Source organism: Streptomyces sp. NPDC059866 (assembly GCF_042731325.1).
Lineage (GTDB): Bacteria > Actinomycetota > Actinomycetes > Streptomycetales > Streptomycetaceae > Streptomyces > Streptomyces flavusporus.
Window position 1 is genome coordinate 53,354 of sequence record NZ_JBHWJT010000017.1, and the last position, 111,947, is coordinate 165,300.

105 protein-coding genes and 8 pseudogenes (2 of these 113 running past the window's edge) are annotated in these 111,947 nt (G+C 71.1%); 57 read left to right on the top strand and 56 right to left on the bottom strand.

Annotated features, from left to right (window positions below):
• Positions 1-113: the end of a TetR/AcrR family transcriptional regulator gene (locus tag ACFV7R_RS25835; RefSeq protein ID WP_385267468.1), read on the top strand. Its footprint begins 523 nt before the window's first position; only the last 113 of its 636 coding nucleotides appear in the window; its start codon lies beyond the left edge, outside the window; it ends in the stop codon at positions 111-113.
• On the opposite strand, the gene ACFV7R_RS25840 is transcribed toward ACFV7R_RS25835, so the two are convergent.
• Together ACFV7R_RS25840 and ACFV7R_RS25845 are read right to left on the bottom strand one after the other, a co-directional pair.
• A complete protein-coding gene (locus tag ACFV7R_RS25840) occupies positions 100-819 on the bottom strand; it encodes a hypothetical protein (RefSeq protein WP_385267470.1) in 720 nt (239 codons plus the stop codon). The two genes, ACFV7R_RS25835 and ACFV7R_RS25840, sit on opposite strands and share 14 nt — an antisense overlap.
• A 56-nt stretch (positions 820-875) precedes the next feature.
• Positions 876-1,258: pseudogene (locus ACFV7R_RS25845) on the bottom strand (5,10-methylene tetrahydromethanopterin reductase); the annotation flags it as partial.
• Between the two features lie 118 nt (positions 1,259-1,376).
• Here ACFV7R_RS25845 and ACFV7R_RS25850 point away from each other — a divergent pair.
• The gene (locus ACFV7R_RS25850; RefSeq protein WP_385267471.1) at positions 1,377-1,628 is read left to right on the top strand and encodes a CGNR zinc finger domain-containing protein; all 252 of its coding nucleotides are present in this window, start codon (positions 1,377-1,379) and stop codon (positions 1,626-1,628) included.
• A 108-nt stretch (positions 1,629-1,736) separates the two neighbouring features.
• Positions 1,737-1,916 (top strand): hypothetical protein, encoded by a 180-nt coding sequence (locus ACFV7R_RS25855; RefSeq protein WP_385267784.1) that lies wholly within the window; start codon positions 1,737-1,739, stop codon positions 1,914-1,916.
• Positions 1,917-2,012: 96 nt separating this feature from the next.
• On the opposite strand, the gene ACFV7R_RS25860 is transcribed toward ACFV7R_RS25855, so the two are convergent.
• Positions 2,013-2,330 carry a hypothetical protein gene (locus ACFV7R_RS25860; protein ID WP_385267473.1) on the bottom strand — a complete coding sequence of 106 codons (318 nt, stop codon included), beginning with the start codon at positions 2,328-2,330 and terminating at the stop codon, positions 2,013-2,015.
• A 401-nt stretch (positions 2,331-2,731) separates the two neighbouring features.
• Here ACFV7R_RS25860 and ACFV7R_RS25865 point away from each other — a divergent pair, with 401 nt between their 5' ends.
• The 3 genes from ACFV7R_RS25865 (at position 2,732) to ACFV7R_RS25875 (ending at position 4,482) form a co-directional block, all read left to right on the top strand.
• Positions 2,732-3,292: an NADPH-dependent FMN reductase gene (locus ACFV7R_RS25865; protein ID WP_385267476.1), complete on the top strand. Its 561-nt coding sequence runs from the start codon at positions 2,732-2,734 to the stop codon at positions 3,290-3,292.
• Positions 3,293-3,418: 126 nt separating this feature from the next.
• Positions 3,419-3,895 (top strand): MarR family winged helix-turn-helix transcriptional regulator, encoded by a 477-nt coding sequence (locus ACFV7R_RS25870; RefSeq protein WP_385267478.1) that lies wholly within the window; start codon positions 3,419-3,421, stop codon positions 3,893-3,895.
• 110 nt (positions 3,896-4,005) lie between these two features.
• Positions 4,006-4,482: a TetR/AcrR family transcriptional regulator gene (locus tag ACFV7R_RS25875; RefSeq protein WP_385267481.1), complete on the top strand. Its 477-nt coding sequence runs from the start codon at positions 4,006-4,008 to the stop codon at positions 4,480-4,482.
• Between the two features lie 91 nt (positions 4,483-4,573).
• On the opposite strand, the gene ACFV7R_RS25880 is transcribed toward ACFV7R_RS25875, so the two are convergent.
• Positions 4,574-5,569 (bottom strand): D-cysteine desulfhydrase family protein, encoded by a 996-nt coding sequence (locus tag ACFV7R_RS25880; protein ID WP_385267484.1) that lies wholly within the window; start codon positions 5,567-5,569, stop codon positions 4,574-4,576.
• Positions 5,570-6,044: 475 nt separating this feature from the next.
• On the opposite strand from ACFV7R_RS25880, the gene ACFV7R_RS25885 reads away from it, so the two are divergent.
• Both ACFV7R_RS25885 and ACFV7R_RS25890 read left to right on the top strand, forming a co-directional pair.
• Positions 6,045-6,215 carry a hypothetical protein gene (locus tag ACFV7R_RS25885; RefSeq protein ID WP_385267487.1) on the top strand — a complete coding sequence of 57 codons (171 nt, stop codon included), beginning with the start codon at positions 6,045-6,047 and terminating at the stop codon, positions 6,213-6,215.
• A 76-nt stretch (positions 6,216-6,291) separates the two neighbouring features.
• Positions 6,292-6,648, top strand: a complete 357-nt coding sequence (locus ACFV7R_RS25890) for a PRC-barrel domain-containing protein (RefSeq protein WP_385267489.1) — start codon at positions 6,292-6,294, stop codon at positions 6,646-6,648.
• Positions 6,649-6,708: 60 nt separating this feature from the next.
• Here the strand turns inward: ACFV7R_RS25890 and ACFV7R_RS25895 are convergent, their stop codons facing one another.
• Positions 6,709-7,410 carry a TetR/AcrR family transcriptional regulator gene (locus ACFV7R_RS25895; protein WP_385267492.1) on the bottom strand — a complete coding sequence of 234 codons (702 nt, stop codon included), beginning with the start codon at positions 7,408-7,410 and terminating at the stop codon, positions 6,709-6,711.
• A gap of 286 nt (positions 7,411-7,696) precedes the next feature.
• Here ACFV7R_RS25895 and ACFV7R_RS25900 point away from each other — a divergent pair, with 286 nt between their 5' ends.
• Positions 7,697-7,867 carry a hypothetical protein gene (locus ACFV7R_RS25900; RefSeq protein ID WP_385267494.1) on the top strand — a complete coding sequence of 57 codons (171 nt, stop codon included), beginning with the start codon at positions 7,697-7,699 and terminating at the stop codon, positions 7,865-7,867.
• The gene (locus ACFV7R_RS25905) at positions 7,864-8,727 is read left to right on the top strand and encodes an FAD-dependent monooxygenase (protein ID WP_385267786.1); all 864 of its coding nucleotides are present in this window, start codon (positions 7,864-7,866) and stop codon (positions 8,725-8,727) included. The genes ACFV7R_RS25900 and ACFV7R_RS25905 overlap by 4 nt, the downstream gene beginning before the upstream one ends.
• 15 nt (positions 8,728-8,742) lie before the next feature.
• Here the strand turns inward: ACFV7R_RS25905 and ACFV7R_RS25910 are convergent, their stop codons facing one another.
• The 4 genes from ACFV7R_RS25910 to ACFV7R_RS25925 form a co-directional block, all read right to left on the bottom strand.
• Positions 8,743-10,953: a xanthine dehydrogenase family protein molybdopterin-binding subunit gene (locus ACFV7R_RS25910; protein ID WP_385267497.1), complete on the bottom strand. Its 2,211-nt coding sequence runs from the start codon at positions 10,951-10,953 to the stop codon at positions 8,743-8,745.
• Positions 10,950-11,939 (bottom strand): FAD binding domain-containing protein, encoded by a 990-nt coding sequence (locus ACFV7R_RS25915; RefSeq protein ID WP_385267499.1) that lies wholly within the window; start codon positions 11,937-11,939, stop codon positions 10,950-10,952. The genes ACFV7R_RS25910 and ACFV7R_RS25915 overlap by 4 nt, the downstream gene beginning before the upstream one ends.
• A gap of 3 nt (positions 11,940-11,942) precedes the next feature.
• Positions 11,943-12,461, bottom strand: coding sequence for a (2Fe-2S)-binding protein (locus ACFV7R_RS25920; RefSeq protein ID WP_385267500.1), 519 nt, complete (start codon positions 12,459-12,461; stop codon positions 11,943-11,945).
• Positions 12,462-12,720: 259 nt separating this feature from the next.
• Complete coding sequence (locus ACFV7R_RS25925; protein WP_385267501.1) at positions 12,721-13,536, bottom strand: SAM-dependent methyltransferase; 816 nt, start codon at positions 13,534-13,536, stop codon at positions 12,721-12,723.
• 193 nt (positions 13,537-13,729) lie between these two features.
• Here ACFV7R_RS25925 and ACFV7R_RS25930 point away from each other — a divergent pair, with 193 nt between their 5' ends.
• From ACFV7R_RS25930 to ACFV7R_RS25945, 4 genes and pseudogenes are all read left to right on the top strand, one after another.
• Positions 13,730-14,416 (top strand): transcriptional regulator, encoded by a 687-nt coding sequence (locus tag ACFV7R_RS25930; RefSeq protein WP_385267504.1) that lies wholly within the window; start codon positions 13,730-13,732, stop codon positions 14,414-14,416.
• Positions 14,413-15,390, top strand: a complete 978-nt coding sequence (locus ACFV7R_RS25935; protein ID WP_385267507.1) for a pyridoxal-phosphate dependent enzyme — start codon at positions 14,413-14,415, stop codon at positions 15,388-15,390. Before ACFV7R_RS25930 ends, ACFV7R_RS25935 begins: the two co-directional genes overlap by 4 nt.
• A gap of 142 nt (positions 15,391-15,532) precedes the next feature.
• Complete coding sequence (locus tag ACFV7R_RS25940; RefSeq protein ID WP_385267509.1) at positions 15,533-15,898, top strand: cupin domain-containing protein; 366 nt, start codon at positions 15,533-15,535, stop codon at positions 15,896-15,898.
• Positions 15,899-15,983: 85 nt separating this feature from the next.
• Positions 15,984-16,562: pseudogene (locus tag ACFV7R_RS25945) on the top strand (SDR family oxidoreductase); the annotation flags it as partial.
• Here ACFV7R_RS25945 and ACFV7R_RS25950 read toward each other — a convergent pair.
• Both ACFV7R_RS25950 and ACFV7R_RS25955 read right to left on the bottom strand, forming a co-directional pair.
• The gene (locus tag ACFV7R_RS25950) at positions 16,563-17,924 is read right to left on the bottom strand and encodes a VWA domain-containing protein (RefSeq protein ID WP_385267512.1); all 1,362 of its coding nucleotides are present in this window, start codon (positions 17,922-17,924) and stop codon (positions 16,563-16,565) included.
• Positions 17,921-18,778, bottom strand: coding sequence for an AAA family ATPase (locus ACFV7R_RS25955; protein WP_385267515.1), 858 nt, complete (start codon positions 18,776-18,778; stop codon positions 17,921-17,923). Before ACFV7R_RS25955 ends, ACFV7R_RS25950 begins: the two co-directional genes overlap by 4 nt.
• A 131-nt stretch (positions 18,779-18,909) precedes the next feature.
• On the opposite strand from ACFV7R_RS25955, the pseudogene ACFV7R_RS25960 reads away from it, so the two are divergent.
• The 4 genes and pseudogenes from ACFV7R_RS25960 to ACFV7R_RS25975 all read left to right on the top strand — a co-directional run.
• Positions 18,910-19,137 (top strand): annotated as a pseudogene (locus ACFV7R_RS25960) (TetR/AcrR family transcriptional regulator); the annotation flags it as partial.
• 213 nt (positions 19,138-19,350) lie between these two features.
• A complete protein-coding gene (locus ACFV7R_RS25965) occupies positions 19,351-20,028 on the top strand; it encodes an ABC transporter permease (RefSeq protein ID WP_385267518.1) in 678 nt (225 codons plus the stop codon).
• Complete coding sequence (locus tag ACFV7R_RS25970; protein ID WP_385267521.1) at positions 20,025-20,696, top strand: ABC transporter permease; 672 nt, start codon at positions 20,025-20,027, stop codon at positions 20,694-20,696. Before ACFV7R_RS25965 ends, ACFV7R_RS25970 begins: the two co-directional genes overlap by 4 nt.
• A complete protein-coding gene (locus tag ACFV7R_RS25975; protein ID WP_129803873.1) occupies positions 20,693-21,634 on the top strand; it encodes an ABC transporter substrate-binding protein in 942 nt (313 codons plus the stop codon). The genes ACFV7R_RS25970 and ACFV7R_RS25975 overlap by 4 nt, the downstream gene beginning before the upstream one ends.
• Before the next feature lie 4 nt (positions 21,635-21,638).
• Here the strand turns inward: ACFV7R_RS25975 and ACFV7R_RS25980 are convergent, their stop codons facing one another.
• Positions 21,639-22,793: an ATP-binding cassette domain-containing protein gene (locus ACFV7R_RS25980; protein ID WP_385267523.1), complete on the bottom strand. Its 1,155-nt coding sequence runs from the start codon at positions 22,791-22,793 to the stop codon at positions 21,639-21,641.
• 245 nt (positions 22,794-23,038) lie between these two features.
• Between ACFV7R_RS25980 and ACFV7R_RS25985 the strand changes: the two are divergent.
• Positions 23,039-26,186 (top strand): annotated as a pseudogene (locus tag ACFV7R_RS25985) (family 78 glycoside hydrolase catalytic domain).
• Here ACFV7R_RS25985 and ACFV7R_RS25990 read toward each other — a convergent pair.
• The 6 genes from ACFV7R_RS25990 to rhaI all read right to left on the bottom strand — a co-directional run bounded on the left by ACFV7R_RS25990 (position 26,159) and on the right by rhaI (position 33,918).
• Positions 26,159-26,827, bottom strand: a complete 669-nt coding sequence (locus ACFV7R_RS25990; protein WP_385267525.1) for a lactate utilization protein C — start codon at positions 26,825-26,827, stop codon at positions 26,159-26,161. The pseudogene ACFV7R_RS25985 and the gene ACFV7R_RS25990 sit on opposite strands and share 28 nt — an antisense overlap.
• Positions 26,824-28,302, bottom strand: coding sequence for a LutB/LldF family L-lactate oxidation iron-sulfur protein (locus ACFV7R_RS25995; protein WP_385267527.1), 1,479 nt, complete (start codon positions 28,300-28,302; stop codon positions 26,824-26,826). The genes ACFV7R_RS25990 and ACFV7R_RS25995 overlap by 4 nt, the downstream gene beginning before the upstream one ends.
• On the bottom strand, positions 28,299-29,054 hold the full coding sequence (locus tag ACFV7R_RS26000; RefSeq protein WP_385267530.1) for a (Fe-S)-binding protein: 756 nt from the start codon (positions 29,052-29,054) through the stop codon (positions 28,299-28,301). The genes ACFV7R_RS25995 and ACFV7R_RS26000 overlap by 4 nt, the downstream gene beginning before the upstream one ends.
• Positions 29,055-29,131: 77 nt before the next feature.
• Positions 29,132-30,574, bottom strand: coding sequence for a rhamnulokinase family protein (locus ACFV7R_RS26005; protein ID WP_385267533.1), 1,443 nt, complete (start codon positions 30,572-30,574; stop codon positions 29,132-29,134).
• Positions 30,571-32,610, bottom strand: coding sequence for a bifunctional aldolase/short-chain dehydrogenase (locus ACFV7R_RS26010; protein ID WP_385267536.1), 2,040 nt, complete (start codon positions 32,608-32,610; stop codon positions 30,571-30,573). Before ACFV7R_RS26010 ends, ACFV7R_RS26005 begins: the two co-directional genes overlap by 4 nt.
• A 147-nt stretch (positions 32,611-32,757) precedes the next feature.
• The gene (gene rhaI / locus ACFV7R_RS26015) at positions 32,758-33,918 is read right to left on the bottom strand and encodes an L-rhamnose isomerase (protein ID WP_385267539.1); all 1,161 of its coding nucleotides are present in this window, start codon (positions 33,916-33,918) and stop codon (positions 32,758-32,760) included.
• 273 nt (positions 33,919-34,191) lie between these two features.
• Between rhaI and ACFV7R_RS26020 the strand changes: the two genes are divergently transcribed.
• The 9 genes from ACFV7R_RS26020 to ACFV7R_RS26060 all read left to right on the top strand — a co-directional run bounded on the left by ACFV7R_RS26020 (position 34,192) and on the right by ACFV7R_RS26060 (position 43,947).
• Positions 34,192-35,709, top strand: coding sequence for a sugar ABC transporter ATP-binding protein (locus ACFV7R_RS26020; protein ID WP_385267542.1), 1,518 nt, complete (start codon positions 34,192-34,194; stop codon positions 35,707-35,709).
• Positions 35,706-36,746, top strand: coding sequence for an ABC transporter permease (locus ACFV7R_RS26025; RefSeq protein WP_385267545.1), 1,041 nt, complete (start codon positions 35,706-35,708; stop codon positions 36,744-36,746). Before ACFV7R_RS26020 ends, ACFV7R_RS26025 begins: the two co-directional genes overlap by 4 nt.
• Complete coding sequence (locus ACFV7R_RS26030; RefSeq protein WP_385267547.1) at positions 36,739-37,722, top strand: ABC transporter permease; 984 nt, start codon at positions 36,739-36,741, stop codon at positions 37,720-37,722. The genes ACFV7R_RS26025 and ACFV7R_RS26030 overlap by 8 nt, the downstream gene beginning before the upstream one ends.
• An 82-nt stretch (positions 37,723-37,804) precedes the next feature.
• On the top strand, positions 37,805-38,887 hold the full coding sequence (rhaS, locus tag ACFV7R_RS26035) for a rhamnose ABC transporter substrate-binding protein (RefSeq protein ID WP_129803233.1): 1,083 nt from the start codon (positions 37,805-37,807) through the stop codon (positions 38,885-38,887).
• A 17-nt stretch (positions 38,888-38,904) separates the two neighbouring features.
• Complete coding sequence (locus ACFV7R_RS26040) at positions 38,905-39,225, top strand: L-rhamnose mutarotase (protein WP_073491415.1); 321 nt, start codon at positions 38,905-38,907, stop codon at positions 39,223-39,225.
• Between the two features lie 15 nt (positions 39,226-39,240).
• Entirely contained in the window at positions 39,241-40,665 is a 1,425-nt protein-coding gene (locus ACFV7R_RS26045) for a BNR repeat-containing protein (RefSeq protein ID WP_385267551.1), read from the top strand.
• A 79-nt stretch (positions 40,666-40,744) separates the two neighbouring features.
• A complete protein-coding gene (locus ACFV7R_RS26050) occupies positions 40,745-41,770 on the top strand; it encodes a LacI family DNA-binding transcriptional regulator (protein ID WP_385267554.1) in 1,026 nt (341 codons plus the stop codon).
• A gap of 103 nt (positions 41,771-41,873) precedes the next feature.
• Complete coding sequence (locus tag ACFV7R_RS26055) at positions 41,874-43,175, top strand: alpha/beta fold hydrolase (RefSeq protein ID WP_385267556.1); 1,302 nt, start codon at positions 41,874-41,876, stop codon at positions 43,173-43,175.
• 28 nt (positions 43,176-43,203) lie between these two features.
• Positions 43,204-43,947 (top strand): PIG-L deacetylase family protein, encoded by a 744-nt coding sequence (locus ACFV7R_RS26060; protein ID WP_385267559.1) that lies wholly within the window; start codon positions 43,204-43,206, stop codon positions 43,945-43,947.
• Between the two features lie 7 nt (positions 43,948-43,954).
• Here ACFV7R_RS26060 and ACFV7R_RS26065 read toward each other — a convergent pair whose 3' ends face one another.
• Positions 43,955-44,155 (bottom strand): DUF5999 family protein, encoded by a 201-nt coding sequence (locus ACFV7R_RS26065; RefSeq protein ID WP_385267561.1) that lies wholly within the window; start codon positions 44,153-44,155, stop codon positions 43,955-43,957.
• 149 nt (positions 44,156-44,304) lie between these two features.
• Between ACFV7R_RS26065 and ACFV7R_RS26070 the strand changes: the two genes are divergently transcribed.
• Both ACFV7R_RS26070 and ACFV7R_RS26075 read left to right on the top strand, forming a co-directional pair.
• Complete coding sequence (locus ACFV7R_RS26070) at positions 44,305-45,126, top strand: pentapeptide repeat-containing protein (protein WP_385267564.1); 822 nt, start codon at positions 44,305-44,307, stop codon at positions 45,124-45,126.
• Between the two features lie 96 nt (positions 45,127-45,222).
• On the top strand, positions 45,223-45,948 hold the full coding sequence (locus ACFV7R_RS26075) for a DUF2470 domain-containing protein (RefSeq protein ID WP_385267567.1): 726 nt from the start codon (positions 45,223-45,225) through the stop codon (positions 45,946-45,948).
• On the opposite strand, the gene ACFV7R_RS26080 is transcribed toward ACFV7R_RS26075, so the two are convergent.
• The 4 genes from ACFV7R_RS26080 to ACFV7R_RS26095 all read right to left on the bottom strand — a co-directional run bounded on the left by ACFV7R_RS26080 (position 45,916) and on the right by ACFV7R_RS26095 (position 50,118).
• Positions 45,916-47,115: a lactonase family protein gene (locus tag ACFV7R_RS26080; protein WP_385267570.1), complete on the bottom strand. Its 1,200-nt coding sequence runs from the start codon at positions 47,113-47,115 to the stop codon at positions 45,916-45,918. The two genes, ACFV7R_RS26075 and ACFV7R_RS26080, sit on opposite strands and share 33 nt — an antisense overlap.
• Before the next feature lie 112 nt (positions 47,116-47,227).
• On the bottom strand, positions 47,228-48,274 hold the full coding sequence (locus ACFV7R_RS26085) for a hypothetical protein (RefSeq protein ID WP_385267573.1): 1,047 nt from the start codon (positions 48,272-48,274) through the stop codon (positions 47,228-47,230).
• Between the two features lie 46 nt (positions 48,275-48,320).
• Positions 48,321-49,577 carry an aromatic acid exporter family protein gene (locus ACFV7R_RS26090; RefSeq protein ID WP_385267576.1) on the bottom strand — a complete coding sequence of 419 codons (1,257 nt, stop codon included), beginning with the start codon at positions 49,575-49,577 and terminating at the stop codon, positions 48,321-48,323.
• A gap of 46 nt (positions 49,578-49,623) precedes the next feature.
• Positions 49,624-50,118: an FBP domain-containing protein gene (locus tag ACFV7R_RS26095; RefSeq protein ID WP_385267579.1), complete on the bottom strand. Its 495-nt coding sequence runs from the start codon at positions 50,116-50,118 to the stop codon at positions 49,624-49,626.
• A gap of 186 nt (positions 50,119-50,304) precedes the next feature.
• On the opposite strand from ACFV7R_RS26095, the gene ACFV7R_RS26100 reads away from it, so the two are divergent.
• Positions 50,305-50,577, top strand: a complete 273-nt coding sequence (locus ACFV7R_RS26100; protein WP_385267582.1) for a hypothetical protein — start codon at positions 50,305-50,307, stop codon at positions 50,575-50,577.
• 16 nt (positions 50,578-50,593) lie between these two features.
• On the opposite strand, the gene ACFV7R_RS26105 is transcribed toward ACFV7R_RS26100, so the two are convergent.
• The 3 genes from ACFV7R_RS26105 to ACFV7R_RS26115 form a co-directional block, all read right to left on the bottom strand.
• Positions 50,594-51,622, bottom strand: coding sequence for an SDR family oxidoreductase (locus tag ACFV7R_RS26105; protein WP_385267585.1), 1,029 nt, complete (start codon positions 51,620-51,622; stop codon positions 50,594-50,596).
• Positions 51,623-51,946: 324 nt separating this feature from the next.
• Positions 51,947-52,603: an HAD family hydrolase gene (locus ACFV7R_RS26110; protein WP_385267588.1), complete on the bottom strand. Its 657-nt coding sequence runs from the start codon at positions 52,601-52,603 to the stop codon at positions 51,947-51,949.
• Between the two features lie 76 nt (positions 52,604-52,679).
• Entirely contained in the window at positions 52,680-53,717 is a 1,038-nt protein-coding gene (locus ACFV7R_RS26115) for a PHP domain-containing protein (RefSeq protein ID WP_385267591.1), read from the bottom strand.
• A gap of 123 nt (positions 53,718-53,840) precedes the next feature.
• Between ACFV7R_RS26115 and ACFV7R_RS26120 the strand changes: the two genes are divergently transcribed.
• Entirely contained in the window at positions 53,841-54,077 is a 237-nt protein-coding gene (locus ACFV7R_RS26120) for a hypothetical protein (protein ID WP_385267594.1), read from the top strand.
• A gap of 12 nt (positions 54,078-54,089) precedes the next feature.
• On the opposite strand, the gene ACFV7R_RS26125 is transcribed toward ACFV7R_RS26120, so the two are convergent.
• Together ACFV7R_RS26125 and ACFV7R_RS26130 are read right to left on the bottom strand one after the other, a co-directional pair.
• Complete coding sequence (locus tag ACFV7R_RS26125) at positions 54,090-55,322, bottom strand: ricin-type beta-trefoil lectin domain protein (RefSeq protein ID WP_385267597.1); 1,233 nt, start codon at positions 55,320-55,322, stop codon at positions 54,090-54,092.
• 137 nt (positions 55,323-55,459) lie between these two features.
• Positions 55,460-56,005 carry a VanZ family protein gene (locus ACFV7R_RS26130; protein ID WP_385267599.1) on the bottom strand — a complete coding sequence of 182 codons (546 nt, stop codon included), beginning with the start codon at positions 56,003-56,005 and terminating at the stop codon, positions 55,460-55,462.
• A 214-nt stretch (positions 56,006-56,219) separates the two neighbouring features.
• On the opposite strand from ACFV7R_RS26130, the gene ACFV7R_RS26135 reads away from it, so the two are divergent.
• Genes ACFV7R_RS26135 through ACFV7R_RS26160 form a run of 6 tightly spaced genes read left to right on the top strand, consistent with a single transcriptional unit; the run spans position 56,220 to position 59,960 of the window.
• Complete coding sequence (locus ACFV7R_RS26135; protein ID WP_385267602.1) at positions 56,220-56,402, top strand: hypothetical protein; 183 nt, start codon at positions 56,220-56,222, stop codon at positions 56,400-56,402.
• Positions 56,399-56,851, top strand: a complete 453-nt coding sequence (locus tag ACFV7R_RS26140) for a monovalent cation/H+ antiporter complex subunit F (RefSeq protein ID WP_385267605.1) — start codon at positions 56,399-56,401, stop codon at positions 56,849-56,851. The genes ACFV7R_RS26135 and ACFV7R_RS26140 overlap by 4 nt, the downstream gene beginning before the upstream one ends.
• Complete coding sequence (locus ACFV7R_RS26145; protein ID WP_385267607.1) at positions 56,844-57,104, top strand: hydrogenase subunit MbhD domain-containing protein; 261 nt, start codon at positions 56,844-56,846, stop codon at positions 57,102-57,104. The genes ACFV7R_RS26140 and ACFV7R_RS26145 overlap by 8 nt, the downstream gene beginning before the upstream one ends.
• Positions 57,101-57,853: an MnhB domain-containing protein gene (locus ACFV7R_RS26150; RefSeq protein ID WP_385267609.1), complete on the top strand. Its 753-nt coding sequence runs from the start codon at positions 57,101-57,103 to the stop codon at positions 57,851-57,853. Before ACFV7R_RS26145 ends, ACFV7R_RS26150 begins: the two co-directional genes overlap by 4 nt.
• Complete coding sequence (locus tag ACFV7R_RS26155) at positions 57,853-58,200, top strand: sodium:proton antiporter (RefSeq protein ID WP_385267611.1); 348 nt, start codon at positions 57,853-57,855, stop codon at positions 58,198-58,200. Before ACFV7R_RS26150 ends, ACFV7R_RS26155 begins: the two co-directional genes overlap by 1 nt.
• Positions 58,200-59,960, top strand: coding sequence for a complex I subunit 5 family protein (locus ACFV7R_RS26160; protein WP_385267613.1), 1,761 nt, complete (start codon positions 58,200-58,202; stop codon positions 59,958-59,960). Before ACFV7R_RS26155 ends, ACFV7R_RS26160 begins: the two co-directional genes overlap by 1 nt.
• Here the strand turns inward: ACFV7R_RS26160 and ACFV7R_RS26165 are convergent, their stop codons facing one another.
• The 3 genes from ACFV7R_RS26165 to ACFV7R_RS26175 form a co-directional block, all read right to left on the bottom strand.
• Positions 59,961-60,623, bottom strand: coding sequence for a DUF4230 domain-containing protein (locus tag ACFV7R_RS26165; protein ID WP_385267615.1), 663 nt, complete (start codon positions 60,621-60,623; stop codon positions 59,961-59,963).
• A 97-nt stretch (positions 60,624-60,720) separates the two neighbouring features.
• Complete coding sequence (locus ACFV7R_RS26170) at positions 60,721-61,095, bottom strand: anti-sigma factor antagonist (protein WP_385267617.1); 375 nt, start codon at positions 61,093-61,095, stop codon at positions 60,721-60,723.
• Positions 61,096-61,278: 183 nt separating this feature from the next.
• Positions 61,279-62,229, bottom strand: coding sequence for an NADP-dependent oxidoreductase (locus ACFV7R_RS26175; RefSeq protein ID WP_385267619.1), 951 nt, complete (start codon positions 62,227-62,229; stop codon positions 61,279-61,281).
• A gap of 71 nt (positions 62,230-62,300) precedes the next feature.
• Between ACFV7R_RS26175 and ACFV7R_RS26180 the strand changes: the two genes are divergently transcribed.
• From ACFV7R_RS26180 to ACFV7R_RS26205, 6 genes are all read left to right on the top strand, one after another.
• Positions 62,301-63,272, top strand: a complete 972-nt coding sequence (locus tag ACFV7R_RS26180) for a GlxA family transcriptional regulator (protein ID WP_385267621.1) — start codon at positions 62,301-62,303, stop codon at positions 63,270-63,272.
• A gap of 497 nt (positions 63,273-63,769) precedes the next feature.
• Positions 63,770-65,482, top strand: coding sequence for an ATP-binding protein (locus ACFV7R_RS26185; protein ID WP_385267623.1), 1,713 nt, complete (start codon positions 63,770-63,772; stop codon positions 65,480-65,482).
• A gap of 5 nt (positions 65,483-65,487) precedes the next feature.
• Positions 65,488-65,898, top strand: coding sequence for a roadblock/LC7 domain-containing protein (locus tag ACFV7R_RS26190; RefSeq protein WP_385267625.1), 411 nt, complete (start codon positions 65,488-65,490; stop codon positions 65,896-65,898).
• On the top strand, positions 65,895-66,266 hold the full coding sequence (locus tag ACFV7R_RS26195) for a DUF742 domain-containing protein (protein ID WP_385267627.1): 372 nt from the start codon (positions 65,895-65,897) through the stop codon (positions 66,264-66,266). Before ACFV7R_RS26190 ends, ACFV7R_RS26195 begins: the two co-directional genes overlap by 4 nt.
• Positions 66,247-66,852 carry an ATP/GTP-binding protein gene (locus ACFV7R_RS26200; protein WP_385267629.1) on the top strand — a complete coding sequence of 202 codons (606 nt, stop codon included), beginning with the start codon at positions 66,247-66,249 and terminating at the stop codon, positions 66,850-66,852. The genes ACFV7R_RS26195 and ACFV7R_RS26200 overlap by 20 nt, the downstream gene beginning before the upstream one ends.
• On the top strand, positions 66,849-68,093 hold the full coding sequence (locus ACFV7R_RS26205) for a cytochrome P450 (protein WP_385267631.1): 1,245 nt from the start codon (positions 66,849-66,851) through the stop codon (positions 68,091-68,093). Before ACFV7R_RS26200 ends, ACFV7R_RS26205 begins: the two co-directional genes overlap by 4 nt.
• A 79-nt stretch (positions 68,094-68,172) precedes the next feature.
• Here ACFV7R_RS26205 and ACFV7R_RS26210 read toward each other — a convergent pair whose 3' ends face one another.
• The 3 genes and pseudogenes from ACFV7R_RS26210 to ACFV7R_RS26220 all read right to left on the bottom strand — a co-directional run.
• The gene (locus ACFV7R_RS26210; RefSeq protein ID WP_385267633.1) at positions 68,173-69,903 is read right to left on the bottom strand and encodes a hypothetical protein; all 1,731 of its coding nucleotides are present in this window, start codon (positions 69,901-69,903) and stop codon (positions 68,173-68,175) included.
• A 323-nt stretch (positions 69,904-70,226) separates the two neighbouring features.
• A pseudogene (locus ACFV7R_RS26215) lies at positions 70,227-70,722 on the bottom strand (amidohydrolase family protein); the annotation flags it as partial.
• Positions 70,723-70,948: 226 nt separating this feature from the next.
• Positions 70,949-71,379, bottom strand: a pseudogene (locus tag ACFV7R_RS26220) (DUF2087 domain-containing protein); the annotation flags it as partial.
• Here ACFV7R_RS26220 and ACFV7R_RS26225 point away from each other — a divergent pair.
• Positions 71,366-71,668 (top strand): annotated as a pseudogene (locus ACFV7R_RS26225) (pyridoxamine 5'-phosphate oxidase family protein); the annotation flags it as partial. The pseudogenes ACFV7R_RS26220 and ACFV7R_RS26225 sit on opposite strands and share 14 nt — an antisense overlap.
• A gap of 78 nt (positions 71,669-71,746) precedes the next feature.
• Positions 71,747-72,139 carry a VOC family protein gene (locus ACFV7R_RS26230; RefSeq protein WP_385267635.1) on the top strand — a complete coding sequence of 131 codons (393 nt, stop codon included), beginning with the start codon at positions 71,747-71,749 and terminating at the stop codon, positions 72,137-72,139.
• A gap of 9 nt (positions 72,140-72,148) precedes the next feature.
• On the opposite strand, the gene ACFV7R_RS26235 is transcribed toward ACFV7R_RS26230, so the two are convergent.
• Together ACFV7R_RS26235 and ACFV7R_RS26240 are read right to left on the bottom strand one after the other, a co-directional pair.
• Positions 72,149-72,454 (bottom strand): DUF4235 domain-containing protein, encoded by a 306-nt coding sequence (locus ACFV7R_RS26235; protein WP_129803329.1) that lies wholly within the window; start codon positions 72,452-72,454, stop codon positions 72,149-72,151.
• A 47-nt stretch (positions 72,455-72,501) separates the two neighbouring features.
• Positions 72,502-73,521 (bottom strand): glutathione S-transferase family protein, encoded by a 1,020-nt coding sequence (locus tag ACFV7R_RS26240; protein WP_385267637.1) that lies wholly within the window; start codon positions 73,519-73,521, stop codon positions 72,502-72,504.
• Positions 73,522-73,630: 109 nt separating this feature from the next.
• Here ACFV7R_RS26240 and ACFV7R_RS26245 point away from each other — a divergent pair, with 109 nt between their 5' ends.
• A complete protein-coding gene (locus ACFV7R_RS26245; RefSeq protein ID WP_385267788.1) occupies positions 73,631-74,659 on the top strand; it encodes a cation diffusion facilitator family transporter in 1,029 nt (342 codons plus the stop codon).
• Positions 74,660-74,737: 78 nt separating this feature from the next.
• Here the strand turns inward: ACFV7R_RS26245 and ACFV7R_RS26250 are convergent, their stop codons facing one another.
• The gene (locus tag ACFV7R_RS26250) at positions 74,738-75,187 is read right to left on the bottom strand and encodes a nitroreductase family deazaflavin-dependent oxidoreductase (protein WP_385267790.1); all 450 of its coding nucleotides are present in this window, start codon (positions 75,185-75,187) and stop codon (positions 74,738-74,740) included.
• 209 nt (positions 75,188-75,396) lie between these two features.
• Between ACFV7R_RS26250 and ACFV7R_RS26255 the strand changes: the two genes are divergently transcribed.
• Entirely contained in the window at positions 75,397-76,365 is a 969-nt protein-coding gene (locus tag ACFV7R_RS26255) for an aldo/keto reductase (protein ID WP_385267639.1), read from the top strand.
• Positions 76,366-76,377: 12 nt separating this feature from the next.
• Here ACFV7R_RS26255 and ACFV7R_RS26260 read toward each other — a convergent pair whose 3' ends face one another.
• Positions 76,378-77,211 (bottom strand): phytanoyl-CoA dioxygenase family protein, encoded by an 834-nt coding sequence (locus tag ACFV7R_RS26260; RefSeq protein ID WP_385267641.1) that lies wholly within the window; start codon positions 77,209-77,211, stop codon positions 76,378-76,380.
• 69 nt (positions 77,212-77,280) lie between these two features.
• On the opposite strand from ACFV7R_RS26260, the gene ACFV7R_RS26265 reads away from it, so the two are divergent.
• The gene (locus tag ACFV7R_RS26265) at positions 77,281-78,183 is read left to right on the top strand and encodes a helix-turn-helix domain-containing protein (protein ID WP_385267643.1); all 903 of its coding nucleotides are present in this window, start codon (positions 77,281-77,283) and stop codon (positions 78,181-78,183) included.
• Positions 78,184-78,207: 24 nt separating this feature from the next.
• Here the strand turns inward: ACFV7R_RS26265 and ACFV7R_RS26270 are convergent, their stop codons facing one another.
• Positions 78,208-78,852 carry a DUF4232 domain-containing protein gene (locus tag ACFV7R_RS26270; protein WP_385267645.1) on the bottom strand — a complete coding sequence of 215 codons (645 nt, stop codon included), beginning with the start codon at positions 78,850-78,852 and terminating at the stop codon, positions 78,208-78,210.
• A gap of 93 nt (positions 78,853-78,945) precedes the next feature.
• Positions 78,946-81,324, bottom strand: a complete 2,379-nt coding sequence (locus tag ACFV7R_RS26275) for a SpoIIE family protein phosphatase (RefSeq protein ID WP_385267647.1) — start codon at positions 81,322-81,324, stop codon at positions 78,946-78,948.
• Positions 81,325-81,578: 254 nt separating this feature from the next.
• Between ACFV7R_RS26275 and ACFV7R_RS26280 the strand changes: the two are divergent.
• Positions 81,579-84,676 (top strand): annotated as a pseudogene (locus ACFV7R_RS26280) (glycoside hydrolase family 2 TIM barrel-domain containing protein).
• A 140-nt stretch (positions 84,677-84,816) separates the two neighbouring features.
• The gene (locus ACFV7R_RS26285; RefSeq protein ID WP_385267649.1) at positions 84,817-87,060 is read left to right on the top strand and encodes a glycoside hydrolase family 9 protein; all 2,244 of its coding nucleotides are present in this window, start codon (positions 84,817-84,819) and stop codon (positions 87,058-87,060) included.
• A gap of 10 nt (positions 87,061-87,070) precedes the next feature.
• Here ACFV7R_RS26285 and sigJ read toward each other — a convergent pair whose 3' ends face one another.
• Positions 87,071-87,994, bottom strand: coding sequence for an RNA polymerase sigma factor SigJ (gene sigJ / locus ACFV7R_RS26290; protein ID WP_385267651.1), 924 nt, complete (start codon positions 87,992-87,994; stop codon positions 87,071-87,073).
• Positions 87,995-88,183: 189 nt separating this feature from the next.
• On the opposite strand from sigJ, the gene ACFV7R_RS26295 reads away from it, so the two are divergent.
• The 3 genes from ACFV7R_RS26295 (at position 88,184) to ACFV7R_RS26305 (ending at position 90,943) form a co-directional block, all read left to right on the top strand.
• Positions 88,184-88,429 carry a hypothetical protein gene (locus ACFV7R_RS26295; protein ID WP_129803775.1) on the top strand — a complete coding sequence of 82 codons (246 nt, stop codon included), beginning with the start codon at positions 88,184-88,186 and terminating at the stop codon, positions 88,427-88,429.
• A 3-nt stretch (positions 88,430-88,432) separates the two neighbouring features.
• Positions 88,433-88,810: a toxin Doc gene (locus tag ACFV7R_RS26300; protein WP_129803776.1), complete on the top strand. Its 378-nt coding sequence runs from the start codon at positions 88,433-88,435 to the stop codon at positions 88,808-88,810.
• 498 nt (positions 88,811-89,308) lie between these two features.
• On the top strand, positions 89,309-90,943 hold the full coding sequence (locus ACFV7R_RS26305; RefSeq protein ID WP_385267653.1) for a ricin-type beta-trefoil lectin domain protein: 1,635 nt from the start codon (positions 89,309-89,311) through the stop codon (positions 90,941-90,943).
• A gap of 176 nt (positions 90,944-91,119) precedes the next feature.
• On the opposite strand, the gene ACFV7R_RS26310 is transcribed toward ACFV7R_RS26305, so the two are convergent.
• The 4 genes from ACFV7R_RS26310 to ACFV7R_RS26325 form a co-directional block, all read right to left on the bottom strand.
• Entirely contained in the window at positions 91,120-92,295 is a 1,176-nt protein-coding gene (locus tag ACFV7R_RS26310; protein ID WP_385267655.1) for a lactate 2-monooxygenase, read from the bottom strand.
• Between the two features lie 75 nt (positions 92,296-92,370).
• Positions 92,371-93,066 carry an alpha/beta fold hydrolase gene (locus ACFV7R_RS26315; RefSeq protein ID WP_385267657.1) on the bottom strand — a complete coding sequence of 232 codons (696 nt, stop codon included), beginning with the start codon at positions 93,064-93,066 and terminating at the stop codon, positions 92,371-92,373.
• On the bottom strand, positions 93,063-94,661 hold the full coding sequence (locus ACFV7R_RS26320) for a purine-cytosine permease family protein (RefSeq protein ID WP_385267659.1): 1,599 nt from the start codon (positions 94,659-94,661) through the stop codon (positions 93,063-93,065). Before ACFV7R_RS26320 ends, ACFV7R_RS26315 begins: the two co-directional genes overlap by 4 nt.
• A gap of 200 nt (positions 94,662-94,861) precedes the next feature.
• Positions 94,862-95,425 (bottom strand): hypothetical protein, encoded by a 564-nt coding sequence (locus ACFV7R_RS26325; RefSeq protein WP_385267661.1) that lies wholly within the window; start codon positions 95,423-95,425, stop codon positions 94,862-94,864.
• Positions 95,426-95,751: 326 nt separating this feature from the next.
• Between ACFV7R_RS26325 and ACFV7R_RS26330 the strand changes: the two genes are divergently transcribed.
• Complete coding sequence (locus ACFV7R_RS26330; RefSeq protein WP_385267663.1) at positions 95,752-96,186, top strand: subtilase-type protease inhibitor; 435 nt, start codon at positions 95,752-95,754, stop codon at positions 96,184-96,186.
• A gap of 136 nt (positions 96,187-96,322) precedes the next feature.
• Here the strand turns inward: ACFV7R_RS26330 and ACFV7R_RS26335 are convergent, their stop codons facing one another.
• The 10 genes from ACFV7R_RS26335 to ACFV7R_RS26380 all read right to left on the bottom strand — a co-directional run bounded on the left by ACFV7R_RS26335 (position 96,323) and on the right by ACFV7R_RS26380 (position 106,801).
• Positions 96,323-96,538, bottom strand: a complete 216-nt coding sequence (locus ACFV7R_RS26335) for a CDGSH iron-sulfur domain-containing protein (protein ID WP_129803250.1) — start codon at positions 96,536-96,538, stop codon at positions 96,323-96,325.
• The gene (locus ACFV7R_RS26340; RefSeq protein ID WP_385267665.1) at positions 96,519-97,193 is read right to left on the bottom strand and encodes a HemK2/MTQ2 family protein methyltransferase; all 675 of its coding nucleotides are present in this window, start codon (positions 97,191-97,193) and stop codon (positions 96,519-96,521) included. Before ACFV7R_RS26340 ends, ACFV7R_RS26335 begins: the two co-directional genes overlap by 20 nt.
• Positions 97,194-98,207 (bottom strand): iron-containing redox enzyme family protein, encoded by a 1,014-nt coding sequence (locus ACFV7R_RS26345; protein WP_385267667.1) that lies wholly within the window; start codon positions 98,205-98,207, stop codon positions 97,194-97,196.
• A 228-nt stretch (positions 98,208-98,435) separates the two neighbouring features.
• Positions 98,436-98,645 carry a hypothetical protein gene (locus ACFV7R_RS26350; protein WP_385267669.1) on the bottom strand — a complete coding sequence of 70 codons (210 nt, stop codon included), beginning with the start codon at positions 98,643-98,645 and terminating at the stop codon, positions 98,436-98,438.
• A 26-nt stretch (positions 98,646-98,671) separates the two neighbouring features.
• The gene (locus tag ACFV7R_RS26355) at positions 98,672-99,679 is read right to left on the bottom strand and encodes a Ppx/GppA family phosphatase (protein ID WP_385267671.1); all 1,008 of its coding nucleotides are present in this window, start codon (positions 99,677-99,679) and stop codon (positions 98,672-98,674) included.
• Positions 99,680-99,780: 101 nt separating this feature from the next.
• Positions 99,781-102,597, bottom strand: coding sequence for an NHLP bacteriocin export ABC transporter permease/ATPase subunit (locus ACFV7R_RS26360; RefSeq protein WP_385267673.1), 2,817 nt, complete (start codon positions 102,595-102,597; stop codon positions 99,781-99,783).
• Between the two features lies 1 nt (position 102,598).
• On the bottom strand, positions 102,599-104,818 hold the full coding sequence (locus ACFV7R_RS26365) for an NHLP family bacteriocin export ABC transporter peptidase/permease/ATPase subunit (protein WP_385267675.1): 2,220 nt from the start codon (positions 104,816-104,818) through the stop codon (positions 102,599-102,601).
• Positions 104,815-105,621, bottom strand: a complete 807-nt coding sequence (locus ACFV7R_RS26370; RefSeq protein WP_224734512.1) for an HlyD family efflux transporter periplasmic adaptor subunit — start codon at positions 105,619-105,621, stop codon at positions 104,815-104,817. The genes ACFV7R_RS26365 and ACFV7R_RS26370 overlap by 4 nt, the downstream gene beginning before the upstream one ends.
• Positions 105,622-105,714: 93 nt before the next feature.
• Positions 105,715-105,930, bottom strand: a complete 216-nt coding sequence (locus ACFV7R_RS26375; protein ID WP_129803259.1) for a type A2 lantipeptide — start codon at positions 105,928-105,930, stop codon at positions 105,715-105,717.
• Between the two features lie 457 nt (positions 105,931-106,387).
• Positions 106,388-106,801, bottom strand: a complete 414-nt coding sequence (locus ACFV7R_RS26380; RefSeq protein WP_385267677.1) for a PaaI family thioesterase — start codon at positions 106,799-106,801, stop codon at positions 106,388-106,390.
• Between the two features lie 185 nt (positions 106,802-106,986).
• Between ACFV7R_RS26380 and ACFV7R_RS26385 the strand changes: the two genes are divergently transcribed.
• Complete coding sequence (locus tag ACFV7R_RS26385; RefSeq protein ID WP_385267679.1) at positions 106,987-108,321, top strand: S1 family peptidase; 1,335 nt, start codon at positions 106,987-106,989, stop codon at positions 108,319-108,321.
• A gap of 69 nt (positions 108,322-108,390) precedes the next feature.
• Here ACFV7R_RS26385 and ACFV7R_RS26390 read toward each other — a convergent pair whose 3' ends face one another.
• Positions 108,391-110,532 (bottom strand): SpoIIE family protein phosphatase, encoded by a 2,142-nt coding sequence (locus ACFV7R_RS26390; RefSeq protein ID WP_385267792.1) that lies wholly within the window; start codon positions 110,530-110,532, stop codon positions 108,391-108,393.
• A gap of 164 nt (positions 110,533-110,696) precedes the next feature.
• On the opposite strand from ACFV7R_RS26390, the gene ACFV7R_RS26395 reads away from it, so the two are divergent.
• Positions 110,697-111,947, top strand: partial view of a SpoIIE family protein phosphatase gene (locus tag ACFV7R_RS26395; protein WP_385267681.1) — the 5' portion only. It continues 1,194 nt past the right edge of the window; 1,251 of the gene's 2,445 nt are visible here — the first part of the coding sequence; its start codon is at positions 110,697-110,699; the stop codon falls past the right edge of the window.

A 111,947-nucleotide genomic window follows, 5' to 3' on the forward strand; every position in this document is an offset into this window, starting at 1 on the left:
AGCTCTACAACGACACCTCGCAGCTCGAGGCACTGTGGCGCAACTGCCTGTCCTTGCTGGGGGCGCGCTCGTCCGACGTCGAGAGGGCTGCGGTGGGCGTCAGTCGAACCTGACGTCCGCGATGTCGATCGTGACGAGTTCGAAGTCGCGCAGGACCACCCCGTCCTCCCTCAGCGGATGGACGCGTCGCCTGGTCGGGACCATGATTCCGCCGAACTCCGCGTGGTCGAAGCTGTAGTGCGCGGCCGGTCCCGCGTTGATGACCTCCGCGGTGTAGTCGTGCCTGCGGAGCAGTCCGGCCTCGTCGAAGTAGAAGACCTGCTCCCGGCAGTGCGTGGCGATGTCCTCGGGGAAGGTCACCTTCAGCCGGCGCCGCGTCTCGCCCTCCTCCCTCACGGGAGGCAGTTCCTCGGTCAGGAACCCGGGGGAGACGAAGGTGAAGGGGGATGTCAGGTACGTCCACATCGCGTAACCGGCGAAGTAGGCCACGTGCAGGTCGTCCCAAGGGGTCTCCAGCGTGTGACCCGTGAACGCGTTCCGGGGCGCCAGGCGCTCGGACCGGACCTCACCCTGGTCGGTTTCCACGGCCACGCGCTCGGCGGTGAAGGATGTGCGCAGACCAGGAGCCGTGAAGGGGTAGTGGCTGGTGTACTGCCGGCGAAGCCCGACCCGGACAGAGGCGCGGTCGAAGATGCCCTCCCGGCCCTTCATCGCCCACAGTGCCCCTCCGGAGCGGAAGTCGACGGTGGCTGTCTCGTACTGCGCATAGCGGTCGAGACCGCCGTGCGCCTGGATGACGTGGGTTGTGAGCTCGGTCATGTGAAAGTCCTCCTGTTCGAAGCGGTGGCCGTGTCGATGCCCCTCGATGGGGTGCTTCATCGCGGGCCGTCCTCGGACGCGGCCCGCCCCCGGCCCTGCCGCGCCGCGGTGAGCGAGGTGTGAGTGGGGGCGTCCGGGACGTGGGCAGGGCGGCCGTCGGCGAACTCCTTGCGCAGCACGGGCACGATCTCGCCCAGCATCTCGATCTGTTCGAGCACCGTCTTGTGCGGCACGCCGATGCCGTCCACGTTGAACAGCTGACGCTGGTAATCGCCCCCGCGTTCTCGCGGTAGGCCGGCACGCGGTCGACGACTCGCTGAGGGCTTCCCGCGATCACCGCCGCCTGCTCGGCGATCTCCGGGTTGCGGATGGACGCGTGCTAGACGAACGGCGGCACGCCGTCCAGTGGGCGCGGGGTCGAGGTGAGGCCCCGCAGCGGAGGAAAGGCTCGATGAGTGGTTCCGTCAGGCCGGGATCACCGAGCGCGAGATCCCTTGCGGGCCGGCGGACCTGGAGAAGGCCCTGGCGTCCCGCAGCTCACCGCGGGCGGGCGCCAGGTGGAGGCCACCGTCGAGCAGGCCCTCGCCTACGTCGCACGGGACGTCGTCGGGGCGCTCAGCTGTGCGGACGTGTTCCTGTTCAAGGAGTGCGGCAACCCCGAGTGCTCGCAGATCCACATCGACCGGTCCCGGGGCGCCCGGCGGGAATTGTGCGCCATGGATCCGTGCGGCAACAAGATGAAGGCGGCCGCCTATCGCGCGCGCAAGCGGACGAGCGCACAGCGGACGGTCGCCGGGCACTCGCGCTGACGGAGCACAGACCGAGCGAGCGTCACCCCCTTGACAGGTGACGATCGGTGTATGAGGATCGACAACGTCGCCCCACTGTTCCGTTCTGAGGTCGCCGGAGGTATCGACATGAAGGACGAAGGCACGGCGGAGAACTCGGCCGCCCAGTCGGTCAGGCAGCAACGCTTCGGGAAGCTGCCGGAGCGGGTCCGCCCGGAAGACATGATCGAAGAGTGGCCGGCTGTGGACCACGATCCGGCAAGGGGCGCGTACAACCCGGACGAGTGGCTCGTGCGGTACTGCCTCTGAGTCCGGCCGGGTCGCCGCGTGTACCGAACGACCAGGAGAGCCCCGTGAAGATGCGCAAGACTTTGACCGCCCTGATGTCCGTGTCCGCGGCGGTCGTTATCGCCTGCGGGTGCCTCCTGCAGGTCTTCTGACCGTCGAGTAGCTGTTCTGGCCGTCGAGCAGGACAACGAGCCGACGCCAGGTCGACTGAGGCGGGCGGCGGTGTGTTTGCTCAGTGGCGACGTTGCGCAGAGCGGCGGCCGGCTTCCCGAGGTCCAGTCCGGCCAGATGGTCGAGGAAGTGGCGGCGTACGGCGGCGAGATTCGTCGGCCATGCTTCCTCCAGGATGGCCGGCCCGGCATCGGTGGGGGCGGCGCGCCACCCGCGGCCGTCATGGCCGTACCGCACACGCCGGACGAAGCCCTGGCTTTCCAACCGGTGTACGACGCGGGTCGTACCGCTCAGTGACAATCTCGCAGGCGTCGGCGAGATCACCCATGCGCAGCTGCCGGTCCGGCGCCTCCGACAGATGCATCAGGGTCAGGTGCTCCGTGGTGGACAGCCGCTGCTCGCGGACCATGTCGGCGTCGATCGCGCGGCAGGCAGTAGACGAGATGCGGAAGGGCCCGGACCACGGCCTCTTCGTCCGCCGTGAGCGGTCGTATCGCGCCGGCTGCGGGCGCCGGTTTCTGTGTCATGGAAGGCATCGCCTCATCGGTGCGCGGCCGCTTCCTCGCAGAGGTTACTTGACGAAGCAAGTTCTTTGGAATATAAGTTGCTTGTTGAAGCAATTAAATCCCGGACGTGTGCCGGGAGCACCTCCCTGAAGGATTGCCATGATCAAGATCGGAATCATCCTCGGCAGCACCCGCCCCGGGCGGAACGGCGAGGCCGTGGCCCGCTGGGTGTACGACGTCGCCTCCCAGCGCACCGACGCGGAGTTCGAGCTGGTCGATCTGCTGGACTACAAGCTTCCGCACCTCGACGAGATGCTCCCGCCGTCGCTGGGTCAGTACGCGCAGCCGCACACCCAGGAGTGGGCGAGCAAGATCGCCTCGTTCGACGGGTTCGTCATCGTCACGCCCGAGTACAACCACTCCACGTCCGGGGTCCTGAAGAACGCGATCGACTTCCTCTACGCGGAGTGGAACAACAAGGCGGTCGGCTTCGTCAGCTACGGCTCGCTGGGTGGCGCCCGTGCGGTGGAGCACCTGCGCCTGGTCGCGGGTGAACTCCAGATGGCCGACGTCCGTTCCCAGGTTGCACTGTCGCTGTTCAACGACTTCGAGAACTTCAGCGAGTTCAAGCCCGGCGACTTCCAGGTGGAGGCGCTGAACACCACGCTGGACCAGGTGCTGGCTTGGAGCGCGGCTCTCGCCCCGCTCCGCGCCGCGTAACGCACTTAGCGTCATTGCTCGTGCCCTGCCCCGGAGAAAGCGGGGCAGGGCATCCGTCTGACTGTGCGAGTGATCGATGGGCTCAGGAGTTTCTTCGCTGAGCAAGTAACCAAGTAACATGGAGTCATGTCACGCGAGGCACGGAAGTCGGAGTCCATCGAGCAGGGATTGCGCCCCCTCACCGCAGACGAAGAGGCTGTCGTGCGAGCGCTCGGCCGTGTCATCTACGCCCTGCCCCGCGCCATCGACGCGGACATGATGAGGGAGCAGCGGCTCTCTCTCAGCGAGTATCTGACCCTGGTGAACCTGTCCGAGGCTCCGGACCGGCAGTTGCGCATGAGCGACCTCGCTGCCGCCGTGGAGATGTCGCTCAGTGGTATGACACGTCTTGCGAGCCGGTTGGAGAGTCAGGGGCTGATCAAACGGGTCAGGTCGGAAGAAGACGCTCGCGGCTGGAACGCCGTCCTCACCGACGTCGGCCTGACCCGGCTGGAGGAGGCCTGGCCCGCCAACCTGGCCTCCGTCCGCCGCCACTTCCTCGACCACCTGGCGGGCCTGGACCTGCGGAAGCTCGCCGTGGCTCTGCGCAACATCGCCACGTGAGCTGAACGGCTGTCCGGCCCGGTCCGTCACCGACCTCGTCGGTGGTCCCGGGCGAACCCCGCGCCCAAGTGCCACTAATTGCGGAGTATCACTGGTCGCGGCAGGCGGGAATGGCCTCCTCGCCATGCCCGCCCTACCTGGAGTTCCGCCACGAGCGCAGCCGTAACCGGATCACCCGGACGCTGACTTGGTTCCGTACCCCGCGCGAGCAGATGCTCGGCGTGTTCGACGCGCTGGGCGAGGCGTTCACCGAACCCGGGTACAACGGTTGCGCGTTCGTGCGGGCCACTGCCGAGGCGCCGGAGGACAGTGTGGTGCGCCGCGCCACGGATAACTACCGTGCCTGGGTGCGGGGCTTGTTCACCGAACTGGCCACCGCGTCCGGGTACGCCGGGCCCGAGGAACTGGCTCGCCGGCTCCACCTGCTGTACGACGGGGCGGAACAGTCCGCGCGGATGGACCGTGACCCCTCTGCCGCCACGACCGCCCGCGCCGCTGCAGCCGACCTGCTCGACGCCGCGCCACTGACAGGGCCCGCCACAGCCGGGCAATCGGTCTCACTGATCGTTCCCGAACGCCAGCGGTGACGCGGAACTGCGCCTGGACGGTTCCGATCACGTCGACCCCACTGGACCAAGAGCATGATCGGGCCGGTCTGCCGGCGCCGCTTCACCAGTCTCAGAAAGTGCGACTCCTCGTGCCGAGGTCCGCGGCGGCGGCCGCGACTGCGGCTGTGTGGCCGAACAGGCCGGGGAGGCCGCCCGTGTGCAGGAAGACGGTGCGACGGTCGGGAGCGATGTCTCCGTCCTCCACAGCTGCGATCAGGCCCGCCATCGCCCGGCCGGTGTAGACGGGGTCGAGCACGATGCCCTCCGTCCGAGCCGTGAGGTTCATGGCGGCCATGACGCGGCCCGTCAGAACTCCGTAGCCCTCGCCGACCTGGTCGAGCCGCAGCCGCAGCGAGCTCAGCGCGTGCGGTGTGCCGGACAGGGCGGAGGCGAAGGCGGACACGGTGGTGGCCGGATCCGGCACGGCACCGCAGTGGACGCCGAGGACCCGCTCGGGGCCGAGCGCGTCGACGAGGCCGGCCATGGTGCCGCCGGACCCGAGCGCGACGACCACCGTGTCCACGTCGGGGGCCTGAGTGAGGAGTTCGCGTCCGCAGGCGGCGTAGCCGCGTGCGCCGAGCGCGCTGGAGCCACCGAAGGGAATCAACGCCGGTACGGCGCCGTCCGCCCTCAATCGGGCGGCCACTTCCTCGGCCGCGGCCGTGAGGGCCTGGCCGTGAACGTCGCCGGCCCAGACGACGGTGGCACCCAACAGCGCGTCGAGGGTGAGGTTACCCTGGGCCGGCCCACCCGGTGAGCCCGCGAGGACCAGGACGGTCTCCAGTCCGAGGCGGGCGCCCGTGGCCGCGGTCAGCCGTGCGTGGTTGCTCTGCGGCGCGCCGGTCGTCACGAGGTGTGTGGCCCCCTCGGCGAGTGCCGCCCCGCACAGCCACTCCAACTTGCGAATCTTGTTGCCGCCGCCACCCGTGCCGGTGAGGTCGTCGCGTTTGATCCAGAGGGCGTCCGCGCCGAGGCCCAGTGCCTGGGCGAGCCGGGGTATGGGCTCCAGGGGGGTGGGCCAGGTGCCGAGTGAGACGGGTCGCGGAACGTCGCTTGCGGAAGTCATGGTCACATGATCGGCCCTGGGGTTGCCGGTCACATGAGCGGTCCTGGATGTGTTCCGTTCCGCAGGCCGACGCCTTTCCCCACCTTCCTCCGCCGTTCCTGCTGCGCATCGCCACGCACTCACGCCGTCACCTTTTTGACAGGTGACGATAGCACTGGCGTGCTCGCCGCCAGCTCAACCGGTGACGCGCATGCGTCCCGGCGCCCAGTCCCTGAAAGTGGATGCCACAAATGGATCCGCTCAGGGGCTGTACCTGATCGTCCGTGACATCGAGGCAGTACGTGCGGAACTGCTGGGCCGTGCTTCCCGGACTCTCCCCACAGATCACCGCTTCTACGACGCCCTGCCGTTCCGCGACTTCTGTTCTGACACCGGCGGGTGCCGAGGATTCGGATCTGATCTCGTTCGTGCCGCGTGCGCCATCGGCGGGCCCGGGTTGCGATGTGCCGGGTGCGGCTGGACACAGTCCGCGCCCGTGCGCCGGACCCCCTTCCAGGTGGAGCTGCGCCGGACGGACACCACAGTGACCGTCACCCCGGACATCTCGGTCCTGCAGGCCATACGGCGGGCCAGAGCGGAGGTGCTGTGCGCGGCTGCCGCGTGGCAGCCGACGGTGCACCGGGGCAGGCTGGAGAGCGCAGGGTGACCGTCCGGGGCTCGCAAGCCGCTCTTGCCGCCGTGGGCGGCCACTGCGACCACGGTCTGTCCAGGGAGCGGAACGCATGATTCAGTCAGCCGACATCCGTGAATGGTGCGACCACGATGTCGTCGACCCGAAGGGACGCAAGATCGGCGCGTTGGAAGCGGTCTACGTGGACACCACCACCGACGAACCGGCCATGGCCACTGTCCGGACGGGGCTGCCCACTCGCCAGCGCCTTGTGTTCGTCCCCCTCGACGAGGCGATCGTCGGCCCGGACTACCTCAAGGTCGCGTACTCCAAGGGGCAGGTACGGAAAGCTCCGTCCATCGACACGGACGGCGTACTGCCCGCCGAGGACGAACCAGCGATCTTCCAGCACTACGGGATGGCCTACCGCCCCGGCACCAAAGGCGAGCGGCAACTCGCACGCCGCTGAACCGGCCGCCACACCGAGGAGACACTCGCACGACGGCGCGGTGACCGGCGGTGGCCGGTGTCAGGTTCGGGTGGTGGCCGGGCGCTGTCGGGGTCTGAGCCGGGCTGTGGTCGGTCGGTCGGGCGCGGCGGCGGCGACCAGTTGGTCGATGCCGTCTTCCAGCGCGTCGACCACGTCGGGGACCGCCGCCTCGACGGCACCCTGGTCGACGTCCTCGCGGTCATAGCTGGAGGACACGAGGCGCTCCACGGCGTCCAGGAGCAGGTCTCGCCCGTCGGGATCGGCGAAGCCCCTCGCGAGTGCACCGCCCAGGACTGCCTCGATCCCCATGACGATCTCGTCGTCGGCCACCTCGCGGACCAGGTGGTGGGCGCGCATGACGGCCAGAATCCTGTACAGCGCCCGGGTCGGCGACTCGAAGCGGCCGGGCGGCCCAAGGGGCCGGTCGGCCATCAGCGGGGCCATGTCCGGGTTGTCCAGGCCGGCCGCGATCTCACGCCGGATGACGGTGCCCAGACGCAGGAGGGACGGATCGTCGCGGAGGTCGTCCGCGAGTGCGGCGAAGTGCCCGGCGAGCTCGAGCTGGAGAACGGCGTCCCGTAGGCGTGTCTTGGACGGCCAGTAGAGGAAGACCGTCCCCTTGCCGACGCCGGCGCGAGCCGCGATGTCGTCGACCGTCGTGCGCTCCGCGCCGGTCTCCCGGAACTGTGTCCTGGCCGCAGCCAGGATCGCTTCCGTTCGGTCCTGTGCCGGACGTGCCACGCCGTCTCTCCTCTCGCCTGTCTGCATGGTAGCCGCCTCTGCCTGTTTTTGACCGATAGCATTTTTGTGGTCAATAATGGTGGCCTCGGCATCCACAGGAGAGGACCGACATGAACAAGCCGCGCGCCCTCGTCGTGGGCATGGGCATCGGAGGCCTGGCCACGGCACTGCGCCTGCACGACATCGGCTGGACACCCTGCTCGTCGAACGCGCCCCCGAACGCCGTTCCTCCGGATACTTCATCGGGCTCTTCGGCACCGGCCGCGCCGCCGCGCAGCGGCTCGGCGTGCTCGACGCGATCGGCAACCGGTACGACGCCACGAGCACGACCTACGACATCGACCGGGAAGGTCGCCGTCGCCAGCCGGGCCTGGGCTACGGCGACCTGCCCGGTTCCCCCACCTGGTCCTCCGGGGCGACATCGAGGCCGCCCTCTACGACGCCGTCGAGCCTCTGACCGAGATGCGCTTCGCCACGACACCGCTGGCCATCGACGAGGGCCCCGCGGGCGTGGACGTCACGCTGCGTACGACAGCGGGCGCCACCGTCGACACCACCGAGCGGTTCGACCTCGTCGTGGGGGCCGACGGCCTGCGCTCCACGGTGCGCCGCCTGGCCTTCGGTCCGGACACCGACTGCCTCCAGCCCCTCCACCACATCATCGGCGCCACGGTCCTCAAGAGCCCCGTACCCGGGTACCGGCCCACCGACGGCCTCGTCCTCGCCGAGCCGGGCCGCTCCGCCTGGGTCTTCCCGTTCGCCGACCACCAGCCGACCGTGCTGTTCAACTACCGCACCGACGACGAGGACGCCGAGTTCCGGCGCCCGCCCATCGAGTCACTGCGCCGCGCCTTCGGTCCCGAACCGACCGAAGCCGTGCTGGAGAACCTCCTCCAGCAGTTCGAGGAGGCCGATGACTTCCTCTTCGACTCCACGCACCAGGTCCTGATGCCCACCTGGCACACCGACCGCGTCGTCCTCCTCGGCGACTCGGCCTGGTGCCTGACCCTCTACTCCGGCATGGGCGCCTCCACCGCCCTGGCCGGCGCCGACCTGCTCGGCACCAGCCTGCAGCGCAACCCCGGCAACCCCGCCCGGGCACTGCGCGAGTGGGAGCAGAAGCTACGGCCCTTCATGGCCACCCACCAGAAGATCGGCCGCAAGGACCTGGTGATGTTCGTTCCCCAGACGCCCCGGGACAAGGCGACCCGTACCCTCACGCAGAACCTGCTCGGCAATCCGGTCGGCAAGCGGGCGATGAAGGCCCTCACCGCCAGGAGGTTCCAGGACAAGCTGATCGACATCGCCGCGGCCTGACCGGCCCGTCAGACCTCACAGCATGAGTCGGTCGATGGTGATCGGGAGGGAGCGGATGCGGCGGCCGGTGGCGTGGAAGACGGCGTTGCCGATGGCCGCTGCCAGCCCGACCAGGCCGACTTCGCCGACTCCCTTGGTCCCCACCGCGGTTGCCCGGTCGGGTCCGCCGACGAAGAGCACCTCCATGTCGGGGATGTCGGCGTTCACCGGCATCAGGTAGTCCCCGAAGGTTGCGTTGGCGATGCGGCCGGTGACCTGGTCGGTGGCCGTCTCCTCGAACATCGCCTGGCTGATGCCGCCGACCGTGCCGCCGATGATCTGGCTGGTGGCGGTCTTCTCGTTGAGGATGCGCCCGCCGTCGATCGCGGAGACGACCCGTGCCACCCGCAGCAGGCCCAGTTCGGGGTCGAGGCGCACCTCGACGAACTTGGCCCCGAAGGCACCGGAGGGCGCCATGCCCAGCTCCTCGGCCTGCGGGGGAGTACTCCTGCCGTCGGCGCTGAGCTCCTCGAGGCCGTGCCGGGTCAGGATCTCCGTGTAGGTCTCACCCTGTGCGGGATCTCCGATGCGGTGGATGCGCCCGTCGGTGACGGTCACGTCGTCGAGCGCGGCTCCGCGCAGCGGGGATCCGGTGTCCTCGCGCACGACGTCGAGGAACTCCTGCACCAGGCGCCGGCAGGCCGTGTGGACGGCGGTGCCGAGGGCGCCGGTGAGGCCGGAGCCGCCGGCCTGGGGCGCGTACGGCATGTCGGAGTCGCCGAGGTCGAACCGCACCCGGGCGATGTCGACGCCGAGGAGCTCGGCCGCCAGTTGGGTCATGACCGTGTAGGTGCCGGTTCCGATGTCGGTGGCGGCGCTGCGCACGTATGCCGAGCCGTCGTGGCGCACCGAGGCACGGGCCTGGCACGGCACTTGGTAGAACGGGTAGGAGACGCCGGCCAGGCCGTAGCCGACGAGCCAGCGGCCGTCGCGCATGGAGCCGGGTTCCGGGGTGCGCCGCGACCAGCCGAACCGCTCGGCGCCCTCCACGAAGCACTCCCGGAGCGCCTTGCTCGACCAGGGCAGGCCGAGGACCGGGTGCTCCTCGGCGTAGTTGCGCAGCCGGATCTCCAGGGGGTCCATGCCGATGGCGTGGGCGACTTCGTCGATCGCGGACTCCAGGGCGAAGTTGCCCTGCCCCTCGGCCGGTGCGCGCATCGAGCCCGGGCAGGGAATGTTCAGCCGGGCCTGCCGGTCGCGGGTCAGCACGTTGGGGCAGGCGTAGGAGACGGCCGAACAGTAGGAGACCGGTTCGTAGTCGTCGTCCTCCATCGCCACCGACGAGATGCCGTGGTGCTCGATGGCCACGAGGTCCCCGTCCCGGGTGGCGCCGATCTTGATCTGCTGGACGCTGTTGGGCCGGTGCCCCACGGAGGTGAACATCTCCGGCCGGGTCAGCACCAGTTTGACGGGGCGCCCGACCTCGCGGGCGGCCAGCACCGTGAGGACGACGTGGGACCAGACCCGCAGCCCGGCACCGAAGCCGCCGCCGACGAAGGGGGCCAGGACCCGGACGCCGCTCTCGGGGACCTTGAAGATGCCGGCGAGCGAGGTGCGCACGTTGTGCGGCCACTGCGTGGAGTCGTGGACCGTGAGCGAATCGCCGTGCCAGGAGGCGACGGTGGCCATCAGGCCGAGCGGGTTGTTGGTGTTGTCGGGGGTGGTGTAGGCCTCGTCGACGACGACGTCCGCCCGGGCGAATCCGGCGGTGACGTCACCGCGCTCGGTGTCCAGCCCCCAGGGGTTCTCGACGGTCTCGGCGCGGGGATCGTTCACGTCGAGCAGGGCCTCGGCCGGCTCGTACTCGACGCGTACCAGCCGTGCGGCGTGCCGGGCCTGCTCGGCGCTCTCGGCCACCACGATGCCGATGTGCTGCCCGTAGTGCAGGATGCGGTCGTCCTGCAGCGGAGCCGGAGGCGAGCCGCCCAGCAGGGTCATCGGGCCGCGTTCCAGCTTCGGCGCGTTCAGATGCGTCACGACGGCCAGCACGCCCGGCGCCGCCCAGGCCCGGGTCACATCGATGCCGCGGATGCGCCCCGCGGCGATGGTGCTGCCCACCAAGGCGGCGTGCACCATACCGGTGAGGGAGAAGTCGTTGGGGTACTGAGCCGATCCGGTCACCTTCAGCGGAGCGTCCACGCGGTCCAGGCCCGCACCGACGACCGTGCCGGTTTCGAGTGTGGTCATGACGCTGCTCCTGCAACGGTCTCGAGCGTGCGCACGAGGGTGCGCTTGGCCAACTCCACCTTGAACGCGGTGCCGGGCAGCGGCCGGGCACCCTCCAGCGCCGCCTCCGCCGCCGCGCGGAAGACATCGGCACCCGCCCGGGCGCCGCGCAGGACGTCCTCCGCGTCCCAGCATCGCCAGGGGACGGTGCCGACCCCGCCCAGCGCCACGCGCGCCTCCCGCACGAGACCGTCCTCGGTCACGAGAGCCACGCCGGCCGAGGTCAGCGCGAACTCGTAGGAGACACGGTCGCGGACCTTCAGGTAGTGCGACCGTGCGGTCCCGGGCAGCAGGGGGATCTCCAGCGCGGTGATCAGCTCGCCGTGCTGCAGCACGTTCTCGATGTGGGGTGTGTCGCCCGGCGGGAGATAGAACTGGGTCAGGGGGATCGGCCGGGCACCGTTCGCGCCCCGGACGTGGACGACGGCGTCCAGCGCCACCAGCGGAACCGCGACGTCCGAGGCGTGCAGGGCGATGCAGTGGTCGCTGGTGCCGAGGATGGCGTGCATGCGGTGGATGCCCGTGATGGCGGCACACCCGGAGCCGGGGTTGCGCTTGTTGCAGGCGGCGACGGTGGGGTCTCTGAAGTAGCGGCACCGGGCTCGCTGCAGCAGGTTGCCGCCGAGGGTGGCCATGTTGCGCAGCTGGGTCGAGGCGCCGAGCAGAAGAGCTTCTCGTACGAAGGGCAGCCGCTCTCCCACGACGGGATCGGCGGCGAGCTCCTCCATCGTCGTGAGAGCCCCGACCCGGACGGTCGTGTCGGTGTGCGTGATGCCGCCCAGGGGCAGGCGGGTGATGTCGATGAGCCGCTCCGGTCCGAGGACCCCGTCCTTCATCAGGTCCAGCTGCGTCGTGCCGCCGGCCAGGAACGACGCGTGCGGATCGGCGCTGACCACGGCGACAGCCTGCTCGGTGTCGGTGGCCCGCACGTAGTCGAAGGGACGCATGGATCAACCCCCCGCCGCAACGTCGCGGATCGCCGCGCGAATGTTCGGATAGGCGCCACAGCGGCAGATGTTGCCGCTCATGAACTCACGGATCTCTTCCTCCGAGTTCGCGCGTCCCTCGGCGATCAGCGCGACCGCCGACATGATCTGCCCCGGCGTGCAGTAGCCGCACTGGAACGCGTCATGCCGGGCGAACGCCTCCTGCACGGGATGCAGCCCCCCGCCGGCCGACAGCGATTCCACCGTGGTGATCTCACGCCCCTCGTACTGCGCGGCCAGCGCCAGACACGACACCACACGCTTGCCGTCCACCAACACCGTGCAGGCCCCGCACGCGCCCTGGTCACACCCCTTCTTGGCCCCCGTCAGACCCAGATGGTCACGCAGCGCGTCGAGCAGCGTCACACGCGCATCGATCTCCAGCCGATGAGCTGCGCCGTTGACAGTGAGAGTGATATCAACCCGAGAGACATCAGGCGACGACTGACCGGCCGACCGCGCCTCGGTTTCCATATGCTTCATGGCGCCTCAATTCCGGGTGAGTGCGCGTCATACCTCGCCGGCGACTCGGTGGCCGACAAGCAGCAGCCTGGACAATCCGAGAGGGTCCGGCAAGTCGATCAGCTCGGCCAGGCCGAGTCTGCGCACCTCGGTGTTTCCGCCGATGGCGGGCCACCGCCTGCGCTCCGACACGACCTGACCGACGGGACGCCGACGGGGCGCGGCACCGCGAACATGGCTGAATCCGGATCCTGACGCGGCGAGGCCGGGCCCCTAGGGCCTAGAGCCGGCGTCCCACCCCGCAGTACGCGTCGACGGGCTGGGCCGGGGACGAGGAGTCCGGGCGCCACTCGGGGACCGGGACGACGCCGGGCTCCACCAGTTCGAGCCCGTCGAAGTAGCCGGCGATCTCCTCGACGCTGCGCACGTAGTACGGCACTGCGCCGCTCGCGTTGTACGCCTCCGACGCGGCGATCATGCCTTCGCTGGTGGCCGTGCTGTCGCTGATGACCAGGTGACTTCCCGACGGGAGTCCCGCCATGAGCCGGCGCACCAGGTCGCGCGCCTGGTCGTAGTCGGCGACATGGCCCAGCGTGTTGAGGATCATCAGGGCGATCGGCCGGGAGAAGTCGAGCGTGCCCTCGGCAGCCTTGAGGACGGCCTCGGGATCGTACAGGTCGGCGTCCAGATAGGCCGTCCTGCCTTCGGGCGTGCTCGTGAGCAGGGCGTGGGCGTGGGTCAGCACGATGGGGTCGTTGTCGACGTACACGATGCGGGAGTCCGGGGCGACGCGCTGCGCCACCTCGTGCGTGTTGTCGGCGGTCGGAAGCCCGGTGCCTATGTCCAGGAACTGCCGGACGCCCTGCTCTCCGGCCAGATAGCGGACGGCCCGCCCCAGGAAGTGCCGGCTCGTGACCGCCACGTCGACGAGGCCGGGGAAGATCTCCTTGATCTGGTCCCCGATCTCACGGTCGACCTCGTAGTTGTCCTTGCCGCCGACGAAGTAGTTCCAGAAGCGGGCCGAATGCGGCTTGGACGTGTCGATCCGGGTACGCGTCTGCGCGGCAGCGATGATCTCGGGGTTGGAGTCCGACACGGCAGAGCCTCCTGCAGCTTGGTGGTGGTGATCAGATCACCAACCTAGGCGAACTTGCCGCTCATGCTGCGGGGTTGGGGGGCTTGCCTCCCGCGAGCCACGGTGTTTTCCGGCCATCGCCGTTGCCCTCCTCCTGAACGCTGGGGTTAGACTGTGAGTCCAGTATTGGATTTTAAGTCCAAGGGAGGGTGGTGTGGTGGAACACGACCCGGACGCCGAGCGGGACGCGATCATCGGCGCCCTCGTCCCGGTGGTTCATGGCATCGCGGCGACCTTCGGGCCCGTGTGCGAGGTCGTGCTGCACGACTACCGGCAGCCGGAGAAGTCGGTGGTCGCCGTCGCCGGTTCGGTCACCGGGCGGGCGGTGGGCGGGGCGATGAGTGAGATCGGCATGCGGGTGCTCGCCCGCGGCGACGAGGCGCGCGACGAGCTGAACTACGTCACGCGGAACGGGGCCGGGCAGCTGCTCAAGTCGTCCACGATGGTGCTGCGTGACTCCGCGGGAGCGGTGTTCGGAGCCCTGTGCGTCAACGTGGACGCCGGCGCGGTCCGGCAGGCCCACGCGCTGCTCGGCGCCCTCGCCGGCATCGGCGGCGACCCGGGGCCGGCGCCGGTCACCACCTTCGGCAACGACATCGACTCGGTCGTCGACGCCATCCTCGACGCCCACCAGCTGCGGCAGCACCAGACGTGGGCCGGCCTCGACCGTGCCGAGCGCCTCGAGTTCTTCCGCAGCCTGGACGAGCACGGCGTGTTCGCGGTGCGCCGGGCGGTCGAGCAGGTCGCCGCCCGCCTCGGCATCTCCCGTGCCTCCGCCTACAGCTACCTCTCCCAGGCCAGAGCCGCCACCGACCCGACGTCCAAGGGGGACAACCAGTGACGACCACCACTCCGCCCGTCACGCTCGACGACGTCCGGGACGCCGCCGCCCGGCTCAAGGGCGTCGCCCACCGCACGCCCGTACTGCGCTCCCGGACCCTGGACGCGCTCGTCGGCGCCGAGGTCTTCCTCAAGTGCGAGAACTTCCAGCGCGTGGGCGCCTTCAAGTTCCGCGGCGCCTACAACACCGCCTCCCGGCTCACGCCCGAACAGCTGGCCCGCGGCATCGCCGCCTACTCGTCCGGCAACCACGCCCAGGCCGTTGCTCTCGCCGCCCGTGAACTGGGCACCACCGCAGTGATCGTCATGCCCGAGGACGCCCCGCCCGCCAAGCGGGACGCCACCCTCGGCTACGGCGCCGAGATCGTCACGTACGACCGCTACACCGGCGACCGGGTCGCCGTCGCCGAAGCGCTGGCCGCCGAGCGGGGTCTCACCGTCATCCCGCCGTACGAGCATCCCCACGTGATCGCCGGGCAGGGCACTGCGGCACTCGAACTCCTCGAAGAAGTGGGGGAGCTGGACGCGCTGATCACACCGGTCGGCGGCGGCGGGCTGATCGCCGGGAGTTCCACCGTGGCCAAGGGAATGCACCCCGGCATCCGTGTGATCGGCATCGAGCCGGAGGCCGGCGACGACACCAAGCGGTCCCTCGAGGCGGGCCACCGGATCGCCATTCCGGTGCCGCGCACCATCGCCGACGGGCAGGCGCTGCACACGCCCGGTGAGCTGACCTTCTCCGTGAACCGGCGGCTCGTCGACGGGATCGAGCTGGTCAGTGACGACGAGATCCGCATGGCGATGCGCTTCGCCTTCGAGCGGCTGAAGATCGTCGTCGAGCCGAGCGGCGCCACCCCGTTGGCCGCCCTGCTCGCAGGCCGGGTGGACAGGCTCCCACGCCGGATCGGCGTGATCGTCTCCGGTGGCAACGTCGACGCCGACCGCTTCGCGCGGCTCTGCGCGGGCGGCGAGTGAGGCAGGCGTGGCGGGCAGGGGCCGTACGGGCGGACGATGGAGGGGAGGGGCTCGGCCCCGCCGGTTCCGCTCACGACCCACGGGAGCGGGAGACGGAGACCGGCCCCGGCCGCATCGGGCGCGGCCGGAAAGGAGGACCTTCATGTTCGAGGTGAAGACGCTCGACAAGCCGGACGAGCGGCGCGACTTCCCGCGCGGTCACCTGGAAGCCGTCCACCTCACGGGACTCGACTTCGCGGTGGCCACCTTCGAGCCGGGCTGGCGCTGGTCGGAGTCCGTCGCCCCCATCGCGGGGACCGACACCTGCCGGATCCACCACAACGGCTACATCGTTCAGGGCCGTCTGCGGATCCGCATGGACGACGGCGCCGAGGGCGAGGTCGGCCCCGGCGACGTCTTCGTCTGCGGGCCCGGACACGACGCCTGGGTCGTGGGCGACGAGCAGGTCGTGGCGTACGACTTCGCGGGAGCCATGGCGACGGAGTACGCGAAGTCCTCGGAGAGCTGACCGAACCCAACGGGAGGCGAACCGGCGCAGGCCCGTCGTGTGCGGGTCTGCGCCTGACACGATGCCGCGCTTGCGTGAGGGAAACCGCACGGTCACGCACCCCGACGCCGTACCGCTCGCTCTGGAGGTGAGCGACCCGGCCTCGGTGGCGGCCGCCGCGGCACAGGCGCAGGACGTCACGATTCTGATCAACAACGCGGGTGCCTCGGTGAACGCGAACTTCCTCGACTCGCCCGTGGAGGACGTCCGCCGCGAGTTCGAGACCAACTTCTACGGGCCGCTCCTCGTCACCCGTGCCTTCGTCCCGGTCCTGGAACGCAACGGCGGCGGCCACATCCTCAACGTCCACTCGGTACTGTCCTGGATCGGCCTCGCCGGCTCCTGCAGCGCCTCCAAGGCCGCCTTCTGGTCGCAGACCAACTCCCTGCGCCTCGACCTCGCACCGCGCGGCATCGACGTCACCGGTCTGCACGTCGGATACGTCGACACGGACCTGACCGCGGAGATCGACGCGCCGAAGTCAACGCCCGAGAGCGTGGCAGCCCAGGCCCTCGACGGCATCGAGTCCGGCGCGTTCGAGGTACTGGCCGACGACATCTCACGCCAGGTCAAGGCGGGGCTGTCGGCCGACCTCGGGGCGCTGTATCCCCAGCTCGCCGCCTGATCAGACCGGCAGCAGGCGGGCGATCAGCGTGCTGAGCTGCTGCGCATTGCGGCACTCGTGCATCTCGACCAGGTCGGCGTAGTCCGGGGCGGCGGAGTCGCCGGTGCCCCACTGGGGGCGTGGCTCGGGGTTCAACCAGTAGACGCGGCGGGCCCGTTCGGTGATCTGCCGTACGGCTGCCAGGTTCGGATCGCTCATGTTCGTACGGGCATCCCCGAGCACGAACACGGTCGTCCGCGGGCCCACCGCATCGCCGTACCGTTCCGCGAACTCGCCCAGTGCGACGCCGTAGTCGCTGCTGCCGTGCCAGCCCGTGAGCCTCGCCTCGGAGCGGATACGGGCGCCGAGGCCCCCGGAGTCGGCGGCGCCGTGCACCAACAGCCCCGTCACCTCGTCGATCCGGTTGACGAACGCGAACACCCGCAGCTTGCTGAACTGGTCGTGCAGCGCCTGCACCAGCAGCATCGTGAAGTCCGAGAAGCCGGACACCGAGCCCGACACATCGCACAGCAGCACCAGTTCGGGCCGGACCGGACGGCGCCGGCGCAGCACCGGCCGCATCGGCACCCCACCCGTCGACAACGATCCGCGCAGGGTCCGCCGCAGGTCGATGCTGCCCCGCGCGGCACGGCGCCGGCGGGCGGCCAAGCGGGTGGCGAGCTTGCGGGCGAGTGGCGATACGGTCCGACGCAGCTCGGCCAGCCGGTCCCTCCCGGCATACAGGAAGTCGACCCGGTCGGCGGTGGGCGTCACCGCCCGCCGGGCGATCTCCTCCCGGCCACGCCGCTCGGCGACCCGGCGCCGTGCCTCCGCGGCCACCTGCCCGCGGAAGGCCTCGATGCGCCGCCGGATCTCGTCCTCCAGCAACCGGTCGGTGAAGCCCGCATCGCCCGACTGCGCCCGCACGCTGTCGCGGACCCGTGCGAGCAGCGTCTGCGGGCGGATCCGGTCGAGGGTCTGGTACGACGACCAGCCGTCGGACGCCGGTGCACTCCCGTATCCGCCGAAGCCGTCGACGGCCTCGGCCGCAAGCAGGCCCAGCAGCGCGGTGTCGCCCGCGGCGAGGGCTGCCGCAATCCGGTCGCGCAGTTCGTCCCGGTCCGCCGTACCGGCCTCGGGTGCGCCGACGCCGCGCGGGAAGTACAGGTCGAAGACCGGGTCGAACACCTGCCGTTGGCCCGTGGTGTGCAGCAGCGTCGCCGCCAGCCCCTCCCGCAGCAGCTCACGGTCGGCGAGCCCCAGGGCCTCCACCGCCCGGGCCGCGTCCACGGTCTCGCCGGTGCCGACCCGCACGCCGTGCGCACGGAGCGCGGCGACGAGACCCGTCAGCCGGGACGCGACATCCGACGGCGCGGTTGTCATACGGCGTCCAGGTCCAGCTTGGCCCCCGCCTTGAGGACATCGTCCTGATGCTTGAGGAGGACGCCCAGGGTGTCCCGTACGACGCTCTCGTCGAGCCTGTCGGCGCCGAGCGCGAGCAGGGTGCGCGCCCAGTCGACGGTCTCGGCGACCGACGGCGCCTTCCGCAGGTCCATCGCGCGCAGGGCGCCGACCACCCGGACCACGGACTCGGTCAGCGCCGCGTCGATCCCGGGGACCTTCAGCCGGACGATCCGCCGTTCCAGCTCCTCCTCGGGGAAGCCGATGTGGAGGAACAGGCAGCGGCGGCGCAGCGCCTCGGACAGCTCACGGGTCGCGTTGGAGGTGAGGACGACGAAGGGGCGGCGCGTCGCGGTGATCGTGCCCAGCTCCGGGACGGTGACCTGGAAGTCGCTGAGCACCTCCAGGAGCAGGCCCTCCACCTCGACGTCCGCCTTGTCGGTCTCGTCGATCAGCAGCACCGTGGGGTCGTCGCCCCGGATGGCGGTCAACAGCGGGCGGGCGAGCAGGAACTCCTCGCTGAAGATGTCCGTGCGGGTCTCGTCCCAGGTCTCGTCGCGGCCGGCGGTGATACGCAGGAGCTGCTTGGCGTGGTTCCACTCGTACAGCGCCCGTGACTCGTCGACCCCCTCGTAGCACTGGAGCCGCACGAGTCGGGCCCCGGCCACCTGTGCGACGGCCTTGGCGAGTTCCGTCTTGCCGACACCCGCCGGACCCTCCACGAGGAGCGGCTTGCCGAGCCGGTCGGCGAGGAACACGGTCGTGGCGACCGCGGGTGAGGCCAGATAGCCGGTCTCGGCGAGGCGTGCGGAGACATCGTCGACGGAAGTGAACAACCGGGCCTCCGGCGGTGCGGTGAATCGGAACCAGGCACCTATCTAAGCGCTTGTTCACCCACGCTGTCACGGGGGTTCCATCGATACACCGATTGGTTTCCCCTGGCGCTGCGACGCCGTAGCCTCGCCGTATGGCCACGACAGACAAGGCGTCCCCCCGGGAGCGGTTGCTCGACGCGGCGGCAGAGCTCTTCTACCGCGACGGCGTCTCCATCGGCGTCGAGGCGCTGTGCCGGACCGCCGGTGTCTCCAAGCGGTCCATGTACCAGCTGTTCGACAGCAAGGACGAGGTGCTGGCCGCGAGCCTGGAGCGGCGGCTTCCGTCGTACGAGGCCCGGGTGGAGACGCTGGACGACGGGCCGGCCACCGCCACGGTGACCGCGCTCCTCGACGCGGCGGGCTTGGAGTAGGAAGGGGGCGGCCGCCGCAGCGACCGCCCCTCGTGGTCCGCTCACGCGGCCACCGCCACTGCCCCGACCACCGGTGCCGCGCGTTGCGGGGTGCACTCGGAGACACCCCGTACGGGTCACCACAACGAGGCGCCCCGACGGCCCGCCCGATGCAATGGACGGGTGACCGCGACCCCGGACGACTGTCTCGCGCGCAACGAGTGGATCTGTGGCGACTATCTGAGCAGCCGCCGCGAGATCCTCCTCGACGCAGTGGTCCAGCATGTGCAGCTGACGTCGGTCTCGGTCCTCGTCGGCCTGGCCATCGCCCTGCCGCTGGCGGTGCTGGGGCACCGGTGGGGCTGGGCGGCCGGGCCGGTCCTCGCCGTGACCACGATCCTGTACACGATCCCGTCCCTGGCCATGTTCTCGCTGCTGCTGCCGCTGTACGGGCTGTCCTCGACGCTCGTGGTGGCCGGGCTGGTGCTGTACTCGCTGACCCTGCTCGTACGCAACGTCCTCGCCGGTCTGCGGGCGGTCCCCGAGGACACCCGGCAGGCGGCCCGCGGAATGGGCTACGGCCCCGTCCGGCAGCTCCTCACCGTCGAACTGCCGCTCGCCCTGCCCGCCGTGATGGCCGGACTGCGCATCGCCACCGTCTCCGCGGTCTCGCTCGTGACGGTGGGCGCGATCGTGGGCTTCGGCGGACTCGGAAATCTGATCTACTCCGGAATGAACACGTACTTCAAGGCGCAGGTGCTGACGGCGTCGGTGCTGTGTGTGGTGATCGCCGTCGTCGCGGACCTGTTCCTGCTGGGCGTTCAGCGACTGATCACGCCGTGGACGAGGGCCCGTCCATGAGTACGCTCGCCGACACCTGGGCCTGGCTCACCGACCCCGCGCACTGGTCGGGCGCCGAGGGCGTCTGGCACCGGTTGCTGCAGCACCTCGTCCTCACCGTCGCCTGCCTGGTCGTCAGCTGTCTGATCGCCCTGCCCGTCGCCCTCGTCCTCGGCCACCTCGGCAAGGGCGGCGCGCTCGCCGTCAACATCTCCAACGTCGGCCGGGCGGTCCCCACCTTCGCGGTCCTGGTGCTCCTGCTGCTGACCCCCATCGGCAAGTGGGGAGAGGGGCCGACAGTCGTCGCCCTGGTGCTGTTCGCCGTACCGCCGCTGCTCACCAACGCGTACGTCGGGATGCGGGAGGTCGATCGCAGCACCGTGCAGGCGGCACGGGGTATGGGGATGACGGGCCGCCAGGTGATGTTTCACGTGGAACTGCCCCTTTCGCTCCCGATGATCCTGACCGGCGTGCGGATCGCCGCCGTCCAGCTCGTCGCCACGGCCACGATCGCCGCGCTGGCGGGCGGGGGAGGGCTGGGCCGGATCATCACCGCCGGATTCAACCTGGCCAGTACGCCGCAGGTGGTGGCCGGTGCCGTGCTCGTCGCCGTGTTCGCGCTGATCGTCGAGGGCGTCTTCGAGAGCGCCGAGCGGCTGGCACCGGCGTGGGCGAGGGGTTCGGGATGAGCTGCCGTACCACCCTGGTGGCCGTTCTGCTTCTGCTCTCGACCGCCTGCGCCACCGGCCCCTCCCTGGAGAACCAGGGCGAGGTGACCGCACCGCCCGGCGACAGCCGGCATCTGACCGTCGGCTCCGCCGGATTCACCGAGAGCGACCTGCTCGCCCAGATGTACGCCCTGCTGCTGAACCAGGCCGGCTACCAGACCTCGCTCCTCACCGTCGCCAACCGCGAACTGTACGAACCGGCCCTCGAATCCGGCCAGATCGACGTGGTCCCGGAGTACGCGGCCACCTTCGCCGACTGGCTCAACGCCAAGGCCAACGGGGCGGACGCGCCGCCGGTCGGCTCACCCGACCTCGACGCCACCATGACAGCACTGCGCCGCCTCGCCACGCCCCGCGGTCTGACCGTCCTCGACCCCGGCCGGGCCGTCGACCAGAACGCCTTCGCGGTGAGCGCCTCCTACGCCCGACGCCACGACCTCAGGACGCTCAGCGACCTCGGCGCCTCCGGCCTCCGGGTGCGCCTCGCCGCCGGTGACGAGTGCGTCCAACGCCCTTACTGCGCACCGGGGTTGAAGAAGACCTACGGCATCGACATCATCGCCGTCGACCCCAAGGGCGTCGGCACCACCCAGGCCAAACGGGCGGTGCAGAGCGGCCAGGACCAGATGGTGCTGACCACCACGACCGACGCCACCCTCGACGAGTTCGGCCTGGTCCTCCTCGCCGACGACAAGCACCTCCAGAACGCCGACTACGTCGTCCCCGTCGTCAACCGTGCCCGCGCGGGCGGCCCCGGCCCCGCCAAGGCCCTCGACCGACTCAACGACGTCCTCACCACCGCCGATCTGGCGTCCATGAACCAACAGGTCGACAGCTGGCGCCGGCTGGCGACGGACGTGGCCCGGACGTATCTGGAGGACAAGGGGCTGCTCAAGTAGGCGGTCAGGCGTCGGCCACCGAGTCGAACGTCACCTGACCCCGCGCCACGCCCAACGCGTCCGCGTCCACCGAGCGTCGCAGTGCCTCGTGCAGCTTGGCCGGGGTCAGCACGCCGAGGAAGCGGGCGCCGTCCAGCACCGCGACCCAGCCGGCGTCGTGCTGGAGCATCACGCCGAAGGCCTGCTTGAGCGGTGCGCCCACGGGAACCCAGGCGTTCATCCGGTGCGCGAGGTCGCCGACCGTACCGCCCGCCCCGAGCTCGTCGATCCCGGCCCAGCCGTGCAGATCGCCGTGCGTGTCCAGGACCACCGCCCAGCGTGCGCCCTCCGAGCGCAGCCGGTCGGCGGCCTGCCCGGCCGGCTCGTACAGCCGGGCGATCGGCGGCTGTTCCAGGTCGCCGGGCTCGATCGCGGTCACCGACAGCCGCTTCAGCCCCCGGTCGGCGCCGACGAACTCCGCGACGTACGGCGACGCCGGTGTGCCCAGCACCGCTCCGGGCGTGTCGAACTGCTCGATGCGCCCCTGCCCGTACACGGCGATCCGGTCGCCGAGCCGCACCGCCTCCTCGATGTCGTGCGTGACCAGCAGCACCGTCTTGCGCACCGCCGCCTGCATCCGCAGAAACTCGTTCTGCAGCTGCTCCCGCACGACCGGGTCGACCGCGCCGAACGGCTCGTCCATCAGCAGCACCGGCGGATCGGCGGCCAACGCCCGTGCCACGCCGACCCGCTGGCGCTGACCGCCCGACAACTGGTGCGGATAGCGCGTGCCGTACGTGTGGGGATCCAGCCCCACCAGATCGAGGAGCTCGGCGGCGCGGGCCCGCGCCCTGGTCCGCTTCCAGCCGAGCAGTGAGGGCACGGTCGCCGTGTTGTCGAGGATCGTGCGGTGCGGGAACAGGCCCACCTGCTGGATGACGTAGCCGATCCGCCGTCGCAGCAGTACCGGATCGACGGCGGCGATGTCCTCGCCACCGACGAGGATCCGGCCCGAGGTCGGTTCGATGAGCCGGTTGACCATCGTCATGGTCGTCGTCTTGCCGCAACCGGACGGGCCGACGAGCGTGACGAGCTCGCCCTCGGACACCTCGAAGGACAGTCCGTCCACGGCCGTCGTACCGTCCGGATACCGCTTGGTGACCTGTTCGAACCGGATCATGACCTCACGCTAACGGCGCTGCCCGGCACCCGCTCACCGACGGCGTCCCACTGGCTGGTGAACGGTCCATTCCGGTTTTGAACTGTTTCAATCCACTCCTGGTCGGGACGGGGCGCTGAGGCGTTCTGTTTGATTCTGGTGACAACTCCCGCTGCTGGGGGCATAGACAGTGGCCACAGTCGCCACTACCTTCAACCGCCGATCGACTGAATCGATACAACTCCGACCGGCCGAAGGGACACGGCATGAACGACGGAGTAGGCGGCACCCCCCGCGACGGAGTGCGGCGCAGAACGGTCCTCACCACGGCACTGGGCACCGTCCCCGCGGTGATCGCCGGTGGCGTCGCAGGCGGGGGCACGGCGTCGGCCGCACCCGCCGACGCCCCCGCCTCGGACCGCGGCTCGGTCACGGGGCTGACGGTCGAGCACCGGACGAACCCGCTCGGCATCGACGCCGACGCCCCGAGGTTCGGCTGGCTCATGGCCTCCGCAGCCCGCGGTCGGCGCCAGTCGGCGTACCGCATCCTCGTTGCGACCTCGGCCGAACGCCTGCGACGCGGCCGCCCGGACGTCTGGGACAGCGGCCGCATCACCTCGGCCGACTCGGTCGCCGTGCGCTACGCGGGCCCCGCCCTGCACGCCTCCACTCGCTACCACTGGACGGTGACGGTCTGGGACGAGACCGGCCGCACCGTCCCCGCCGCCCCGACCGCCCACTTCGAGACCGGCCTGCTCAGCACCGACGGCATCGCAGGCTGGAACGGCGCCCGGTGGATCACCATGGCGGGCAAGCAACCCAACAGCCCCGGCGCCCCGCTGCTGCGCCGGCAGACCCGGCTGACAGGGCGTCACGTACGCGACGCCCGGCTCTGCATCTCCGCCCTCGGCGTGTACGACGCCTACGTCAACGGCCACCGGGTCGCCGTGCCGCAGGGCGACGGCACCACCCACGAACTGCTGACGCCGGGCTGGACCAACTACGACAGCACCGTCAACTACTTCACCTACGACGTCACGGACCTGGTCGCGGGGCAGCGGCACCAGGGGCACGTCACCCTCGCGGCCGTCCTCGGCAACGGCTGGTACAACGGCCGTGTCTCCGACAACAGCACCTACTGCTCCGCCGACGGCAACCGCCTGGCCCTCAAGGCCAAGCTCCTCGTCCGGTACGCCGACGGATCCGAGCAGACGATCGTCACCGCACCCGGCGACGACTGGAAGGCCACGGACACCGGCCCTTACCGCGCCGACGACATCTACGACGGCCAGACCTACGACGCCCGCAGGGAACTCCCGGGCTGGACGGCGAACGGCTTCGACGCGTCCGACTGGGCCGACGTGAGCGAGCACGACTTCACCTCCAGGTTCCCCGACGCGAAGCTGGTCGCCTATCCCGGCGAGAGCGCCCGCCTGATGCCGGCCTGGGACCGCAGGCCGCACTCCATCACCGTGTACACCGGCGTGTCCGGCCAGGACGGCAGCCCGGGCGGCAAGGGCCGCATCGTCGTCGACCCCGCCCGCACGGTCACCGACCCGGCCACCGCGGCCACCGCTGCCGTGACCCTGCACCCCGGCGACACCGCCGTGATCGACCTCGGCCAGAACATGGTCGGCGTACCCCGCTACACCCTGCGCGGCCCGGCGGGCGCCCAAGTCGCCTTCAAACCCGGCGAGATGCTCAACGACGACAGCGCCGGAGCGGACGGCCCCGCCGGCTCGGGTCTACCGGGCCAACCTCCGCACCGCCAAGGCCACCAGCACGTACGTCCTCAAGGGCGACCCCGACGGCGAGACCCACCAGGACTCGCTGACCTTCTACGGCTTCCGCTACGTCTCCGTCACCGCGACCGACACCGTCACCCTCACCGCGTTCACCGGCAGGGTCGCCACCTCCGCCCTCCGCGACATCGGCACGATCACCACAGACGACGCCGACGTCAACCAGCTGATCAGCAACGTCCGTTGGGGCCAGCGCGGCAACTACCTGTGGGTGCCCACCGACTGCCCGCAGCGCGACGAACGCTGCGGCTGGACCGGCGACACCCAGCTCTTCTCCCACACCGGCCTCTACAACGCCGACGCGGTGAACTTCCTCAGCCACTTCCAGGACACCCTGATCGACTCGCAGCGCACCTACGGCGCGGACGGCGCCCAGTTCACCTGGATCGCCCCCGGCGCCCGCTACAACCAGCCGGTCCCGGCGAGCGGTTGGGCGGACTGCGGGGTGGTCGTGCCATGGACGATCTGGCAGATGTCCGGCGACACCACCGTCATCGACCGCAGCTGGGCCGCGATGAAGAAGTACATGGACTGGATCCGGCAGCGCACCGGTGACACCTACGCCGGGCAGGGTGCGATCTTCGGTGACTGGCTGGCCTTCCAGGACACCAGCACGCAGCTCATGAGCGACGTCTACTACGGCCACAGCGCCCGGCTCATGGCGGACATGGCGCGCGCCACCGGCCGCAGCGCCGAGTCCCGTGCGTACGAGGAGCTCTTCTCCCGGATCAAGCGGGCGTTCATCACCAAGTACCTCGCCACCGACGCGACCACGGGACGGATCACGGTCCGATCGAGCCTGGGCAATCCGCCGCCGACGCCCGGCGACAGCCCGCGCAAGACCGAGGACGACACCCAGACCGCCCTGCTGTGGGTCCTCAAACTCGGCTTCCACGAGACCGAGGCACAGCGCCGCGCGCTCGTCGCCCTCCTCGCCGAGAACATCGGCAACGACGAGGCCTACAAGGAGGCCCACCCCGACAGCACGCGCGTGAAGTACGCCGAGAACACCCTCTCCGTCGGCTTCCTCGGCGTGAACGTCCTCGCCCCGGTGCTCACCGACGAGGGTCGCGTCGACCTGGCGTACAAGCTGCTGCACCAGGACGCCATGCCGTCCTGGCTGTACTCGGTGAGAAACGGTGCGACCACGATCTGGGAGCGCTGGAACTCGTACTCGAAGGAGGACGGCTTCGGCCCGGTCGACATGAACTCGTTCAACCACTACTCCTACGGCGCGATCATGGAGTGGATGTACGAGAGCATGGCCGGCATCGCCAAGGACCCGGCCCACCCCGGCTTCCGGCACTTCTTCCTCAGGCCTCACCTCGACACGACCGGCAAGGTCACGCGGGTGGCCGGGTCGCATCTCTCGCCCTACGGCGAGATCGTCAGCGAGTGGAAGGCAGACGGCCGCAGGCTGACCTACCGGGCCGCGGTGCCCGCGAACACGACCGCGACCCTCCGCATCCCCACCACCGACCCGGCGACGGTCCGCGAGGGCCGGACACCCCTCTCCCGGGTCGAGGGCGTGAAGTACCTGGGCTTCACGGACGGCACCGCCTCCTACCGGCTCCCGTCCGGCCGCTACGAGGTGACGTCCACGCTCGCCTGACCGCCCACCAGCACCACCTCCAGGGTGCGCGGACCATGCACCCCCTCGACCCGGTCCAGCTCGATGTCGCTGGTCGCCGACGGACCGGAGATCCACGTCAACGGGCGGGCGGGGTCGAGGCGTTCGAGGGCCTGCGGGACGGAGGAGACGACCTGATCCGGGACCCGCACCACACAGATGTGGTGATCGGGGACGAGGGTGATGCGGCGGCGGCCCTGGTCGGGGGAGCCGTCCAGGACGATCGTGCCGGTCTCGGCGACGGCCACCGCACATGCCGTGACCACGCTGTCGACCTGGTCCAGTTCGTGCGGGGTGCTCTCCGCCCGGTCCGGGATCCGCTCGGCGTCGCTCGCCGCGAGCCACTCCACCTCCAGGCCCGGCGGCACGAGCACCGTCTTCGAGCCGCGCGCGGCGAGCATCCCGCCGATCGTCGCCGCGAGATCGGCGGGAGTGCAGCGGTGCACGATCGCCCGGTAGTCGGCCAGGTTCTCGGCCAGCAGATCCACGGTCTCCTCGACACTCCGGTCGCCGTGCGCGTGCAGATAGTCGCGGGCAACGGCCTGCTCGTACGGCGTTTCGTCCTGTCGTGCGGCCGCCAGTGCCCGTTGTACCCGGCCCAGGATCCGTTCCCTGCTGCTCACTTCGCGTCGTCCTTCCCGCCGTTCGTACGCTGCCACCAGTCCCGGAACGGCTCCTTGGGCACCGTCGGCAGATCGCGGGTCCCGCTCCACGCCTTGCCCGGGCCCGGGAGCGACCGCGGATGCAGGCGGCGGGTGCGCGAGGCGAGCCGCTGGCCGGTGCGCAGGGCGCCCGGATGGCTGAACGCCCAGCGCGCCGCCCGCATCGCGGCCCGCTCGGCGGCGTGCCCCTTCGCGGGCTTCAGCACCACCTTGTTGCCCTGCCGCGTCACCTGGCCGCCCTCCACGACCCGCTCCCTGAGATGCACCAGCACCTCGGGGATGTCGATGGCCACCGGGCACACGTCGTAGCAGGCGCCGCACAGCGACGACGCGTACGGCAGTGAGGCGTCGATCTCGCTTGTCACGCCCCGGAGTTGAGGGCTGAGGATGGCGCCGATGGGGCCCGGATAGACCGAGCCGTAGGCGTGCCCGCCGGCCCGCTCGTACACCGGGCACACGTTGAGACACGCCGAGCAGCGGATGCAGCGCAGGGCCTGGCGGCCGACCTCGTCGGCGAGTGTGTCGGTGCGGCCGTTGTCGAGGAGGACCAGGTGGAAGTTCTGAGGCCCGTCCTCGTCCGTCGTACCGGTCCACATCGACGTGTACGGGTTCATGCGCTCGGCGGTGGAGGAGCGGGGGAGTGTCTGCAGGAACACCTCCAGGTCCTGCCACGTGGGCACGATCTTCTCGATGCCGACGACCGAGATCAGCGTCTCGGGCAGGGTCAGGCACATCCGCCCGTTGCCCTCGGACTCCACGACCACCAGCGTGCCGGTCTCGGCGACCATGAAGTTGGCGCCGGAGATGCCGACCTTGGCCCGCAGGAACTTCTCGCGGAGGTGGAGGCGGGCCGCCTCGGCGAGTTCGGCGGGTGTGTCGGTCAGGCCTTCCGGAGCGGGGCGGCCCCACTCGCTCATCTCCTTGCGGAAGATGTCCCGGATCTCGCCCCGGTTGCGATGGATCGCCGGGACGAGGATGTGCGAGGGCCGGTCCTTGCCCAACTGCACGATCAGCTCGGCGAGATCGGTCTCGTAGGCGTGGATGCCCTCTTCGAGAAGGGCCTCGTTGAGCCCGATCTCCTGCGTGGCCATCGACTTGACCTTGACGACCTCCGACTCACCGGTCGCCTTGACGAGGTCCGCCACGATCCGGTTGGCCTCGTCGGCGTCGGCGGCCCAGTGGACGGTACCGCCCGCCGCTGTCACCGACTTCTCCAACTGCACGAGGTAACGGTCGAGATGACGGAGCGTGTGGTCCTTGATCTGCTTCCCGGCCTCCCGCAGCGCCGCCCAGTCGGACATCTCCGCGACGGCCTTCGCACGCTTGGCGCGGATGGTGTGCGTGGCGTGTCGCAGATTGCCCCGCAGGGTCTGGTCGTGCACGGCCTCGTGCGCGGCCTTCGGAAAGGCCGGCATCCCCAGATACGTTCCGCTCATACGGCCGGTTCCTCCTCCGTGCTCGCCAGGATCTCCGCGATGTGCACCGGCCGCATGCCGGTCCGCAGCCGGGCCATCGTGCCGCCGATGTGCATCAGACAGGAGTTGTCGGCCGCGCACAGCACCCCGGCCCCCGTCGACTCGGCGTTGCGCACCTTGTCGGCGCCCATCGCCGCCGAGACATCGGAGTTCTTCAACGCGAACGTGCCGCCGAACCCGCAGCACTCCTCGGCCCCCGGCAGCTCCACCAGCTCCAGCCCCCGCACGGCCTGGAGCAGCCGTCGCGGCCGGTCGCCGAGCCCCAGCCCGCGCAGCCCGTGGCAGGTCGGGTGATAGGTCACCTTGTGCGGGTAGTACGCCCCCACGTCCGTCACGCCTAGCACGTCCACCAGGAACTCGGTCAGCTCGTACGTCTTCGGCACCACGGGCGCCAGCGTGGCGGCGAGGGTGTCCCCCCGCCCCTCGGCCCGCGCCCGCTCACCCATCCGCGGATACAGCTCCCGCACCATCGCCCCGCACGACCCGGACGGCGTGACGATCGCCTCGTACTCCCCGAAGACATCGGAGAAATGCCGGGCGAGCGGCTCGGCCTCGTGCCGGTATCCGGTGTTGTAGTGCGCCTGCCCGCAGCAGGTCTGCGCCATCGGGAAGTCGACCTCGACGCCCAGCCTGGTCAGCAGTTTCACCACGGCGCGCCCGGTGTCCGGATAGAGCGTGTCGTTGACACAGGTCAGGAACAGGGCGACACGCATCGCGGCTCCTTGTGATCGATCATCGGATGAGTGCAGGGTAGTGCGGGCGCGTGGGCCGGGGGAGACCCCGCTCACCGTCAGGTGAGCCGGGCCTCCGCCTCGCTCCAGCGTGCCGCGTCCCCCCGCGGCTCGTACCGCGTCAACGGCTGCGTACGGGTGAGCAGGCGCCGCCCGGCCGCGAGGTCGCCCACCAGCCCATGGGCCCGGGCCTGGACCAGGACGTTCCCGAGGGCGGCGGCCTCGGTCGGGCCCGTCACCACCGGCAGCCCGCAGGCGTCGGCGGTCAGCTGGCACAGCAGGGCGTTGCGGGTGCCGCCCCCGACGACGTGCACTACGTCGACCGGGTGATCGGCCAGCCGCTGCGCCTCCGCGATCGCCCGGCGGTGCGCGAGGGCGAGCGAGTCGAGGATGCAGCGCGTGATCTCGGCGGGCGACTCGGGCACCGGCTGCCCCGACGCGCGGCACGCCTCGGCGATCCGCTCCGGCATCCGGCCCGGCGCGAGAAACGCCGCGTCGCCCGCGTCCACGACCGACCGCAGCGCCGGCACCTTGGACGCGTCGAGCAGCAGCTCGCCCAGGTCCGGGTCCCCCCAGGCCCGTACGCACTCCTGGAGCAGCCACAGGCCCATGATGTTCCGCAGATAGCGGACCGTGCCGTCCAGCCCCAGCTCGTTGGTGAAGTTGGCGGCCCGGCTCTCCTCGCTCAGCACGGGGGCATCGAGCTCCAGCCCGGCCAGCGACCACGTGCCGGTACAGATGTACGCGAACCGTTCACGCCCGGCCGGCACGGCGGCCACGGCGGACGCGGTGTCGTGCGACCCGACGGTCGTCACCGGCACCGGCCCGCTCAGCCCGGTCTCCTCCAGCGCCTCGGCCCGCAGCACACCCGCCGGATCACCGGGCTGCCTGAGCGGCGCGAACAGCCCCAGGTCGAGACCGAGCCGCGCGGCGATGTCGTACGACCAGTCGCGCGTGCGGGGATCGATCAGCTGGGTGGTGGAGGCGTTGGTGAGCTCGGTGCCCTGCTCGCCGGTGAGCCAGTACGTCAGCAGGTCGGGGATGAGCAACAGCCGCTGGGCATGAGCCAGTTGGGCCGAGTCCTGCGCCGCCGTCAGCTGGTACAGGGTGTTGAAGGGGGCGTACTGCAACCCGGTCGCCGCGTACAGCTCCTGCGCCGGGACGGTCGCCCACACCTTCTCCGCGACCCCCTCGGTACGGGAGTCCCGGTAGTGCACGGGGTTGCCGAGCAGTGCCCCGTCGGCGTCCAGCAGGCCGTAGTCCACGGCCCAGCTGTCGATGCCGACGGAGTCGACCTGCCCGGCCGCCCGCAGCCCGTCCAGCACCCCGGCATACAGAGCGAGCACGTCCCAGCGCAGCCCTTCGGGCACCCGGACGGGCCGGTTGGGGAAGCGGTGCGCCTCGGTCAGCTCCAGGCTGTCCGGGCCGACGCGGCCGACCATGACCCGCCCGCTGGAGGCGCCCAGGTCGACCGCGGCGTACGACTTCACACCGGCGCTCATCGCAGGAAGGCGGCCGCGACGCCGGCGTCGACCGGGATGTGCAATCCGGTGGTGTGGGTCAGGTCCCCACCGGTCAGCGCGAAGACGGCGTTCGCGACATGGTCCGGGAGCACCTCGCGCTTGAGGATGGTCCGCTGGGCGTAGAACTCGCCGAGCTTCTCCTCCTCCACGCCGTACACGGCGGCCCGCTGGGCACCCCAGCCACCGGCGAAGATCCCGGACCCGCGCACCACACCGTCCGGGTTGACCCCGTTGACGCGGATGCCGTGCTCACCCAACTCGGCGGCCAGCAGCCGCACTTGATGAGCCTGGTCGGCCTTGGTCGCCGAGTAGGCGATGTTGTTGGGCCCGGCGAAGACGGCGTTCTTGGAGGCGATGTAGACGATGTCACCGCCCAGCCCCTGAGCGATCATCACCTGGGCGGCTTCCCTCGACACCAGGAAGGAACCGCGGGCCATGATGTCGTGCTGGAGGTCCCAGTCCTTGGCCGAGGTCTCCAGCAGCGGCTTGGAGATGGAGATCCCGGCGTTGTTGACGACCAGATCAACCCCACCGAAGGCCAGCACGGCCGCCTCGAAGGCGTCGGCGATCTGCTCCTCGGACGTGACGTCCACGGTCACCGCGACGGCCTTGTCGGGACCGCCGAGCTCCTCGGCGACGGCCTGGGCGTTCTCGGCGTCGAGGTCGGCGACGACCACACACGCACCCTCACCGACCAGCCGGTGCGCGATGGCCTTCCCGATACCACTGCCCGCCCCGGTCACCAGCGCGACCCGCGTCGCGAGCGGCTTGGGTTTCGGCATCCGCTGGAGCTTGGCCTCTTCGAGGGCCCAGTACTCGATGCGGAACTTCTCCGACTCCTCGATGGGCGCGTACGTCGAGACGGCCTCGGCCCCACGCATCACATTGATGGCGTTGACATAGAACTCGCCCGCCACCCGGGCCGTCTGCTTGTCCTTGCCGAAGGAGAACATGCCGACACCCGGGACCAGCACGATCGCCGGGTCGGCGCCGCGCATGGCGGGGGAGTCGGGCAGGGCGTGCCGCTGGTAGTAGGCGGCGTACTCCTCGCGGTACTCGGCGTGCAGTTCCTTGAGCCGGGCGATGGCCTCGTCCAGCGGAGCGGTGGGCGGCAGGTCGACGACGAGCGGCCGCACCTTGGTCCGCAGGAAGTGGTCCGGGCAGGAGGTGCCGAGGGCAGCCAGCCGCGGATGCTCGGCCCGGGCCAGGAACTCCAGCACGACATCGGAGTCGGTGAAGTGCCCGACCTGCGCCTTGTCCTGCGAGGCGACGGCACGGACATACGGGGCCAGCGCCGCCGCCCGCTCCCGCCGCTCGGCCTCGGGCAGCGCCTTGTACCCGTCGATCACCGGCCCGAAGGGCTCGGGCTTGCCCCGCTCGGCGAGGAAGGCCTCGGCGGTCCGGATGATGTGCAGCGAGTTCCGCTCACACTCCTCGGAGGTGTCCCCCCAGGCGGTGATCCCGTGCCCGCCGAGAATGCACCCGACGGCCTGCGGATTCGCTGCCTTCACTGCGGCGATGTCGAGCCCGAGCTGAAACCCGGGCCGCCGCCACGGCACCCACACCACGGTGTCACCGAAACACTCGGCGGTGAGCTTCTCGCCGTCGGCGGCACAGGCCAGCGCGATACCGGAGTCGGGATGCAGATGATCGACATGCGCGGCCTCGACCAGCCCATGCATGGCGGTGTCGATGGAGGGGGCGGCCCCGCCCTTGCCGTGCAGGCAGTAGTCGAAGGCGGCGACCATCTCGTCCTCACGCTCGACGCCCGGGTAGACGTCGACGAGCGCCCGCATACGGTCCAGCCGCAACACGGCCAGCCCACCCTCGGTGAGCGTACCGAGGTCGCCCCCGGACCCCTTGACCCACATCAGCTCGACGTCACCACCGGTGACAGGGTCGGTGTCGGTGCCCTTCGCGGAGGCGTTTCCGCCGGCGTAGTTGGTGTTGCGGGGATCGGAGCCGAGCCGATGGGAACGAGCGAGGAGGGCGGCGGCTTCGGGGTGCAGTGCCATGTCTTCTCAGTCCTTCAGGATGTAAAGGGGATCTTCAAACGCGCCAGGGGGCAGTGCCCCTCAGGGGGGCGGGGAACTGCGCGACCAGCCACAAACGGCCCGCAGCCTGCGACGAACCGAATCCGGCAGACGCGACGCAGTCAGTGATCACGCCCCCCAGCCCGCCTGCTGCCCGCCGACCCGCTCCTCAGCGATCTTCTCGGCCCACCCGGACCGGGCATACGCACCCATGGGGTCGGCGTCCAGCCCCATCTCCGCACGCACCTCGGCAAGCAGTGGCCGCACATCCGTGTTGTACGCGTCCATCAGCACGGCGTTGGCGCCCAGCACATCCCCCGCCTGCTGCGCAGCACCCAGCGCGTCCCGATCCACGAGCAGCGCCTTCGCCGTGGCCTCCTGCACATTCATCACCGACCGGATGATCGCCGGAATCTTGGCCTCGATGTTGTGGCACTGGTCGAGCATGAACGCGACCTCGGGCGTGAACCCACCCCCACGCACCACCTCGTACATGATCCGGAACAACTGGAACGGATCCGCGGCCCCGACCATGAGGTCGTCGTCCGCATAGAACCGCGAGTTGAAGTCGAACCCCCCGAGCTTCCCCTCCCGCAGCAGCGTCGCGACGATGAACTCGATGTTGGTGCCGGGCGCGTGATGACCCGTGTCGACAACGACCTGCGCCTTCTCCCCGAGCTTCAGACAGTGCGCATACGCCGTCCCCCAGTCCGGAACGTCCGTCGTGTAGAACGCCGGCTCGAAGAACTTGTACTCCAGCAGCATCCGCTGCCCGTCCCCGAGCCGCTCGTACACCTCGGCCAGGCCCTCCGCCAGCCGGTCCTGCCGAGCCCGGATGTCGTCCTGCCCGGGATAGTTGGTCCCGTCGGCGAACCACAGCTTCAGGTCCGTGGACCCCGTCGCGTCCATGATGTCGACGCACTCGAGCAGATGGTCCACTGCCTTCCTGCGCACCGCCGCATCCGGATGACAGATGCTGCCCAGCTTGTAGTCGTCGTCCTGGAAGGTGTTGGAGTTGATGGCTCCCAGCTGCACACCACGGTCCTCGGCGTACTTCGCCAGCGCCCCGTAGTCGTCCACCTTGTCCCAGGGGATGTGGAGGGCAACCGTCGGCGCCACACCGGTGAACGCGTGGACCTGTGCCGCGTCGTCCAGCTTCTCCTGCGGCGTCCGCGGAACACCGGACTGCGCGAACACCTTGAACCGCGTCCCCGAGTTCCCGTACGCCCACGACGGCGTTTCGACTGCCTGCGTCTTGAGTGCGGCCTTCACCGCGGCGAGCTCGGTCACTTGAGGGCTCCTGTGACGTCGGGTCGGAAAGTCAATTGAACGGTCTAGCTGTGAAACGATTCAAGACGGGAACGTATGAGCCCTCCGGAAGGGTGTCAAGCCCCGCGACCAAGGGCGTTTCTCGTGATCGGGCCGTGACCTTCCTCGGTCGAAACTTTTTCGACACGGACCCATTGACGTGACATGCGCTCCGTGCCTAACGTCCCGGCAACCAAGTTGAAACCTTTCACGACGCCGAGAGGGACGTCCCGCCGGCGTCGTCGAGGAGCCCCCATGACCCACCCGTCCACCACGGGTCCGGCCCCGGTTCTTGCGCTCAGGGACATCTCGAAGTCCTTCGGCGCGGTCCGCGCCCTGCGGGACGTCTCCCTGGAGCTGTTTCCCGGGGAGGTGCACGCCCTCGCCGGGGAGAACGGCGCGGGCAAGTCGACCCTGATCAAGACGCTCGCCGGAGTGCACCGGCCGGACGCCGGCCAGGTGCTGCTCGACGGTCAGCCGGTCGTCTTCCACGGTCCCGGCGACGCCCGCGACGCCGGCATCGCCGTGATCTACCAGGAGCCGACCCTCTTCCCCGACCTGTCGATCGCCGAGAACATCTTCATGGGCCGCCAGCCCCGGCGCGCCCTCGGCCGGATCGACCACAAGGCCACGCACGCCGCGACCCTGGCCCTGATGCAGCGCCTCGGTGTCGAACTCGACCCCGACCGCCCCGCGCGCGGCCTGTCCATCGCCGACCAGCAGATCGTCGAGATCGCCAAGGCGCTCTCCTTCGACGCCCGCGTCCTGATCATGGACGAGCCGACCGCGGCCCTCACCGGCAGCGAGGTCGCCCGTCTCTTCGGCGTGGTCCGCACCCTGCGCGAACAGGGCGCAGCGGTGCTCTTCATCTCGCACCGCCTCGAGGAGATCTTCCAGATCTGCCGGCGGGTGACCACCCTGCGCGACGGCGCCTGGATCTCCAGCGAACTCCTCGAGGGCATGACGGAGGACGACCTCGTCCGACGCATGGTCGGCCGCGACCTCGACGAGCTCTACCCCAAGCAGGACGTGAACCCGGGCGAGGTCGCCCTGAGCGTGCGCCGGCTGACCCGGGAGGGCGTCTTCACCGATGTCTCCTTCGACGTACGGCGTGGCGAGATCGTCGGCCTCGCGGGGCTCGTCGGCGCGGGCCGTACGGAGGTGGCGCGGGCCGTGTTCGGCATCGACCGCTGGGACGCCGGTGAGGTCGAACTGGACGGGCGGAAGCTGATCAACGGCGCCCCCTCCACCGCGATGGCCGCCGGCCTTGCGCTCGTCCCCGAGGACCGGCGCGCCCAGGGCCTGGTGATGGACATGTCCATCGAACGCAACATCGGCCTGACCGGACTCCGTACGACGGTGAAGGCCGGCCTGATGGACCGCGGCGCCGAACGCAGCCGGTCCCTGGACTGGGCCGTCAAGCTCCAGGTCAAGTACGCCCGGATCGCCGACACCGTCGGCACGCTGTCCGGCGGCAACCAGCAGAAGGTCGTCCTGGCCAAGTGGCTCGCCACACGGCCCAAGGTGCTGATCGTGGACGAGCCGACCCGCGGCATCGACGTCGGAACCAAGGCCGAGGTGCACCGGCTGCTGAGCGAACTGGCCGCCGACGGTGTGGCCGTCCTGATGATCTCCTCCGACCTGCCCGAGATCCTCGGCATGGCCGACCGCGTGCTGGTGATGCACGAGGGCCGGCTCACCGCCGAGATCCCGCGCTCCGACGCCACCGAGGAATCCGTGATGGCCGCAGCCACCGGGAGGGCCGCCGCATGACGGTGACCGCGCCGAACCCCGCCCCGACCGCCGAGGTGCCCAAGGCCGGCGCCACCCGGCTGGTCGACCGCGTCTTCAAGATGCGCGAACTCGCCATCCTGGCCGTCTTCGTGGTGATGATCGTCATCACCCAGCTGGGCAACAGCGAGTTCCTCACCGAGCAGGGCATCAAGGACCTGCTGCTGAACGCGACCATCCTGGTGCTGGTGGCCGTCGGACAGTCGCTCGTCGTCATCACCCGCAACGTCGACCTGTCGGTCGGATCGACGCTCGGCATCAGCGCCTTCGCCGCAGGCACGTACCTCCAGAGCGGCGGCAACTCGACGGTCGCCATCCTTCTGGCAGTCCTGATGGGCATCGGCTTCGGCCTGCTGAACGGCCTGCTCGTCAGCCTCGGCCAGGTGCCCGCGCTCGTCGTGACGCTCGGCACGCTCTACATCATCCGCGGCATCGACTCCATCTGGGTCGGCTCCCGGCAGATCACGGCGGCCGACCTGCCGGACGGCTTCGTCGACTTCGGCTCCGGCGGCATCCTCGCCGTGCCGTGGCTGGCGCTGATCGCCCTCGCCGTCCTGGTGGCGACGGCGTACTACCTCAAGCACTTCAGCAGCGGCCGCGAGCTGTACGCCCTCGGCTCCAACCCCGAGGCCGCCCGCCTCGCCGGCATCCCGGTCCGCAAGCGGATCCTCGCCGCGTACACCTTCTGCGGTGCCCTCGCGGGGCTCGCGGGCGCGCTGTACCTGGCCCGGTTCGGCAACGTCGACTCCGGCACCGGCAACGGCTACGAACTCACCGTCGTCAGCGCGGTCGTGGTCGGCGGCGTCGTCTTCACCGGCGGCTCCGGCAGCGTCTACGGCGCGGCCCTCGGTGCGCTGCTGCTGACCTCCATCAACAGCGTGCTGCCCGCGCTCGGCGTCAGCTCCGTGTGGGTGCTCGCGATCAACGGCATCCTGCTCATCCTCGCCATCGCCGTGGACCGTGTGGTCGCCATGCGGGTGGCGTCGGCCCTGAAGAAGAGGAACGCCCGCCATGCCTGAGTCCTTGACGCGCGCCGTCCGCTGGGACACGGTCGTCGGCGTCCTCCTGATCGTCCTGCTGCTGCTGTCGTTCTCCTTCGTGGACGGCTTCGGCAACGCGCTGAACCTGTCGTTCCTGATCGGCAACACGCTGCCCATCGCGCTGATCGCCCTGCCGATGACGCTGCTGGTCGTCTCCGGCGAGATCGACCTGTCGGTCGCTTCCACCGCCGGCCTGTCCGGCGCGGTGATGGGCGCCCTGTGGAACCAGGGCATGACCATCGAGACGATCATCCCCATCTGTCTGCTGCTGGGCGTGGTGTGCGGACTGATCAACGGCCTGCTGGTCACCAAGCTCGGCCTGCCGTCCCTCGCCGTCACCATCGGCACCCTCGCCGCCTACCGGGGCGTCGCGCAGATCGTGCTCGGCTCCGACGCGGTGACCGACTTCCCCACCCAGTACCTCGACTTCGCGGCCGGACGCATCGGCGACACCTTCATCCCGTACGCCTTCCTGCCCTTCCTCGTCCTGCTGGCGATCGCGGTGGTCGCCCTGCACGCCACCCCGTTCGGGCGGTCGCTGTTCGCGATCGGCGCCAGCGAGGAGGCCGCGCGCTTCGCCGGTATCCGGGTCAAGCGGCAGAAGCTGATCCTGTTCACGCTGACCGGCCTGATGGCCTCGCTCACCGGCATCTTCTGGGCGCTGCACTACGCCAGCGCCCGCTACGACAACGCCACCGGCCTCGAACTGGCCGTCATCGCCGCGGTGCTGCTCGGCGGCATCGACTTCGACGGCGGCAAGGGCACGCTCGGCGGCGCGATCGCGGGAGTCTTCCTGCTCGGTGCGCTCCAGAACGTCATGAGCCTCCAGGACGTCTCCGCGCAGACGCAGATCCTCGTCACCGGCGTCCTGCTCGTCCTCTCCGTGCTCGGCCCCCGGGTCGCACGACAGATCTCCGTGGCGAGGGCGGCTCGCTCCGCTGGAAAGCCCGTTTGAAAGCTGCCGGCCGTCTGTGGCTGGTCGCGCAGTTCCCCGCGCCCCTAGGGGCATCCACTCACCCTCGTTAAAAGGATCCGACATGCGCAAGGCATCCCTCCGCCGCACCTGCGCGGCCCTCGCCGCCGTCACCTCGCTCGCCCTCGCCGCCACCGCCTGCGGTGGCACCACCAAGGAGGACGTCGCCAATGAGGACGCGTCCGCCGCGACCGCCGGCAAGGCCGACCCGAACGCCGAACTCAAGAAGGGCCTGACCGTCGGCTTCCTGCCCAAGCAGGTCAACAACCCCTACTTCACCACCGCCGACAAGGGCGGCGAGGCGGCCCTGAAGGAGCTGGGCTCCAGCTACAAGGAGGTCGGCCCGTCCAGCGCCACCGACACCTCCGGGCAGGTCTCCTACGTCAACACGCTCACCCAGCAGCAGGTCGACGCGATGGCCGTGTCCGCGCAGGACCCGGGCGCCCTGTGCACCGCGCTCAAGCAGGCCATGAGCAACGACATCAAGGTCGTCACCTACGACTCCGACACCAAGCCCGACTGCCGCAACGCCTTCGTCTCGCAGGCGTCCGCCGAGGACCTGGGCCGCACCGAGGTGCAGCTCCTCGCCGAGCAGATCGACTACAAGGGCGAGATCGCGATCCTGTCCGCCGCGCAGACCGCGACCAACCAGAACACCTGGATCGAGTTCATGAAGGACGAGCTCAAGGATCCCAAGTACAAGGACATGAAGCTCGTCAAGGTCGCCTACGGCAACGACGACGCCCAGCAGTCCTTCCAGCAGACCCAGGGCCTGCTCCAGGAGTACCCGAACCTGAAGGGGATCATCTCCCCGACCACCGTCGGCATCAAGGCCGCCGCCCAGTACCTGTCCGGCTCGAAGTACAAGGGCAAGGTCAAGCTGACCGGCCTCGGCACCCCCAACGACATGCGCAAGTACGTCAAGAACGGCACCGTCGAGGCGTTCGAGCTCTGGGACCCGGCCAAGCTGGGCGAGCTGGCCGCCCGTACCGCCGTCGCGCTGGCCTCCGGGCAGATCACCGGCAAGGAGGGCGAGACCTTCACCGCCGGCGACATGGGCGAGTACACCATCGGCAAGGACGGCGTGATCAGCCTCGGCAAGCCGACCGTGTTCGACGCCAAGAACATCGACCAGTTCAACTTCTGATTCTCCGGGGGCTGTTGATGCAGCGTGTGTGCTTTCTGCTGAAGGTCCGGGCGGACCGCCTCGACGAGTACCGTGAGCGGCACGCCGCCGTGTGGCCCGAGATGCTCGAGGCGCTCTCGGCCACCGGCTGGCACAACTACTCCCTCTTCCTGCGCGAGGACGGACTGCTGGTCGGCTACTTGGAGACCGAGGACTTCGCCGCCGCCCAGGCCGGCATGGAAGCCACCGAGGTCAACGCCCGTTGGCAGGCGGAGATGGCGCCGTTCTTCGAGTCGCTGGACGGCGCCCGACCCGACGAAGCGATGAAGCCCCTGACCGAAGTCTTCCACCTGGCCTGAACCGGAGCTGCTGTCATGAGAAGACGTACCGTGCTCGCAACAGCCCTGCTGAGCGCCGTGGCCGGCCCCGGCCTCGGCGCCGGCACCGCCCGGGCCGCCGACCCGGGCCCCTCGGTGACCCCGACCGGCACCACCACGCTCGACAGCCAGGCCGTCTTCTTCGTGTCGTACGACGGCCTGGTCAACAACAACGCCTTCCAGAAGAACGGCCTGCTCACCTACAAGGGCTATCAGTACGCCGCCTGGTACACGGCCGACCGCAACGCCGTCGTCGGCCGCCGCGCCCTCGGCGCCACCACCTGGTCCACCGTCAAGGTCGGCCACACCCTCCGCTACAACGACTCCCACAACGTCATCTCGATGGGTGTCTCCAGGATCGACGGCCGCCTGCACCTCAACATGGACTCCCACAGCGACGGCTTCACCTACGTCAAGTCCGTCGCCGGCCTCCTGGACAACCCGGCCGGCCTGTCCTGGACCACGAGCCGCTTCGGCGCCACCATGTCCACGCTCGACGGCCTCACCCTGACGACCCAGTTCACCTACCCCCAGTTCATCGCCACCCCCGAGGGCCGCCTCCAGCTCAGCTACCGCGTCGGCATCTCCGGCAACGGCCGCAACGCCCTCGCCGAGTACGACGGTTCGACCTGGACCGCCCTCGGTGAATGGACCAGCTCCACCGGCACCTACACCAGCGAGCACGGCTCCAGCACCGCCCGCAACATGTACCTGCACGGCATCGACTACGACCGGGGCGGCCGACTGCACTCCTTCTTCACCTGGCGCGAGCAGTCGAACGCCGTGATGTGCAACAGCGGCGGCATCACCAACCACGACACCGGCTACGTCTACTCCGACGACCGCGGCCGCACCTGGCGCAACAACGCCGGCACCGTCGTCGGCACCACCGGCGGCTCCGACCGCGTCTCCGTCACCGACGCCGGCCTGGTCGTCGACCCGCTCAACCCGGACCACTCCCTGATGAACCAGGAGAGCCAGTTCACCGACTCCGCCGGCCTCCCGCACGCGATCATCAGCTACGTGCCCGGCCGCTTCGGCCAGTGCACGACGAACTACGTCGCGAACCGTACTGCCAACGGCCGTGCCTTCCACGTCCGGAAGAACTCCTCGGGCACCTGGCAGAAGACCGAGATCCCGGTCCCGCTGAACTCCAGCCAGCGCACCAAGCTGGTCCTGGACAAGTACGACAACGCGTACGCGATCTTCCCGTTCGGCCGGATCGCGGGCGCCTCCAAGGCCTCCGGGTACACCGACTGGAAGCTCCTGTACGACGGCAGCGGCCTCAACGCCTTCGGCGAGGTCGTGACCGACGAGACACGGGTCGCCCAGGACGGCGTGCTCTCTTTCATGTACCAGGAGAAATCCAGCGGCACCACGCCCTCGCCGCTCCATGTCGTCGACTTCCGGCTGCCCGCGTGAGGGCGGCTGCCGCGGGGCGGCGTGCGGGTAGTGTGAAGGCCTTCCCGTCGCCCCACGTTCCCCTGGAGGTCGCTGCCTGATGGGCCAGTCGGTGGGTATCAAGGACGTCGCCCGCGTCGCCGGTGTCTCCGTGGGCACCGTCTCCAACGTCATCAACCGGCCGGAGACGGTCGCCACCGAGACCCGCGCGCGCGTGCTGTCCGCCATCGACCGGCTCGGCTACGTCCGCAGCGAGTCCGCCCGCCAACTGCGCGCGGGCCGCAGCCGGATCATGGGCCTGCTCGTCCTCGACATGGGCAACCCGTTCTTCGTCGACGTCGCCCGCGGCGCCGAACGGGCCGCGCGCGAGGCCGGCCTCGGCGTCATGGTCTGCAACAGCGCCCAGGACCCGACGGAGGAAGCGGAGTACCTCTCCCTCTTCGCCGAGCAGCGGGTGCGCGGCGTGCTGCTCACCCCGGCCGACGCCACCGGCCGGAACATCGACACCTTCCGCCGCCACAACATCCCCTTCGTCCTCGTCGACCGGGTCGCCGAGGGCACCACCGAGTGCTCCGTCTCCGTCGACGACGTGGCGGGCGGCGCTCTGGCCGTACGCCATCTGGTGGACGCCGGGCACCGCTCCATCGCGTACGTCAGCGGGCCGCCCGGCCTGAACCAGGTGCGCGACCGGCGTACCGGCGCCCTGAACGCGCTCGCCGAGGCCGGCCTCGGCCCCGACGCGCTGCGCGAACTGCCCACCGAGCGGCTCGACGTCGCGGCCGGCCGGGACGCCGGCGCCCGCCTGCTCGGCCTCGCCGAGCGCCCCACCGCCGTCTTCTGCGCCAACGACCTGCTCGCCCTCGGCGTCCTGCAGGCCATGTACGCGGCCGGTGTCGGCGTCCCCGACGACCTCGCCATCGTCGGCTACGACGACATCGAGTTCGCCGCCGCCGCGGCCGTCCCCCTCACCTCCGTACGGCAGCCCGCCGTCACCATGGGCGCCCTGGCCGCCGAGCTGCTCCTGGAGGAGACGGAGGCGGAGAGCGTGCCGACCCGGCACGAGCACCGGCGGGTCGTGCTCCAGCCGGAGCTGGTGGTGCGCCGCTCCAGCCTCCCGGGCCGCTGAACCGCCGGTCAGCAGCCGTTCATGATCCCCGGTCCGGCCTGCCGGACGCGCATGTGCTGAACTGGGACGCGGCCCGCACCGTCGTCCGCACCCGGGAGACCCGTTGAGCGTCAGCTACCGCCAGCCCGGCGTCGTCCTCACCGACCGCCACTTCACCGTGCCCCTCGACCACGACGACCCGCAGGGGGAGACGATCGAGCTGTACGCCCGCGAGGTCGTCGCGAGCGACAAGGCGGACCAGGACCTGCCCTGGCTGGTCTACCTCCAGGGCGGCCCCGGCTTCGGGGCGAATCGTTTCGTCGGGAAGCAGGCCTGGCTCGGCCGCGCCCTGGAGGAGTACCGCGTACTCCTTCTCGACCAGCGCGGCACCGGCCACTCCACCCCCGCCAACCGGCAGACGCTCCCGCTGCGCGGCGGCCCGGCCGAGCAGGCCGCGTACCTGGCGCTGTTCCGCGCCGACTCGATCGTCCGTGACTGTGAGGCGATCCGCCCCGCGGTCACCGGCGGCGCCCCCTGGACCGTCCTCGGCCAGAGCTTCGGCGGCTTCTGCACGGTCACCTACCTGTCGACCGCCCCCGAAGGCCTGCGCGCCGCGCTCATCACCGGCGGGCTCCCCGCGCTCGACGCGCACGCCGACGACGTCTACCGGGCCGCCTACCCGCGCATCGAGCGCAAGGTCATGGCGCACTACGCGCGCTACCCGCAGGACGTCGAACGCGCCCGCCGCATCGCCGATCACCTGCTGACGCACGACGTGGTCCTGCCAGGCGGCTACCGGCTCACCGTCGAGGCCTTCCAGTCCGTCGGCATCCTCCTCGGCGGCTCCGAGGGCAGCCACCGCCTGCACCACCTCCTGGAGCACGCCTTCGTCCGCACCCCGCAGGGAGCGGCCCTCTCCGACGCGTTCCAGGAGGAGGTCCAGGGTGTGCTGTCCTACGCGAGCCACCCCCTGTACGCCCTCGTCCACGAGGCGATCTACGGCCAGGACGGGCGGCCCACCGACTGGTCGGCCGAGCGGGTCCGCGCGGAGTTCGGGCAGTTCGACGCCGCCAAGGCGCTCGCGGGCGACGGACCGCTGCTGTTCACGGGGGAGTCCGTCCACCCCTGGACGTTCGACTGCGACCCGGCTCTGCGCCCCCTGCGCGAGACCGCCGACCTGCTCGCCGCCCGCACCGACTGGCGGCCCCTGTACGACCCGGCGCGCCTCGCCGCCAACGAGGTGCCGGTCGCGGCGGCGATCTACCACGACGACATGTACGTCGACACCGCTCACTCGCTCGAGACCGCCCGCACGATCCGCGGTCTGCGGACCTGGGTCACCGACGAGTTCGAGCACGACGGGGTGCGGGCCTCGGGCCCGCGGGTCCTGGACCGACTGATCGCGCTGACGCGGGACGAGGTGTGAGTCCGGAGGCCCGGGCTAGGCTGCGGGCATGACCGAGCCGACGATCACTCAGCTCCAGCCCATGCCGGACGACTGGCAGCGCGCGCTCGCGGTCGTGGCGCACCCGGACGACCTCGAGTACGGCTGCTCGGCGGCGATCGCCACGTGGACCGACGCCGGACGCGAGGTGGCCTATGTCCTGGCCACCCGTGGCGAGGCGGGCATCGACACCCTGGAGCCTGCCAGTTGCGGCGCGCTGCGGGAGCGCGAGCAGCGGGCGAGTGCGGCCGTCGTCGGTGTATCGGTGGTGGAGTTCCTCGACCACAAGGACGGTGTCATCGAGTACGGCACCGCCCTGCGCCGTGACATCGCCGCCGCTATCCGCCGGCACCGGCCCGAGCTGCTCATCACCCTCAACCACCGGGATACCTGGGGCGGCGTCGCCTGGAACGCCCCGGACCACGTGGCCGTCGGCCGCGCCACGCTCGACGCGGCGGGCGACGCGGGCAACCGGTGGATCTTCCCGGAGCTCGTCGAGCAGGGCCTGGAACCCTGGAACGGCGTCCGGTGGGTCGCCGTCGCGGGTTCCGGCAGCCCCACGCACGCCGTGGACGCCACGCCCGGCCTGGAGCGCGGGGTGCGCTCGCTGCTCGAACACCGCGCCTACATCAAGGCGTTGACGGACGAGGACCCGGAAACGTACGTCCGGGGCTTTCTGACCGGCTTCGCGGAGGAGACGGGGAAGCGGTTCGGGGGCCGGCCCGCGGTGGCGTTCGAACTCTTCGGCCGGTGACGGAGTGTCAGGCGGCCACGGTCAGCGGCCCGACGACGCGGTGCGGGTTCACTACCCGTCCGTCCGGCAGGAGTTCACCGGTGTCGTCGAAGACGATGGTGCCGTTGCACAGCAGGTTCCACCCCTGCTCGGGGTGGGCCGACACGATCGTCGCGGTGTGGTGCTCGGGGCTGTCGGCGGTGGGGCAGGGTGGCTGATGGCGGCACATGACGTCTCCTCGATCCGGTGGGCTCCTGACCGCAGTCGGCTTGTATCTCTGTAGTAGCCGAAGCTGTTTTCCGTTGTGTGAGGGGACCCCCACAGGACCGGAAATTCATCGGTGAGTTTTCCTTTCGGGCGGGCCATTAGGCTGAGGGGATGCAAGAACACCCCGGCGACCTGGCCGACCTGCGTGGAGACTGCGCGAACTGCTTCGGGCTGTGCTGCGTCGCTCTGCCCTTCGCCGCCTCGGCGGACTTCGCGATCGACAAGGACGCCGGAAAGCCCTGCGCCAACCTGCGGGGCGATCACCGGTGCGGCATCCACGCCACGCTGCGGCAGCAGGGCTTCACCGGTTGCACGGTCTACGACTGCTTCGGCGCCGGACAGCGGGTCTCGCAGGTCACCTTCGGCGGACAGGACTGGCGGACCGGCTCCCGGGAGCAGGCCCGTCGGATGTTCGACGTGTTTCCCGTCGTGCGGCAGCTCCACGAACTGCTCTGGTACCTGACCGAGGCGCTCACCCTGCCCGCCGCCCGGCCCGTCCACGCCGACCTGCGACGGGCCCTGGAGGACACCGAGCGGCTCACCCGGCTGAGCGCCGACGACCTCGGCGCGCTGGACGTGGGTGCGCACCGGCAGGAGATCAACGTTCTCCTCCTGAAGACCAGCGAGCTGGCCCGGGCGGGCACCCGCGGGCGCCGGAAGAACCGCCGGGGGGCCGACCTGATCGGCGCCCGTCTCAAGGGTGCCGATCTGAGCGGCGCGAACCTCCGCGGTGCTCTGCTCATCGCCGCCGACCTGACCGGCGCCGATCTGCGCGGCGCCGACCTGATCGGCGCGGACCTGCGCGACGCCGACCTCACGGACGCCGATCTGACGGGCGCGTTCTTCCTGACCCAGCCGCAGGTCAATGCGGCCCGTGGGACGGCGGGCACCCGGCTGCCGGCATCGGTGCAGCGGCCTCCGCACTGGGGCTGACGCCCCCGGCGTACAGCAAACTCTGTGGTTCTGCCTGGTTGGCGTACGCCTGGATCTTCGATAGGTTAGGCAAGGCTTACCTAAGGAGGAACTGGGATGGGTGACAGTCACGCCTGGGCGGCCGTGCCCGCCACGGCGGAACGGGCCCGATCGGTGCTCGCCACCTCGTGGTCGTGCGCGGTGACCGCGGAGGGCGTCCGCGAGGAACTCGTCGGCGCGCACAGCGTGGCCGAGGACGGGCGGGTGATCCTGCAGGTGCCCGAGGACAGCGCGCTGCTCGCGGCCACGATCTGTGCGCCCCGCGGAGAGCCGTCCGCCGTCCTGGAGTTCGCCGACGTCGCGCCCGTCCCGATGCGCAACCGCATCCGGGCCCGGCTGTGGCTGGCCGGCTGGTTCGCCATCGAGGAGGGCCACCTGGCCTTCCGGGCCACCCGGGTGGTGCTGCGGCAGACGTCCGGCGCGGTGGTCGTCGACCTGGACGAGTTCGCCGCCGCCGCACCCGACCCGCTGGCCACCGCCGAGGCCCGGCTGCTGACCCATCTCGCCGACGCCCACCCCGACGCGGTCGAGCGCCTCACCCGCCTCGTCGAACCGGGCAGCCTGCACGGTGTGGTGCGCGTCCAGCCGCTCGCCGTCGACCGGCACGGACTGACGCTGCGGATCGAGCGCCGCCGCGCCCACGGCGATGTCCGGCTGCCCTTCCACACGCCCGCCGACGGCGTCGCCCAGCTCACCGAGCGCATGCATGTGCTGCTCGCGCAGGCGAGCGCCGCCTCCTGCCCCCGCGCGCTACAGCGGCAGCGCACAGACGGCGACGGGTGAGGTGAACGGCTCGCCCGCGAGCCGCAGTTCACCGTTGTCCGCGTTCACGCGGAAGACGCTCACGGTGCCGGACCGCTGGTTCGCCGCGAACAGCAGTGCACCGTCCGGCGAGAAGGCGATCTGCCGCGGGAAGTCACCCGCCACCGGAACCGTGTCCAGCAGTCGCAGCCGGGCGCCGTCGGCCTCCACCGCGTAGCGCGCGAGGCTGTTGTGGCCCCGGTTGGCGAGATACGCGTACGAGCCGTCCGCGGTGACGAGGATCTGCGCCGGGTAGTTGGTGCCCTCGCCCGCCCCCGTGGACTGGGCCTCGCCGACGGTCAGCCGTCCGGTCGCCGGGTCGTAGGCGCAGACCGCGACCGTGTCGTCGACCTCGTTGGCCAGATAGGCGTGCCGCCCACCGGGGTGGAAGGTGAGGTGGCGCGGACCGGCGCCCGGCCGGGTGCGGGCCTGCGACACCTCGCGGAGCGTGCCCCTGCGCTGGTCGAGGCGGTAGGTGTAGACGGTGTCCGTGCCGAGGTCGACCGCGAGAACATGGCGGCCGTCCGGGCTGGTGACGATCTGGTGGGCGTGCGGGCCCTCCTGGCCCGGCCCCGGTGCCGGAGTGGAGTGCGTGACCAGGTCGGTGCGCTCGCCGAGCGCACCCGAGGCGTCGATCGAGTGCACGGCCACGCTGCCGGAGGTGTAGTGGGCACTGAGCAGCCAGCGTCCGCTCGGGTGCGCGGAGAGATGGCAGGGGGCCGCGCCGCCGGTGCTGCGGCTGCCGAGGATCTTGCGGTCGGACAGCCGGACGGCGGTCACGGCGCCGTCCTCGCGCTCGCTGACCGCGTACAGGGTGCGGCCGTCCGGGTGCACCGCGAGGTACGACGGATCGCCGACGCCGGTGAGGGTTCCGGCGTCGGTGACGCGGCCGGTCGCCGGATCGTAGGTGGCCAGGCCGATGCCCGTGCCGCCGCCGTCGACGGAGGTGTAGGTGCCGATGTAGAGCGGGCGGGGCCCGGGGGACGGCTGGGGCGAGGCCTGCCCGGAACCGCCCGGTGACTTCTCGGGGGCCTCGTCCGCCGGTGTGCTTCCGCAGGCGGCCGACGCCGGCAGCGCCGCCACCGCCAGAGCCCCGACCAGGCGCCGCCTGCTCCAGCCGCCGCGCGACACCCGCGCACCCCTGCCCATTCCCGCACCTCAGATCACCGATCGGCCCTGTTGTGGCAGCCACCTTGGCGCGGATCACCCGGCAAGTGCAAGAACGGCAACGCCGGTTGCGCACAGCGCAACGACAGTGGGGCTACCAGTCGCCGTCCTCGACCGGCTTGCCCTGCGCGTCTCCCAGCGGTTTCACCTGGTGCGGGGCCGGGTTCTGCCAGGGCTCGTGGTCGTCGCCGAGCCAGTCGCCGACCGGCTTCACCCGGCCGAGGGCGTCGGTGGGGGCGAGGTCCTGGGCGTCTTCGTCGTAGTACTCGTACCACGGCAGTCCCGCACGGGTGTACGCCGCCCGGTCCACAGGTGACGGCGGGGGAGCCTCGCCCGTGATGCGGCGCCACTCCGGTGGCGTCACCAGATGCACGAAGACCCGCCCCGCGGGCTCCTCGGACCAGTCCGACAGCGGACGCTCGTCCCGGTAGACCTCCTGGCGCATCGAACCGCCGACCCCCAGCCCCATCGCCGCGGCGGCCCGGGGACGACCGCCCGCAGGCGCCGCCGCGGGGGCCGGCATCGCGCCCGGAGCGGGCGGCGCGGCCCCGTAGCCCGGGGCGGACAGGGGCATGGCCCGCGCCTGCTCCGCACGGCGCCGCTCCTGCTCGCGCCAGGTGGCCAGCGCGTCGCCGTTCAGCGGGAACGACTGCAGCTGTACGCCGCCCCAGACCTCCTCGCCCGTGACCTGGCCCTCCACGGTCGCCCCGACGCCCAGCGGCACCGCCACGAACTGGCGGACCGTGCCCTTCCCGGAGTTGATGCCGTCCAGCCACGGCTGCCGCGGCAGCACGACGTAGTTCTGCGGATCGCGGGCGAGCCGGCCGCTCCACGGCTTTCCCGAGACCGCGCACACCTTGCCCACCCCGACCTGCAGAGCGGCGGGTTCGGTCGTGCCCGCGAAGCTCAGCCACATGGCCTCGCGCAGATACACCGGCAGCATCACGCCGCCGCGCGCCCGCCACTGGTCGGGCACCGTCTCCGGGTAGTCCGCCACCCGTCGGACCGGGAACTCGCCGAGCCCCGGCGGCAGCGGATGCGTGCCCGTCTCGGGCAGCCGCAGCGTGCGGATGAACCGCACCGCCACGCCGCCCGGCAAGCGCAGAGTGTTCCCGTCGATCCGCACGGTGGTGTCGGCCATCGGCCCGCTCCCTCGCATCCGGGGCCGGCTTCGTCCCGGCGCTCCCTCACCAAGAACGCCCGCTCATCCCGGTACGGTTCCGCCACAGCTGCTCCTGAATGCCCATGCGCTCACGCAGCCGGGTGAGCCTCGGCAGGCGTTCGCGCTGCTCGCGGGTGTGGCGGTCCAGCTCCTCCAGCAGGCGGCGGGTGCGGTGCTCGGTGTCGAGTTCGTCGAGGATGCGGTTGACCTCGGTCAGTACGGCGCCGTACAGCTGCCACTGGTGGGGATCGCGCCGGACCTCGTCCAGGAGCAGCTGGGCCAGCTTGTCCCGGCTGCCCGCAGCCGTGCGCAGCTCGTTGGTCAGTCGCACCTCCGCCGATTCGGCGCTGACGCTGACATGCGTGGTGACCAGCACCGCGAAGCTGACCACGGCGTCGCCGATCTGGCACAGAAGCTGCTCGACGACGGCACCCGACTCCTTCTCGAACAGCGGCTCCGGTTCGCGTTCCTTCGCGAGGTCGGTGAGGGTGCGGGCGAGGACCCGCAGGACGACGGTGCAGATCTCCAGCGTGTCCAGACCGGTGCGCAGCACCACCCGGTGCAGCAGACCCTCACGCACCCGCGGATTGAGCCGCAGACTGTCCTCGGCCTGCCGCAGCGCCGCGTCCACCTGCACGATGTCGTGGTCCAGCCGCCGCGCCTCGTGCAGCCGTTCGGCCGCGAGGTCGACGGGGGTGCGGCCCGCGGCCTCCTCGCCGACATGCAGCATCAACTGCCGCATCCGGCGGGCCAGCCCATCGATCGACGCCCCCGCCTCGCCCACCCACACCGGCGCCGGCAACAGCACATTGCAGGCGAGGCCGACCACCGCACCGATCAGCGTCTCCAGGATCCGCGCCCACGCGGTGTCACCGACGGTGGTGACCCCGAGGACCAGCATCGCGCTGATCGCCACCTCGGGGACGTACTCGTCCACCCGCACCAGATGCCCGACCGCCAGCGCGGCGATGATCAGCAGCGCGAGGCTCCACCAGGTCAGGCCCACCAGGAGGCTGAAGGCGATGGCGACCAGGACCCCGGCCACCACCGAGTTCACCCGGCGGATGCCGTTGGTGAGGGTGGCGTACAGGGTGACCTGGACGACCAGCAACGCGGTCAGCGGCGCGGTGAGCGGTGCCGCCTCGGGGCTCAGGCGCAGCGCGATGACATACGCGACCGTCGCCGCGGCCGACGACCGCAGCGCCTGTACGACCACGGGATCCCGCAGCGCCTTCCGCACGGACCGCACGAGGGGTGCCGACCACTCTCGTACAACTCGCATGCCTTGGCCTGTTCCCTTTCCCCACAGGCATCGAACGTATCGAGCGTCAGGCGTGCAGCTTGTCGAGGAAGGCGGACAGGTTGCCCGTCGTCCGGGCGATCTGTTCCTCCAGCGTGAGGCTCTCCTCGAAGCGGGCCCCGGATTCCGAGATCTTCTTGCCCCGCACGTAGAGGGAGCAGGCGAGGTCGGTGCACATGTAGACACCGACGGAGTTCCCCTCGCGGCCCGCCGCGCCCGCCTTGCGGGCCGTCATCAACGACACGCCGCCCCGCGGATGCGTCGTGAGACAGAGCGAGCACATGCTGCGGTGCAGGTAACCGCGCTGCGGGGGCGGGAACCGCAGCGTCACTCCGACGAGCCGCCCCTCCCGCTCGGCGACCAGATAACTGCGGTCGGGTGCGCCGGGATCTCGCCAGCCGAGGAAATCCAGGTCGCTCCAGGGGCGTTCGCCGAGGTCACGCGGGACGGCCAGTCGTTTGGCCTCTCCCTTGGAACAGTTGATGAAAGAGGTGCGGATGTCCTGCTCGGTGAGCGATCGCATGGCGGTCTCCGAGGCTTTCGCCAAAAAACTAGGGGTCCTAGGTACTGGCCTAGGTTAGGTAGCCCCGACGCGGGGCAGCCACTGGATTTCCCGAGGGCTGAGCGACGGCTCATCACGAGGTGCGGTTTCGTCCTCATGGCCGGCGGTACTCGCGTGTGCCTGGGGACGACACGAAGGGAGCCCGTCGTGAGCCACCATCGACACGAGGAACCCGGCCGCAGCCCCGACCCGGTGTCCAGGGACCTGCCCGACCAGCAGGCCCGCGAAGGCGAGGAGGACCCCTGGGAGGTGCCCGCCCCCACCACGGACCGCGGCAGCGACGAGACGGCCGAGGCCGAGACCGAAGAGCCGGCCACCGATGTCCCCGACACGGACGAGGCGGGGACGGGCAGACAGGGTGCCCCGCGCTCGGCCACCGTGCACCCCGAGCACCCGGCACCGGACGAGTCGCCGGCCTGACCGCGCCGCGCGTGCGTCAGCCGACCTTGCGACCCCGCATCGGTTCCGTCTGGGCCCCCGCCCCTTGCTGGAGCCCCTGCAGGAACTCCTCGATCACCTCGGTCGCCGTGTACTCCGGCTGCCAGCCGAGTTCGGTGTGCGCGCGGTTGCAGTCCATGAGCGGCAGCCGGACGACGGCGTCGAAAAGATGCGGGGAGGCCGGCAGCAGATGCAGTCCCCACGCGGCGGCGATCGCCGAGCGGGCCGCGGTCCGGGGGAGCCGTACCGGACGGCTCCCGAGCAGCTTGCCCAGCAGTGCCGCATCGACCGGCGGATCGGCCGCGAGATTGAAGGCGCCCCGGGCGTCCGAGCCCACCGCGAGCAGATACGCCCTGGCCGCGTCGTCGGTGTGCAGCGCCTGTACGCGCAGTCCGGGTATGTCGGGCAGGAACGGCAGCAGCTCGGGACGGGCCAGCGGCCCCGGAAGGAACTTCCCGCCGAAGATCCGGCGCTGCTCGCTCGCCGACTCGCGTTTGAACAGGAAGGCGGGCCGCATCCGCACCACCCGGATCCCGGGATGCTCGCGCTCGAACGTGTCGAGGGTGCGTTCCAGGTAGGCCTTCTCCCGGCAGTACGCGGCGTCCGGCCAGCCGTGTGTCGGCCACGACTCGTCCACGGCGTCGTCCTTGGGCCCCGGCGAGTAGGCGCCCACCGAGGAGGCGTGGACCAGCGTCGGCACGCCCGCCGCGGCGACCGCGTCGAAGACCCGGATGCCGCCGAGCACGTTCGTGCGCCAGGTCGTGGCCGGCTCGTGCGTCGGCTGGAAGGCCCAGGCCAGATGGATCACGGCGTCGGCGCCCAGGAACTCCCTGACGAGATCGGCCTGTTCGGACGCGATGTCGACCGCCGACCAGTCGGTCTTCGGCGGCTGCCACTCGGGAAGCCGACGCGCCAGCCCCAGGACGGACCCGACCTGCGGGTCCTCCGAGAGAAGGCGCACAACACTGGTGCCGACGTTGCCGGTGGCGCCGGTGACGACGATCCTGCTGCCCGCTGCGTTGCTCACGTTCGGCTCCTCTCGGGCGTACTCCGGCGGGAGGGACCGAGTACCCGGACGTGTGAGCGCATACGCAGCAGTGCGCACGCAGGGGAAAGCCCCGACCGGACGGGGGATTCCGGCCGGGGCGGCCATGTGGTGGGCACGGATGGCGGTCGCCTCTCGGCGAAAGGCTCCACAGGGCTTCAGCCGAACGATCGTCCCTGTGGGCAAATGGTGAGGCCCGGGGACACTGTCCCATCCGCACCCACGGCCTGTTCAACGGGCGGGCACCCCTGGGTGTTCCGCCCAGCGCCGCACAGGGCGGTGATGTGTGTCACCTCCGGCGACGGTTCAGCTCAGCGCGCCGTCCGGCAGGGAGGCGAGCAGATGGGCGGGGCCGTCGTAGATCGCGTCCGCCCCGGACTCCTCCAGGTCGGCCCGCGGGATCCCGCCGCAGAGCACGCCCACGCAGCGCACCCCGGCCCTGCTGCCCGCCTGCATGTCCCACACGGTGTTGCCGACGAACACGGCCCGCTCGGCGGGCAGGCCGGCGAGTTCGAGGGCGTGGGCGACGGGCTCGGGCGCCGGCTTGCCCGCCGTCACGTCGTCGGCACTGGCCGTGGCGGTGATCGCCTCGTCCGCGTCGATGGCGCGGCGCAGCGCGGTCAGTTCCGGACCGCCCGCCGAGGTCGCGAGCACCACGGTCCACCCGTCCCGGTGCAGCCGGCGCAGCAGCCGACCGGCGTCCGGCAGCGGGGGCAGCCGGTCGAAGTACTGACCGTAGAGGACCTTGTGCGCGGTGCTGAGCTCGCCGTCGCGCTCCTTGTCCCGGTCGTCGCCCAGCAGGTGCGCGATCAGGTCGGAGGCGCTCAGGCCCACCGCGCGGTGGATGGCGTGCATCGGGATCCGGTGCCCCGCCTGCCGGAAGGCTTCCCACCAGGTCGCGACATGCAGGTGGTTGGTGTCGACGAGCGTCCCGTCGACGTCGAACACGGCCGCGCGATCCATGGCCAGTCCCTTCCGCTCTGCCTCATCAGCCGCACGAGTACCACGCGAGGGTCCCGCCAAGCCGTCCCGGTGGGGATCACCCCGCCCCGGCCGGAACCCGCCCCTCCCGCGTCCAGGTCAGCAGCTCGTCCGCCGACCACGTCGTCACCACCCGTTCCGCGGGCACCCCGCACTCCTCCGCCCGCGCGCAGCCGTGGAGCTGCCAGTCCAGCTGCCCCGGGGCGTGCGCGTCGGTGTCGATCGCGAAGAGAACGCCGGCCGCCACGGCCCGGCGCAGCAGCCGACGGGGCGGGTCGAGCCGTTCCGGGCGGCTGTTGATCTCCACCGCCGTGCCCGACTCGGCGCACGCCGCGAACACCTCGTCGGCGTCGAACTCCGACTCCGGCCGCCCCCGCCCGGTCACCAGCCGCCCGGTGCAGTGGCCGAGGACGTCCGCATGCGGACTGCGTACGGCGGTCACCATGCGGCGGGTCATCGGGCGGGCATCCATACGCAGCTTGGAGTGCACGGACACCACCACGACGTCGAGCTGCTCGAGCAGCTCCGGTTCCTGGTCGAGCGAGCCGTCCTCGAGGATGTCGCACTCGATGCCGGTCAGCAGCCGGAACGGAGCCCAGGTCCGGTTGAGGTCCGCCACCACGTCCAGCTGTTCGCGCAGCCGGCCGGCGGACAGCCCGCGGGCCACGGTCAGCCGTGGCGAGTGGTCGGTGAGCGCCGTCCACTCGTGTCCGAGCGCCGCAGCGGCCCGGCCCATCTCGTCGATCGGACTGCCGCCGTCCGACCAGTCGGAGTGCACATGGCAGTCCCCGCGCAGCCGCGCCCGCAGCCTCTCACCGCCCCGGACCGGCGGGCCGGCCGGCCCCGTCCCGCCTTCCAGCTGCTCCAGATAGCCGGGCACCTGTCCGGCCAGTGCCTCCCGCACCACCTGCGCGGTCTTCGGGCCGATTCCCTTGAGGGACTCCAGCGACCCGGCGGCGGCCCGCTCGCGCACCTCGTCCTCCGGCAGCGCCTTCAGTGTCCGCGCCGCGCTGCGGAAGGCACGGACGCGGTACGTCGGAGCCAGGGACCGCTCCAGCAGGAAGGCGATCCGGTCCAGGGCCTCGACGGGATCCATCGCCACCTCCTCCGGGACCCCTCCAGGGTTCCCCAGCAGTGCGGCGGCCGCACGGCGGCCGGCACCCGGCCACCGCCGGCGCACGAGGGTCGCGACGGCCGGATCCGACTTACGCTCGATGTCATGACCGAAATCGCGAGCCCCCATATCTCCCACCCGCGGATCATGGTGCTCGGCGTTCAGCCCGGGCGGCCGCCCTTCCGCATCGTGGAGATAGACGGTGAAGTGGTCGGGGCGGCGCGGGCCGTCACCGACGTCCTGGAGACCGCCGCCGCGTTCGGCATCACGGTCCACGACCTCGACGATCCGGAGGTGGTGCGATGGGTGGGCGGCGACAAGTTCACCTGGACCCCGCGCTAGGGCCGGTGGAGCTCAGCCGACCGTCCACTTCTGGTTGGCGCCGCCCGTGCAGGTCCAGATCTGCAACCGGGTGCCGTTGGCCGAGCTGTTGCCGGTGACGTCGAGACACTTGTCGGCCTGCGGATTGACGATGTCGTGCGCCGCGGTGACCGCCCATCGCTGGTTCGCGCCTCCCGCGCAGTCCCACAGCTGCACGGTCGAGCCGTCCGCGGTGCCGTGGCCGGTGACGTCCAGGCACTTGCCGAGCGCCCGGATCGTCCCGTCCGAGCCGACGGTCCACTGCTGCGCGGCGGAGCCGTTGCAGTCGTACAACTGTACGGGAGTGCCGTTGGTGGAGCTCGCCCCGGCGACGTCCACGCACTTGCCGGCCAGCCCTCTGATCGCCACGCCGGTCGGGGCGTCGCTGGTCGTCACCGACACATGGTCCACCACGAGCTGCTGCGGGAAGACCGTGGAGCCGTCCGGGTCGCCGGGCCAGTAGCCGCCCACCGCCAGGTTCATGATCAGGAAGAACGGCTTGTTGAACACCCAGGTCCTTCCGCCCAGGTCGGCGGGGGTCCGACGCTGGTAGACGTTCCCGTCGACGGACCAGGTGATCGAGTCGGGTGCCCAGTCGACGGCGAAGGTGTGGAAGCCGTCCGCGAAGGCCTGGCCGTTCGGCAGGGAGTAGGCGGCGCCGATGCCGCCCGAGCCGGAGTAGCCGGGACCGTGGATCGTGCCGTGGACCGTCGAGGGCTCGTAGCCGACGTTCTCCATGACGTCGATCTCGCCCGAGGCCGGCCAGCCTACGTCGCCCAGGTCGTTGCCGAGCATCCAGAACGCCGGCCACATGCCCTGCCCGCGCGGGACCTTCATCCGGGCCTCGACGTGCCCGTACTGTGCGGTGAACTTCCCCGCGGTGTTCAGCCGGGCCGAGGTGTACTCGCAACGGCCGTACCAGCACTGGTAGTTGTTCGGGTTCTCCCGGCGGGCCGTGATCACCAGGTGGCCCTGTCCGTCGAGGGCGGCGTTGTTCGTGCCGGGTGTGTAGTACTGCCGTTCGTGGTTGTTGACGTTGTCGCCGGTCTCGATCTGCCACTTGGAGGAGTCGGCCGCTGCCCCGGCGGGGCCGTCGAACGTGTCGGAGAAGGTCACCGCCCGGACGCCCGCCGGCTCTGCCCGGGCGGGGGCGATCGCGGCGGACGCGACGAGTACGGCGGACAGCGCGGCGAGCAGACAGCTGCGGAGCAGGCGTGGCGAGGGCAAGGGTTCTCCCTTCCGTACGGCGCCTCGGGGTGCGGGTGCGCCGACTGAGGTGGGGGGTGAAGGGGTCACCTTGATTCAAGAGGCGGGGGTAAGGGGCCGTCAATACCCAGGTACAGACCAATAGTTGAGGCTCGGCCTCAGCGGCGTACGTGCACCGCCCGGCCCAGCCGGCGCCCCAGCAGCAGATAGCCCGCCAGTGCTCCCACGGTGTTGAGGATGACGTCGTCGATGTCGAAGGCGCGGCCCGTGACCATCGCTCCCTGGGCCAGCTCCACCAGGAGCATGACGGTCGCGGTCAGCAGCAGCACGCGCAGGATCCCCCGCGCCCGCGGCGCAAGCACCGGCACCAGCACCCCGAAGGGCACCCCGAGCAGCAGATTGCCGCCGATCTGCCGGATCGCGTCACGCAGCGCCGGCTGGTCCAGATAGGCCTGGAGGGAGCGGCCCGGCCGCAGATTGCTGTGCGTCAGCGCCTCGGAGGCGGGGGAGGGCTGCAGGGTCACCCGGGCCAGCACGACCGCGAAGGCCACCATGACGGCGAAGGCGCACGCCATCGCCAGGGCGCGGCCGATCAGGGGAAGCAGCCGCCGCGGTGCGCGCGCCTTCCGGGCGGGGGGCTCGGGGGGCGGCTTGGCGGGGCGCGGGCGGGACAGGATGCGGGACAGCAAGGCTGCACGGGCCATTCGGTCCTCCAGTCTTCAACTTCCCATCTCTGTAAGGCGGTTACCCCGGACACCGACAACGATGCCGCGACCCGCCGCCGCGGTTTCGCCGTCTGCAGCCAGGGCACTCCGCCGAAGACCCGCGCGCGCCGCCCCGGCCTCCTCCCGGGCTGGTGCTTTGATGACACGGCGTGCTGACACAGCGTGACACGACGAACCGCGGAGGTGGCCGCCCATGATCCGGCGTACGACTCTGCTCGCGGTGGCCGAGGCACTGGCCTGGTGGGTGGCGCTCACCGGGGTGTGGCTGGTCCTCGTCAGCGCGGTCGACACCCTGGAGCTCGCCGTCGGGGCGGGCTCCGCCGGCGTGTCCGCCCTCGCGGCCGGCGCCGCGCGACGGGCGGTGACCGGATCGTGAACGGCTGGACGCTCGCGGCGGCCGTCACGCTCGGTGTCGGTCTGGCGGCCACCCTGTGGGGCGTGGTCACGGGGCCGCTCAGCCACCGCGTCACGGCCCAGAACCTGTCCACCGCCCTCGCCTGTCCCGGTCTGCTGCTGCTCTCCCAGGGCTACGACCGTCCGTCGTACGTCGATCTCGCGCTGGTCCTCGCCGTGCTGGGCCCCGTCGGCACCCTCGTGTTCGCGCGGCTGCTCGCCGGTGAACTGGCCGACGGCCCGCCGCCCGCCCGGTGGCCGACCTGGGCGGCCGCCGGCCTCGGCGCGGCCGTCGTCCTGGCGCTGTGCGCGGCGACCGGGCCCGGCCGCCAGACGGTCAAGCTCCTGGTGACCGGGGCGCTGCTGATCGGCGGGAACCTCGTCGCCGCCCGCGCGGCCGCCGGGGGATTCCGGGAGGTCCGCCGTGGCTGACGCGGTCGTCGTCATCGCGCTGCTGCTCGTGGCCGCGGGCGCGACTCTCGCCGTCGCGGTCCGCGACCCGGTGCGCCAGGCCCTCGTCCTGTCCGTCCTCGGCGTCGTGCTCGCCGTGCTGTTCACGGCGCTCCAGGCGCCCGACGTCGGTCTGTCGCAACTGGCCGCCGGCTCCGCCGTCACACCGCTGTTGCTGCTGCTCACCGTCCGCAAGGCCAGGCGGCGCGCACAGCAGAAGGGGCGGGCGAGGTGAACCGGCGCGCCCGGCTGTGGCTCGTGGCCGTCGGCGGCGCGGGACTCGCCGCGCTGCTCGTCGCAGCCTGCCTGCAGATGCCGGACTTCGGCGGCGAGAGGCATCCGTACGGCGACCGGGCCGTGCACGCGTCCCTCGACCGGCACACCGCCAACACCGTCGCCTCCGTCAACTTCGACCAGCGTGCCTTCGACACCCTCGGCGAGCTGAGCATCCTGTTCGCCGCCGTGCTGGGCTGCGTCGTCCTGCTGCGCCAGACCCGCGACGAACACCGCGCCCGGCCCGAACCCGCCGACGTGGACCCGCCGGTACGCCGCTACGCCCTGATCGTCCTGCCCGTCGCCCTGCTCACCGGCCTCTACGTCATCGCACACGGCCAGCTCAGCCCCGGCGGCGGCTTCCAGGGCGGCGTCGTCGCCGCGACCGCCCTGCACCTGCTCTACCTCGGCGCCGACTACCGCGCCCTGGAACGCATCCGGCCGGTCGGCCTGTACGAGGTCGGTGACGCGGCCGCCGCCTGCGCCTACCTCGTCCTGGGCCTGGCGGGCGTCCTCGCGGGCACCGCCTTCCTCGCCAACACCCTGCTGCCGTACGGCACGTTCAACACGCTGTCCTCCGGCGGCACCGTGCCGCTGCTGAACGCGGCCATCGGCATGGAGGTCGCCTGCGCGGTCGTCGTCCTGCTCGCCCGCTTCCTGGACCAGGCCGTCGAGATCGAGGAGGAGAACGAGGACGTGAGGCCGCTGTGATGGACGTACTGCCGTACCTGGTCGCCGCCTGGGTCTTCCTGGCCGGCTGCTACGGGCTGGCCACCAGCCGCAATCTGATCCACGCCGTCGGCTGTCTGTCCGTCTGCCAGGCCGCCACGTACGTGCTGCTGGTGGCCGTCGGCTACCGCGACGGTGCCACCGCTCCGGTGTACTCCGACACCGAGCCCGGCTCCCGCCCGGTCGTCGACCCGGTCGTCCAGGCACTCGCCCTCACCGACGTGGTCGTCGGCGCCACCGTCACCGCCCTGCTGCTCGCGCTGGTCATGCAGACCGCCAAGCGGCACGGCACGGTCGACCCCGACGAGCTCTCCGAGCTGCGCGGCTGATGCACCACCTGCTGCCGCTCCTCGTCGCCGTCCCCCTGCTCGGCGCCGCCGCGCTGGTCGCCGCGGGCCGCAGACTGCCCCGCGTCGTCGCCGAGACGGCCGGCTGCCTGGTCGCCGGGGGCACCGCCGCGCTCGCCGTCCTGCTGCTGCTCAACTCCTCGCCGCCCAGGACCGAATGGGTCGGCGGCTGGACGCCGGTGGACGGGCGGAGCGTCGGCATCGTCCTGGTCGGCGACGGACCCGGCCTCGGCATGGCCGTGCTCGCCTCGCTGCTCACGCTCGCCGCCCTGGTGTACTCCTGGCACTACTTCGACGAACCGCCCCGCCGGCACGCCGGCTCCTACCCCGCGCTCATGCTGGTGTTCCAGGCCGGCATGTGCGGCTTCGCGATCACCGGCGACCTGTTCAACGCGTTCGTCTTCTTCGAGCTGATGAGCGTCGTGGCGTACGCGCTCACCGGCTATCGCGTCGAGGAGGCCAAGGCCGTGCAGGGCGCGCTGACCTTCGGTGTCGTCAACTCCCTGGGCGCGTACGCCATGCTGATGGGCATCGGGCTGCTGTATGCGCGCACCGGTGAGCTGGCCATGGTGCAGATCGGCCGCGGACTGGACGCGCACGGCGGGCCCGACGCGCTGGTCCTCGCGGGCTTCGTCCTCGTCCTGACCGGGCTGCTGGTCAAGGCCGCCGCCGTGCCCTTCCACTTCTGGCTGCCGGACGCCCACGCCGTCGCCCCGACCCCGGTGTGCATGCTGCTGTCGGGCGTCATGGTCGAACTCGGCGTCTACGGCGTCTGGCGGGTGTACGGGACCGTGTTCGCCGGTCCCGGCGGAATCCCGGCGGCCGACCTGGAACGGGTCCTCGTCGCGGTGGGCGCGCTGACGGCGGCCGTCGGTGCCGTGATGTGCTGGTACCAGCGGCACATCAAACGCCTGCTCGCCTACTCGACCGTCGCCCACACCGGTCTGTTCCTGATCGGCGTCGGCGTGCTGACCCCGGAGGCGGACGACGGAGTCGCCCTGTACATCCTCGGCCACGCCGGTGTGAAGGCCGCGCTGTTCGCCTGCACCGGCATCCTGCTCGACCGCCACGGCACCGTCGACGAGCACACCCTGCACGGGCGGGCCCGGCAACTGCGCGGTGTCGCCGTGCTGTTCGCGGCCGGCGCCCTGGGCCTCGCCGGGCTGCCGCCGTTCGGCACGGCACTCGGCAAGTCGGTCACGGAGGAGGCCGCGGGCGGCCCGCTCACCGTGCTGTATGTGTTCGCCTCGGCGGTCACGGCGGGCGCGGTACTGCGGGTCGCCGCGCGGGTGTTCCTCGGCCTCGGGCCCCCGCCGCCGAAGGCGGGGGAGTACGAGACGACCGGCTCCGGGGAGGAGCCCGAGACCCGTGGACGGATCGGTTTCGTACCCGACACCATGACGGCCGTCCCGGCACTGCTGCTCGCCGGAGCTCTTGCCGTCGGGGCGACCCCCGGCTTCGGCGACATGGTGGCGCATGCCGTGAACGAGGCCGGCTCCGGCGGGGCCGTCGTCGCCGTGCACTGGACACCGCTCGGCATCCTGCTGGGCTTCGTGTCGACCCTGCTGGCCGTGGGCCTGGCCGCCGTGGCCGTCACCCGCCCGAAGCTGCTCGCCGCCCCGGACCGGGCGCTGCCGCTGCGGCGCCTGCAGTCCGGGCACGTCGGGGACTACGTGGCCTGGCTGCTGGTGGGCGCCACGCTGCTCGGCGTGCTCACCCTGCCCGGCGTCCCGGCCACCTGATCAGGTTCCGTAGGTGACCCGTACCTCCTTGAAGCCGAGGGAGCCCAGCAGGCCTTCCAGCATGCCGGTGGTGTTGGACTCGGCCCGCTCGGTGAGCTCGCTCTCCTTCGCCGCGGCACGGATGTGCCGCACCGCGAGCTGCTGCACGGCCTGTTCGCTGTTCGGGTTGTCCGAAAACAGATCGCCCAGCCGGTCGAGCAGACCGCGCTGCTTGGACACGGCGTAGGAACGGTCGGTGTCGAGGGCGGGTTCGCCGAGTGCCGCGTGCGGCAGCCGGAGCGTGGCGGACGTACGGTCCTCGTCGACCGTCACGTCGTCCTTGCCGAGCCTGCCGAGGTCGACGTAGGCGTCGACGGTGCCCGCGCCGACGTACAGGGTCCGGGTGCCGCGGATCGCGTCGGGCAGGTACTTGGTGTCCTTCTCCAGATCGACGACGACCTGGAAGTTGCCGGAGGCGGCGTCGTAACGGCTGATGTCCTGGATCGACTTGAGCAGGGCCGGACCCGAGCGGTCGTGCGTCTCGGTGCCGAACAGGTCTCTCAGTCCCGGCAGCACGCTCAGCCGGATCCCGGCGAACAGCACGACGAGCACCAGCACGAGGGCGCTCACGGCCTTCGCCCAGCCGGGCAGGCGCCGGGGGAGGCGCTTGATGGAAGTCGTCATGGCGACGGTCCTCCTTCCTCCTGTCCACATGCCCTCAAATCCCTTGCCCCACCGCATGGTTGACCGATGTACGACTGATGAGGGGAGCGCCGTCCAGTCAGACGGCGGGTGTCCCGGGCCGGGGGAGGGCCGCGTCCAGCGTCGGCTGCGGCGGCAGCAGCCGCGACAGGCCGGTGACGCGCAGGACGCGCAGGGTCAGCGGGTGGGTGCAGACGAGGTGGAGCTGCCCGTCGTGGGCGAGGACCCGGCTGCGGGCCCGGTACAGCAGACGCAACCCGGAGGCGTCGAAGAACTCGACCCTGTTGAGGTCGATCACGATGCGGGGGGCGGGCCGTGCCGTCACCTCGTCCAGGTGGGGGAGGATCTCCGCCGCGGAGAGCATGTCGATCTCCCCGCGGAACTCCAGGACCGTGTGCCCCCGCTCCTGGTGGACGCGCAGATGCCGGGTGAGCGGCGCAGCCTCCTGCCCCACGACGACCTCGCCTCCAAGCGGCCTGACGAGCCCACAACTGCGGGACCCGCCCTGCAAGTTACCTTCGGTGGAGTGAATTTCAGCATGTTCGATTGACATATGTCATCGAAATTGAGCCTGAGTTCATTCGTGTTTCGAAGGCTGCGGCAGGGCGGGGCAGGGCGCAGTGGCAGGAGGCGGCGGTCAGTCGACCAGCAGGACCAGCTTCCCGGTGGTGCGGCCGGTGTCGCCGAGCGCGTGGGCCTTGGCGGCCTCGCCCAGCGGGAAGGTGCCCGCGATCGTCGCGCGCAGCCGGCCGTCCTCGACGAGCCCGGCGATGGCGTTCATGCCGGTGTGGTCGGCGTCGACGAGCATGCGGACCGCCCGGACGCCGAGCCGCTCGGCCTCCTCGTAGAAGTCCTCCGAACCGACCGGCAGGATCGAGACCACGAGTCCGCCGGGGCGCAGCACGCGCAGCGAGCGCACGGCGGTCTCGCCGCCGAGGGTGTCCAGCACGACGTCGACGTCCCGCACCGTCTCCGCGAAGTCGGTCGTCCGGTAGTCGATCGCCTCGTCCACACCGATCTCGCGCAGGAAGTCGTGCTTGCCCGCGCTCGCCGTGCCGATCACATACGCGCCCCGGGCCTTGGCGATCTGCACCGCCACATGCCCGACCCCGCCGGCCGCGGCATGGACCAGCACCCGCTGTCCCGGCTGCAGGTCCGCCCGCTCCACCAGCGCCTGCCACGCGGTCAGCGAGACCAGCGGCAGCGCGCCCGCCTGCGTGTGGTCGATCCCGGCGGGCTTCAGTGCGAAGGCGCGGGCCGGGCCGGTGACGTACTCGGCGTGCGAGCCGTGACCGAACGGGTACGGCAGCATGCCGAAGACCTCGTCGCCGGGCTTGAACAGGGCGACGCCGATCCCGGTCGCCTCGACCACGCCGGACACGTCCCAGCCGAGGACGAAGGGCGGCTGCCCCAGGAAGCCGCCGGAGGCGCGGTGCTTCCAGTCGGTCGGGTTGACGCCGGCGGCCCGCACCCGGACCAGGACCTCGTTCGGCCGTGGGGCCGGCCGCTCGATCCGTACTTCCTTCAGTACCTCGGGCCCGCCGAGGGCATCCTGACTGATGGCTCGCATGGTGTTCACATCGCTCATGGTGCTCCAGCCTGCCGCGGTCGGCCCGCTGGGAGAATGGCAAGATTGCCAACCTTCGATAAGATCGTGCCATGCGTGGCAGTGGCAGTGGCGGCAATCGGCAGACGCACCGGGTCGCGGTCCTCGCGCTCGACGGCGTCTACCCCTTCGAGCTCGGCATCCCGGCGCGCATCTTCGGCGCCGCCGACGGCCGGTACGAGGTGCTGACCTGCACCGTCGACGGCCGCCCGGTGTGCACCAACGCCGACTTCACCGTCACCGTCGAACACGGACCCGAGGCCCTGGGCACGGCGGACACCGTGGTCGTCGCGCCCATCGCACCGGAGTCCGTCCCCACCGACCTCCCGGACGAGGTCGCCGGCGCGCTCGCCCGGATCCGCCCCGGCACCCGCATCGTCTCCATCTGCACCGCCGCCTTCGTGCTGGCCGCGGCCGGGCTGCTGGACGGCCGCAGGGCCACCACCCACTGGCAGCTCGCCGACGAGTTCCGGCGCAGGTACCCGCACGTCGACCTCGATCCGGACGTGCTCTTCGTCGACGACGACCCCGTCCTGACCTCGGCCGGAGCAGCCTCCGGCATCGACGTCTGCCTGCATGTGGTGCGCAAGGACCACGGCAGCCGACTCGCCAACACGGTCGCCCGCCGCTGCGTGGTGCCGCCGTTCCGGGACGGCGGGCAGGCGCAGTACATCGAGCGGCCCGTCCCCGAGTCCGGCGCCGCGAGCACGGCCGCCACCCGCGCCTGGGCCCTCGAACGCCTCGGCGAACCGCTGACCCTCGACGACCTGGCGGCCCACGCCCGGATGAGCCGGCGCACCTTCGCCCGCCGCTTCAACGACGAGGTGGGCCTCAGCCCCGGCCGTTGGCTGATCCAGCAACGTGTCGCCCGGGCCCGGCACCTGCTGGAGTCCAGCGACCTCCCCGTGGACACGATCGCCGGCCAGGTCGGCTTCGCCACGGCCGCGTCCCTGCGCCAGCACCTGCACTCGGCGATCGGCGTGTCACCCCAGACGTACCGGCGGACGTTCCAGACGACACGCTGACGCTCGGCTGCGCTCGCGCGGGGACCCTCCCCCCGCCCCGGCTCCCCGGCGCACGTCTGGTTTCGGACTTCCTCGCCCTGGCCGCCGGGCGGGGCGCCGAGCAGGCGGAAGTGACCGCCTACCTCGGCGAACACGGACGCGGGTCCGCTGCTACGAGCGGCACGGATTCGCGCGCACTCCGTGACCCTGAGGCGGCCGCTCGGACCGGCCTCCCGCGGCTGACGCCCGTCTCCTCGCCCGCCGCCCGGCCCCGGCCGGGCACGCAAAGGCCATATGTCGATTAACGCCTTCCTGGCGGAGAGTGACGGAACCCTCACGTCCGCACACCCCCTGAGGTTGATCCTTTCGGGTTGGAACCAGATAAGCTCCCGTCCGGCGCTGCGAGTTGACGCGATCGCGACGGGTCGGCTCTCGGTGCGTACTCATGAGTGCGGTCCCCTTGTACACCCCCCTGTGCACACCCCCCCCGTTCGATCGTGTTGCTTCGAAGGATGCAGATGGAACTCGCCACTCCGCCCCCGGCGGCGCGGGCCCCTGTCGCCTGGTACAGCTGGTGGCTGATGCCACTGGCCTTAGGAGGAGGAACGGTTGCCGCCACGTTCATGAGCTCGGAGCGAATAACCGCGGCCGTCGCCGGAGCCGCGGCGACCGCAGTGGGCTCCGTGTGCGTACGGCTGCTGATCCGCACCCAGACCCAACTGCGCCGCGCGGAGGGCAGCTTCCGCACCTCGCAGGCCGAGCACTCGCAGCAGTGGCAGCAGCATGTGGCGGGCCTGGAGCGCAAGCACTCCGCCGAGCGTGCCGCCCACGAGGCCCAACTCGCCGACCGGTCAAGGGCGTACGAGGCGCGGCTGGCCGAGCAGGCCGAGAGCTACGAGGTACGCCTCACCGAGCAGGCCGACGGCTACCAGGCGCAGCTCACCGAGCAGGCCCGCAGTCACGAGGCGCAGCTCGCCGAGCAGACCGCCGACTGGCAGGAACAACTCGCCCACCAGCAGGCAGCGGTGGCCCGCCTCGCCGACGAGCAGCTCCCTGACGCGCTGAAGCGGCTGCGCGCCGGTGACGCCATCGACGACCTGCTGCCCTCCGTCAACCAGTGCGCCAAGGTCGCTCCCGAACTCCAGGCCGATCTGCGCAAGGTGCTGCGGACCGCCCTGATCGGCGTCGAGGAGGAGTTCAACCGCTCCACCTCCGCCGAGCAGGCCGTGATCAGCATCGGCAACCGCATCCACGTCCTGACCAGCAAGCTCCGCGGCCGGCTGCACGAGATGCAGGGCGAGCACGGCCGGCTGCCGGCCGTCGCGCGCGGCCTGATGGAGCTCGACCAGGCGATCGGCCCCGCCGACTGTCTCGCCGCCAGCGTCGGCGTGCTCGGCGGCTCCGACCGGCCGGGCCGGCAGTGGCAGGAGCCGCAGCGCCTGCTCAGCGTGGTCCGCGGCGGCATCGGCCGGATCAAGGAGTTCCACCGCGTCGAGGTGCGCCATCTGCCCGAACTCGGCGTCGACGGCGGCCTGGTGGACCACCTCACGCTGGTCTTCGCCCACCTGCTGGACAACGCCACGCGCTACTCGCCGCCCACCGAGCCGGTGATCGTCTCCGGCAAGGAGGTGCCCAACGGTGTCGGCATCGAGATCCAGGACTCCGGCAAGGGCCTGAGCGACGAGAAGAAGCGCGAGGCGGAGAACGCCCTCGCCGGCACCGCGGCCGGTCCGGGCCTCGGCGGCATCTCCGAGGACGCCAACATCGGCCTGCGGGTCGTCGGCGCCCTCGCCCGCCGCTACGGCATCCGCGTCACCTTCGCGGACTCGCCCTGGCTCGGCACCTCGGTGGTCGTCGTGGTCCCGCACAAGTACTTCAGTCCGCTGCCCACGGCCGCCGCGTCCGCCACGGCACCGGCCGCCCCGGCGCCCGCCCCTGCCCAGGAACAGGTCACCGCCGAGTCCGCGGCCGAACCCGCCGACGCACCGGACACCACGCCCGGCGGACTGCCGCGCCGCCGCAGCAGTCGGAGTGGCACGGCCGTGCCGACACCGGCCGGGCGGACCGAGGAGAGGACCGTCTCCGCCGTCCCGCCGGACACCTCCTTCACCGGCCTGGCCGCGTTCGCCACGGCCGGCCGGGAGACCTCCGGGGGACCCGAGGCGTCCGACGACCGCGAGTCGTCCGCCGTACGCGAGTCCGCAGAGCACCGCACTGAAGAGAGCGACTAGTCCCCATGACGCAACAGGGAACCGACGTGAGCTGGGCGCTCCGTGATCTGGTGGAGAGCATCCAGGAGATCCGCTTCGCCCTCGTGGCCTCCAGCGACGGCAAGGCCATCACCTCCTACGGCGCCGACGACCCCGACGACGTGGACCGTTTCGCGGCCGTGGTGGCCGGCCTGCAGGCCCTGGCCCAGCCGGTCGCCGAGCAGTTCCCCGCCTACGCGGGGCAGTTGCGGCTGGCGATGATCGAGGTCGACGGCGGTCACCTCTTCGTCGTCCGCGCCGGACTGGAGACGTATCTCGGCGTCCTCGCCCGCGAAGGCCTCGACCAGGGCCTGCTCGGACACCAGATGAGGGATCTGGCCCGCAGAATGGGTGAGCTCCTCGGCACCACTCCGCGCCTGGAGGAGCACTCTGGATGAGTGCTCCCCGCCGGCCGACGGACCCGTCCGGTCTCGAGCGCTACTACGTCCTCACCGGGGGGCGCAGCGGACCGGGCGGTTCGGCGTCGAGCCTCGACGTGGCGACCCTCATCGTCTCCGGAGCCGCCCCCGCCCCGGGCATGCAGCACGAGCACGCGGAGATCCTCCGGCGCTGTCGCGAGCCGCTGTCGGTGGCCGAACTCGGCGCCCATCTCCAACTGCCCTTCAACATTCTCGCGGTGCTGCTGGCGGACCTGCTCGAAGCAGGCCGCGTCGAAGCCCGTGACCCCATCCCGGCGCACGACGCCGGTCGCGGGCCCGACCTCGCGCTCCTTGAGGAGGTACTCAGTGGACTTGAACGGCTTTGACCGACCCGGCCGGCCGGCGGCCGGGGACACCCGCTCGGTGAAGGTGATGATCGCCGGCGGTTTCGGCACCGGGAAGACCACCATGGTCCGGTCGGTCAGTGACATCAAGCCCCTCACCACGGAGGAGACCCTCACCCAGGCCAGCGCCGACGTCGACCACCTGATCGGCGTCGCCGACAAGACGGAGACCACCGTCAGCCTGGACTTCGGCAAGATCAGCCTCAACGAGAGCCTGGTCCTCTACCTGTTCGGCACCCCGGGCCAGGAGCGGTTCTGGTTCCTGTGGAACGGCCTGTTCAAGGGCGCACTCGGCGCGGTCGTCCTGGTGGACACCCGCCGACTGGCCTCCAGCTTCCGCGCGATCGAGGAGATGGAGCGGCAGAACGTCCCGTTCGTCATCGCCCTGAACGTCTTCCCGGACTCCAAGGAACACCCGGTCGAGGAGATCCGGGACGCCCTCGACATCTCCCCGCACACCCCGATCGTGGCCTGCGACGCCCGCGACCGGACCTCCAGCCGTGACGTACTCGTCGCCCTGATACGTCACTTGAAGGAACGCTCGGCCGTCGCAGTGGAGTCCCGATGAACGACCAGCCCTTAAACGATCCCGATACACCGCGCGGTTGCCCCTTCGGCCATGACACCGAGCTCACCCGGCTGTACGGGCCGGAGGCGGCGACCGACCCGCGCGGCATCTACGAGCGGCTGCGCAAGGAGCACGGCTCCGTCGCGCCGGTGCTGCTGGAGGGCGACATCCCCGCCTGGCTGGTACTGGGTTACCGGGACAGCCGGCGAGTGCTCGACAATCCCCTCCACTTCCCCCGGGACGCGCGGATCTGGCGGGACTGGCGGGAGGGCCGGGTCGCGGACAACTCTCCGCTGGTTCCGATGCTCGCCTGGCGCCCCGACTGTGTGTCCCAGGACGGCGAGGCTCACCGCCGACTGCGTGGTGCCGTCAGCGACGGGCTGCAGTCCGCCGCCGGCCGCGGTGTCCGGCGCCACGCCACGCACTTCGCCAACAAGCAGATCGACGCGTTCGCGGACTCCGGCCGCGCCGATCTGGTGGCGGACTACGCCGACTTGCTGCCGATGCTCGTGATCGCCCGCGTTCTGGGGCTTGCCGAGGCGGAGGGGCGTCGCCTGGTCGAGTCCTGCGCCCAGGTGATGAAGGGCGGCGAGGACGCCGTCATGCACGACGGCGTGATCAGGGAGATCTTCGGTGAACTCGCCGAGCGCAGGCGGTCCGAACCCGGCTCCGACCTCGCCACCGGCCTGCTGGAGCATCACGCGGCGCTCGACCACGACGAGGTCGTGGCCCACCTGCGCGTGGTGCTGATCGCCGCGCACGTCACGACCAACCTGCTGGCCCGGGTGCTGGAGCTGGTCCTGACCGACGCCTCCCGGCTCTCCGGGCTGATCAGCGGCCAGCTGAACATCTCGGCGGTGGTGGAGGAGGCCATGTGGAACTCTCCGCCGCTCGCCGTCCTGCCGGGGCGCTTCGCCGCCAGCGATGTCGAACTGGGTGGGCACCGCATCGAGGAGGGCGACCTGCTCGTTCTCGGTCTCGCCCCGGGCAACCTCGACCCCGAGATCCGGCCCGACCCGGATGTCTCGGTACAGGGCAACCATGCGCACCTGGCGTTCGGCGCGGGCCCGCACGAGTGCCCCGGGCAGAACATCGGGATGTCCATCATCGAGGTCGCGGTGGACGTCCTGCTGCACCGTCTGCCGGGCCTGCGCCTGGCCGTGCCGCCGGAGGAGCTCGGCTCGACCGCGGCCACATGGATGTCCCTGCTGGACAGCCTGCCGGTCGAGTTCGAGGTGTAGGCCCCCAGACGCCGCTGCCCGGCCGGATCACCTGGCCGGGCAGCGGCGTCATTTGGGTTTCTGGAACAGGATTGAGGCGTCAGCCGTCGAGCCAGTCGCCTGCGAGGACCGAGGGACGGTATCCCATGGCGTTCCAGAGGAAATGCGGGTGGGCACAGCCGAACATGTAGGCGAGCAGTGCGGTGTCCTCCCTCCCGGTCTGCGGGTCGTGCAGGGCGTAGAAGAACTCGGATCCGACTGCGCCGGAGTCTTCTTGGACAGCACGAGCGCGGGCCGTGGACGGTGCGGCATTGGACGCCTCCACGGCGGCGATGTACGTACGGCGCAGGATCTCCCATGTGCTGTCGATGTTGCCGTGCCAGGGGCCGTGCAGTGCTTCGAAGGCATGGAGCTCGGCGTCGAAGAGGGGCCATGTCTCGGGGTATTGGGCCCGACAGCGTGCGGACAGCTCGGCGGTCCGGGCGCTCAGAGCCGGTGCGGTGGGCCGCGGGGAGATGGTGAGGGTGGTGCCGTGGGTGAGGATGCCGGTGCATGCGTTGGGCTGAAGGTCGCACAGCGGGCACTCTTGGGCCGGGGGCAGGCCCTGGGTGATGCCGTCGAACCACAGGGCGTGGCGGCCCGTGAGCCCCAACCAGACGATGGTGCTGGTCATCAGCCAGGTGTTCCACATCGGGGGATGCGCCTCGGGCATGCAGCCGTACTTGATGAGGGCGATGGCGCCGGCAGCGTAGAGGGCCTTGGTGTGGGAGGGCATGTCGGCGAGCCAGAAGTTGCTGATCTCGCCGGTGAGGGCGTCGGCGCGTACGTCGACCATGTCGTCGACGACGCGGCACAGCAACAGGGAGGCGAGGTGTTCTTCCTGCCAGAGTTCGGTGTCGGGCGAGACGTGCCAGAACAGGCAGTCCATCATCTGCAGGAGTGAGTAGCTGCTCTGGCTGAGCGGGTTGGTCTGGGGGAGTACGACGCTGCCCGCGTGGTGCTGTTGGAGCCAGTACTCGTCCACGGATCGCTTATGGGCTGCGTAGAGTCCGCAGACGAGGGCCCGTGCGGTGTTGGTGCTGAAATTCTCGGCCAGGCGGCCTTCGATGAGTTGGGTGAGGTGCGTGGTGTCTATGGTGTCGATCACGCGTTTGTATTCGTGGAAGAGCAGGATGTCGTCCTCGAAGCGATGGCGGTAGCCAAGGTCTCGTTCAAGGTCGTTCATCTGCCGGGCCAAGACCCATCCACCGGTCAGGACGCTGTCGAGTTCCCGGTGGTACGGCCAGGTCTTGACGGTGAGGGGCCGACCGGCGCTCTGCCGCCAACCGTAGTCAGCCAGCGTGCGTTCGGGCGGTGTGGGCAGCCGACGGCACAGAGAGCAGTCGCAGACGGTTGTCTGCTCCTCGTCGCGCGGCGGGGTGAGTGCCCGGCTCCTCCAGGCCCCTTCCAGCATCATGCAGGTCAGTCGGCAGACCTCGATATCGGTGCTGACCTGGGGGAAGGCCGCTTCGATCACCCGCAGGCCGGCGTCGAGTCGCCTCAGCCTGGCGTAACCCTCCTCGTCGGGCGGGAGGAACGCGCGCGGCGCCAGCTGGAGGGCTCCCTCCACCTGCAGCGTGGTGCTGGAGTGGGGGGACCCGAGTGCGTCCAGCCGCTGCTGAGCGGCGTTCTGGCAATCTCGGTACTCATCCGTGCACCCATCGATGTGTTTCACGAAGAGGCGGGCCAGGGCGTTCCCCGCCTCCGCCGGCTGGAGCTGGGCGCTTGGCTGCGCCGGGATCAAGCTGTCGGTGGATATCTCCGGACCACCGCCTACGACTCGAGAATTCACACCGGTCTCCCTTCAAGCTGTGGTCCTGGCAACGGAATCGATCGGCCGTGGTTGTCGGCCGGATTCATCCGCGACACCGCCGGCGGCCTCCCATGAACGGCCCGCCCTTGTCGAAGGGGAGATCGAACCGGACGTCCTGCGGCATGCGTTTCCTTTCGGGAGACGGCAGCGCAAAGTCCCCACCCCTGCGCGCGGGCGGTCACCGTGACCGCCCGCGCACTCGAACTGAGCTTCGCCATACGAAAGTTGAACCGGGAAGCGGTACGAGACTGCCCAGAGCGTAAATGATCTACGCGTAACCGGACCGTGATCTCCGTTACTGCTCAAGCCTCTTGAGCTGCGTATACTCGCGCGCCCCCGACATAAGTGAGAGCTACACGCGTCTCGGCGATCGCCTCGACCGGTCCGTCGAACAGATCGCGGTCCAGGACCACGAGATCCGCGAGCGCTCCGGGCGGGCCTCGCCCGTGTCGTCGAGGTGGTTCACATATGCCGAGCCCGCCGTGCAGGCGGTCAACGCCTCGGCGAGTCCGATCCGTTCGCCGGGCAGGAACACCGGCGTGTCGCCCCGTCCGGTGCCACCCGGTTGACCGCCACATGGATGCCGTGCAGCGGATCGGGGCTGCTCACCGGCCAGTCGCTGCCTGCCCCGAGCCGGGCGAAGCGCGGCACGTCGGTGGGCTGGACGACCTGGAGATGCGCCAGGTGGGGCCGCGTGTCGCTCGGCCCGTTGGCGGCACGCGCCGCCTCGATCGCGTCCAGCGCGTCGCGTACGGCCCGGTCGCCCAGCGCGTGGAAGGGGCACTGGAAGCCGAGCGCGCATGACCTGCGGGACTTCTTCGAGTGGACCAGCCGGCGTGAAGCCGACTTCCGGACTCGCCGGGCTGTACCGGTTCCACGCCCGCCGGGACGAGACCGGCCGCCCTTGCCGGGGGAGTTGACTGGGCCGAGGCCGAGGGGCCGGTACGTGCCGAAGCGCGTTGCAGAGCCGCGCGGTGGCGTCCGCGGGTGTGCGGGCGTCGCCGGCCGATACGCGCACCATCCGTCAGACTCGCTCGTAGGTGGTGCCGGACTCGTTTCTGCGCAACAGACCCTCGTCCACGAGGGCACGGCGCAGGCTCACCCAGTCGTCGAACCATTCGCCGCAGATCGCGTTGACCTTGGCCTCGGAGTACGTCACGCCGGCTCGAACGAGTCCTTCACAACGGCCAGAACACGGCTGCGTACCTCCGCCTTGCCCGGAATGGACGTGAGCCGACCACGGCGGAAGTAGGAGCCCGCCCCGTCTCCGCTGCCCCGGCCGGAGACGCTGACCTCGGCCTGGACTGCGAGCCGGAAAGTGTCGTTGAGCAGCGTGTACGTGCGCTTTTCGCTGTCGAAGGCGGCGATCCGGCCGTCCGTCAGCTTCTGCAGCGCCGCGGCAGCGGCCGGTGGGCGGAGCTTGGTCAGTTCGGCGACCTCCGCCACACCGGGCGCCGGCCCGGCGGGCCGCAACCTGAGGGCGACCGGCAGAACGCGCCTCGGTATCGGCCCGACCCGCGACGTCGTCATGGTCGACGGCACGGTCGACACGGTCACCCTGGCCGAGCTCTCCGAGGAGGAGGGCGACCGCTTCGCGGCCAAGACCGGCTTCGACCCGCGTGAACTCACCACGCCCTACTTGTACTTCAGGGTGCGGCCGACCCGGATCCAGGCCTGGCGCGAGGCCGGCGAACTGGACGGGCGAGAGCTGATGCGGGACGGGAAGTGGCTGGTGGCGGACTGAAACCGTACGACCGGGACACCCGTGGGGGCACAGGGCGGGGACAGGACCGTCCCGCGCCCCGGACCCTGCGGAGGAACCATGCCACTGGTGAAAGCGGGCTTCGTGGTGCTCGACTGCGCCGAGCCGGAGAAGCTCGCCGTGTTCTACACGGAACTGCTGGAAGGCGAGCAGACGGACGCGACCGCCAACCGTGTCGAGATCAGGGGCGCCGACGGGACCCGGCTCGCGTTCCGCCGCGACATGAACGCGACGCCGCCGAGCTGGCCGCGCCCCGAGAACTCGCTCCAGGCCCATCTCGACTTCGAGGTGGAGGACCTGGACGAGGCCGAGCGCAGGATCGTCGGGCTCGGCGGCCGGCCGCTGGAGACGAAGGAGGCGCAGGGCCCGTACGAGGAGCGCGGGTACGCCGACCCGGCCGGCCACTCCTTCACCATGCGCCGCACGGCCGCCGTGGCACCGAAGCAGGGCTGAGGCCTTCAGTCAGTCCCGGCCGCCCTTCTCCTTGGTCGGCCACACGCCGGTCGAGCGCGCGATGGCCTTGGCACCCGTGCGGTCCACCGCGCTGCGCACCGCCGCGAAGATCGCTCCCTGGATGGCGGCGGCCAGCAGGATCTCCCCCCAGCCGCGGTCCGGGTCCAGCGCGTCGGGCGCGTCCTCCTCGTGCCGCAGCGCCATCCACGTCTTGCGGAAGGCGAGGCCCGCCAGCGCACCGCCCGCATAGCCCAGCACCCATCCGACCGGCTGGTAGGCGAGGGGGAATTTCTTCTTCTTGCTCTTCTTGGCCACCGTGGTCTCCTCGGTTGTCGGTGTACGGGCTGCGCCGGCTGCGGGGTTCAGGGACGGCCGGCGGCCGGGACCTCCTCACCCGGACGGACCGGCCCCGGCGGTGTGCCGTCCCCGAACGGACGGCCACCGAGTTCCTCGCGGTGATGCGGGGTCAGCCAGCCGGACAGGTCCGGTCCCAGCGGCACGATCCTGGTCGGATTGATGCCGGTGTGCACCTGGTGGTAGTGCCGCTTGATGTGGTCGAAGTCGACGGTGTCCCCGAAACCGGGCGTCTGGAAGAGATCGCGTGCGTACGCCCACAGCACCTGGTTCTCCGTCAGCTTCCAGCGGTTGCACTTGAAGTGGCCGTGGTAGACCGCGTCGAAGCGGACCAGCGTGGTGAACAGCCGGATGTCCGCCTCGGTGATCGTGTCGCCGGCCAGATAGCGCTGCCGGGCCAGCCGTGGCGTCAGCAGCTCCAGCCGCCGGAAGACGTCCGAGCAGGCGGCCTCGTACTCCGCCTGCCCGGTGGCGAAGCCCGCCCGGTACACACCGTTGTTCACGTCCTCGTAGACGTCCGCCATCACCTCGTCGATCTCGTCGCGCAGCCGCTCCGGGTACAGGTCGGGTGCTCCCTCCCGGTGCAGGGACGTCCACTGGGTCGCGAAGTCCAGAGTGATCTGCTGGTAGTCGTTGGTGACCAGCTGCCCGGTGGGTACGTCCACGATCGCGGGCACGCTGACGCCGCCCGGGTAGCCGGTCTCCCGCTTGTCGTAGGCCTCGCTGAGGAAGCGGATGCCGAGCACCGGGTCCCGCCCGTCCGGGTCCAGGGTGAAGCGCCAGCTGCGGTCGTCCTGGATCGGATCGGCGACGGCCAGCGACAGAGCGGCATCCAGCCCCAGCAGTCGCCGGGAGATCACCGCCCGGCTCGCCCATGGACAGGCACGGCTGACGACCAGCCGGTAGCGGGCCGCGGCCACCGGCCAGCCGTCCCGGCCGTCCGCGGTGATCCGGTCCGCGAAGTGGCTCCTGGACCGCCGGAACGACTTCCTGCCGTACGCGCTGTTGCCGTCGCCCCCGGCACTCATGACCTGTCTCCTTCCCGAGGGAGCATGTGCTGACCACCTGGTTCCCCGAGTTCCCCCCTTTCCGCTCACAGCACGGTGTGACCCGTGCCGACCGGGGCAGTCGGCGATGATGAGCGGGACAACCACGGACGCACAGCACGACCGCACCCCGGACCGAATCCAGGACCGCACACCGGACCGCGGGCAGGCGCCCGAGGCCGACCGCAGGACGCGCCTGACCGTGCTGGTGGCGCTGGCGGCCAACCTGGTGATCGCGGTCGCCAAGACGGTCGGTGGACTCGTCGCCGGGTCCCCCGCCCTGCTGTCCGAGGCCGCGCACTCCGTGGCCGACAGCATGAACGAGGTCTTCCTCCTCGCCGCCCTGCGCCGCAGCCGTCGCCCCGCCGACCGGCGCCACCCCTTCGGCTACGGCAAGGAACGGTTCTTCTGGTCGCTGCTGGCAGCCGTCGGGATCTTCGTCATGGGCGGCTGCTTCTCCTTCTTCCAGGGCTTCGAGGCGCTGACGAGGGGCACCGAGGAGAACTTCGGCGGCTATGTGGCCGGCATGGTCGTGCTCGGCGTCGCTCTGCTCGCCGAGGGCGTCTCCCTGCTGCGGGCCCTGCACCAGCTGCACGGGCAGGGCGCCGCCGACGGCCTGCGCGATCCGGCCCTGCGCACGGTGATCGCCGAGGACGGCACCGCGGTGCTCGGGGTGACCCTCGCCCTCGCCGGTATGGCGGTGCACCTGGTCACCGGCCAGGTGGTGTGGGAGGCGTCCGCCTCGCTGGCCATCGGCGCGCTGCTGGTGTACGTCGCCTATCGACTCGGCCGGGACGCGCGCGACCACCTGATCGGCGAGGCCGCCGACCCGGAGGCGAGCGGCAGGATCCGGGCGCTGCTGCAGGCGCAACCCGAGATCGACAGCGTGGAGGCGCTGCTCACGATGAAGACCGGCATCGACTCCACGCTGGTGGCCGCCCGCATCGACCTGGTGCCGGGCCTGGACAGCGAACGGGTCGAGGAGGTGGCCGTACGCATCAAGGGGTCGATCGCCCGCACGGTCCCCGAGGCGGACCAGATCTTCCTCGATGTGACCGACCGGCCCGCGCGGGAGACACAGGAAAGCCCCGCCGCGACGGGGGAACGCGGCGGGGCCTGAACTGCGGGTGCCCGCCGTACGGCGCTTCATGCACCCCGGGCACGAAAATCTCCGAATCTTCTCGGGGAGACGGCGGGATCAGTCCCCGTCGACCGGTTCGAGGACGAAGACCGGGATCTCGCGGTCCGTCTTCGTCTGGTACTCGGCGTACGGGGGATAGGCGGCCACGGCGCGCTCCCACCACTCGGCCTTCTCCGCGCCGGTGATCTCACGGGCTGTCATGTCCTGCTTGACCGGGCCGTCCTGGAGCTCGACATGCGGGTCGGCCTTGACGTTGTGGTACCAGACCGGATGCTTGGGCGCCCCGCCCAGCGAGGCGACGGCGGCATACCGTCCCTCGTGCTCGACGCGCATCAGCGGAGTCTTGCGGATCTTGCCGCTCTTCGCGCCCCGAGTGGTGAGCACGATGACGGGCATCGAGGTGCCCTGCAGGGTCAATCCCTTGGTGCCGCCGGAACTCTCGTACAACTCGACCTGCTCGCGCACCCACTGCGTCGGGCTGGGTTCGTACTCACCCTCGAGGGGCATGGCCACCGTCCCATCGTCGCGTTCCGGAGCCGTCCGACACGGCTCACCGGCACCGAGGTTAAACAGTGACAGGCGAGAGTTTCATCCACGACGGCCGATGTTGCGCCACAGGCATTATCTCGCGGGTCGTCGCACCGCCCGGCCGGTTGGAGTGCGCGCGAAGCCGTACGCTCGGCCCGGACCCCACTCCGACGGCAGGAGCAGCAACGATGCAGTACGTGAAGCTCGGTTCCACGGGCCTGGACGTCTCGCGGATCTGTCTGGGCTGCATGACCTACGGCCTTCCCGACCGCGGCGTGCACGAGTGGACCCTCGACGAGGAGGCCTCACGCCCGTTGATCCGGCAGGCGCTGGAGGCCGGGATCACCTTCTTCGACACGGCGAACGTGTACTCGGACGGCACCAGCGAGGAGATCGTCGGCAAGGCACTGCGCGACTTCGCCCGCCGGGACGAGATCGTGCTCGCCACGAAGGTGCACGGCCGGATGCGGCCCGGCCCCAACGGCGGCGGACTGTCCCGCAAGGCGATCATGACCGAGATCGACCACAGTCTGCAGCGCCTCGGCACCGACCACGTCGACCTGTACCAGATCCACCGCTGGGACCCGTACACGCCGATCGAGGAGACGATGGAGGCGCTGCACGACCTGGTCAAGGCGGGCAAGGTGCGCTACATCGGGGCGAGTTCGATGTACGCCTGGCAGTTCTCCAAGGCCCAGTACACCGCCCGGCTGCACGGCTGGACCCGGTTCGTGTCGATGCAGAACCACTACAACCTCCTCTACCGCGAGGAGGAGCGCGAGATGCTGCCGCTCTGCGCGGACCAGGGCGTCGGCGTACTGCCCTGGAGCCCGCTGGCCCGCGGCCGCCTCACCCGCGACTGGGGCACCACCACCGAACGCAGCGCGGCCGACGGCTTCGGCAGCCGCCTCTACCCGGAGGGCGACCGCACGATCGTCGAGACCGTCACCCGGATCGCGGGCGACCGCGGCGTGCCCCGCGCCCAGGTGGCCCTGGCCTGGCTGCTGCACCAGGACACGGTGACGGCGCCGGTCGTCGGTGCCCCCAAGCCGCACCACATCGATGACGCCGCGGCCGCCGTCGAGCTGGAGCTGACCGGCAAGGAGATCGAGGAGCTGGAGCAGCCCTACACGCCGCACCCCGTCAGCGGGCACTGACGGGCGGCGTCGTCAGTGCGGCCCGGGCGGGGCGAACTCGGTGCCGCACGGGCCGCCGCCCTCGCTCTCCGGCAGCGGCACGCGCTCGGCGTCCATCGTCAGCGTGCGGTAGTAGCCGCCGATGCGCTCGGTGGAGCGGCCGACGTAGTGGCCGATGAACGAGCGGCGGAAGCGGTCCTCGGTGCGGTTCGGCTCGGAGCCGTGCACCAGGCTGCCGTTGAAGAACAGGACGTCGCCCGGCTCCATGTCGACCGGCACCGTCGCAAGGCCGGGCGGCGGCGGTACGTACTCCCGTGCGAAGGACACCTCGGCGTCCGCCTCCTCGGGGCAGAAGATGTCCATCCGGTGCGTGCCGGGCACGACCTCCAGCCCACCGTTGTCCCGGCCGATCACATCGCAGGCGACCCAGGCCGCCACGCAGGTTCCCGGCTCGACCCGCAGATAGAAGTTGTCCTGGTGCAGCGCCTGGCCGCGCGCACCCGGCGGCTTGAAGTAGAACATGCTCTGCGCGGCCAGCACCTCCTCGCCGAACAGCGTCTCCAGCACCCCGCGCAGCCGCGGGTCCAGCAGGAAACGCAGCGCAACGGGGTTGATCTCGTGCGGCTGCATCACCCTCGGGCAGGCGGCCAGTGGATCTTCGGGCGCGCCGGGCGGTACCGCACGGGGCTCGAAGTGCCCCGGCACGGGCCCGGCCGCGTGCAGCGCCGCGAACTCGGCGCACAACCGGTCGATCTCGTCGTCCCCGAACAGCTTCCGGACGACCGTGAAGCCGTCCTCCTCGAACCGTGCGCGCCCCTCCTGGGTCAGGATGGGAGAACCGGCGGCGCCGATATCCGTGGCTGTCATGCGTCCACTCCTCGGTGAGGTGTCACTGGTCCATCACGCTAGGCCGACGCGCGGTCCGGGAGGATGCCCATGAGCGCTGACGACTTGCCCGGGACTGCCGGCGACGGCGTCCCGTCCCCGCCGCCCGGACTGGTGGTGGTCGGCCACTTCGACCAGTCTCAGGGCTACGCCATCGACCGGCCACGCGGGTCGGACAGCTGGCTGTTCACCTGGACGACGGGCGGTCAGGGCCGGCTGCGCCAGGGCAGTGCCGAGACGCGGGCGGGCGCCGGGGACCTGGTGGTGCTCGCCCCCGGGGTGCGGCAGGGCTACGGCGTGGCGCCCGGCGCGTCGCACTGGCGCTTCTGGTGGGCGCACTGCCCGGCCCGGCCGACCTGGTCGTCCTGGCTGCGCCCGTACGACGTGGGCGACGGCGTGTACGTCGTCAACCCCGTCCCGGCCGGGCTGCACGGCCGCGTCGAGTCCGCCTTCCGCCGGATGCTCGCCGACGCCCGCTGGACCGGTGCGGAGACCCCGCCCGCCACCGCGCCGGCGGACGACCGGGTCACCGTGGCTCACGGCACCGCCGCCCGGGAGCTGGCGCTGTGCGCCCTGGAGGAGGTCGTCCTGCTCACGGCCGCCGCCGCGCGCCCACCGTCGCCGCCGCCCGGTGTCGACTCCCGGGTGCGCCGGGCCCAGGCGCTGATCGCCGCCGACCCCGGCGCCCCGCACACCGTCCGCTCACTGGCCGGCAGCGTCGCCCTGTCACCCTCCCGGTTCGCGCACCTGTTCACCCAGCAGCTGGGCCAGTCACCGATGCGGGTCCTGCGCGAGGCACGCCTGCGGCACGCGGCCCGGCTGCTGGAGGGCACCGACCTGTCCGTGGAACGGGTGGCCGCGGCCTCGGGCTTCGCCAGCCCGTTCCACTTCAACCGGGTGTTCCACGAGCGCTACGGCACCCCGCCGGGCGCCTACCGCGCGCAGCACCGGTGAACCGCTCAGGGCCTGTCCGGCGGATCAGGCTCCGGTACCCGCCTGGAACACCGTGAGGGAGATCTCCGACTCGTTGCCCGCCACCGGCACCTCCTCGGCGGTCCACTTCACCGTCAGCGGATCCCGCTCGTCCGGCGGGGTCACGAGCAGTGCGGCCGGCTCGGCCGTGCGGGCGCCGCTGATCTCCGGGCTGGCGTACGACAGTCCGGCCCAGGCGCTGTCGCCCGGTGCCAGGGTGACCGTGGCGGGTGAGCCCGGTTCGCGTTCCGGATCGGGCCCCAGCTGCCGGCCGGACGCGTCGACGAAGGCGGCGCCCGGATAGCCGTACAGGGTGCAGATGCGCGACGAGGTGTTCGTGAGGACGATCGGGAAGTTGCGCTGCCCGGCGCCCGGGTTGTTGCGGCCGGCCCAGGCGCGCAGTTCCGAGGTGTGGCAGCGGGTGCCGGGGGCGGACTCGGGCTCGGTGGATGCGCTCGCGTCGCTCGGAGGGCTCGCCGACGAGGAGTCCGGGGCGGATGCGGCCGTCGTCGGCTGCCGCGGGCCGCTCGTCGTGCCGTCGGCCTCGCCGCCGCAGCCGGCCGGCAGGCCCAGCACCGTGACCAAGCCCGCGAGGAGCGCCGCCCGGCGCAGGGAGGGGAAGGGGCGTGCGGACGGGGACGTGGGCGTCATGTTCCTCAACACTCCCGGACGTTCGCCGATGCGTACGTACGGGCTCCTTGTGCCCCGTCCCGGGCGCCCGATGCGAACCGGGGCCGGAAAACCTCACTCCTGCGTGAGCAGGTTCAGCTCCGCCCAGATCGTCTTGCCCTCGGGCGTGTACCGGCTGCCCCAGCGCTGGGTGACCTGGGCGACCAGGAACAGCCCGCGGCCACCCTCGTCCCACATCTTCGCGCGGCGCAGGTGCGGCGCGGTGTGGCTGGCGTCGGACACCTCGCAGATCAGCGTCGACTCGTCGTGGATCAGCCGCAGCCGGATGGGGTGCGAGCCGTACCGGATGGCGTTGGTGACCAGCTCGCTGACCACCAGTTCGGCGGCGAACGAGGCCTCGACCAGCCCCCAGATGCCGAGCTGGTCGGTGACCTGCTTGCGGATCGGGGCGACCAGGGCGGGATCGACCGGGATGTCCCAGGTCGAGACCTGCCACTCCGGCAGCCCGTGGGTACACGCCAGCAGCAGCGCCACGTCGTCGCAGGCGCTGCCGGTGGGGAGCAGGGTGTGCAGGATCCGGTCGCAGGTCTCGTCCAGTGACCCCGTGGACGCCGAGAGGGTCTCGCACAGCAGTCCGAGACCTGCCTCGACGTCCCAATCGTGGGACTCGATCAGTCCGTTGGTGAAGAAGGACAGCACGGTGCCCTCGGGCAGGTACAGCTCGGCCGCCTCGAACGGCAGCCCACCCAGGCCCAGCGGCGGACCGGCGGGCAGCTCGACCTCCTGGGCCGCACCGCCCGGCAGGACCATGACCGGCGACGGATGCCCTGCCCGGGCGAACGTGCAGTGCCGGGACACCGGGTCGTACACCGCGTACAGGCAGGTCGCGCCGACCTCGCCGGGGTCGCCGACGTCGGTGCTGGTCTCCTCCGACAGCCGGACGACCAGGTCGTCGAGGTGGGTGAGCAGCTCGTCGGGGGCGAGGTCGATGTCGGCGAGCGTGCGCACGGCCGTGCGCAGCCGGCCCATCGTGGCCGAGGCCCGGATGCCGTGGCCGACGATGTCACCGACCACCATGGCGACCCGCATCCCGGACAGCGGGATCACGTCGAACCAGTCGCCGCCCACCTCGGCCCGGGCCGCCGGAAGGTAACGCGAGGACGCCTCCAGGGCGGCCCTGCGCGGCAGCGTCTGCGGGAGCAGGCTGCGCTGGAGGGCGAGGGTGGTCTCGCGCTCGCGGGTGTAGCGGCGGGCGTTGTCGATGCAGACGGCGGCGCGTGCCGTGATCTCCTCGGCCAGGAGCTGGTCGTCCGGTGTGAAGGGGGCCGGGCGCCGGAAGCGGGTGAGGACGGCGACGCCCAGCGTCGTGCCGCGAGCCCGGATCGGCACGGACATCGTGCAGTGGATGCCGTACCCCCTGACCCGCTCCATACGGGCCTTGTCCCAGGTCAACCACTGGGTGAAGTCGTCTGAGGGGGCTTGCGCGACGATCGTCCGGCCGGCCAGCACGGAGTCGGCCTGGGGTGAGGAGGCGGGGTACACGTCCAGCTGGCCCAGTGGGACCACGGCCTCGAAGCTGTCCGGATCGACCGACTGATGGGCCGCCCGGCGCAGGGTGATCGGCGCGGTCGGCGGCTCCGCGGAGGGCTCGCCCCCGAACTCCGGCGGGTCCAGCAGGTCGACGCTGACGAAGTCGGCGAGGGAGGGAACGCAGACATCCGCCAGCTCCTGCGCCGTCCGGATGACGTCGAGTGTCGTGCCGATGCGGATGCTCGCTTCATTGACCAGGTGGAGCCGCTCGCGTGCCAGGTACTGCTCGGTGAAGTCGTGCACGGCGACGCACACACCGCACACCCGCCCGGTGCCGTCGGTGATCGGCGCCATCCGGGCCAGCCGGGCGTCGACCCGGCCGTCGTCGCCGAGCGGCACGTGGGTGTGGACATCGTGCCCCCGGCCGGTCGTGAGCACGTGGTGCAACTGCTGCTCGATCTCCTCGCCCTGGGTTCTGGCGAGGAACTCCGGCACCCGTAGCCCCCGGACGCGCTCCTCGGGCAGCCCGATCAACGCGGCCATGTCGGCGTTGATCCGGTACACCCGGAGCCGCTCGTCGTGGATCGCGACGGCGCAGGGAGTCTGGAGGAGGCTGGCCTTCTCCAGCGGATCGTCGGCCGGTCGGTCCCGGTCGCCCTCCAGAGGTGTCACGACGAGCCAGTCGTCGGTGCCGCCGTCCGGTGGCTGCCGATGGTGAGCGAGCAGCCACACGGACACCGTACGGCCGTCCCGGTGGCGCAAAGTGAGCGTTCCGTCGCAGCGGGGTTTACGGAGAGCCGGCGCCGTGCCCTCGATCAGCTGTGCGGCGGGCCGTCCCACGACCTCGTCGGCCGTCCAGCCCAGCAGCCGCCGCGCGCCTTCGCCCCACTCGGTCACGGTGCCGTCGCGGTCGATGACAGCCCGGGCCGTGGCGGCCTCGTCGAAGGGATAGACCGGGCTCATCGTCGTCACTCCATCGCGCATACGCACAGTGAACGGTTGGGCCACTTCAGTTCCAGCCTAGTGCGTCGTGGTCCCGTGTGTACCGGGCACGGGGCCACCCCGGGTACTGCGGTCAAGAGGCAGATCCGGCCGATGTGACATCTGGGGCAGAAGTACATCACCCGACCCTTGACGGGCCTGTGTGGCAGCCCGTCAGAATCTGTTTGTTCACGATCAGTTGTGAGTACTTCTGGGCCCTGATGAGGGAGAGCCGCATGTCGGTCACTCGCAGATCGGTTTTGATCACCGGTACGGCCGCACCGGCCGCCGGAGCGCTGCTCGGCGCGCCGGGCGCACAGGCAGCCGAGGGCGCCGCCCGGGTCACGGGCCGCCACACCCTTGCCCTGCGCGACGGCTGGCGCTTCGCCCTGGTCAACCCGGGCGACATCACCGACCCGACCGGCGCGTACGCCGGCGCCGCCGAGCCCGGCTACGACGACTCGGGCTGGCGCGAGGTCGCGGTGCCGCACGACTGGAGCATCGAGTCCGCCCCGACCACCGAGCACGGCACCACCAGCGGCACCGGCTTCTTCCCCGGCGGCCTCGGCTGGTACCGCCACACCTTCACCCTGCCGCCCGCCCTCACGGGCAAACGGATCTCGGTGGAGTTCGACGGTGTCTACATGGACTCGTACGTCTACTGCAACGGCAAGGAGGTCGGCCGCCACCCCTACGGCTACACCGGCTTCGCCTTCGACCTCACCGACCTGGTGCACACCGACGGCAGCACCGAGAACGTGCTCGCGGTCAAGGTGCAGAACCGGCTGCCCAGCAGCCGCTGGTACTCGGGCAGCGGCATCTACCGCGAGGCCCGTCTCGTTGTCACCGAGCCGGTGCACGTGGAGCGCTGGGGTACGTACGTCACCACTCCCGAAATCACCGAGGAGCGGGGCGTCGTACGTGTGCAGACCTCGGTGGTGAACGCCTCCGGCGGCGGCGCGGACGTCGAGATCGTGTCGCGGATCGCCGATCCCCGCGGCCGTACCGTCGCCCGTACGTCCTCCACGGTCCCCGTCACCGACAAGGCGACCGGGACCCATGAACTCACCGTTCCCGAGCCTAAGTTGTGGGACTTCGGCACCCCGCACCACCGCTACACCCTGAAGACCGAACTGCGCGTCGGCGGCAGAACGAGCGACACCTGTCGCACCACCTTCGGCTTCCGCACCTTCCGCTTCGACCCGGACGAGGGCTTCCACCTCAACGGCGTCCACAACAAGATCAAGGGAGTCGACCTCCACCACGACCTGGGGCCCTCGGCGCCGCCGTCAGCATCGACGCGATCCGCCGGCAGATGACCATCATGAAGTCGATGGGCGTCAACGCCTTCCGCACCTCCCACAACCCGCCCACCCCGGAGATGATCCAGGTCTGCGAGGAGATGGGCATCGTGATGCTGGTGGAGGCCTTCGACTGCTGGCGGACCGGCAAGAACCGCTACGACTACGGCCGGTTCTTCGACGAGTGGGGCGAGAAGGACGCCACCGAGATGGTCCTCGCGGCCCGCAACTCGCCCGCCGTCCTGATGTGGTCCATCGGCAACGAGGTCCCCGACTCCACCTCCACCGCCGGGCTCGCCATGGCCGACCGCGTCATCGACGCCATCAGGGCCGCCGACGACACCCGCCCGCTGGTCATCGGCTCCGACAAGTACCGCCGTCTGCCGGCCAAGGGCTCGGCGGCCGATCTGATGCTGGCCAAGCTGGACGGGCTGGGCCTCAACTACAACACCGCCAAGTCCGTCGACCAGTTGCACGCCGCCTATCCCCACCTGTTCCTCTTCGAATCCGAGTCGTCCTCCGAGACCTCCACACGCGGCACCTACCAGGAGCCCGAGCGCCTCAACACGGGCGAGAACCACACGCCGGGCAAGCGTGCGACCTCGTCGTACGACAACAACCTCGCCTCCTGGACCATGAGCGGCGAGTACGGGCACAAGAAGGACCGGGACCGGAAGTGGTTCGCCGGGCAGTTCCTGTGGTCCGGCATCGACTACATCGGCGAACCCACGCCCTACGACGTCTTCCCGGTCAAGGCGTCCTTCTTCGGCGCGGTCGACACGGCCGGCTTCCCGAAGGACATGTACTACCTCTTCCAGAGCCAGTGGATCAGCGAACCCATGGTCCATCTGCTGCCGATGACCTGGAACCACGCGGAGGGCGACACGGTCGAGGTGTGGGCGTACTCCAACGTCGACACGGTGGAACTGTTCCTCAACGGAAAGTCCCTCGGCACCCGGACGTTCGACACCAAGAAGACCGTCGACGGCCGGGTCTACCTGGAGACCACCGAGGCGACCGGCGACGACAAGACCTTCACCGACGGTCCCTGCCCCGGCAGCTACACCAGCCCGAACGGCAGCGCCGGCAAACTCCACCTCACCTGGAAAGTGCCGTACCGGCCAGGGGAGTTGAAGGCGGTGGCACGCAGGGACGGCAAGGTGGTCGCCACCGATGTGCTGCGCACGGCCGGTGCGCCGAAGGCCGTACGCCTTGCCGCCGATCGCAAGTCCCTGGCCGCCGACGGCCGTTCGCTGGTCTTCGTGACCGCGGAGATCGTCGACGCCCGAGGTGTGGTGGTGCCCGACGCCGAGGACCTCATCTCCTTCGAGGTGACGGGCGGCTCGCTCGCCGGGCTCGACAACGGGCGGGAGGAGAGCGCCGAGCGCTACCAGGCCAGCACGCGTACGGCCTTCCACGGCAAGGCGCTGGCGATCGTACGGTCCGGTACGAAGCCGGGCTCCCTGAAGGTGACCGCACGGGCCGAAGGCCTGCGGACGGGCAGCCTGCCCGTGAGGACGACTCCCGCCCGGTCGGCCGCGCTCACCCCGGCCGCGGTCTTCGAGCCCGACTACCCGGCGCCCCCGAACCACCCTCACGCGGACGCCAGTTACTCGGGCCGTCCGGACACCCTTCCGGCCGCGATGCTCGACGGCGACCCGGCCACCGGCTGGTCCAACGGCTTCCACAAGGCGGCCACGGCCCTGCTCCCCGCCGTCGACGGAGCCCGGGCCGAGGACTGGGTCTCGCTGGACTTCGGCCGGACGCGGACCATCGACCGGGCCGAGGTCTCCTTCACCGTGGACGCGACGCACACCCTGCCCGCGTCGGTGGAGGCCGAGGTCTGGGACGGCCGGAGGTACGTGCCGGTCGAGGGGGCGGTCGTCGACTGGGCCACCGCCTCGGACGCGCCGACGGTCGTCACCTTCGACGCCGTACGCGGCTCCCGGCTGCGGCTCACCCTGACCAGCGCTCACCCGGGGGAGGCCCGCGGGGCGGTGCGGATCAGCAAGCTGGAGGTCCCCACGAGCTGAACCGATGAGCGGTCCGGGCGGGAACCAGTCCCGTCCGGACCGTTGACGGGGTGTCATGCCGCCGACAAGCATGGCTGCGTCCGTCTCTGGGAGCGCTCCCATGGCGAGCGTCACCCGTACCTCCCCCGAGGAGCCCAGACGTGAAACGACGCAGAACCACCCTGTTGTCCCTGACGGCCCTGCTGGCGGCGGGTCTCACCGCACTCCCGGCCGCACCGGCCGGCGCCGAAGAGGTCGAGCAGCTGAAGAACGGCACGTTCGACACCGGCACAGAGCCGTGGTGGACGACGAGCAACGTCACCGCGGGCCTGTCCGACGGGCAGCTCTGCGCCGACGTGCCCGGCGGCACCGCAAACCGCTGGGACGCCGCCGTCGGCCAGAACGACATCGCCCTGGTGAAGGGGGAGTCGTACCGCTTCTCCTTCACCGCGAACGGCTCGCCCGAGGGGCACGTCGTGCGGGCGGTCGTCGGCCTGTCGGCGGCGCCGTACGACACCTACTTCGAGGTGACGCCGGAGCTGAGCGTCTCCGGGAACTCGTACGCGTACACCTTCACCTCGCCCGTCGACACGCCCCAGGGGCAGGTCGCCTTCCAGCTCGGCGGCAGCGCGGACGCGTGGCGCTTCTGCATGGACGACGCCTCGCTGCTGGGCGGTGTACCGCCCGAGGTGTACGAGCCCGACACCGGGCCGCGGGTGCGAGTGAACCAGGTCGCCTATCTGCCGGCCGGGCCGAAGAACGCCACGCTGGTCACCGAGGCCACCGAGAAGCTGCCCTGGCAGCTGAAGAACGCGTCCGGGACCGTGGTCGCCCAGGGCTGGACCGTGCCCCGCGGCACCGACGTCTCCTCCGCCCAGAACGTCCACTCCATCGACTTCGGCGCCCACCGCAAGCAGGGCAAGGACTTCACGCTGGTCGCCGACGGCGAGGCGAGCCGCCCGTTCGACATCGGTACGGCCGCCTACGAGCGGCTGCGCCTCGATGCCGTGAAGTACTACTACACGCAGCGCAGCGGCATCGCGATCCGCGACGACCTGCGCCCGGGCTACGCCCGCCCCGCCGGACACGTCGGCGTCGCACCCAACCAGGGCGACGGCGCCGTGCCCTGCCAGCCGGGCGTGTGCGACTACACGCTCGACGTCACCGGCGGCTGGTACGACGCGGGCGACCACGGCAAGTACGTGGTCAACGGCGGCATCTCCGTGTGGGAGCTGCTGAGCACGTACGAACGCGAGCTGCTGGCCCGTACCGGGGAGTCGGAGAAGCTGGGCGACGGCACGCTCGGCATCCCGGAGAGCGGCAACAAGGTGCCGGACCTCCTGGACGAGGTCCGCTGGGAGCTGGAGTTCCTGCTGAAGATGCAGGTACCCGCGGGGCAGCCGCTGGCCGGCATGGCGCACCACAAGATCCACGACGAGCAGTGGACGGGGCTGCCGCTGATGCCGCACGACGACCCGCAGAAGCGTGAACTGCACCCGCCGTCCACCGCGGCGACCCTGAACCTGGCGGCGACGGCCGCGCAGGCGGCCCGCCTGTACCAGCCGTACGACCGGGAGTTCGCGGCGAAGACCCTGGCCGCCGCGCGCAAGGCCTGGTCGGCGGCGCTCGCCCACCCCGACCGGTACGCCTCCGAGAGCGACGGCATCGGCGGCGGTGCGTACGCCGACAGCAACGTCACCGACGAGTTCTACTGGGCCGCGGCGGAGCTGTATCTCAGCACAGGGGAAAAGGAGTTCGCGGACCACGTCCTCGACTCCCCGGTCCACACGGCCGACATCTTCGGCCCCCTCGGTTACGACTGGGCCAGGACCGCGGCAGCGGCCCGGCTGGACCTGGCGACCGTGCCGAGCAGGCTGCCCGGCCGGGACAAGGTGCGCCAGTCCGTCGTCAAGGCAGCGGACCGTTACCTCGCCACGCTGAAGTCACACCCGTACGGAATGCCGTACGCCCCCGAGGGCAACCTCTACGACTGGGGCTCCAACCACCAGATCCTGCACAACGCCGTCGTCATCGCCACCGCGTACGACATCACGGGCGCCTCGAAGTACCGTGACGGCGCGCTGCAGAGCATGGACTACCTCTTCGGCCGCAACGCCCTGAACATCTCGTACGTGACCGGCTACGGCGAGGTCAACTCCCACAACCAGCACGCCCGTTGGTATGCCCACCAACTCGATCCGAACCAGCCGAACCCACCGGCCGGCACGCTCGCCGGCGGGCCGAACTCGAGCATCCAGGACCCCTACGCACAGAGCAGACTCCAGGGCTGCGTCGGCCAGTTCTGCTACATCGACGACATCCAGTCCTGGTCGACGAACGAGCACACGATCAACTGGAACTCCGCCCTGACCCGCATGGCGTCCTTCGTGGCCGACCAGGGATGACCGCCGAGGTTCACATGTCCTGGTCGTCCCGGTGCACGTGCGTGAGCTTGTCGGGGTTGGACACGATGTACACGTCCGACACCCGGTCGCCCTCCGGAGTGAGGTCCATGACCATCACGGCGTAGGGCGAGTCCCCCTGGAACAGCACCGCCGCGTCGTCGCCGTTGACGCGGCGGTAGCTCAGGTCCAGCCCCTGTGTGCCGCGCCGGGCCGCGTAGCCGGTGAGCAGGCGGACCGCCTTGTCCCGGCCGTGCACGGGACGCAGCCCGGCCCTGCGGTTCCCGCCGCTGTCCGTCCACACCGTCACGTCCGGGGCGAGGACCTCCATCAGTGCGGCGATGTCCCCGCCGAGCGCGGCCCGCACGAAGCGCTCGGTCGCCTCCCGCCGCACCCGCGGATGCGCCCGGTAGCGCGGGCGCCGGGCCCGCACATGGGCGCGCGCCCGGCGGGCCAGCTGCCGGACCGCCGCCGGGCTGCGGTCGATGATCTCCGCGATCTCGGTGTGGGCGTACCCGAACACCTCGTTGAGCACGAACACCGCGCGCTCCAGCGGGGTCAGGCTCTCGAGGACCACCAGCATCGCCAGCGACACCGACTCCTCGCGCAGGACCGGGTCGACGTCGGCCGTTCCCGCATCCTCGACCAGGGGCTCGGGCAGCCACGGGCCGACGTACGTCTCCCGGCGGCGGCTGAGCGCGGCGCGCCGCGCCAGGGCGTGGTTGACGGCGATGCGCACCAGGTACGCGCGCGGACTGGCGATGCGGTCGGCGGTCTCGGCCCCCGTGCGGGCCGACCACGACAGCCAGGTCTCCTGAAGCACGTCGTCGGTGTCGGCGACGCTGCCCAGCATCGTGTAGACGATGCCGAAGAGCAGCTCGCGATGGCCGACGAACACATCGGTCGCGTCGTGCGTCTCGGGCGCGGGGTCGGACATGGCTGGGCCTCCCGGGGCGGCGCGGTACACCACTGGGAGGTACGGGGCGGTCCGAATGTGACATCGACGCTGCCGAATGTGACGTACCTCTCAAGGGTTTTGAGCGCTCTCTGCCCGTCCGGTACCTACCCCGATCCCTGCTGAGCTGGGGATATTTACGAGTAAGTACCCGCGCGGTACCGTGATGTCATGCCAGCCCTCAACGTGGAGTTCAGTGATCGTGAGCTGGAGGACCTGCGACAGATCGCCAAGGAGCGCGGTACGTCGATGAAGGCCCTCGTGCGTGAGGCGGCCGCGGCCGACATCGCCCGGCATCGGGCGCTGCAGGAGGGTGCCGAGGCCTTCCGCCGGTTCTTCGCGGCCCACGCCGACGAGTTCGCGGCCGCCTTCCCCGACGACGAACCGCCCGCCGGCGGCGAGGGACGGGCCGCCTGACCGATGGCACCCGTCCTGCACATCGACGTGCCCTGGCTGCTCCAGCGGCACGAGGAGGTCCTGCCGGACCAGCCGACGATCAACGACTTCTCCGCACTGGTCGCCGCCGTCGCCCGGCACCGCGTCGATCCGCCCCGCCTCGGCGTGGACTCCGACCCCGCCTGGCGGGCCGCCGCACTGCTGCACACCCTCGCCCTGCTCAAGCCCCTTCCGTCGGCGAACGCCCGTTTCGCCTGCGCGACGGCCATGGCGTACATGTTCGTCAGCGGCGTCGGCATCGACCCGCCCTACGGGGCGCTGGTGGACCTGGCCCGGGACCTGATCGACGGCAGGACCGATGTCTACGGCGCCGCTGACCGGCTGCGCTCCTGGCAGATCTGACGCGCCCGACCCGGCCGCCCCTCCCGCCCTCGGGACTGCCGGCCGAGGGCGGGAGGAACAGGGCCGGCGGCCGCCTCGCGCAGGGGAGCCGCCGTCCTGCGCGGGGGCCTGGCGAGAGAGGCCGGTTCCATCCAACTGCTCGGCCGGCGGCGTCGGGAGCGTGCGCGGCCTCCCGTTGCGTGCGTCGGTTTCACACGGGGCGCATGGAATGGTGAATGGCCGGGTCGGCGGCGTGAGTTACCATTGAATCTGACTTTATTTCAGTGTGGCTGATGTTGCCCAAGTGCCTTGTTGGCCGTGAGTGCGATGTGCAAGGGTGAACCGTCCGGCGGGGGGAGTAATGGCCGGGCACATTCGCACTTCGGTGAACCGGTCGTGCGAAGCGCCAAGGGTGAATTCACGCTCCCCGCACCCCGCCAAAAGGTACGCACCAACCCGGGCTCCTTTTCGGCGGTCAGAACCCTCGTGTACCACCTGCGTGGGAAAGGAATCCGCTCAGTGCCCACCCCCCACCCCCCTCGGCCTCCTTACCCGCCGTCCGGCGGGGATCCCGGAGAATCCGACGAGTCCCTCGCCGCCCGGCTGAGAGGGGCGTCGGATGTCGAAGTCGCCCATTCCACCGCCCTGCTGATCGCCCGGCACTGGCCGTCGGTCCACTCCTACGCGGTCGTCTGCCTCGCCTCCTCGGCGAACGTTGCCGCCATGGTGACCGCGGCCGCCTTCCACCAGGTCTTCGACCGTCTCACGCTGGGCGAGCCAGGCGTCGCGCTGCGTCCGCTGCTTCTGGTGACCGTGCGGGACACGGTCCGGCGGTGGGCCTCGGAAGAGCGAATATCCGGTGTGCTGCCGGAGTTGCAGAAACCCGCGGGAGGCCGTGGTATGCGGGCGGCCAAGTCCATGACGCCCGAAAACCGCAAGCTGGCCGAGCGCGCATTCCAGGCCCTTCCCGGACCCGCCCGGTGTCTGCTGTGGCACACCGAGGTCGAGGGGGAGCCGCTCGACTTCCCCGCCGGACTCCTCGGCATGGACACCGACACGGCGTCGGCCACCCTCGGGCTGGCCCGGGACAAATTCCGCGAGGGTTGTCTACGGGCCCACCAGGAACTCGCACCGAGCAAGGACTGCCGTTTCTACAACCGTCTCCTCGACGTCCCGATCCGCCGTGGCAGGGCACTGCTGCCGGATGTCCAGCAGCATCTCGCCGAGTGCCGCCACTGCCGGGACGCAGCCGAACAACTGAGCCATTTCGAGACCGGGTTGGACGTGCTGCTCGCCGAGGCGGTGCTCGGCTGGGGCGCCCGTCGCTACCTCGAGTCGCGACCGGGCCGCACCCCGCACCGACCGCGTGCGCGCGGTCGGCGTGCCGCCCGGCACTCCGGACGGGGGAGAGGAACGGCACACCATCGCATCCTGGACCGCATTCCGATCCCGACCATGGCGGGCCGCTCCTCGCGGGCCGTGCGCACCGGAGTGGGCATCGTCTCCGCCGCCCTGCTCGGCACCGTCCTCGCCACGAGCCTGTCGTCCTACGACGGCGCCGACACCACGGCCTCCGCCGGCGCCAACGACGACCGCGACTCCGCGCCCGGCACCGGCGCTCAGGCTCCGCCCACCGTGTCCGCCACGCCACCCGGCACCGCCCAACTCCCCACCGCACCTCAGCAGACCAGGCTGCGCAACGCCGCCGCCGACCTGTGCCTCGACCTCCGGGACGGGGCCGAGGCCGGTACCGGGACCGAGCTGGCGGTGTGCTCGGCCGACCTGACCCAGCAGTGGACGTACGAGAACGACGGGCTGCTGCGCAGCGTGGCGGACCCCGACCTGTGCCTGGACTCGCACGCGGACGCCGGTGTCGTCATCCTCGGCACCTGTGCCGCCGCCAGGAGCGAGCGGGGCGACGACGTGCGCTACGACCTCACCGTCCGCGGCGAGTTGCTGCCCCGCTGGGACGAGCAGCTCGCGCTCTCCTCCACTGCCGGTGAACCGGGCGCCGACATCGTCGTCAAGGTCCGCGACGGCTCCACCGCCCAGCGCTGGCTGACCGATCCCGAACCGGCCGACGCCGGGTCCCTGTCGGTCGCGGAGACGACCGATCCGTCCGCGCGACCGGTGGGACTGTCGGGCGGTTCCTGATGCCGCGGCATTAGCGGACGATGTCCCGGGGCGCCCGGCCCGCGGTGTCGAAGACGTCGACGCCGCACCGGCCAGGGCGCCCTGCTCGACCGTGCCGCGCCCAGTGCCGGCGATCAGCTGTGAAAGCCCGGCTCCGGCCGGGCGCCCGCCGCTGCGAGGACGTTCTTCGGTGGCGGTCAGGCGGACTCCTCGACGAGGACGAGGTCGGTGGGTCCGACGGTGGCGGGTGTGGCGTGCCCGGACAGGGCGAGGGTGAGATCGAGTTCGGCGAGCAGACAGCGGATCACATGCTCCACGCCCGCCCGGCCGTCGAGTGCGAGACCGTACGCGTACGGCCGGCCCACCAGGACCGCCTGTGCGCCGAGCGCGAGTGCTTTGAAGATGTCGTCGCCGGTGCGCACCCCGCTGTCGAACAGCACCGTCAACCGGTCACCGACCGCCGCGACGACCCCGGGCAGCGCGTCGGCCGCCGCGACGGAACCGGCCACCTGGCGTCCGCCGTGGTTGGACACCACCACGCCGTCCATCCCGGCGTCCACGGCGGCCCGGGCGTCGTCCGGGTGCAGGATGCCCTTGAGGACGATCGGGCCGTCCCAGTTCTCCCGCAGGAACGCCAGGTCCGGCCAGGTCTTGGCGGGGTCCGCGAACATGCCGACGAAGTGCATCACCGCCGCGTTCGGATCCTCGTGGACCGGCTTGGCCAATCCCGCCTGAAAGGCCGGGTCGGAGAAGTAGTTGGCGGTGCCCACGCCGTGCAGGAACGGCAGATACGCCTGGTCGAGATCGCGTGGCCGCCACGCGAGCAGCGGGGTGTCCAGCGTGACGACCAGCACGCTGAACCCGGCAGCCTTCGCCCGGTTCAGGAAGCTCCGCGTCACCTCGCGGTCCTTCGCCCAGTACAGCTGGAACCAGCGCTCGGCGTCACCCATCGCCTCCGCGACCTGCTCGATGGGGGTGCTGGACGCCGAGGACAGCACATACGGCACGCCCTGCGCGGCGGCGGCCCGGGCGGCGGCCGGCTCGGCGTCCGGATGCATGATCGACAGCACGCCGACCGGCGCCAGTGCCAGCGGGGCGGGCAGCGGGCGGCCCAGCACCTCGACGGACAGGTCCCGCTCGTGCACGTCCCGCAGCATCCGCGGCACGATGCGGCGCCGGTGCAGGGCCGCCCGGTTGGCGCGGGCGGTGCTGCCGTCCCCGGCGCTGCCCGCCACATAGCCCACGGGGCCCGGTCCGAGGCGCTGCTCGGTGAGCTCCTCCAGCCGTGTCAGATCGGTGGGCAGCCGCGGTACGGCTCCCGTCATCCCGTTGAGATAGATCTCGTACTGGAAGTCAGCCCAATGCTTGGCCATGTCGTGCATCCCGCCTCTCGTCGCTGAGAACGCGCAGTACGCCGACCATACCGACCGGTAGGCAGGACGGCAGGATCAGGGTCTGGTCGCCGACTCGTGCAGGATGCGGGCGAGTTGGCGCGGCTGGGAGAACATCGGCCAGTGGCCGGTGTCCATCCGTACGAGCTCCCACCGATCGCTCTTCAGGGCCTCGGCCACCGCATCCATCGGCTCTTCGCCGTCGAGCAGACACTTGATGTACGTCGCCGGAAGCTCGGCGATCGGGCGTGCCAGCACGGCCGGTTCGGTCGCTGTGGCGCCCGGGTGCGGTGTCGAGCCGCTCACGATCCGGGCGATCTGCTCGCCCGTCAGTCCCTGCCCCACATAGTCGTCGGTGTCGAGGGGCATCCAGAAGCCGTCGTTGTCGGCGATCGACTGCCGTACGTCATCGCTCGGCCAGCCCGACAGAGCGGACTCCCCGTCGACCGGGACCATGGAGTCGACGAACACCACACGGGCCAGCCGGTCGCCGATCCGCTCGGCGGCTTGCCCCACCGGGACGCCCGAGTAGCTGTGTCCGACCAGCACGACGTTCCGCAGGTCGAGGTGCTCGACCTCGTCGACGATGTCCTGGACATGGGTCTGCTGCCCGGCCGCCATGCCCTGCTTCTCGGCGAGGCCCGACAGCGTGAGCGCATGCACGTCGTGCCCGGCTTCGCGCAGTTCGGCCGCCACCTCGTCCCACGCCCACGCCCCGAGCCACGTTCCTGCCACCAGCACGAAATGAGTCATGCCCGCAACGTAGTCGAGGGGTCTGACAACGACGCTTCGTTTCCCGGTGCACCCGGCCCGGTGATCGGCGGCACCGGCACGTCCACCGTCCGCGCCAGCCGTGCGCCCTCGGGCCCGTACACCGCGCGGGGCTCGGGGAACAGCCGCAGCAGCGTCAGGAACAGCACCGCGGCCACGGCCAGCGACAGCGGCAGGCCGATGTCGACGCCGTTCGCCAACTCGCCGAGCGGGCCCACGAACTGGCCGGGGATGTTGGTGAACAGCACACCGACGACGGCGGACACCCACCAGGCGGTCGTACCGCGCCAGTTCCAGCCGTGCGCGAACCAGTAACGGCCGCCCCGCTGGCGACGGTTGAACACCTGGAGCGCCTCCGGGTCGTACCAGCCGCGGCGGGTGTAGTAGCCGAGGATCATCACGACCATCCACGGGGTGGTGCAGGTGATGATCATCGTGGCGAAGGTGGAGATGGACTGCACGATGTCCAGCCCGAACCGGCCGACGAAGATGAACGTGATCGACAGCACGCCGATCAGCACGGTGGCCTGCACCCGGGACAGCCGAGGGAACACCGAGGAGAAGTCGAGGCCGGTGCCGTACAGCGCCGTCGTGCCGGTCGACAGGCCGCCGATCAGCGCGAGCAGACACACCGGCAGGAAGAACCACGAGGGGGAGATCGCCAGCAGCCCGCCCACGAAGTCGGGGGCGGCCGGATCGACGTACTCCGGGGCCTTGTTCGCGATGATGCTCGCGGTCGCCAGGCCGAAGAGGAACGGCAGCAGCGTGGCGATCTGCGACAGGAACGCCGCACCGACCACCTTGCGGCGCGGGGTGCTCGCCGGGATGTAGCGCGACCAGTCGCCGAGGAACGCCCCGAACGACACCGGGTTCGACAGCACGATCAGGGCCGCGCCGATGAACGACGGCCAGAACAGCGACTGCGTCGCCTCGTCCGCCCGGTCGGTGAAGACGCCCGCGTACGACGGGTCGAAGTCACCGGCGAAGGCGATCGCGCCGAGCAGGAACAGCGCGCTCGCCGAGGTCACGGCGATCTTGTTGACGAACAGCATGAACCGGAAGCCGTACACGCACACGATCAGCACCAGCCCGGCGAACAGGGCGTACGCCAGTGCGTAGGACACGTTGCCGCGGTGCAGGCCGAACAGCCGGTGGGCGCCGCCGACCAGGGCGTCGCCGGAGCTCCACACCGAGATGGAGAAGAACGCGACCGCGGTCAGCAGGGAGAGGAAGGAGCCGACCACACGGCCGTGCACGCCGAGGTGGGCGGACGAGGAGACGGCGTTGTTGGTGCCGTTGACCGGCCCGAACACCGCCATCGGGCACAGGATCAGCGCGCCCGCGACGACCCCGAGGAGCGTCGCCGCGAGGCCCTGCCGGAAGGAGAGGCCGAACAGGATCGGGAAGGCGCCGAGCACACAGGTGGAGAACGTGTTCGCGCCACCGAAGGCGAGCCGGAACAGGTCGAACGGGGTCGCGGTGCGTTCCGCGTCGGGGATGCGGTCGACGCCGTGGCTCTCGACCTCGGTGAGCGGCGGGGGAGGGGGCACTGCTGCGGGATCAGGTACGGGGGACACGAGGGCTCCAGCGAAGCGGCGGCGGTGGAGCGCGGGTGGCGCGGTCGGGGGAACGGCCGTCGGTGCCGCGGGGTGTGCGACGTGGGCGGATGCCGTCCTCGGTGGGTTCGCCGACGGTACGGCGCCGGGGGCGTCCCGAACCAGAGGACGGTTCATCCATCTTTCGTGTCCGTCATGGATGATTCGGCCATCGCGGGCGGTCATTCGTCGTTCGTGGTGGCGTCCTCCGTGTCCACCGGGGTCTCCGCGTCCGGTCCCTGCGCCCGTACGCGTTGGACGTGTTCGAGGGAGTCCCGCAGTTCGGCCAGCCAGTCGTCGGCGTGCCGCTGGACCAGACGCACGCACCAGGCGAGGGCGTCACTGCGGCTGCGGGCGACGCCGCCCGCGATCAGGGTGTCGAGCACCTGGCGTTCGGGCTGCCGCAACCGGGTCATGACGGGGGCTGCCACATGTGTGAACAGCGCGCGCCGCCCGCTGCACTCCACACCCCACGACACCTTCCGGCCGAACCGGTGCTCGGCCTCGCGGGCCACCGCCATCCGGTCCTCCCGGGTGCGTTCCCGGAACTCCTCGATCCGGCCCTGTACGGCCGCGTCCCGCTCGGCGGCCGAGGCGTCGTCGGCGAGCCGGGGTTCGGGGATGCGGCCGATCACGGTGATCTCCTCGCGGTCGACCGTCACCTCGGTCACTTCCTCGAAGAGGTCGTCGGGCAGTCGGCCGGCGAACCAGCCGCGCAGTTTCTGTTGCTGCTCTGTCGTAATCATGTAATGACGATTACTCCGTCGCAGCATGAACACAAGGGGTCGGGACGGAGTCCGCCGAGAGCTCAATCGGAATGTTTCAGGCCGATTAAACAGCCTGGGTAATCCGGCCACCCGGCCGTCCCGGACGATCACGAACCGCCCGGATCGGCGATTGGAACGTTTCGACTTCCGTGACTTCACGCCACTGATTCAATACGCAAGGTTACTGAAATCCATGGGGTCGAGGTGAGTTTCGGCGGCGGACTCGGCAGACTCGCGCTCGCCGATCCGGCACCGACCGAGCCCGGGTCCGGCACCTCATCGAATCGAGCGGAAGGATGCACACAATGCGGAACCCCGCGCGCTGGGCAGCAACCCTCGGCCTCACGGCCGCCGCCGTCTGCGGACCCCTGACCGGAGCCGCGCACGCCACGCCGCCCACCGCCCCGGCCACGCTCTACGCCCCGTCGGCCCTGGTGTTCACCGTCGCCCACGGCGAGACCGCGGCCACCGTCACCCCGGAGCGCGCGGTGACGCTGAGCTGCGCCCCGAAGCCGTCCGGCACGCACCCGAACGCCGTCGGGGCCTGCGTCGAACTGCGGGGCGCGGACGGGGACTTCGACGCCCTGGAAACCAGAACGGGCGTGTGGTGCACCCGGGAGTACGACCCCGTGGTCATCCGGGTGAGCGGCGTCTGGCAGGGCGAGTACGTCTCCTATGAGCGCACCTTCGCCAACGAGTGCGTGAAGAACTCGTACGGGACGAGCGTCTTCGCGTTCTGAGGGACCGGGATCGCACGGTCCCCGTGCATGCCGTGAGCGGCTCGCAGTTGGGGAGTGCGGGCCGACGTCGCGGGGCCCCTGCGGTCTCGCCCCAGGGGTCGGCGGGCGGAGTGGGGCCGCCCGCCGCCCCCGGGGATCACTCCCCGGACGGACCCTGGGTCCGGTCGCGGTGGCTGGTGTCGCACCAGGGGTAGCGGCGGCTGCGGCGGCAGGTGCACAGGGCGACACGGAAGCGGTCGGAGGTGACGGTGGTCCCGTCCTCCAGCTCCACTTCCACCGGGCCCTCGACCAGGACGGGGCCCTGGCGCTGGACCCTGATCCGGCGCGGCGTGTCAGAGGGGGAGTTCGGCACGGACGACCACCAGCTCTTCCTTGTTCTCGGCGGCGGACAGCAGTCCCCGTTCCCGCAGCCAGCGCTCCCGTTCGCGCAGTACCGGGCCGAAGGCGATCCGGCACCGCCGGGTCACCGTGGCCTTCAGGCCGGACGCGCGCAGCCGTTGCAGTGTGCGGTCCGGATCGCTGAGCGCCGAGTGGACGACCAGCAGGACTCCTCCCGGGCGCAGCAGGGCAGGCGCCTCCCGGCAGATCCGGTCCAGGACGAGCCGGCCGTCGCGGCCGGCGTCCCAGGCCCGCGCCGTACCGCGCGGCTGCGGGCTCCCAGGGGGTGCGGGAACATACGGCGGGTTGGCCAGAATCAGGTCGAACCGCAGGCCGCGCACGGGGGCGAAGAGGTTCCCGTGCCGGACCCGGACCGGCAGCCCGGCCAGCCAGGCGTTGACCCGCGCCGCCCACACCGCCCGCCACGACACGTCCACGGCCGTCACCCGGTTGCCCCGCCGCGCGGCCTGAAGGGCCAGCGCCCCGGTGCCGGTGCCCACGTCGAGGACGTCCGCACCCGGCGGGAGCGGCTCTTCGGAGAGGGCGTCGGCCAGCAGGGCGGTGTCCTCCTGAGGGGTGTAGACACCGGGTGGCACCAGAGGCTTCACGGCGCCCAGGTACCCCGGCATTCAGGAAATATGGGAGGTATCGGAAGGCGGTAGGGGCGTGCGCAGCGACGACCGTCCGGCACGCCATTCGGTGAGCAGATGGGCGGCGAGCCGGTCCTCCACATGTCCGGTCGCGTCGACACCGAAAGCGACGTCGGGCGCGAGGTGCGGCTCCTCGGCCAGCAGGCCGCCGATGACGTCGTGCCGTACGACCTGCTCGTGGACCGCGTCGGCCTCGACGTGCTCGTCGTAGAAGTGCTCGGCGGCCGGTCCGGCCCCGGTGCGGCGCATCGCCTCGGCGAGCCGCCGGGAACCGGGCGACGAGGTGACCTCCACCGCGGCGAAGTGGCCGACCAGCGCGCCCCGCAGGGCCCGGTGCAGGCCGAAGAGGGACATCAGGTTGACCGTGCCGAGTGCCTGAGCCGACGCCGCGTCGACGTAGTGTCCGTACGACGGGTCCAGTCCCAGGTCCGTCATCAGGTCGGCGAAGAGACGGGCATGCACCCGGTCGGGGCGGCCGCCGCCGTACTCGTCGAACTCCACCGCCGCCATCGCCGCCTTGGCCCGGCCCCACAGCCGGGGCAGCACCCAGGCGTGCGGGTCGGCCTCCTTGAGGTGGTACACGGAGCGCTGGGCCGCGTACTCGCGCAGCTGCCACAGCTCGCCCTCGTCGCGCAGGTAGTGGGTCACGCCCGTGCCGCCGACCGGTTCGACGAGGAGCTCCGCGAGTGCCTCCTCGACCGTGTCGTTCGTGGGGGTGTCGGCGCGCAGTGCGGACAGGAAGCGGTGCTCCAGCGCCGCGCGGGTGCGCAGCAGGTCGGGATCCCATTCACGGTCCGCGGGTACGCCCTCGAAGCCCCGGTAGTGCAGTTCGTAGCAGAGGTGGAGGGCGAGCTGGAGGTCGTCGCCGTACGCGGCCGCGGTCGCGACGTCCTCGTCGTGCGGCAGCGGACCCGTCCGCCGGAGGTACGCGCCGACAGCGGCGGAGACCGGGCCCCGGGGGGACGGGAGAGGTGGCCCTTCGCGCTGCTTCATGCGGGCCGAGTACCCGAGCGGCACGCGGTGTCCCCTCCGAGTGGAGCCGGCCGTTGCGGGTACTCCGGGCGCACATGAAGGCACTCGTGGTCAATTGCACGCTCAAGCAGTCGCCGGAACCCTCCAACACGGAGGCGCTCGCCCGGGTAGGGGGCGGGCGCTCGGCCCATGGTGTCGGCCGGGGAGCCGACGGCCGAGGGTCCAGGCCGCGCCCGGGCCCCCAGTCGGTCATTCCCCCTGGGACTCCTCCTGAGCTTCGGTGTTGGGGGTGATGGCCTCCCCGGCCTCACCCCGGTGGCGGCGCTGCTCCGCCGAGTCGCGGGTGCGGTGCTCGGCGTCCTGGACCTCGCGCAGGATCTCCTCGATCGCGTTCTCGGGCTCCTCCTCGGGCTGCTCGGCGTCCGGCTTCTCCTCGGGCTGCTTGGCATCCTCGGACACGGCGTGATTCCTCCTTCAAGGCCGTTTCAGGGCGCGGCGGACGCGACGCGCAGCGGCACCGGGTCCGGGGCAGGGGGCTCCTCGCTGAGCCGGCAGACCTCGGCCCACCAGGCCGAGCCGTCCTCGATGTGGCGCAGCAGCACGCCCTCACGGATCGCCCACGGGCAGATGGTGACCGTCTTGAGCCCGGACAGTTTCATCGCCGTGTGCCCGACCACCGCGCCGGCCAGGCTCTGTTCGGCACGCGGCGCGGAAATGCCGGGGAGCAGTGCCCGCTCCTCGGCGGACAGCGACGCCAGCCGGACCACCGCCGCCCGCAGGTCCGTGCGGTGCATCCGGCGGTCCGTGAAGGGGCCGTGCCGCCCCGGCGCCGCACCGCACAGCCGGCCCAGCTGCTGGAACGTCCGGGAGGTGGCCACCGCGGTGTGCGGTCCCTCCCAGCGGATCCGCGCCGCGACGTCCCGCAGTTGATGGCGGACCTTGCGGCGCAACGCCCGGACCTGCTCCGGCGTCGGCGGATCCTGCCCCGCGAGGAACTCGTGGGTCAGCCGTCCCGCGCCGAGCGGAAGCGACGCCACATAGTCGGGCAGACGCCCACGGCCGAACGCCGCTTCGAGCGAGCCACCGCCGATGTCCAGCAGCGCGAGCGGCCCCGACCGCCACCCCATCCAGCGCCGCGCCGCAAGGAACGTCAGCTCGGCCTCCACCTCCCCCGGCAGGGTGCACAGCTCCACTCCCGTCCGCGCCCGGACGCGGCGCAGCACCTCCAGGCGGTTCGGGGCGTTGCGGACCACGGCGGTCGCGAAGGCCAGCGGGGCCGCAGCGCCCCACCGCGTCGCGGTCCGGCTAGCCTCGGCCACCGCGTCGACGAGCCGTACGACGGACTCCTCGGGGACCGCGCCCCCGGGCTCGACCTGCTCGGACAGCCGCAGGCGCCATTTGGCGGTGTGGACGGGCAGCGGCACCCCGCCCTCCGCATCCGCCACAACCAGCCGGACCGTGTTCGATCCCACATCCACCACGCTGAGTCGCATGGACTGGCGGGTACCCGATTACGGCCCGGAACAACGGAGTCCGCTGCCTGCGCGCCCCCGAAGTGCACCGATGCGACGGGAGGAGCCGCCGCCCCGGCCGGTCACGCCAACTGGCGCCGCACCAGCTCGTGGAGCCGGCCGCCGGTGTCCGCGAGCAGTTGTGCCGGCGGGCCCTGCTGGGCGACCTTGCCGTCCTCCATCACGATGACGCGGTCGGCGTCCAGCACCGTCGACAGACGGTGGGCGATGACGATCCGGGTGGCGTTGAGGGCCTTGGTGCTCTCGATGACCTTGCGCTGGGTCTCGTTGTCCAGGGCGCTGGTCGCCTCGTCGAAGAAGAGGATGCGCGGCCGGCGGATCAGCGCCTGCGCGATCATCAACCGCTGCCGCTGGCCGCCGGAGATCGCCCCGTTGCCCGCGACGATCGTGTGCAGGCCCATCGGCATGCGCTTGATGTCCTCGGCGAGCCCCGCCATTTCGGCCGCCGCCATGGCCTCCTCCGGCGTGTACGGCTCGGTGCCGCAGATGACGTCCAGGATCGAGCCGGTGAACGGCTGCGCGTGCTGGAGCACCACCCCGCACTGCCGCCGTACGGCCGACTGGTCGAGCGCCGCCAGGTCCTGGCCGTCGTAGAGGACACTGCCGGAGACCGGCTTGTCGAAACCGATGAGCAGGCGCAGCAGCGTCGACTTGCCGCAGCCGCTGGGGCCGACGACCGCCACGAACTCGCCGGGCCGCACCTCGAAGGACACGTCGTCCAGGACCAGCGGGCCGTCGTCGGAGTACCGGAAGGACAGCCGCCGCGCCTCCACGGCCCCGGTGAGCGGACCGGGCCGGGTGCTGGCCGTGCGCACCTCCGGCGTCGCCTGCAGCACCGGCTTGATCTGCTCGTACAGCGGCAGCGCGGCGACCAACGACACGAACGCGCCGGTGATCTGGGTGACCGAGGTGAGCAGCATGGTCACCGAGGTGTTGAAGGCGAGGAAGTCGGCGGCGGACATCGCGCCCCGCGCCGGGCCCGCGAGCAGCATGAACATCAGCAGTGAGCACAGCGGAAGATAGATCGCGCCGAGCACCGTGGTGAGGTTCTTGATCCGGCCGAGGCGCTGCTGCAGCTCCCGGCTGCGGGCGAACTCGCTCGCCCAGGCGGCGTAGGCGTAGTTCTCGGCGGCCGCGACCCGCAGCTTGGGCAGGCCCCGCAGGGTCTGGAACGCCTGGTTGTTCAGCTTGTTGGTGAGCACCGTCAGGCGTCGTTGCCAGCGCACCTGCCACAGCCCGAGGCCGAGGAAGACGGTGGCGATGACGACCAGCATGCCGATCGCGGCCAGCGCCATCGGGACGCTGAACCAGAGCAGCAGCCCCAGGTTCATCGCGCCGACGGTGACCGACTGGGCGACCGTGGGCCCGACGCCAGCGAGCAGTCGGCGGATCGCGCTGATGCCCATGGCGGCACTGGCCAGCTCGCCGGTGGAACGCCCGGTGAAGAACTTCGTCGGCAGCCGCAACAGCCGGTCCCACACGGCCGGTTGGAGCGTGGCCTCGATCCGGCCCTCCAGGCGCAGGATGGTCATGTTCTGCAGCAGCATGAAGGCCGCCGCGACGACACTGCTGACCATCACCGCCAGGCACACCTGCGCGATGAGCCCGGCCTGCGCCTTCGGCACGAACTCGCCGAGCACCTTGCCCGTGGCGATCGGCACCAGCGCGCCGATCGCGACCGTCACCAGCCCGCTGAGCAGCAGCCCGGTCACGTCGCCGCGCGTGCCCCGCAGGCAGAAGCGCAGCAGGCCCAGCGGGCCCAGCGGGCGTTCGGGAAGCGGCCGGTAGAACATCACCGCGCGCGGATCGAACTCCGCCGCGTTGGCCTTCTCGACCGGCGTCTCGCGCCCGGTCGCCGGATGCACCGCCACATAGCCGCCACGCCGCCACAGCAGCGCGACCGGCGCCCCGGACAGGGCGCGGTGGCCCACCAGCGGGCCGACGTTGTCACGCCACCAGTTGCCGTCCAGCCGTACCGCGCGGGTGCGCACGCGTGAGGCGAGGGCGATCCGCTCGACCGGGTCGAGACGGTCGCTCTCGGTGCCGCTGTGCCCGGGGTCGGCGAGGACGATGCCGGCCGCGCCCGCGACCAGCTTGCAGGCCGCGTACGTGGCGTCCGCGTCGGCGGCCGTCGTGCGCTTGCCCGACGACTTGCCGATCGAGGCGAGCAGGGTCCGGTCGGCCTGGGCACGTACCTGCTCACCGGCCTTGATACCGGCGGCCGTGCGTGTCTCGTGGGTGCGCTCCAGCTGTTCGATCCAGCGGTCCAGCGTGGTCAGCAGGCGGTACTGCTGGTCGACCATGCTCTGCCAGACCGCCGGGTCCATCAGCAGGTCGGCCGCCGCCTCCGCCCCGTACAGGGAGCCGTACTGCACGCTGCCGGGCGGCACCTGCATCCAGAAGACGTCGTCGTCGGTCATCTCCGCGGCGCGCTCACCGGCGGTCGGCGCCTGGAAGAGGATGGACAGGCCGCGGCCGACGCCCAGGGCGAGGGCGTACTCCAGCGGGCTCGACGTGGGCGGTACGTACTGGGGGTTGCCGTACTCGTCGTACGACCAGGTCTGGGTGACGGCGGGCTGGTACAGCTCGCGCAGCCCGATGCGGTGCACGACGCAGTCCCGCACGGGGCGGGCGATCAGCGTGTGCTGCGGTCCCGCGACCGGGCCGAGCAGCAGCGAGCCCGCCTCCAGCCGGCCGAGGTGGTGCCAGTGGCCCTGCTGCGCGGCGTCGACCGCGAACAGGTCGAGGGCACCCGCCGCGACCAGCCACAGCACCTGCGGACCCTCGAGGTCCAGGCGGCCCAGCCCGGCACAGTCGATCGGTGTGCCCAGCGAGCCGAGCGCCCCGAGGACGTAGTCGTCTTCGTGCACGGACGTCATCTCACCGCTCCCTGACCAGCGCCGCGTACGCCCCGCCGCGCGCCACCAGCTCGTCGTGCCGCCCGCGCTCCACGATCGTGCCGTGCTGGAGTACGACGATCTCGTCGCTGTCCCGCACCGTGCTGAGCCGGTGTGCGATGACCACACACGCGCAGCCGCGCCGGCGCAGGTTGTCCATGACGACCAGCTCGGTCTCGGCGTCGAGCGCACTGGTCACCTCGTCGAGCACGAGGATGCTGGGCCGGCGCACCAACGCCCGGGCGATCTCCAGGCGCTGGCGCTGCCCGCCGGAGAAGTTGCGGCCGTCCTGCTCGACCCTGCTGTGGATGCCACCGGGCCGGCGCATGACGACGTCGTACAGTGCCGCGTCCCGCAGCGCCTCCACCACGGCCTCGTCCGGGATCGACGGGTCCCACAGCGCCACGTTGTCGCGCACCGTTCCCTCGAAGAGGAACACGTCCTGGTCGACGAAGGAGACGGAGGCCGCGAGCGAGCCGCGCGGGATGTCCTCCAGACGCTGCCCGTCGATACGGATCACGCCCTCCCAGGGCGTGTACAGGCCCGAGATCAGTCGGGAGACGGTCGACTTGCCGCTGCCGGAGCCCCCGACGAGCGCGACCTGCTGCCCCGGTCCGACCGTCAGGTCGAAGCCGGTGAGCAGGGGCTTGTCCAGCGGGCTGTAGCCGAAGGTGATGTTCTCCAGCTCCACGTGACCGTGCAGCCGGCGGGTGGAGTCGCCGCCCGCACGGTCGTACAGCGGGTCCGTGCGGAAGTTCTCGACGTCTTTCAGGCGGGCCACGTCGGCCGCGAAGTCCTGGATGCGCCCGGCGACGCCGTTGAGCCGGGTCAGCGGCGCCGTGAAGCGGGTCACCAGCGCCTGGAAGGCGACCAGCAGACCCACCGAGATATGGCCTTCGATCGCGCGCATGCCGCCGATCCACAGGATCAGTGCGCTGTTCAGCATCGCAAGGGTCGGCGCGACCACGCCCAGCCAGGCGCTCGGCACGCCGAGCCGCTGCTGCTCCTCCAGCGTCGTGGCGTGCTGTCCGGCCCACTTGCGGTAGTAGCCGTCCTCGCCGCCGGTCGCCTTCATGGTCTCGATCAGCTGGAGCCCGGTGTACGCCGTGTTGGTGAGCCGGGCGTTGTCCGCGCGCAGCTTCGCCGTACGGGTCGCCCGCAGCCGGATGACGACCCGCATGGCGACGATGTTCAGCAGGGCCACGCCGATGCCGACGAACGTCAGCTGCGGGTCGTAGGTGTACAGGAGGACGGCGTACAGCACCACGACCACCGCGTCCACGCCCGCCGCCGCGAGGTCGCGGGCGAGTGTCTCGGCCACGGCGTCGTTCGACTGGAGGCGTTGCACCAGGTCGGCGGGGCTGCGCTGGGAGAAGAAGGTGACCGGCAGCCGCAGCAGATGGCGCAGGAAGCGGGCGCTGGACAGGGTCGAGGAGATGATGCGCCCGTGGTGCAGGTTGGCCTGTTGCAGCCAGGTGAGGATCAGGGTGAGCAGCACACAGGCGCCCATGGACGCGAACAGCACGTCCAGCAGGGACGTCTGGCCGCCGATCAGGAACATGTCGATGTAGGTCCGGCTGAGCGCGGGTACGGCCGCGCCGACCAGGACCAGCAGCAGACTCGCCAGGACGGCGGCGGGCATCGTGCCGGCGGTGCCGCGCAGCCGGGCGGGCATCGCGCCCCACACGCCGGGCTTGCGCCCGCCCCGCGTGAAGTCGTCGCCCGGCTCCATCGTGAGGACGACGCCGGTGAAGCTGCCGTCGAACTCCTCCATCGGGACGAAACGGCGGCCCTTGCCGGGGTCGTTGATGAACACCCCGCGGCGGCCGAAGCGACGCCCCATGCCGTCGAAGACGACGTAGTGGTTGAACTCCCAGAACAGGACGGCCGGCGCCTTCACCTCGGCGAGGGCGGCCAGGTCCATCTGCATGCCCTTGGCCGTCAGGCCGTAACTACGGGCCGCCTTCAGCAGGTTGCTGGCGCGCGAGCCGTCCCGGGAGACACCGCAGGCGATGCGCAGCTCCTCCAGCGGGACGTGCTTGCCGTAGTGGCCGAGCACCATCGCGAGGGAGGCGGCGCCGCACTCCACGGCCTCCATCTGCAGGACGGTGGGGGTGCGCACGGCCTTGCCGCGGCTCTTGGGGATCTGACGCTTGGGCGGGGCGGCGCGGCGTCTGCCCCGGGTCTCCTGGGCGGTGGTCACGGCAGCAGCCAATCGACGGGACGCTGATCGGCCAGCCGGATCGAGCCCGTGGCCATGGTCATGGAGGTGAGGGCGTACGGCGGCCCGTCCGCCGACGACCACGTGTAGCCGCTCTTCGTGCCGGACGACTTGTCCAGGCGGACCAGCACCGCGACCGGGCGGCCGTCCTTCGTGAACTGCTCGCCCAGCTGGCTGTCGCCGAGGAACGCGGCGATCTGCTGCGCGGACTGGGGAGAGCGGTCCACCGACTTCACATGGCCGCGCAGGACGCCGTACTCCTGGGTGGGGACCGTCTGCACGGTCAGGTCCACGGCCGCGTTCGCGGGGATCGAGCTGGCGTTCTCCGCCGGGACGTACACCGTGGCGTACAGCGGGTCGTCGGCGTCGGCGACCTTCTCCACGGCGGCGACGTTCGCGCCGGTGGAGATGATCTGGCCGATCGTCGCGGCCAGTGCGGTGAGACGGCCCGCGGCGATGGTGCGGACCACCGTCTCGCCCTCGGCGGTACGGAGCTTGAGGACGGGGGAGTTCGCGGGCAGCCGCTCTCCTTCCTCGGCGAGGATCGCGGTCACCTGGCCCGCGACGGGGCTCTGCAGGATGTAACTGCCCTCGCCGTGCGTGAGGATGGCGGGCGCGCTCACGGTGGAGGTCACCGAGCCCGTCACGGCCCACACGGACGCGGCGGCCATCGCGACCACCGTCACGGACAGCACGAGCCAGCCCTGCGGGCGGGCGAGGCGCACCGGAAGGTCGAGTTCCTCCGGCGACTGGAGCTTGGCGAGGGCCTGTTGGCGGAACTGCACGGAACTTTCCCTCACCAGGTGGACTGCATGACGGCATCCGAAGAGCCCCGGAGCCGGGATACGACTCCGGGACTCAACGGCACTGGGGTGCGATCAGAGACCGGCGACCAGGCTGGTGACCGGGGCGGTGTTCAGGCCGGTCACGCCCTCGACGGTGCCGACGACCGTGTCGACGGTGGCGGAAACGGGGGCGATGCCGTCCAGGGCGCCGGTCAGGGTGTTGACCGCGTTCACCGAGAGGCCGCCGGAGACGTTGTCCAGCTCCGCGTCGGAGATCTCGACGGTCTCAACCTGGGGGGTGGAGTTCATGATGGAACTTCCCTTCGTATGGATATCTCATAAGGGGGGGAGCGGCCCCCTCTGGGGACAGATGGACGGCCGCGACCGCGGTGGCGCCGAGCACCCCTTCCGGGGCGCCCTCACGGCCCCCGCGGTGCGATGGATCAAAGCACGCGGCGACCACGGGCATCCAATCAATCAGCCGCCTCACCAGGTCACTTGAGTACCATCGGCCGCGATCCGTGCAGGCGCGCCCACGCGTTGTCGGCAGCTTCTTCACAAGCCGCACCACATCGGCCCGTCCAGGCCCCTTGCCGTCCGGACGGCGAATCCGGCACTCCTGCCCCAAAGGAGTGTCCGGGGATGTGTGGTTGTGCAGATCCGCCGTTCCCGGTGACTTGGTTGCGTATTGGATGTGCAGATTCCCTGAAGCTGGGATTCCGCTCACTGTTCGGAACGGACCGTTGTCGACCGATCACGGATCGTGTCAGCCCAGGAGGGCATAGACAGTGCTCGCGCGCGCCGCGAGTTCACCCGTCCGTTCGGCGGTCATGGCGATGTCGGCGAACGCCATGCGGCGGCCCAGCTTGGTGAGCACCGCCTCGATCAGGACATCCGAATCCGTCACCGCGCGCTGGAAGGACGTCGACTGCTGCACCGTCGTCATCGGTACGAAGGCCCCCCGCGCCGCCGAGACGGCGATCACGGTCGTGGTGTCTGCGGCCGCCATCAGGGCCTGCCCGGACAGCGCGCCGCCCTCCCGGGCCAGCCGCTGTGACCAGGGCATGCGCAGGACGGCCCGCCGGCCGTCCAACTCCTGTACGGACAGGCCCAGCTCCAGCACCCAGGGAGCGAAGTTGGCGGTGAGGATCTTGTCGGCTTCGGCGGTGGTCATCGTCATATGGGGGATTGTTCCCGGCGCGCGTCGGCCGCGCACGGGCCATGGCTGATTCACGCCGCCCACGGCGCATTGCGAACCGGAATTGAACGTCCCGCGCGCCCCATGCGTACCAGTGGCCATCCAGGCGCCCCCAACAGCTGCTGAGACGGCGGCACAGACCCCGTCCTTCAGGAGGTCGAGAAGTCTTGAGTCACAAGCGAATTCCGAAGCGCAAGGCCGCGATTGCGGCGGGCAGCGTGGCGGCGCTCGGAGCGGCGGCACTCCTGCTGCCGAACGCCAACGCGTCCCAGGACGGCGCCGAGGACACCACCGCCGCCCCCAAGACCCTGAAGGCGGGCGACGCCTCGGACCTCGCCGGCCAGCTCGCCGGGCTGCTCGGTGACGCCTTCGCCGGCTCGTACTACGACGAGGACAGCCAGCAGCTCGTCGTCAACGTCGTCGGGGACAACAACCAGCTCGTCGTCCAGGCCAAGAAGGCCGGCGCCGCGGTGCGCCAGGTCGACAACAGCACGGCCGAACTCCAGTCCGCCGCGCAGACCCTGAAGTCCGAGGCCACCATCCCGGGCACCGCCTGGGCCGTCGACCCCAGGACGAACAAGATCCTGGTCACCGCCGACAGCACGGTCACCGGCGAGAAGTGGGACACCCTGGAGTCGACCGTCCAGAGCCTCGGCTCGGGCATGGCGACCATCCAGAAGTCGGCCGGCACCTTCAAGACCTTCGCCTCGGGCGGCGACGCGATATTCGGCGGCGGCTCCCGCTGTTCACTCGGCTTCAACGTGACCGCGGGGGACGGCAGTCCGGCCTTCCTGACCGCCGGTCACTGCGGAGTCGCGGTGGACCAGTGGTCGGACAGCCAGGACGGGGCGCCGATCGCCACCGTCGACCAGGCCGTCTTCCCCGGCGAGGGCGACTTCGCGCTCGTGAAGTACGACGACCCGGCCACCGAGGCGCCGAGCGACGTCAACGTCGGCGGCGGGCAGACCGTCCAGATCCTCCAGGCCGCGGAAGCCACCGTCGGCCAGGAGGTGTTCCGGATGGGCAGCACCACGGGCCTCGCCGACGGCACCGTCACCGGGCTCGACGCCACCGTCAACTACCCGGAGGGCACCGTCACCGGGCTCATCCAGACCAACGTCTGCGCCGAACCCGGCGACAGCGGCGGCTCGATGTTCACCCAGGACGGGCTCGCGCTCGGCCTGACCTCGGGCGGCAGCGGCGACTGCACGGTCGGCGGCGAGACGTTCTTCCAGCCGGTCACGACGGCCCTCGAGGCGGTCGGCGCAACACTGGGCGCGGGCGACGCGGCCGGTGGCGGTGAGGCCGGTGGCGAGGAAGCCGGTGGTGGTGAGGTCGGCGGTGAGGCCGGTGGCGAGGAAGCCGGTGGCGGTGAGGTCGGCGGAGAGGCCGGCGGCGGTGAGGTCGGCGGTGAGGAAGCCGGTGCCGGTGAGGAAGCCGGTGTCGGTGACCAGTCGGGTGCCGGAGTGGAGGACGGCTCCGGGCTGACCGAGACGCCCTGATCCGTACTCACCCCCAGTTGTGGTCCGGCCCTCCGGCGGGAGGGCCGGACCGCCCCGTTCGTACGGTGCTCAGCCACCCCTCCGCGCCCGCAACAGCAGCAGCGCCACGTCGTCGATCCGCTCCTCCGTGCCCGCCTCGTGCCCCACGAGCACGTCGGCCAGCTCGTCCAGCGGCCGGTCCCCGGCCTCACCCAGGCGCCGCCCCAGACCGGCGAGCGCGTCCTCGATGTCGACGCCGGGGGATTCGACGAGTCCGTCGGTGTAGAGGGCGAGTACCGAGCCGGGCGCCAGGTCGACCTCCGTCGTCGGATACGTCGCCGAAGCGTCGATCCCCAGCAGCGGACCGCCCGCGAGGTCGAGCACCCGCACCCGGCCGTCCGGCCGCCTCAGCAGCGGCGGCGGATGCCCGGCCCGGGCCATCACGGCCCGCCCGCGCCCCGGATCGAGCCGCAGATACAGACAGCTGGCGAACAGGTCGGACCCGAGGTCGATGAGCAGCCGGTTGGTGCTGCGCATGACCTCCTCCGGCGCCTGACCGACCGTCGTGTAGGCACGGACGGCGGTACGGATCTGCCCCATCAGCCCGGCCGCGGTCACGTTGTGCCCCTGCACGTCCCCGATCACCGCCGCCGCCAGGCCTCCGCTCTGCACCAGGTCGTAGAAGTCGCCGCCGATGTCCATGCCCCGGGTGCTCGGCAGATAGCGCGCGGCCGTGTCGATGCCGGGCAGCGGCGGCAGCGAGGGCGGCAGCAGGGCCGCCTGCAGCCCGTGTGCCAGCTGGTGCTTGGCGTCGTACAGCAGGGCCCGTTCCAGCGCGAGGGCGATCAGCCCGCCGAGACTGGACAGCACCGCCTTCTCGTCCGCGGCGAAGGCGTGCGGTTCGGGGTAGGCCAGCACGACGGTGCCCACCGGGCGTCCGGAGGCGATCAGCGGCAGATACGCCCACGCGGCGAAGCCGTCCGGGGTCGTGTGCCGGATCGGGTACAGCCGCTCCAGCTCCTCGCGGGACTCGAAGAACGCGGGCACCCCGCTGTTCAGGGCATGCGCGCCCGGCGTCGGCTCGCTCAGCGGCAGCCCGTCGAACCGCTCCACGACGTGCGGGTCGGGATACCCGCGGTGCCCCAGCACATGCAGCCGGCCCGCCCGGGAACCGAGCACGACGAGGGCCTGGCTGCCCACGGCCGGGGCGATCTCGTCGGCGACCAGCTGCACCACGTCCTGCACCGTCACCGCCTGGGTCAGCGCGCCCGCCAGGCTCAGCACCTGGGTGATGGTCACCAGCCGGGACGGCGATCCGCCGGCCCGCGGCAGCACCCGGCCCATCTCCGACACCCCCCGGGCCCGGCTGACCCGGACGCTCAGCCCTGTCGTACTCGGATACAGGCGGAACGACAGCCACTCGCCCGGCGGCCGCAGCGCCACGAACGACGTGGGCTGCTGGCTGATCAGCGCGGCCCGGTAACGGTCCTCGTACACGGGGTCGTTGAGCCAGGGCGCCGTCGCCCACAGCTGGGTGCCGAGCAGCCGGCTGACCGGAACCCCGATCAGCTCGGCGGCCGCCGCGTTGCCGAAGGCGATACGCCCGTGCAGATCGAGGGAGCACAATCCGTACGGCAGTCGTGCCACCATCCGTGCCGCCTCTATCGAGCCGAGTGTGCCGGCCACGCCCCCGGTGGGCGGCGCGGCGAGCAGATCGGGCTCCGGCATGACCGGGCGGCTCTCGTCCGCGGCCCGCGCCAGCCGTACCGCGAGCCGTTCGCAGGCCGCCGTCAGGTGCTCGCGCTCCCGGTCGGACAGCTCCTGCGGGTGCGAGCCCGGCCAGCTGACGAACACCGCCCCGTACACGGCGGCCTCGGTGGCCACCGGCAGCGCGGCCAGCGCGAACGGATACGGCAGGACCACGGAGACGCGCGGATAGCGGCGGGCCATCTCCTCGTCGCCGGGGACCCAGATCAGCCGCCGCTCGCGCACGGCCTCGGCGACCGGGATCGGTGCGCTCAGCCCCACCCGCTCCCAGGGCGCGGCGAAGGCCCGCGGCAACCCTGCCATGACCGCCATCTCCAGCACCGGCTCGTCGGCCGCGAGCAGATACACCCCACCGGAGTGGGCGTTGACGCCGTCCATCATCGTGGCCAGCGCCAGCGACAGCAGGGGGCTGCCCGCCGGGGCCCTGGGGGCCGCCGGTGCCTGGCCGTCGGGCACACCGACCACCTCCTCGCAGCGCCACGGCACGGGACCCAGGCTCCAAATCTCCCTCGTCGGTGCCCACCGCGCACGGCGAACGGCCCCCGGCCCGGTCCCGCACGGTGCGTGTTCCGGAGCGCGCACGAGTCACGGGGGCTGCGCGGACGCACCATAAGCGCTGTAATACGGACGTGGTCAGTGAGGGCGGCACGGGACGCGGAACGAGAGTGCTGCGTGCCGGGGACGCCCTCGCCGCGCTCATGGCCGATCCGGACTCCCCCGAGCGCAGGCAGCGCGTGCTCGAACTGGCGCTCGTCTTCGCGCGGGCGACCTTCGCCGCCGCGTACACGTCCGGCGAGGACGGCGACCTGCTGTGCCTGGCCGATTCGGCCGGTGTGCCCAGGACGCTGTACGGCCTGCGCGACAGCTATCCCGTCGCCGGGCGCTCCCCGGTGGCCGAGGCATGTCGCACGAAGCGGCCCGTGTGGCTCGGGCCGGGGGATCTCGCCGACCGTGCGGAGGCACGCCGTACCCTGCCGCGGGACTTCTTCCTGGCTGCCCTGCCCGCGTACCGGGGCGACGACGGTGTCTGCCTGCTCGCCGTGAGCGAGGGGCGGGACGGCTTCGACGCCGAGGACCGCAAGTGCCTGGAGCTGTTCGCGGACGCGGTCGCCGCCCACGCCCCGGCCGAACCCGCCGAGGGCGGCGAGCTCCCGCCGGGCGCGTTCAGCCTCGCCATGGACAGTGGCCGCGTCGAGGTCGGCGACGACATCCTGGAGCTGTTCGGCCTCACCCGGGACGAGTTCGACGGCAAGGTCGAGACCCTGCTCGGCCTCACCGTCCCGGAGGATCTGCCGTCGCTGATGTCCGTGGTGGAGGCCGACCACATGTCCATCGGCGACCGCGAGCTGGAGTTCCGGGTGCTCCAGCCCACCGGCCCGCCGAAGTGGCTCAGGCTGCGCGGCCGGTTACTGCCGGGTGGCGACGGCCGGCCCGCCCGGCTGGTCGGCACCGTCGCCGACGCCTCCACGCTGCGCGCAGAGGTCACCGACGTCGCCCGCATCCAGCGGCTGGCCGCCGCCCTGGCCACCGCGGGCACGGTCCGCGACGTCAGCCAGGCCGTGGTCGCCGCCCTGCGCCGACCGCTGCGGGCCGACCGGATCGCGCTGGCCGAACTGGAGCACGACCGGCTCGTCGTCACCGTCCTCGACCCGCCCGAACCCGAGGCCTGGCCCGAGCTGTGGCGTCTGGAGTGGCGCAGCGAATGGCCCGACGCCCCGGTACGCGCCATGCCCACCCTCGCCGGCGCCCTGCGCGAGGGCCGTGCCCAGATCTGGCCCGCCGGAACCGCCCTGGAACCCGCGCTCGCCGACGTCGGCCCCGGCGGCTTGGCGGTCCTGCCACTGCCCGCCGGCAACCGCATGGCCGGCGCCTGTCTGATC

Bases quoted from the DNA above. Each gene is read 5' to 3' on its own strand.
- ACFV7R_RS25840 (WP_385267470.1), bottom strand. From the start codon at position 819: ATGACCGAGCTCACAACCCACGTCATCCAGGCGCACGGCGGTCTCGAC.
- ACFV7R_RS25855 (WP_385267784.1), top strand. From the start codon at position 1,737: ATGAAGGACGAAGGCACGGCGGAGAACTCGGCCGCCCAGTCGGTCAGG.
- ACFV7R_RS25865 (WP_385267476.1), top strand. From the start codon at position 2,732: ATGATCAAGATCGGAATCATCCTCGGCAGCACCCGCCCCGGGCGGAAC.
- ACFV7R_RS25870 (WP_385267478.1), top strand. From the start codon at position 3,419: ATGTCACGCGAGGCACGGAAGTCGGAGTCCATCGAGCAGGGATTGCGC.
- ACFV7R_RS25875 (WP_385267481.1), top strand. From the start codon at position 4,006: ATGGCCTCCTCGCCATGCCCGCCCTACCTGGAGTTCCGCCACGAGCGC.
- ACFV7R_RS25880 (WP_385267484.1), bottom strand. From the start codon at position 5,569: ATGACTTCCGCAAGCGACGTTCCGCGACCCGTCTCACTCGGCACCTGG.
- ACFV7R_RS25890 (WP_385267489.1), top strand. From the start codon at position 6,292: ATGATTCAGTCAGCCGACATCCGTGAATGGTGCGACCACGATGTCGTC.
- ACFV7R_RS25910 (WP_385267497.1), bottom strand. From the start codon at position 10,953: ATGACCACACTCGAAACCGGCACGGTCGTCGGTGCGGGCCTGGACCGC.
- ACFV7R_RS25915 (WP_385267499.1), bottom strand. From the start codon at position 11,939: ATGCGTCCCTTCGACTACGTGCGGGCCACCGACACCGAGCAGGCTGTC.
- ACFV7R_RS25920 (WP_385267500.1), bottom strand. From the start codon at position 12,461: ATGAAGCATATGGAAACCGAGGCGCGGTCGGCCGGTCAGTCGTCGCCT.
- ACFV7R_RS25940 (WP_385267509.1), top strand. From the start codon at position 15,533: ATGTTCGAGGTGAAGACGCTCGACAAGCCGGACGAGCGGCGCGACTTC.
- ACFV7R_RS25950 (WP_385267512.1), bottom strand. From the start codon at position 17,924: ATGACAACCGCGCCGTCGGATGTCGCGTCCCGGCTGACGGGTCTCGTC.
- ACFV7R_RS25970 (WP_385267521.1), top strand. From the start codon at position 20,025: ATGAGTACGCTCGCCGACACCTGGGCCTGGCTCACCGACCCCGCGCAC.
- ACFV7R_RS25975 (WP_129803873.1), top strand. From the start codon at position 20,693: ATGAGCTGCCGTACCACCCTGGTGGCCGTTCTGCTTCTGCTCTCGACC.
- ACFV7R_RS25980 (WP_385267523.1), bottom strand. From the start codon at position 22,793: ATGATCCGGTTCGAACAGGTCACCAAGCGGTATCCGGACGGTACGACG.
- ACFV7R_RS25995 (WP_385267527.1), bottom strand. From the start codon at position 28,302: ATGAGCGGAACGTATCTGGGGATGCCGGCCTTTCCGAAGGCCGCGCAC.
- ACFV7R_RS26000 (WP_385267530.1), bottom strand. From the start codon at position 29,054: ATGCGTGTCGCCCTGTTCCTGACCTGTGTCAACGACACGCTCTATCCG.
- ACFV7R_RS26005 (WP_385267533.1), bottom strand. From the start codon at position 30,574: ATGAGCGCCGGTGTGAAGTCGTACGCCGCGGTCGACCTGGGCGCCTCC.
- ACFV7R_RS26010 (WP_385267536.1), bottom strand. From the start codon at position 32,610: ATGGCACTGCACCCCGAAGCCGCCGCCCTCCTCGCTCGTTCCCATCGG.
- ACFV7R_RS26020 (WP_385267542.1), top strand. From the start codon at position 34,192: ATGACCCACCCGTCCACCACGGGTCCGGCCCCGGTTCTTGCGCTCAGG.
- ACFV7R_RS26025 (WP_385267545.1), top strand. From the start codon at position 35,706: ATGACGGTGACCGCGCCGAACCCCGCCCCGACCGCCGAGGTGCCCAAG.
- ACFV7R_RS26030 (WP_385267547.1), top strand. From the start codon at position 36,739: ATGCCTGAGTCCTTGACGCGCGCCGTCCGCTGGGACACGGTCGTCGGC.
- rhaS (WP_129803233.1), top strand. From the start codon at position 37,805: ATGCGCAAGGCATCCCTCCGCCGCACCTGCGCGGCCCTCGCCGCCGTC.
- ACFV7R_RS26040 (WP_073491415.1), top strand. From the start codon at position 38,905: ATGCAGCGTGTGTGCTTTCTGCTGAAGGTCCGGGCGGACCGCCTCGAC.
- ACFV7R_RS26045 (WP_385267551.1), top strand. From the start codon at position 39,241: ATGAGAAGACGTACCGTGCTCGCAACAGCCCTGCTGAGCGCCGTGGCC.
- ACFV7R_RS26050 (WP_385267554.1), top strand. From the start codon at position 40,745: ATGGGCCAGTCGGTGGGTATCAAGGACGTCGCCCGCGTCGCCGGTGTC.
- ACFV7R_RS26060 (WP_385267559.1), top strand. From the start codon at position 43,204: ATGACCGAGCCGACGATCACTCAGCTCCAGCCCATGCCGGACGACTGG.
- ACFV7R_RS26065 (WP_385267561.1), bottom strand. From the start codon at position 44,155: ATGTGCCGCCATCAGCCACCCTGCCCCACCGCCGACAGCCCCGAGCAC.
- ACFV7R_RS26070 (WP_385267564.1), top strand. From the start codon at position 44,305: ATGCAAGAACACCCCGGCGACCTGGCCGACCTGCGTGGAGACTGCGCG.
- ACFV7R_RS26075 (WP_385267567.1), top strand. From the start codon at position 45,223: ATGGGTGACAGTCACGCCTGGGCGGCCGTGCCCGCCACGGCGGAACGG.
- ACFV7R_RS26080 (WP_385267570.1), bottom strand. From the start codon at position 47,115: ATGGGCAGGGGTGCGCGGGTGTCGCGCGGCGGCTGGAGCAGGCGGCGC.
- ACFV7R_RS26085 (WP_385267573.1), bottom strand. From the start codon at position 48,274: ATGGCCGACACCACCGTGCGGATCGACGGGAACACTCTGCGCTTGCCG.
- ACFV7R_RS26090 (WP_385267576.1), bottom strand. From the start codon at position 49,577: ATGCGAGTTGTACGAGAGTGGTCGGCACCCCTCGTGCGGTCCGTGCGG.
- ACFV7R_RS26095 (WP_385267579.1), bottom strand. From the start codon at position 50,118: ATGCGATCGCTCACCGAGCAGGACATCCGCACCTCTTTCATCAACTGT.
- ACFV7R_RS26110 (WP_385267588.1), bottom strand. From the start codon at position 52,603: ATGGATCGCGCGGCCGTGTTCGACGTCGACGGGACGCTCGTCGACACC.
- ACFV7R_RS26115 (WP_385267591.1), bottom strand. From the start codon at position 53,717: ATGGATCCCGTCGAGGCCCTGGACCGGATCGCCTTCCTGCTGGAGCGG.
- ACFV7R_RS26120 (WP_385267594.1), top strand. From the start codon at position 53,841: ATGACCGAAATCGCGAGCCCCCATATCTCCCACCCGCGGATCATGGTG.
- ACFV7R_RS26130 (WP_385267599.1), bottom strand. From the start codon at position 56,005: ATGGCCCGTGCAGCCTTGCTGTCCCGCATCCTGTCCCGCCCGCGCCCC.
- ACFV7R_RS26135 (WP_385267602.1), top strand. From the start codon at position 56,220: ATGATCCGGCGTACGACTCTGCTCGCGGTGGCCGAGGCACTGGCCTGG.
- ACFV7R_RS26155 (WP_385267611.1), top strand. From the start codon at position 57,853: ATGGACGTACTGCCGTACCTGGTCGCCGCCTGGGTCTTCCTGGCCGGC.
- ACFV7R_RS26160 (WP_385267613.1), top strand. From the start codon at position 58,200: ATGCACCACCTGCTGCCGCTCCTCGTCGCCGTCCCCCTGCTCGGCGCC.
- ACFV7R_RS26165 (WP_385267615.1), bottom strand. From the start codon at position 60,623: ATGACGACTTCCATCAAGCGCCTCCCCCGGCGCCTGCCCGGCTGGGCG.
- ACFV7R_RS26175 (WP_385267619.1), bottom strand. From the start codon at position 62,229: ATGAGCGATGTGAACACCATGCGAGCCATCAGTCAGGATGCCCTCGGC.
- ACFV7R_RS26180 (WP_385267621.1), top strand. From the start codon at position 62,301: ATGCGTGGCAGTGGCAGTGGCGGCAATCGGCAGACGCACCGGGTCGCG.
- ACFV7R_RS26185 (WP_385267623.1), top strand. From the start codon at position 63,770: ATGGAACTCGCCACTCCGCCCCCGGCGGCGCGGGCCCCTGTCGCCTGG.
- ACFV7R_RS26190 (WP_385267625.1), top strand. From the start codon at position 65,488: ATGACGCAACAGGGAACCGACGTGAGCTGGGCGCTCCGTGATCTGGTG.
- ACFV7R_RS26195 (WP_385267627.1), top strand. From the start codon at position 65,895: ATGAGTGCTCCCCGCCGGCCGACGGACCCGTCCGGTCTCGAGCGCTAC.
- ACFV7R_RS26205 (WP_385267631.1), top strand. From the start codon at position 66,849: ATGAACGACCAGCCCTTAAACGATCCCGATACACCGCGCGGTTGCCCC.
- ACFV7R_RS26230 (WP_385267635.1), top strand. From the start codon at position 71,747: ATGCCACTGGTGAAAGCGGGCTTCGTGGTGCTCGACTGCGCCGAGCCG.
- ACFV7R_RS26240 (WP_385267637.1), bottom strand. From the start codon at position 73,521: ATGAGTGCCGGGGGCGACGGCAACAGCGCGTACGGCAGGAAGTCGTTC.
- ACFV7R_RS26245 (WP_385267788.1), top strand. From the start codon at position 73,631: ATGAGCGGGACAACCACGGACGCACAGCACGACCGCACCCCGGACCGA.
- ACFV7R_RS26250 (WP_385267790.1), bottom strand. From the start codon at position 75,187: ATGCCCCTCGAGGGTGAGTACGAACCCAGCCCGACGCAGTGGGTGCGC.
- ACFV7R_RS26255 (WP_385267639.1), top strand. From the start codon at position 75,397: ATGCAGTACGTGAAGCTCGGTTCCACGGGCCTGGACGTCTCGCGGATC.
- ACFV7R_RS26260 (WP_385267641.1), bottom strand. From the start codon at position 77,211: ATGACAGCCACGGATATCGGCGCCGCCGGTTCTCCCATCCTGACCCAG.
- ACFV7R_RS26265 (WP_385267643.1), top strand. From the start codon at position 77,281: ATGAGCGCTGACGACTTGCCCGGGACTGCCGGCGACGGCGTCCCGTCC.
- ACFV7R_RS26270 (WP_385267645.1), bottom strand. From the start codon at position 78,852: ATGACGCCCACGTCCCCGTCCGCACGCCCCTTCCCCTCCCTGCGCCGG.
- ACFV7R_RS26275 (WP_385267647.1), bottom strand. From the start codon at position 81,324: ATGAGCCCGGTCTATCCCTTCGACGAGGCCGCCACGGCCCGGGCTGTC.
- sigJ (WP_385267651.1), bottom strand. From the start codon at position 87,994: ATGTCCGACCCCGCGCCCGAGACGCACGACGCGACCGATGTGTTCGTC.
- ACFV7R_RS26295 (WP_129803775.1), top strand. From the start codon at position 88,184: ATGCCAGCCCTCAACGTGGAGTTCAGTGATCGTGAGCTGGAGGACCTG.
- ACFV7R_RS26300 (WP_129803776.1), top strand. From the start codon at position 88,433: ATGGCACCCGTCCTGCACATCGACGTGCCCTGGCTGCTCCAGCGGCAC.
- ACFV7R_RS26310 (WP_385267655.1), bottom strand. From the start codon at position 92,295: ATGGCCAAGCATTGGGCTGACTTCCAGTACGAGATCTATCTCAACGGG.
- ACFV7R_RS26315 (WP_385267657.1), bottom strand. From the start codon at position 93,066: ATGACTCATTTCGTGCTGGTGGCAGGAACGTGGCTCGGGGCGTGGGCG.
- ACFV7R_RS26325 (WP_385267661.1), bottom strand. From the start codon at position 95,425: ATGATTACGACAGAGCAGCAACAGAAACTGCGCGGCTGGTTCGCCGGC.
- ACFV7R_RS26330 (WP_385267663.1), top strand. From the start codon at position 95,752: ATGCGGAACCCCGCGCGCTGGGCAGCAACCCTCGGCCTCACGGCCGCC.
- ACFV7R_RS26340 (WP_385267665.1), bottom strand. From the start codon at position 97,193: ATGCCGGGGTACCTGGGCGCCGTGAAGCCTCTGGTGCCACCCGGTGTC.
- ACFV7R_RS26345 (WP_385267667.1), bottom strand. From the start codon at position 98,207: ATGAAGCAGCGCGAAGGGCCACCTCTCCCGTCCCCCCGGGGCCCGGTC.
- ACFV7R_RS26355 (WP_385267671.1), bottom strand. From the start codon at position 99,679: ATGCGACTCAGCGTGGTGGATGTGGGATCGAACACGGTCCGGCTGGTT.
- ACFV7R_RS26360 (WP_385267673.1), bottom strand. From the start codon at position 102,597: ATGACGTCCGTGCACGAAGACGACTACGTCCTCGGGGCGCTCGGCTCG.
- ACFV7R_RS26375 (WP_129803259.1), bottom strand. From the start codon at position 105,930: ATGAACTCCACCCCCCAGGTTGAGACCGTCGAGATCTCCGACGCGGAG.
- ACFV7R_RS26380 (WP_385267677.1), bottom strand. From the start codon at position 106,801: ATGACGATGACCACCGCCGAAGCCGACAAGATCCTCACCGCCAACTTC.